The 115343-nt window shown below is 31.5% G+C and carries 83 protein-coding genes (2 of these 83 running past the window's edge); 47 read left to right on the plus strand and 36 right to left on the minus strand.

From position 1 onward, the window contains the following. The 4 genes from D1817_02560 to D1817_02575 form a co-directional block, all read right to left on the minus strand. On the minus strand, positions 1 to 2694 hold the 5' portion of the coding sequence (locus tag D1817_02560; protein AXT18787.1) for a TonB-dependent receptor. The gene continues 57 nt to the left of window position 1, outside the view; 2694 of the gene's 2751 nt are visible here — the first part of the coding sequence; its start codon is at positions 2692 to 2694; its stop codon lies beyond the left edge, outside the window. Between the two features lie 173 nt (positions 2695 to 2867). Beyond that, entirely contained in the window at positions 2868 to 4715 is a 1848-nt protein-coding gene (gene glmS / locus D1817_02565) for a glutamine--fructose-6-phosphate transaminase (isomerizing) (protein AXT18788.1), read from the minus strand. A gap of 9 nt (positions 4716 to 4724) precedes the next feature. Beyond that, the gene (locus tag D1817_02570; protein AXT18789.1) at positions 4725 to 6347 is read right to left on the minus strand and encodes a DUF4270 domain-containing protein; all 1623 of its coding nucleotides are present in this window, start codon (positions 6345 to 6347) and stop codon (positions 4725 to 4727) included. A gap of 21 nt (positions 6348 to 6368) precedes the next feature. After that, positions 6369 to 7172: a glycogen synthase gene (locus D1817_02575; protein AXT18790.1), complete on the minus strand. Its 804-nt coding sequence runs from the start codon at positions 7170 to 7172 to the stop codon at positions 6369 to 6371. A 103-nt stretch (positions 7173 to 7275) separates the two neighbouring features. On the opposite strand from D1817_02575, the gene D1817_02580 reads away from it, so the two are divergent. From D1817_02580 to D1817_02620, 9 genes are all read left to right on the plus strand, one after another. Then, positions 7276 to 8124: a pantoate--beta-alanine ligase gene (locus D1817_02580; GenBank protein ID AXT18791.1), complete on the plus strand. Its 849-nt coding sequence runs from the start codon at positions 7276 to 7278 to the stop codon at positions 8122 to 8124. Between the two features lie 18 nt (positions 8125 to 8142). Next, on the plus strand, positions 8143 to 8493 hold the full coding sequence (locus D1817_02585; GenBank protein AXT18792.1) for an aspartate 1-decarboxylase: 351 nt from the start codon (positions 8143 to 8145) through the stop codon (positions 8491 to 8493). A gap of 4 nt (positions 8494 to 8497) precedes the next feature. Continuing rightward, complete coding sequence (locus D1817_02590) at positions 8498 to 9463, plus strand: UPF0104 family protein (GenBank protein ID AXT18793.1); 966 nt, start codon at positions 8498 to 8500, stop codon at positions 9461 to 9463. Positions 9464 to 9530: 67 nt separating this feature from the next. Continuing rightward, entirely contained in the window at positions 9531 to 10676 is a 1146-nt protein-coding gene (locus tag D1817_02595) for an esterase (GenBank protein AXT18794.1), read from the plus strand. After that, complete coding sequence (gene radA / locus D1817_02600) at positions 10676 to 12037, plus strand: DNA repair protein RadA (protein AXT18795.1); 1362 nt, start codon at positions 10676 to 10678, stop codon at positions 12035 to 12037. Before D1817_02595 ends, radA begins: the two co-directional genes overlap by 1 nt. A gap of 91 nt (positions 12038 to 12128) precedes the next feature. Continuing rightward, positions 12129 to 15533, plus strand: coding sequence for an isoleucine--tRNA ligase (locus D1817_02605; protein ID AXT18796.1), 3405 nt, complete (start codon positions 12129 to 12131; stop codon positions 15531 to 15533). A 4-nt stretch (positions 15534 to 15537) separates the two neighbouring features. Beyond that, a complete protein-coding gene (locus tag D1817_02610) occupies positions 15538 to 15918 on the plus strand; it encodes a TraR/DksA family transcriptional regulator (GenBank protein ID AXT18797.1) in 381 nt (126 codons plus the stop codon). A 144-nt stretch (positions 15919 to 16062) separates the two neighbouring features. Next, entirely contained in the window at positions 16063 to 16623 is a 561-nt protein-coding gene (locus tag D1817_02615; GenBank protein AXT18798.1) for a hypothetical protein, read from the plus strand. Between the two features lie 37 nt (positions 16624 to 16660). Further along, complete coding sequence (locus D1817_02620; GenBank protein ID AXT18799.1) at positions 16661 to 17305, plus strand: lipoprotein signal peptidase; 645 nt, start codon at positions 16661 to 16663, stop codon at positions 17303 to 17305. Here the strand turns inward: D1817_02620 and D1817_02625 are convergent. Genes D1817_02625 through D1817_02635 form a run of 3 tightly spaced genes read right to left on the minus strand, consistent with a single transcriptional unit; the run spans position 17302 to position 19710 of the window. Next, positions 17302 to 17865, minus strand: a complete 564-nt coding sequence (locus D1817_02625; GenBank protein ID AXT18800.1) for a 5-formyltetrahydrofolate cyclo-ligase — start codon at positions 17863 to 17865, stop codon at positions 17302 to 17304. The genes D1817_02620 and D1817_02625 overlap by 4 nt on opposite strands. Further along, complete coding sequence (locus D1817_02630; protein ID AXT18801.1) at positions 17852 to 18835, minus strand: succinylglutamate desuccinylase; 984 nt, start codon at positions 18833 to 18835, stop codon at positions 17852 to 17854. The genes D1817_02625 and D1817_02630 overlap by 14 nt, the downstream gene beginning before the upstream one ends. Next, positions 18835 to 19710: a 30S ribosomal protein S6--L-glutamate ligase gene (locus D1817_02635; GenBank protein AXT18802.1), complete on the minus strand. Its 876-nt coding sequence runs from the start codon at positions 19708 to 19710 to the stop codon at positions 18835 to 18837. The genes D1817_02630 and D1817_02635 overlap by 1 nt, the downstream gene beginning before the upstream one ends. Before the next feature lie 88 nt (positions 19711 to 19798). Here D1817_02635 and uvrC point away from each other — a divergent pair, with 88 nt between their 5' ends. The 9 genes from uvrC (at position 19799) to D1817_02680 (ending at position 31774) form a co-directional block, all read left to right on the plus strand. Then, positions 19799 to 21592: an excinuclease ABC subunit UvrC gene (uvrC, locus tag D1817_02640; protein ID AXT18803.1), complete on the plus strand. Its 1794-nt coding sequence runs from the start codon at positions 19799 to 19801 to the stop codon at positions 21590 to 21592. 23 nt (positions 21593 to 21615) lie between these two features. Next, positions 21616 to 23838 (plus strand): patatin, encoded by a 2223-nt coding sequence (locus tag D1817_02645; GenBank protein ID AXT18804.1) that lies wholly within the window; start codon positions 21616 to 21618, stop codon positions 23836 to 23838. Positions 23839 to 24045: 207 nt separating this feature from the next. Next, the gene (locus D1817_02650) at positions 24046 to 25206 is read left to right on the plus strand and encodes a homogentisate 1,2-dioxygenase (protein ID AXT18805.1); all 1161 of its coding nucleotides are present in this window, start codon (positions 24046 to 24048) and stop codon (positions 25204 to 25206) included. Between the two features lie 114 nt (positions 25207 to 25320). After that, the gene (gene hppD, locus D1817_02655) at positions 25321 to 26481 is read left to right on the plus strand and encodes a 4-hydroxyphenylpyruvate dioxygenase (GenBank protein ID AXT18806.1); all 1161 of its coding nucleotides are present in this window, start codon (positions 25321 to 25323) and stop codon (positions 26479 to 26481) included. 111 nt (positions 26482 to 26592) lie between these two features. Next, positions 26593 to 27378 carry a DUF3108 domain-containing protein gene (locus D1817_02660; protein ID AXT18807.1) on the plus strand — a complete coding sequence of 262 codons (786 nt, stop codon included), beginning with the start codon at positions 26593 to 26595 and terminating at the stop codon, positions 27376 to 27378. A gap of 7 nt (positions 27379 to 27385) precedes the next feature. Beyond that, on the plus strand, positions 27386 to 28318 hold the full coding sequence (locus tag D1817_02665) for a tryptophan 2,3-dioxygenase (GenBank protein AXT18808.1): 933 nt from the start codon (positions 27386 to 27388) through the stop codon (positions 28316 to 28318). After that, entirely contained in the window at positions 28276 to 29610 is a 1335-nt protein-coding gene (locus tag D1817_02670; GenBank protein AXT18809.1) for a M23 family peptidase, read from the plus strand. Before D1817_02665 ends, D1817_02670 begins: the two co-directional genes overlap by 43 nt. Before the next feature lie 3 nt (positions 29611 to 29613). Further along, the gene (locus tag D1817_02675) at positions 29614 to 31260 is read left to right on the plus strand and encodes a glucose-6-phosphate isomerase (protein AXT18810.1); all 1647 of its coding nucleotides are present in this window, start codon (positions 29614 to 29616) and stop codon (positions 31258 to 31260) included. Positions 31261 to 31336: 76 nt separating this feature from the next. Beyond that, positions 31337 to 31774, plus strand: a complete 438-nt coding sequence (locus D1817_02680) for a hypothetical protein (GenBank protein ID AXT18811.1) — start codon at positions 31337 to 31339, stop codon at positions 31772 to 31774. Positions 31775 to 31805: 31 nt separating this feature from the next. On the opposite strand, the gene D1817_02685 is transcribed toward D1817_02680, so the two are convergent. Further along, positions 31806 to 32858 (minus strand): endonuclease/exonuclease/phosphatase family protein, encoded by a 1053-nt coding sequence (locus D1817_02685; GenBank protein ID AXT21210.1) that lies wholly within the window; start codon positions 32856 to 32858, stop codon positions 31806 to 31808. A 182-nt stretch (positions 32859 to 33040) separates the two neighbouring features. On the opposite strand from D1817_02685, the gene D1817_02690 reads away from it, so the two are divergent. The 3 genes from D1817_02690 to D1817_02700 all read left to right on the plus strand — a co-directional run bounded on the left by D1817_02690 (position 33041) and on the right by D1817_02700 (position 39590). Further along, positions 33041 to 35881, plus strand: a complete 2841-nt coding sequence (locus D1817_02690; GenBank protein ID AXT18812.1) for a carboxypeptidase-like regulatory domain-containing protein — start codon at positions 33041 to 33043, stop codon at positions 35879 to 35881. 16 nt (positions 35882 to 35897) lie between these two features. Beyond that, positions 35898 to 37325, plus strand: coding sequence for a DUF5017 domain-containing protein (locus D1817_02695; protein ID AXT18813.1), 1428 nt, complete (start codon positions 35898 to 35900; stop codon positions 37323 to 37325). A 111-nt stretch (positions 37326 to 37436) separates the two neighbouring features. Beyond that, entirely contained in the window at positions 37437 to 39590 is a 2154-nt protein-coding gene (locus tag D1817_02700; protein AXT18814.1) for a hypothetical protein, read from the plus strand. Between the two features lie 90 nt (positions 39591 to 39680). Here D1817_02700 and D1817_02705 read toward each other — a convergent pair whose 3' ends face one another. After that, positions 39681 to 40850: a hypothetical protein gene (locus D1817_02705; GenBank protein ID AXT18815.1), complete on the minus strand. Its 1170-nt coding sequence runs from the start codon at positions 40848 to 40850 to the stop codon at positions 39681 to 39683. 162 nt (positions 40851 to 41012) lie between these two features. On the opposite strand from D1817_02705, the gene D1817_02710 reads away from it, so the two are divergent. Together D1817_02710 and D1817_02715 are read left to right on the plus strand one after the other, a co-directional pair. Continuing rightward, positions 41013 to 41384, plus strand: coding sequence for a cupin domain-containing protein (locus tag D1817_02710; GenBank protein ID AXT18816.1), 372 nt, complete (start codon positions 41013 to 41015; stop codon positions 41382 to 41384). Positions 41385 to 41826: 442 nt separating this feature from the next. After that, the gene (locus D1817_02715; protein ID AXT18817.1) at positions 41827 to 42504 is read left to right on the plus strand and encodes a DNA-binding response regulator; all 678 of its coding nucleotides are present in this window, start codon (positions 41827 to 41829) and stop codon (positions 42502 to 42504) included. Positions 42505 to 42511: 7 nt separating this feature from the next. Here the strand turns inward: D1817_02715 and D1817_02720 are convergent, their stop codons facing one another. Beyond that, the gene (locus D1817_02720) at positions 42512 to 43225 is read right to left on the minus strand and encodes an endonuclease/exonuclease/phosphatase family protein (GenBank protein ID AXT18818.1); all 714 of its coding nucleotides are present in this window, start codon (positions 43223 to 43225) and stop codon (positions 42512 to 42514) included. 130 nt (positions 43226 to 43355) lie between these two features. Between D1817_02720 and D1817_02725 the strand changes: the two genes are divergently transcribed. The 4 genes from D1817_02725 to D1817_02740 all read left to right on the plus strand — a co-directional run bounded on the left by D1817_02725 (position 43356) and on the right by D1817_02740 (position 48696). Next, the gene (locus D1817_02725; GenBank protein ID AXT18819.1) at positions 43356 to 45794 is read left to right on the plus strand and encodes a hypothetical protein; all 2439 of its coding nucleotides are present in this window, start codon (positions 43356 to 43358) and stop codon (positions 45792 to 45794) included. Between the two features lie 96 nt (positions 45795 to 45890). Further along, entirely contained in the window at positions 45891 to 46481 is a 591-nt protein-coding gene (locus D1817_02730) for a HupE/UreJ family protein (GenBank protein AXT18820.1), read from the plus strand. A gap of 191 nt (positions 46482 to 46672) precedes the next feature. Further along, positions 46673 to 47101: a CMP deaminase gene (locus tag D1817_02735; protein ID AXT18821.1), complete on the plus strand. Its 429-nt coding sequence runs from the start codon at positions 46673 to 46675 to the stop codon at positions 47099 to 47101. Beyond that, positions 47101 to 48696: a S41 family peptidase gene (locus tag D1817_02740; protein AXT18822.1), complete on the plus strand. Its 1596-nt coding sequence runs from the start codon at positions 47101 to 47103 to the stop codon at positions 48694 to 48696. The genes D1817_02735 and D1817_02740 overlap by 1 nt, the downstream gene beginning before the upstream one ends. 2 nt (positions 48697 to 48698) lie before the next feature. On the opposite strand, the gene D1817_02745 is transcribed toward D1817_02740, so the two are convergent. Together D1817_02745 and D1817_02750 are read right to left on the minus strand one after the other, a co-directional pair. Continuing rightward, a complete protein-coding gene (locus tag D1817_02745; protein AXT18823.1) occupies positions 48699 to 48896 on the minus strand; it encodes a hypothetical protein in 198 nt (65 codons plus the stop codon). Between the two features lie 13 nt (positions 48897 to 48909). Beyond that, positions 48910 to 49488, minus strand: a complete 579-nt coding sequence (locus D1817_02750) for a MarC family protein (protein AXT18824.1) — start codon at positions 49486 to 49488, stop codon at positions 48910 to 48912. A gap of 112 nt (positions 49489 to 49600) precedes the next feature. Between D1817_02750 and D1817_02755 the strand changes: the two genes are divergently transcribed. The 4 genes from D1817_02755 to D1817_02770 all read left to right on the plus strand — a co-directional run bounded on the left by D1817_02755 (position 49601) and on the right by D1817_02770 (position 54812). Continuing rightward, entirely contained in the window at positions 49601 to 50176 is a 576-nt protein-coding gene (locus D1817_02755; protein ID AXT18825.1) for a DUF3109 family protein, read from the plus strand. An 8-nt stretch (positions 50177 to 50184) separates the two neighbouring features. Continuing rightward, complete coding sequence (locus tag D1817_02760; GenBank protein ID AXT18826.1) at positions 50185 to 50838, plus strand: DUF547 domain-containing protein; 654 nt, start codon at positions 50185 to 50187, stop codon at positions 50836 to 50838. A gap of 306 nt (positions 50839 to 51144) precedes the next feature. Beyond that, positions 51145 to 52125 (plus strand): ribonucleoside-diphosphate reductase, encoded by a 981-nt coding sequence (locus tag D1817_02765; protein AXT21211.1) that lies wholly within the window; start codon positions 51145 to 51147, stop codon positions 52123 to 52125. 215 nt (positions 52126 to 52340) lie between these two features. Further along, complete coding sequence (locus D1817_02770; protein AXT18827.1) at positions 52341 to 54812, plus strand: ribonucleoside-diphosphate reductase subunit alpha; 2472 nt, start codon at positions 52341 to 52343, stop codon at positions 54810 to 54812. Positions 54813 to 54880: 68 nt separating this feature from the next. On the opposite strand, the gene D1817_02775 is transcribed toward D1817_02770, so the two are convergent. From D1817_02775 to D1817_02800, 6 genes are all read right to left on the minus strand, one after another. Next, complete coding sequence (locus D1817_02775; GenBank protein AXT18828.1) at positions 54881 to 55600, minus strand: hypothetical protein; 720 nt, start codon at positions 55598 to 55600, stop codon at positions 54881 to 54883. A gap of 43 nt (positions 55601 to 55643) precedes the next feature. Further along, the gene (locus D1817_02780; protein AXT18829.1) at positions 55644 to 56453 is read right to left on the minus strand and encodes a phosphate ABC transporter ATP-binding protein; all 810 of its coding nucleotides are present in this window, start codon (positions 56451 to 56453) and stop codon (positions 55644 to 55646) included. Next, complete coding sequence (pstA, locus tag D1817_02785; protein AXT18830.1) at positions 56453 to 57295, minus strand: phosphate ABC transporter permease PstA; 843 nt, start codon at positions 57293 to 57295, stop codon at positions 56453 to 56455. Before pstA (D1817_02785) ends, D1817_02780 begins: the two co-directional genes overlap by 1 nt. Further along, positions 57288 to 58160, minus strand: coding sequence for a phosphate ABC transporter permease subunit PstC (gene pstC, locus D1817_02790; protein ID AXT18831.1), 873 nt, complete (start codon positions 58158 to 58160; stop codon positions 57288 to 57290). Before pstC (D1817_02790) ends, pstA (D1817_02785) begins: the two co-directional genes overlap by 8 nt. After that, positions 58141 to 58974: a phosphate ABC transporter substrate-binding protein gene (locus tag D1817_02795; protein AXT18832.1), complete on the minus strand. Its 834-nt coding sequence runs from the start codon at positions 58972 to 58974 to the stop codon at positions 58141 to 58143. Before D1817_02795 ends, pstC (D1817_02790) begins: the two co-directional genes overlap by 20 nt. Before the next feature lie 170 nt (positions 58975 to 59144). Further along, on the minus strand, positions 59145 to 59996 hold the full coding sequence (locus D1817_02800; protein AXT18833.1) for a cell envelope biogenesis protein OmpA: 852 nt from the start codon (positions 59994 to 59996) through the stop codon (positions 59145 to 59147). A gap of 162 nt (positions 59997 to 60158) precedes the next feature. On the opposite strand from D1817_02800, the gene chrA reads away from it, so the two are divergent. Then, entirely contained in the window at positions 60159 to 61295 is a 1137-nt protein-coding gene (gene chrA, locus D1817_02805) for a chromate efflux transporter (protein AXT18834.1), read from the plus strand. Between the two features lie 68 nt (positions 61296 to 61363). On the opposite strand, the gene D1817_02810 is transcribed toward chrA, so the two are convergent. The 7 genes from D1817_02810 to D1817_02840 form a co-directional block, all read right to left on the minus strand. Beyond that, a complete protein-coding gene (locus D1817_02810; GenBank protein AXT18835.1) occupies positions 61364 to 63640 on the minus strand; it encodes an inorganic phosphate transporter in 2277 nt (758 codons plus the stop codon). 126 nt (positions 63641 to 63766) lie between these two features. Continuing rightward, on the minus strand, positions 63767 to 64429 hold the full coding sequence (gene phoU / locus D1817_02815) for a phosphate transport system regulatory protein PhoU (protein AXT18836.1): 663 nt from the start codon (positions 64427 to 64429) through the stop codon (positions 63767 to 63769). A gap of 11 nt (positions 64430 to 64440) precedes the next feature. After that, entirely contained in the window at positions 64441 to 65232 is a 792-nt protein-coding gene (gene pstB, locus D1817_02820; GenBank protein ID AXT21212.1) for a phosphate ABC transporter ATP-binding protein, read from the minus strand. A gap of 20 nt (positions 65233 to 65252) precedes the next feature. Then, positions 65253 to 66107, minus strand: coding sequence for a phosphate ABC transporter permease PstA (gene pstA, locus D1817_02825; protein AXT18837.1), 855 nt, complete (start codon positions 66105 to 66107; stop codon positions 65253 to 65255). Further along, a complete protein-coding gene (gene pstC, locus D1817_02830; protein ID AXT18838.1) occupies positions 66100 to 66978 on the minus strand; it encodes a phosphate ABC transporter permease subunit PstC in 879 nt (292 codons plus the stop codon). Before pstC (D1817_02830) ends, pstA (D1817_02825) begins: the two co-directional genes overlap by 8 nt. A 70-nt stretch (positions 66979 to 67048) precedes the next feature. Further along, positions 67049 to 68005, minus strand: a complete 957-nt coding sequence (locus D1817_02835) for a PstS family phosphate ABC transporter substrate-binding protein (protein ID AXT18839.1) — start codon at positions 68003 to 68005, stop codon at positions 67049 to 67051. A gap of 136 nt (positions 68006 to 68141) precedes the next feature. Then, entirely contained in the window at positions 68142 to 69365 is a 1224-nt protein-coding gene (locus D1817_02840) for a porin (protein ID AXT18840.1), read from the minus strand. A 379-nt stretch (positions 69366 to 69744) separates the two neighbouring features. Here D1817_02840 and D1817_02845 point away from each other — a divergent pair, with 379 nt between their 5' ends. After that, entirely contained in the window at positions 69745 to 70104 is a 360-nt protein-coding gene (locus tag D1817_02845; protein ID AXT18841.1) for a nicotinic acid mononucleotide adenyltransferase, read from the plus strand. 71 nt (positions 70105 to 70175) lie between these two features. On the opposite strand, the gene D1817_02850 is transcribed toward D1817_02845, so the two are convergent. Together D1817_02850 and D1817_02855 are read right to left on the minus strand one after the other, a co-directional pair. Next, positions 70176 to 71369, minus strand: coding sequence for a multidrug transporter (locus D1817_02850; protein ID AXT18842.1), 1194 nt, complete (start codon positions 71367 to 71369; stop codon positions 70176 to 70178). A 45-nt stretch (positions 71370 to 71414) separates the two neighbouring features. After that, positions 71415 to 74228: a TonB-dependent receptor gene (locus D1817_02855; protein AXT18843.1), complete on the minus strand. Its 2814-nt coding sequence runs from the start codon at positions 74226 to 74228 to the stop codon at positions 71415 to 71417. 282 nt (positions 74229 to 74510) lie between these two features. On the opposite strand from D1817_02855, the gene D1817_02860 reads away from it, so the two are divergent. The 7 genes from D1817_02860 (at position 74511) to D1817_02890 (ending at position 92210) form a co-directional block, all read left to right on the plus strand. Next, complete coding sequence (locus D1817_02860) at positions 74511 to 76517, plus strand: S9 family peptidase (GenBank protein ID AXT18844.1); 2007 nt, start codon at positions 74511 to 74513, stop codon at positions 76515 to 76517. Between the two features lie 13 nt (positions 76518 to 76530). Then, positions 76531 to 79338 carry a S9 family peptidase gene (locus D1817_02865; protein AXT18845.1) on the plus strand — a complete coding sequence of 936 codons (2808 nt, stop codon included), beginning with the start codon at positions 76531 to 76533 and terminating at the stop codon, positions 79336 to 79338. Positions 79339 to 79433: 95 nt separating this feature from the next. After that, entirely contained in the window at positions 79434 to 80780 is a 1347-nt protein-coding gene (locus D1817_02870) for a deoxyguanosinetriphosphate triphosphohydrolase (GenBank protein ID AXT18846.1), read from the plus strand. A gap of 112 nt (positions 80781 to 80892) precedes the next feature. Next, positions 80893 to 83760 carry a T9SS C-terminal target domain-containing protein gene (locus tag D1817_02875; protein ID AXT18847.1) on the plus strand — a complete coding sequence of 956 codons (2868 nt, stop codon included), beginning with the start codon at positions 80893 to 80895 and terminating at the stop codon, positions 83758 to 83760. Positions 83761 to 84109: 349 nt separating this feature from the next. Further along, a complete protein-coding gene (locus D1817_02880; GenBank protein AXT18848.1) occupies positions 84110 to 87691 on the plus strand; it encodes a T9SS C-terminal target domain-containing protein in 3582 nt (1193 codons plus the stop codon). Between the two features lie 9 nt (positions 87692 to 87700). Continuing rightward, the gene (locus tag D1817_02885) at positions 87701 to 88417 is read left to right on the plus strand and encodes a hypothetical protein (GenBank protein ID AXT18849.1); all 717 of its coding nucleotides are present in this window, start codon (positions 87701 to 87703) and stop codon (positions 88415 to 88417) included. A 226-nt stretch (positions 88418 to 88643) separates the two neighbouring features. Then, complete coding sequence (locus tag D1817_02890; protein AXT18850.1) at positions 88644 to 92210, plus strand: T9SS C-terminal target domain-containing protein; 3567 nt, start codon at positions 88644 to 88646, stop codon at positions 92208 to 92210. 26 nt (positions 92211 to 92236) lie between these two features. On the opposite strand, the gene D1817_02895 is transcribed toward D1817_02890, so the two are convergent. Then, positions 92237 to 93997, minus strand: coding sequence for a 1-deoxy-D-xylulose-5-phosphate synthase (locus D1817_02895; GenBank protein ID AXT18851.1), 1761 nt, complete (start codon positions 93995 to 93997; stop codon positions 92237 to 92239). 41 nt (positions 93998 to 94038) lie between these two features. On the opposite strand from D1817_02895, the gene D1817_02900 reads away from it, so the two are divergent. Beyond that, complete coding sequence (locus tag D1817_02900; GenBank protein ID AXT18852.1) at positions 94039 to 94488, plus strand: nucleoside deaminase; 450 nt, start codon at positions 94039 to 94041, stop codon at positions 94486 to 94488. Between the two features lie 48 nt (positions 94489 to 94536). On the opposite strand, the gene D1817_02905 is transcribed toward D1817_02900, so the two are convergent. The 3 genes from D1817_02905 to D1817_02915 are packed head-to-tail and all read right to left on the minus strand — an operon-like array spanning position 94537 to position 98338. Next, positions 94537 to 94761, minus strand: coding sequence for a hypothetical protein (locus D1817_02905; GenBank protein ID AXT18853.1), 225 nt, complete (start codon positions 94759 to 94761; stop codon positions 94537 to 94539). A 10-nt stretch (positions 94762 to 94771) separates the two neighbouring features. Then, positions 94772 to 96550 (minus strand): chloride channel protein, encoded by a 1779-nt coding sequence (locus D1817_02910; GenBank protein ID AXT18854.1) that lies wholly within the window; start codon positions 96548 to 96550, stop codon positions 94772 to 94774. Positions 96551 to 96580: 30 nt separating this feature from the next. Continuing rightward, positions 96581 to 98338, minus strand: coding sequence for an aspartate--tRNA ligase (locus D1817_02915; protein ID AXT18855.1), 1758 nt, complete (start codon positions 98336 to 98338; stop codon positions 96581 to 96583). A 215-nt stretch (positions 98339 to 98553) separates the two neighbouring features. On the opposite strand from D1817_02915, the gene D1817_02920 reads away from it, so the two are divergent. Together D1817_02920 and D1817_02925 are read left to right on the plus strand one after the other, a co-directional pair. After that, a complete protein-coding gene (locus D1817_02920) occupies positions 98554 to 101490 on the plus strand; it encodes a SusC/RagA family TonB-linked outer membrane protein (GenBank protein AXT18856.1) in 2937 nt (978 codons plus the stop codon). An 11-nt stretch (positions 101491 to 101501) separates the two neighbouring features. After that, positions 101502 to 102809: a RagB/SusD family nutrient uptake outer membrane protein gene (locus tag D1817_02925; GenBank protein ID AXT18857.1), complete on the plus strand. Its 1308-nt coding sequence runs from the start codon at positions 101502 to 101504 to the stop codon at positions 102807 to 102809. A gap of 62 nt (positions 102810 to 102871) precedes the next feature. On the opposite strand, the gene D1817_02930 is transcribed toward D1817_02925, so the two are convergent. From D1817_02930 to D1817_02945, 4 genes are read right to left on the minus strand one after another with little or no spacing between them, the layout of a single operon-like run. After that, a complete protein-coding gene (locus tag D1817_02930) occupies positions 102872 to 106387 on the minus strand; it encodes an efflux RND transporter permease subunit (protein AXT18858.1) in 3516 nt (1171 codons plus the stop codon). A gap of 2 nt (positions 106388 to 106389) precedes the next feature. Next, positions 106390 to 107538 carry an efflux RND transporter periplasmic adaptor subunit gene (locus tag D1817_02935; protein AXT18859.1) on the minus strand — a complete coding sequence of 383 codons (1149 nt, stop codon included), beginning with the start codon at positions 107536 to 107538 and terminating at the stop codon, positions 106390 to 106392. 21 nt (positions 107539 to 107559) lie between these two features. Further along, positions 107560 to 108930: a TolC family protein gene (locus D1817_02940; protein ID AXT18860.1), complete on the minus strand. Its 1371-nt coding sequence runs from the start codon at positions 108928 to 108930 to the stop codon at positions 107560 to 107562. Further along, positions 108931 to 109536 (minus strand): TetR/AcrR family transcriptional regulator, encoded by a 606-nt coding sequence (locus D1817_02945; protein ID AXT18861.1) that lies wholly within the window; start codon positions 109534 to 109536, stop codon positions 108931 to 108933. A gap of 124 nt (positions 109537 to 109660) precedes the next feature. Between D1817_02945 and D1817_02950 the strand changes: the two genes are divergently transcribed. Both D1817_02950 and D1817_02955 read left to right on the plus strand, forming a co-directional pair. Next, the gene (locus tag D1817_02950) at positions 109661 to 110635 is read left to right on the plus strand and encodes a polyprenyl synthetase family protein (GenBank protein ID AXT18862.1); all 975 of its coding nucleotides are present in this window, start codon (positions 109661 to 109663) and stop codon (positions 110633 to 110635) included. Then, entirely contained in the window at positions 110635 to 110982 is a 348-nt protein-coding gene (locus D1817_02955) for a hypothetical protein (protein AXT18863.1), read from the plus strand. The genes D1817_02950 and D1817_02955 overlap by 1 nt, the downstream gene beginning before the upstream one ends. Here D1817_02955 and D1817_02960 read toward each other — a convergent pair. Beyond that, on the minus strand, positions 110979 to 111476 hold the full coding sequence (locus D1817_02960) for an alpha-ketoglutarate decarboxylase (GenBank protein ID AXT21213.1): 498 nt from the start codon (positions 111474 to 111476) through the stop codon (positions 110979 to 110981). The genes D1817_02955 and D1817_02960 overlap by 4 nt on opposite strands. 153 nt (positions 111477 to 111629) lie before the next feature. On the opposite strand from D1817_02960, the gene D1817_02965 reads away from it, so the two are divergent. Further along, on the plus strand, positions 111630 to 114386 hold the full coding sequence (locus D1817_02965) for a 2-oxoglutarate dehydrogenase E1 component (GenBank protein AXT18864.1): 2757 nt from the start codon (positions 111630 to 111632) through the stop codon (positions 114384 to 114386). Positions 114387 to 114412: 26 nt separating this feature from the next. After that, positions 114413 to 115343, plus strand: partial view of a 2-oxoglutarate dehydrogenase complex dihydrolipoyllysine-residue succinyltransferase gene (locus D1817_02970; GenBank protein ID AXT18865.1) — the 5' portion only. The gene runs 284 nt beyond the window's last position; the window shows 931 of its 1215 coding nt (coding positions 1-931); its start codon is at positions 114413 to 114415; the stop codon falls past the right edge of the window.

The raw sequence follows: 115343 nt of genomic DNA on the forward strand, positions 1-115343 counted from the left end.
AAAAGCAGTAAAGTATTCATCTCCTAATAAATTAGTCGCTCCTACTTTAAATGTAGATTTTAAACTGGGTAATCTATAATTTACTTGTAAATCTATTGTTTGGTACGCAGGTACATCACCATCAGCAAAAGGAGCTTGCCAGAAATAAGTATCACTCCATCTCCAAGCTACGTTGAAACCAAAATCTTTAAATAAATCGGTATGCCCAAGAGAAGCTTTTACTTTATGTTTGGCTGTATTAAAACCAGGCCTAAAATCAGGATCTGAAGCTTGATCAAATTCAAAATCAGCAAATGTGTAGTTTATACCAAAATCAAAACCACCAAATAATCTAGCATTAACTCCAGCTGTAGCTCCAAAAGATTCAATATCAGCATCAGAATTTGTTGTAGTTTGAAATACTCTTGAGTTTCCGTTTGCTAAAGCTTGTATACCAGTACCATCAAAAACGGAAGCTCCTGGAGTTATTGGAGCTACCACATTTTCTCTTGCAATAAAATCTCTGTAATTACTATAATAACCACTAACGTCTACTGTAACACGTTTGTCTAATAACTGACTTCTGTATCCTACTTCAAAAGATGTTACTTGTTCTGGTTCAACTAAATCAGGATTGGCAATTTCTAATAAAGCTGGATTACCAGTAGCAGCAAAAGCAGCAGCAGAACTAGCAGTATAAGAATTTTCATAGGCTAAGTTACCATTAATTGTTACGTCAGTACCATCACTTAAGGCTGTAATTCTTTCAAAACGTTCAGGGTTTCCAGGAGCAGAACCAACTAATATTGCAGCACCTAAATCTAAGCCTAAAAAGAGATCTTGATTTGTTGGATTTCTAAACCCAGTTTGTACAGCGGCTCTTAAGTTGTGATTACGTTCTTCTCCTAACGTTAAACCAACAGATAAGCGTGGAGAAAAGAATCCATCAAAAAACTCATTTTTATCATAACGACCAGACCCTGTTAATTTCACCCTATTATCTGCTAACTCTTTTTGTATCTGTATATAAGCACCTACTTCATTAAAGTTGATGGGTCCATTAATATCGGTAAAAATAGTCCCGTTAGAGTTTAAACTATATTCTCTAAAAGAGCCACCAACTTGAATATCAAGAATATCACTTAATAAATGACTAAAATTATAATTGGCATCAGCATGATAAAATTTTGATTCATCTTGGAATCTAGATCCAGTTTGTAAATCAGGATCAGCAATAACACGGTCAAATACTTGTTGAAACTCATTGGTACCTGGAATTAAACGCCCAGTATCAGCTGCTGCTCTAGCTGCATCATGAATTTGATCTTGAGTTAGATTATTAGGATTTCCAGCTAAAGTGATTCCTGCGAAGGTATTAATATAATCTCCAAACCATTGTGTGTCAGATTTCCAGGCCCTGTTAATATTAATGCCTGTAAAAACTAGATCATAGGAATCTCTGGCATCGTCATCATTTACATAACCACGTAAAAAGAAATTATCATTTTTCACTTCTATTTTGTGCTGTTGAAAGAAAAAATCATTTAATACATTTCTATTTGTTGCTTGAAATATCGTAGAACCAACACCAACTCGACCAGTATAAGAAATTTCAAAATCATCTGCAAAAGGACGATATGCTAAAGTCCAATCTGCTTTTATGCTCTCAGCATCATACTCTGTTAAATCTTGTTCTGCATAACCAGTTCTACTAACCTCTACATCTGGAATTATTCCTAATCCTCCAGAAGCAGTTCTTATATTTGTTGATACCTCATCTCCATAAACATTTAAGCCGTTAAAATTAAGATTAGATGATCTTGTTCCTCCAGGAGTATCCAAATCTTGTTGACTATCTGCAAACCAATCTGTTCCGTCTAAATAAGAGAAATTAACTTTTGCAGCAAGTTTTTCACTAAACTTATAAGCTGCTTTAAACCCAAAATCATAATATACGTTATCTCCAGCTGCATCTTGAGAAGTTAATCCTGATCTAGCATAAGCTTTAACTCCTTGTTCGTCAAAAGGACTTTTACTTTGTAAGAACAAAATACCATTAAACGCATTAGCTCCATATAGAGCAGAAGAAGCTCCAGGAAGAATTTCTACACTTTGGACATCTAATTCTGATACTCCAACTAAGTTTCCTAAAACTATATTTAGCGCTGGTACTGAATTATCAGCTCCATCAACGAGTTGTACAAATCTTGGATTATTAAAATCTGCAAATCCTCTGGTATTGATTTGCTTAAAAGTTAAACTACCAGTATTAAGATCTACACCTTTTAAATTCTCTAAGCCATTATAAAAATCTGCTGAAGGGGTGTTTTTTATCGCTTTTATTCCATAGCGTTCTATAGATACAGGAGATTCAAAAACACGCTCAGGTGTTCTAGAAGCAGAAATAACAATTTCATCTAGCTCACTGCCTTCTTTTAAAGAAACATCAAAAACTTGAGAATTATTAGTTATTTCCTTTCTTACAGTTTCGAACCCAATGCTACTTATTTGTATAATAAAAGGAGGGTTTAAATCTGTTTTTAGAGTATAATTTCCATCAAAATCTGTACTTACTCCAGTTGAAGTTCCTACAATTAAAACATTTGCACCAAGAAGGGGCTGCCCACTATTATCTGTAATTTTACCGGTTACTGTTGTTTGTGAGTATGAAAACACACAAAATAACAATAAAAAAATCTTAAATATTGTTTTCATTTATGGATATTAGTTTAAAATGAAAAGCAAGATATATAATTATATTGTAGAACAATCAAAAATCCATAAAAAATTATGCATGCATAGTACTTTTTAACATAAATGAATACTGAAAACCCATAAAATCAACTAATTTTATGGGTTTTATAAGTTTTAATATTATAAATAGAGAATTATTCTACAGTGACAGATTTTGCTAAATTCCTTGGTTGATCTACATTTTTATCTAACATTACTGCTATATGATAAGATAATAATTGTAAAGGGATAGTTGTTAATAATGGATAAAGGGATTCGATAGTTTCTGGAACTTCAATTGTATAATCTGCTAATTTAGTGACATTAACATCTCCTTCAGAGACAATAGCAATTATTTGTCCCTTACGAGATTTAATTTCCTGAATGTTACTTGTAACTTTATCGTAATGACCTTTTTTTGTTGCAATAACAAAAATAGGCATATTTTCATCTATAAGAGCAATAGGGCCATGCTTCATTTCTGCTGCGGGATAACCTTCAGCGTGAATATAAGAGATTTCTTTTAGTTTTAATGCGCCTTCTAATGCTACAGGGAAATTATAACCTCTACCTAAATATAAACAGTTTTTAGATTCTTTATATGCTTCAGCTATTGTTTTTATATGGTTGTCTAAAAGAAGTGTTTTTTCTACTTTTTCAGGAATTAACTCTAATTCATTTAAATTTAAATAGTAATCAGAATTTGATATCGTTCCTTTGGCTTTAGCTAATTTAATAGCGATTAATGTTAAAAGAGTTATTTGAGTTGTAAAAGCTTTTGTAGAAGCAACTCCTATTTCTGGCCCAGCATGGGTATATGCTCCTGCATGAGTTTCTCTAGCTATAGATGACCCAACAACATTACAAACACCAAAAACAAAAGCTCCTCTAGATTTTGCTAATTTAATTGCGGCTAAAGTATCCGCAGTTTCTCCAGATTGAGAAATTGCAATTACAACATCATTTTCATTAATCACAGGGTTTCTATACCTAAATTCTGAAGCATATTCAACTTCAACAGGTATTCTGGCTAGATCTTCAAAAATGTATTCTGAAACTAATCCGGCATGCCAAGAAGTTCCACAAGCAACAATAATGATTCTGTTGGCGTTCAGGAATTTTTGAAGATTATCATCAATACCTGCCATTCTAATAATTCCTTCTTTTGCTAAAAGACGCCCTCTATAAGTATCTTTTATAGCGTGAGGTTGCTCAAAGATTTCTTTAATCATAAAATGATTATAACCTCCTTTTTCAATTTGTTCAAGATTCATTTGCAGTTCTTGTACATAAGGATTAACTAGAGAATCATCTTTAATTTTTCTTATTTTTATATCTTTTCCTCTCCTAATAATAGCTATTTCTTCATCTTCAAGATAAATAGCATTATTAGTATATTCGATAAAAGGGGATGCATCACTAGCTATAAAAAATTCATCATCTCCGATTCCTATCGCAAGAGGACTTCCAAGTTTAGCAGCAACTATTTCGTTGGGTTTATTTTTATCAAAAACAGCAATGGCATAAGCTCCTACAACTTGAGTTAATGCTATACGAACAGCTTTTCCTAGTTTGACACCTTCATTTTTCTTAATGTCCTCTATAAGATTTATTAAAACTTCGGTATCTGTATCTGAATGAAATATATAGCCCCTTTTGGTAAGCTCTTTTTTTAGAGATTCATAATTCTCTATAATGCCGTTATGAATTATTACAAGATTTCCTGAGTTTGAAAAATGTGGATGAGAATTAATGTCATTTGGAATACCATGTGTTGCCCAACGTGTATGGCCTAAACCAACATAACCATCAGTAGAGATTTCTTTTTTAGCTTTAAGTTCTAAAGCATCTACTTTCCCTTTAGTTTTTGATAAGTTGATTTGCTTACCATCATATAAAGCTATACCAGCACTATCGTACCCTCTATATTCTAATCGTTTTAAGCCTTTTAATATAATTGGATAAGCTTCTCTATAACCAATGTAGCCAACAATTCCGCACATAAATATAATTTAATTATTAGGTTCTGTAAAGAAAACTCTTAATACTGGTCTTCTTGATACATCATTTGTGTTGTTGCCGATAAGTACAGTTCCTCTAGGAGATAAAAATGTTCCAATAGGAACTCTTTCTGCTATTTGATTTTCGTCTAATAAAGGAAGGTCTAAAACAGATCCACTATCAACATTACCAGCTACCACTAAACCTAATTTTACATTTGTCGAATCTCTAAGAATAAGATTGTTAATATGATCGGTAATCCTTATTCTGTATGTTAAACCTTCACCATTTGGATCATTATCAACCCTAGTTAATGGACGAAGATGAATATTTCTAGCTTCAGGAGAATCCACAGTTACAGATTGATCTAAAAAATAGTCAATAAGGGGAATATTGTTATTTAAGTCATATATATATACTCGATCAGGTTCTTCACCCTGAACAATACTTTGATCTACATGAAAATCTAAGAAAGCCTCATTTACCAAACGTTTAATATTTGTACCATCTATAAAACTATTCTTGAAATTTTCGAATTCTGAAGAATCTCCATTTTCGTCTCCATTAAAAAGATTTATAATAGCCATAGAACCTTCTCCTCCTTTTAAGAAAAGCCTGTCATCTCCATTTTGAGGGTCTCCATCAGCAAGAGGAATGAAATCGTTGTTAAAAATATTTACAGTATTTCCTGTAAAACTTAAGATTAAAGACTCTGGGCTTCCCTGAGTAGTGTTATTAGAATTGTCTTGAACCGTATAAAAAATGGTTATATTGCCATTCGAAAGGTCAAATAAAGTCATTGATCCATTATCGTTTACAGGTTCAGCTTTTATATAAATCCCTCTAAAATGATCATTGAAATTATTTCTATTACTTAATTCAGGTTGACCTTCCCTATTAAATATTAAATCTTCCCAAAAACTATTTGGATTATCTAATCGTACTCTTATCGCAGGAGTTAATCTTTGAGTTACAAAAATTTCACCTGTATCTTGATCTACTTCAGTTAAAGTAATCTGACGTAAATTAGGAAAAAAGTTATTATTTTGAAATAATAACTCACCTTCCAATAGTGATTGTGGAATTATATCGGTTTCAGATGTTGATCCGTTAGAAAAGTATATTTGATCATTTCCTTGGTCTGAATTTGGATCAAAATCCCTTAAAAAAAAATTGTTCTCATGAATAGAGAGCCTAATAGGGTTATTAGGATCGCCAAATATTGAATCTATACTAAATTCAGGAATATTATTGCCAATGTTAGTGCCAGGGATAGCATCACTAAAATAAGGTAAAGTAAATATGATAGAATCTACTACAACACTCTGATTCTCTCCAGTAAAAACAGGATCAAATAAAGGGAGAGACATTTGAGAAACAATATTCGCAGTTGATCCACCATAAACAGGATCATTAAAATAGCCTAATAAATAATTAGGTAAATTACTAGATTGTAAAGGCGTTATTCTTTTATTATGTGTAATAATTGGAAATGTTTCGTTCGCAGTATTAAAATTATCTCCTCCAATAATATCAGATCCTACAGAAGCGAAATCATTTTCGCAAGCTATAATAGCCGTTGTTAAAACTGCTAAAAACGCAATATTTTTAATTATGTTTTTAATGTTTTTCATATAAATAATACTCCTAAAAAGTTAAATCTCAGTATTGTAAAACCCAGTATATGCTTCGGCAAAAGTATCTGGACCTTGAAAATCTAATACAGGTTTATTACAAGCATCTAAATGCTTTTGTAATTCTTCTGGAATTTCTTCTGATGCAATAATCAGGCCATCCGAATAATCTATAGCAACTTTCATAATATTATTATATGAAGGCTCTTGAAGTGTTTGTATAGATGCCTCATCAATATTATCGAATTTTACTTTATTAATCATTTCATTATTTAACGTTCCATCAAAGCTTTGATTGTATACAGAGGTTACAATTTTACTGTCAGTAAATAAAGGTTCATCTTTATAATATTCTTTTAAATATAAAGGAAGAAGAGAAGCTAACCACCCATGAACATGAATAATATCTGGAGACCAATTTAATTTTTTTACAGTTTCAATAACTCCTTTTGCAAAAAATATTGAACGCTCATCATTGTCTGGAAATAAATTTCCATCTTCATCAGTTAAAGTAGCTTTCCTTTTGAAATACTCTTCATTATCAATAAAATAAACTTGAATTCTTTCTTTAGGAATAGAAGCTACTTTTATAATAAGCGGCATATCAAGGTCATTAATCACAAGATTTATACCCGATAAGCGTATTACTTCATGAAGCTGATGACGCCTTTCGTTTATATTTCCATACCTAGGCATGAATATTCTTATTTGCCCACCTTGCTTATTTACCATTCTTGGTGCTTCAAAAGACATTGAAGAAATTTCAGTTTCTGGTAAATAAGGAACTACTTCTGATGAGACATACAATATTTTTTTCTCTTTCATAAACCTTATAATGCTATATTAAAATAAAAACACGCAAAATTACAAAAATTATGCAGATTACAAGTAATATATTAATTTTGCTCGCTGTTAATTTTTTAATAACGTGAAGATATTTAATTCTAAGACTGAAATAAGCCAAACAATTGTTAATTTAAAAACAAAGGGTTTTAAAATTGGATTTGTTCCGACAATGGGAGCTTTACATCAGGGACATCTATCTTTAGTATCTCAAGGATTAAAAGAAAACAATATTGTTATTGTAAGTATTTTTGTGAATCCAACACAGTTTGACAAAGAAGAAGATTTAGTTAAATATCCACGAACTTTAGATAGAGATGTAGATTTACTTAAAGCAGTTTCAGAAGATAAGATTTTAGTATATACTCCATCCGTTAAAGATATCTATGGTGATAAAGTTGTATCTATTTCATTTTCTTTTGATGGATTAGAATATGAAATGGAAGGTAAATTTAGAGACGGACATTTTGACGGAGTTGGTACTATTATTAAGCGTTTTTTCGAAATCCTTCAACCTGATAATGCTTATTTTGGAAAGAAAGATTTTCAACAACTTCAAATCGTAAAAAAACTAACCGAAAAAGAGAAATTACCAGTGACTATAAGAGGTTGCGAAATTTATAGAGAACCTAATGGTTTAGCAATGAGTTCTCGAAATGAGCGACTAACTTCAGAATATAAAGAAGCGGCGCCATTTATATATAAAACCTTAAAAGCTGCCAAAAAAATGTTTGGCACAAAAAGTGCTAATCAAGTAACGGAATGGGTTAATAATGTATTTAAAGAACATAAATTATTAGAATTAGAATATTTTATAATTGCAGATATTAAAACCTTAAAACCAATACAAAGAAAATCTAATAAAAAAACGTATCGTGCATTTATTGCAGTGTATGCAAAAAGCATTCGACTAATAGATAATATCGCACTTTAATTTAATTACCTTTGCCCAATGCAAATTCAAGTAGTAAAATCTAAAATTCATCGTGTAAAAGTTACAGGAGCTGATCTTAACTATATAGGGAGTATTACCATAGATGAGGATTTAATGGACGCTGCAAATATTATACAAGGAGAAAAAGTTCAGATTGTTAATAATGACAATGGCGAGCGATTAGAAACTTATGTTATTCCTGGTCCTCGAAATTCTGGCGAAATTACTCTTAATGGTGCAGCTGCAAGAAAAGTTGCTGTTGGTGATACACTAATATTAATAACTTATGCGTTTATGGAACTTGAAGAAGCTAAAACATTTAAACCGTCTTTAGTGTTCCCTGATGAGAGCACTAATTTATTAAAATAAACCTTTGAATAAAACCACCAAAAAACTCCTTAAAATTAGCATTCCACTATTGCTAGCAGTTTTTTTTGGATGGTATACTTTTTCAAGAACCCCAATATCAGAAATCACTCCATATTTTAAAAATGCTAACTATGGTTGGATTGCTCTTGGGCTTTTATTTGGGTTTTTAAGTCATTTGTCAAGAGCTTATCGATGGAAATATTTGATAGAACCTATGGGATATACATTGAGATTTCCTAATAGTTTAATGGCAGTTTTAATCACATACTTATCAAACTATGGAGTCCCACGCTCTGGTGAAGTACTTCGTGCTGCGGTAATAACAAATTATGAAAATGTACCTTTTGAAAAAGGTTTTGGAACTATAGTTGCCGAACGCGTTGCAGATTTATTAATCCTTTTTATAATAATAGGGATAACTCTTATTATAGAATTTGATTTCATCTTACAACTTTTAAAAGATAATTTCCCGGTACAAAAACTTATAACTATAGGGATTTTAGGTTTAATAATATTAACTGTTGGATATTTTTATATCAAAAAAAGCACTTCAAAAATTGCTTTAAAAATTAAATCTCTTTTCTCAGGTTTAATGGAAGGGGTATTTAGTATTTTTAAGATGAAACATAAATGGGCATTTATATTTCACACCTTATTTATATGGGGAATGTATTTGGCTATGTTTTATGTTACTACTTTTGCAGTGCCAGAGTTAGATAATGTTTCTATAGGCGCTATATTAATTGCATTTATCGCTGCAAGTTTTACGATAGCTGTTACTAATGGAGGTATTGCTGTATATCCATTAGCAGTTCAGAAAGCATTTTCAATTTTTGCTATTTCTGCAACTCCTAGTCTTGCTTTTGGTTGGATTATGTGGACATCGCAGACCGCTATGGTTATTATTTTAGGGAGTCTTTCCTTTATATTTTTACCTATTTATAATAAATCCCGAAAAAAGGAGAGTTAGTAAGATTTAAATATCATTTTACGATTTATTGCTAATTGATTAACTTGCGTACCAAACCTAAGTCAAAATGAAAACCAAGCTAACAACCTTATTATTGTTTTTGTGTATAGTGTCAAATGCACAAACAATTTACGAAGAATTTAAATCTAATAAACTAGGAGTTTCAAGACAAATTAAAATTCAACTTCCTAGAAATTATGAAACTAATACCGATAAAAGTTACCCATTATTTATAGTACTAGATGGCGATTATTTATTTGAAGTCGTAGCAGGTAATGTAGATTACTATTCGTATTGGGAAGACATGCCAGAATCTATTGTTGTAGGGATTAATCAAATTGATAGTAGAGATACGGATCTTTATTACTCTGATCAAAACTATTTTCCAGCAGAAACAGGAATAGATTTTTTTGAATTTATAGGAATGGAACTCATTCCACATATAAATAAAACCTATAGAACTGAGAATTTTAAAATTGCAGTAGGTCATGGAGAAACTGCCAATTTTATTAATTATTATTTATTTAAGGACAACCCTTTGTTTCAAGCATATATTGCGTTAAGCCCATATTTTGCTGAAGGAATGATTGAGAATATTCCTGAACAATTAAAACAATTGGAAGCAAAGAAATTTTACTATTTGGCAACAGCTTCAAATGATAGAAAATCAATTAAAGAAGATTCAGAAAATTTGAATGCTAGTTTATCGTCAATTGATGAAACAAAACTATCCTATAGTTTTGATAATTTTGAAGGGACAACACATTATTCTATGCCAGCTCATGGGATACCAAAAGCGTTAGAAAATATGTTTTATGTATATCAACCAATAAGCAAGGATGAATATAAAGAAACAATGCTGACATACGAAGGCTCTCCAGTTGAATATTTAAACGAAAAATATAAAACAATTTTTGATTTATTTGGAATTGAAAAACAAGTTTTAATAAACGATTTTCAAGCAGTAGCATCTGCAATTGAGAAAAAAGAAATTTATGATGCATACGAAGAATTGTCTAAAATAGCTCGTAAGCATTACCCAGGAACACTTTTAGGCACCTATTATTTAGCGCGTTATCAAGAAGAAACCGGATCTCCTAAAAAAGCAATGCGAACTTATAAATCTGCTTACATAATGGATGAAATAGCTGGTATTACTAAAGATTTTATGCTTGAAAAAGCAGAAGAAATTAAAGCAGACTTTGGATATTAATGGCAAAAGTTAAGACTACTTTTTTTTGCCAGAATTGTGGCAATCAATTTGCGAAATGGCAAGGACAATGTTCCACTTGTAAAGAATGGAATACCATAGTGGAAGAAGTTATTCAAAAACCTGAAAAGAGTGATTGGAAATCACCATCCACTCAAACCTCTAAACGAATTTCAAAGCCCTTAAAGATTAAAGAAATTGATTCTGCTCAAGAAGCACGAATGAGTACATTTGATGGAGAGTTTAATCGTGTTTTAGGAGGTGGAATTGTGCCAGGATCGCTCACACTTTTAGGAGGTGAACCAGGGATAGGAAAAAGTACATTACTGCTTCAAATTTCATTAAGGCTGCCCTATAAGACATTATACGTTTCAGGCGAAGAAAGTCAGAAACAAATCAAGATGCGTGCTGAACGTATTCATCCAGAAAATGACAATTGTTATATTCTTACTGAGACAAAGACTCAAAATATATTTAAACAAATAACTTCGCTTCAACCAGACATTGTTATAATTGACTCCATACAGACATTACATAGCGATTATATCGAGTCCTCTTCCGGAAGTATTTCTCAAATAAAAGAATGTACAACAGAACTCATAAAATTTGCAAAAGAAACAGCAACTCCAGTAGTATTAATTGGACACATTACTAAAGATGGAAATATTGCAGGACCTAAAATTTTAGAGCATATGGTAGATACGGTATTGCAATTTGAAGGAGATCGTAATCATATATTTAGAATTTTACGTGCCAATAAAAATCGATTTGGATCTACTAACGAATTGGGAATTTATGAAATGCAAGGTTCAGGCTTACGAGAAGTAAGTAATCCATCAGAAATATTAATTTCTAAAAAAGATGAAGATTTAAGTGGTAATGCAATAGCAGTAACTGTAGAAGGAATGCGACCACTAATGATAGAAATACAAGCATTGGTTAGCACAGCTGTTTACGGAACGCCACAACGCAGTGCAACTGGCTTTAATGCTAAACGTTTAAATATGTTGCTAGCTGTATTAGAAAAGCGAGCCGGATTTCGTTTAGGTGCAAAAGACGTATTTTTAAATATTACTGGTGGTATTACTGTAGATGATCCAGCAATAGATTTAGCAGTGATTGCAGCAATTTTATCATCTAATGAAGATGTAGCACTTCAAAAAGATTTTTGCTTCGCAGCTGAAGTCGGACTCTCTGGAGAAATACGCCCTGTACAACGTATAGAACAGCGCATTTTAGAAGCCGAGAAATTAGGATTTTCAACGATTTTTGTATCTAAATACAATAAAATTTCATTAAAAAATACTACAATAAAAGTGCAACTTATTTCTAAAATTGAAGATTTGGTTGGAATTTTAGTTTAAATCGAGTTTTCAAAATTGAAAATAGTCACTTTTCAACCCCTATTTTCCTAAAAATCATTAATTTCGCAACCTTACTAGAATTAATGATATTATGAGTATGAGCTTTCCTGAATATAAAGGACTTAACTTATCTAAAATAGCTACAGAAGTTAGCAAAGATTGGGAAGATAAAGACATTTTTGAAAAGAGTATGTCTACTCGAGAAGGAAAACCACCTTATGTGTTTTTTGAAGGACCTCCTTCTGCAAATGGACTCCCAGGAGTTCATCATGTTTTGGCACGTTCTATTAAAGATATTTTTCCACGTTATAAAACAATGAAAGGGTTTCAAGTAAAACGTAAAGCGGGCTGGGATACTCATGGTTTACCTATAGAACTTGGTGTTGAAAAAGAGCTAGGGATCACTAAGGAAGATATCGGAAAAACTATTTCTGTAGAAGAGTATAATGAAGCTTGTAAAACAGCTGTAATGCGTTATACCGATGTTTGGAATGACTTAACTCAAAAAATGGGTTATTGGGTAGATATGGATGACCCATATGTAACCTATAAATCCAAATATATGGAGACTGTTTGGTGGTTGCTTAAACAGATTTATGATAAGGAGTTATTGTATAAAGGTTATACCATTCAACCGTATTCACCAAAAGCTGGAACAGGGTTGAGTTCTCACGAACTTAATCAGCCAGGTACTTATCAAGATGTTACAGATACTACTGTAGTTGCACAATTTAAAGCAATACCAGATTCGCTTCCTGAATTTTTACAAAATGAAGGAGATATTTATTTTTTAGCATGGACGACTACACCTTGGACATTGCCTAGTAATACAGCATTAACAGTTGGTCCAAAAATTGAATATGTATTGGTAGAAACTTATAATCAATATACGTTCAAACCGATGAATGTAATCCTAGCAAAATCTTTAGTAGGAAAACAATTTGCTGGAAAATTTAATCAAGTTGAAGAAAAATCAGAATTACTAAATTATACATCAGGGGATAAAACTATTCCATTTTTTATAGTTAAAGAGTTTAAAGGAAAAGATTTAATAGAGATTAAATACGAACAATTATTAGATTATGCTCTGCCTAATGATAATCCAGAAAATGCTTTTAGAGTAATTGCTGGAGATTTTGTAACGACTGAGGATGGTACAGGAATTGTTCATACATCACCTACTTTTGGAGCAGATGATGCTTTGGTTGCGAAACAAGCAATACCAGAAGTACCACCACTATTAGTAAAAGATGAGAATGATAATTTAGTACCACTTGTAGATTTACAAGGACGTTTTCGTTCTGAGATGAAAGAGTTTGGTGGAAAATATGTAAAGAATGAATATTATGCTGATGGGGAAGTACCTGAACGTTCGGTAGATGTTGAGTTAGCTATTAAGTTAAAAGAAGAAAACAAAGCTTTTAAGGTTGAAAAATATAAACATAGCTACCCTAATTGCTGGCGTACAGATAAACCAATCTTGTACTATCCACTGGACTCTTGGTTTATTAAAATAACGGATGTAAAAGATAGAATGCATGGGTTGAACCAAACCATTAATTGGAAACCTAAGTCAACTGGAGAAGGACGTTTTGGTAACTGGCTAGCTAATGCAAACGATTGGAATTTATCACGCTCACGCTACTGGGGAATTCCATTACCTATCTGGAGAGCAGAAGATGGAAAAGAAGAAATATGTATTGGATCTGTTAAAGAGCTAAAAACTGAAATGGAAAAAGCAGTTTCAGCAGGTATTTTAAAAGCAGATATTTTTTCTGATTTTGAAGTTGGCAATATGTCTGAAGAAAATTATGATAAGATTGATCTTCATAAAAATATTGTAGATCAAATTACATTAGTATCACCTTCAGGTCAACCAATGAAACGTGAAAGCGACCTAATCGATGTTTGGTTTGATTCTGGTTCAATGCCTTATGCACAGTGGCATTACCCATTTGAGAATAAAGAGTTAATTGACGATAAAAAATCGTTTCCAGCAGATTTTATTGCTGAAGGAGTAGACCAAACAAGAGGGTGGTTTTATACACTTCATGCTATTGCAACAATGGTATTTGATTCTGTAGCTTATAAAAATGTTGTGTCTAATGGATTAGTATTAGATAAAAACGGACAGAAAATGTCTAAACGCTTAGGGAATGCTACAGATCCATTTGAAACTCTAGAGAAATACGGAGCAGATGCTACACGTTGGTATATGATTGCTAATGCTAATCCGTGGGATAATTTAAAGTTTGATGTAGATGGAATTGAAGAAGTGAAACGTAAATTTTTTGGAACACTTTACAATACATATTCATTTTTTACACTATACGCTAACATTGATAAATTTAGTTATAATGAGGCTGATATTCCGTTAAACGAAAGACCAGAAATTGATCGCTGGATTCTTTCAGAATTAAATACATTAATTCAAAAGGTAGATGTATTTTATGCTGAATACGAACCTACAAAAGCAGCGCGTGTAATTTCAGAATTTACCCAAGAATATTTAAGTAACTGGTATGTACGTTTAAGTAGAAGGCGTTTTTGGAAAGGTGATTATCAAAAAGATAAAATTTCTGCTTACCAAACCCTATACACTTGTATGTTAACGATTGCAAAATTGGGAGCACCAATTGCGCCATTTTTTATGGATAGGTTGTATCAGGATTTGACTAAAACCACACAAAGTGAAAATTTTGAAAGTGTACATTTAGCAGAGTTTCCAATTGCTGATAAATCCTATATAGATAAAAGCTTAGAACGAAAAATGAAGAGTGCGCAAACAATTTCTTCATTAGTATTGTCGTTAAGAGCTAAGGAAAAGATTAAAGTAAGACAACCACTTCAAAAAATCATGATTCCTGTAGATAATGCTTCTCAAAAAGAAGAAATATTAGCGGTTTCAGATTTAATTAAAAGTGAAGTTAATGTAAAAGAAGTAGAATTATTAGAAGATGCTTCAGATATTTTAATAAAACAAATTAAACCTAATTTTAAAACACTAGGACCTCGTTTTGGCAAGGATATGAAAGTGATTGCTAATAATATTAATGCATTCACTTCAGCTGATATTAAAAAAATTGAGCAGACAGGTAGTTTGGATGTTGATATTAATGGAAAAAATATTACTTTAGAGCTTTCGGATGTAGAAATTACATCTCAAGATATAGAAGGTTGGCTTGTTGCAAATGAAGGTGCTTTAACTGTAGCTTTAGATGTAACTTTAACAGACGACTTACGAAAAGAAGGTATAGCAAGAGAACTTGTTAATCGTATTCAAAATTTACGTAAGGACTCAGGGTTTGAAGTGACTGATAGAATAGATGTTACATTACAGAATGATAATCACATTATGACTGCTGTTGAAGCTAATATCGATTATATTAAAACAGAAACGCTAACCGAAGAACTAGAAATTATTGATAATGTAAGCAATGGTATTGAGGTCGCTTTTGATGATATAAATACTAAATTGTTTATTCAAAAACATTAAAACTATGGCAATGGAATCTAAAAACAGATATTCTGATGCGAATTTAGCAGAGTTTAAAGAGTTAATATTAGAAAAGATAGAGAAAGCACAACATGATTTAGATCTTATTAAGAGTGCTTATATGAACGATCATAATAATGGTACTGAAGATACGTCTCCTACATTTAAAGCATTTGACGAAGGTAGTGCAGTTATGAGTAAAGAGTCTAATTCGCAGTTAGCAATTCGTCAAGAAAAATTTATTCGTGATTTAAAAAACGCACTAATTCGTATCGAGAATAAAACTTATGGTGTTTGTCGTGTAACAGGGAAATTAATAAATAAAGAGCGTTTAAAATTAGTGCCTCATGCAACTTTAAGTATCGAAGCAAAAAATATGCAATAAATATTAATTACAATTATTTGTCACAATATAAAAAGCGTCTCAATTTTGTTATTGGGACGTTTTTATTTTAAAATATAAAACAAACTGAAACAACTTGTTTACATACTAGTTTTAATTTACACAATTCAATTACAAGCTCAAAAAATGATTGAAAAATCAATTTCAGGACAAGGAATTGAAACTATACAAATTGATGGTAACTCTGTTTTTAAAATAAATATTGTCACAGATAAAACAGATGCTATTTCTATAAAAATGAAATCTGAAGGAGAGTTAAGTAGTGATATTATTTTAAGTACACGTAGTGAAAATAAAACATTATTTATATCAAGTAAATTGCAACCTTTATTTGTGAGTGCTAATGATAAATTAAGCGCTCATAAAATAATAGCAACCACACTAGATATTATTATTCCTAGGAATTTAATGCTTTATGTAAAAAGCGATATCGCTACGGTAAAAGCTTTAGGACAATTTACTATTATTGAAGTAGAACTAATTAATGGTAATTGTATACTTGATGAATTTAAAGGAGATGCAATTATTAATACTATTAGTGGTTATATAAAAGTAAACACTAATAATGCTAAAATTAGTGCATATACTAAAAACGGGATTATAACTACAAGTGTGTTAGATAATGGAGATTATTTGTTAAAACTGAATTCTATCAACGGAGACATAGCTGTAGTAAAAACAGAATAATATGATTATTTTCGCTCACTTATTATTAAGATAATATATGTCATTAAAAAAAGCATCTATCATTATTATTTTGGTTTTATTAGTAGACCAAGCTTCTAAAATTTATATTAAAACACATTTTCAATTAGGAGAAGATGTACGTGTTTTTAGTTGGTTTCAGATATTATTTGTCGAAAATGATGGTATGGCTTGGGGGGCAAAACTAAGTGATTTTACATCTTTTATTTCTGATAGAACTGCAAAAGTAATTTTAACTGTATTTAGATTGATTGCTATTATAGGGATAGGATATTGGTTACTTAAATCTGTTAAAAATAATGCTCCAAAAATTCTTGTTGTTGCGATCGCTTTAATTTTTTCTGGAGCTCTAGGGAATATAATAGATTCTGTATTTTATGGTGTTTTGTTTGACGACAGTTTTGGGCAAATAGCATCATTTTTACCAGAAGAGGGGGGTTATGACGGATTGTTATTTGGCAATGTTGTAGATATGTTGCATTTTCCGATGTGGAGTGGTGTATTTCCTGAATGGATGCCATTTTGGGGAGGAAAAGCATTTACTTTTTTTGAACCTGTATTTAATATAGCAGATATGGCTATTAGTACTGGTGTTGGAATGTTACTAGTATTTAATAGGAAAGCGTTTCCAAAAGAAAAGAAAATTGATGTTGAAACAATTTAAAATCTATATACCTTTTTTGGAGTTACACAATAATCCAAAGCCACATCATTAACTTGAATACCATCAATTTTAGATTCTGCTTCAAAAAAAGATAGCCCTATTTTAAGAGTTTTTGATTTACAGGAATTTAAAAAATTGTCATAAAATCCTTTCCCATAGCCAACACGATTTCCACTAATGTCAAAAGCGAGTAAAGGTATAAAAACAACTTCTATTTTATCATCATTAATTTCTATCCCATCCTTTGGTTCTGGAATACCCCAGCTATTTATTTTAATTATAGTGTTATCTGTTAAAAGATAGTTAGTAAGTGTATTGGTTTTAAAATTGCTTTTAGAAATCACTATGTTTTTATCTTTTCCAGAAAGAATGTTTAGAATATAATCGGTATTAATTTCTTTATGAGCTTCAATACTTAAGAAGATATGGTAAAACGAGAATTCCCAAATAGGAAGCTGCAATAATTGATTTGCAATTGATAAGCTTAAATCTTCAATGTTATCGTTATTGAAATCCTTTCGTAGGGCTTTATATTTATCTCGAAGTTTAGTTTTTATCATTAGCAATTTGGGTTGATATATGAAAAAGAGCATCTCCTTGATGTACTATTGGAGCTTCGTTTATATTAAAAATATACCCTGAATTTCCAGCTTTTACATAATAGTGAAATTTTCCGAAAGGATCTGTAATATGCCCAATCACTTCATTTTTTTCAACTAAAGTATTTAATTTTGCTGTAGCACGAAACATACCTGAATGTCTTGCACGAATCCAACGGCTTTCAGAAATAAACGTACACTCTTTTTTGGGCTTTGATATTTTAAATTTTGTGCTGAGCATTTCTAAATGATGTAATACACGTTTTGCCCCATTAACTCCTGTATTTGTAACGGTATCATCAAAATTAAAAGATTTACCACCTTCGAATAAAAGCATAGGAATCCCCAGTTTATAACACGTACTTCTAAATGATTTATTTAAGTTTTTAGAATATAATACAAATGGCGCTCCAAAAGTAGTGGCTAACTCCTTAAGTACAGGTTCTTCTTTTATAATTCTAATATGAGCTGCATTAAATCTATCGGCACTACCTGTATGATAATCTATAATTAAATCTACTTGAGGTATGATTTCGTTAATTAATTTATAAGCTACTTGACTAGCCAAAGAACCTTTTTTACTTCCAGGGAAGACACGATTTAAATCACGTCCATCAGGAAACTCTCGAGACATATTTAAAAACCCCAGCATATTAATTACTGGTATACAAATAATAGTTCCTTTTTTGGGTTTGTTAATTCCTTTAGCTATAATTTGTCTTACAATTTCGACACCATTTACTTCATCACCATGAATTCCTGCAGTAAATAGAACAATTGGCCCTGATTTTTTAGAACGCTCTATAATTACCGGAACGTCAACCATTGTTTGAGTGTGTAATTTGGCAACATTAAAGTTGATTTCACGACGTTCGCCAAGAGCAATCGTTTCTCCAAGTATATGAAGTATATCTGTTTTTGGGCTTGTCATTAATTTCTGTTTCTTTCTATAAATGTGATAATACTACGTGCTATATTTTTATCAGTAGCAGTTTCAATACCCTCTAATCCTGGTGTAGAATTTACTTCTAAAATTAATGGACCTCTTTCAGATTGCAGCATGTCTACACCACAAACAGGTAATTTTAGTGCTCTAGCTGCTTTTATGGCAAGTTTTAATTCAGACTCGCTTAATCGTACATAATCTGCTGTACCACCACGATGTAAGTTAGAACGAAACTCTCCTTCTCTAGCTTGCCGTTTCATTGCACCTACAACTTGTCCGTCAACAATTAAAGCTCTCAAATCAGAACCTTTAGCTTCATCAATATATTCTTGTACAACTACTCGAGCTTGTAATCCATTAAATGCTTCCAGAACAGATTCTGCAGCATTTTTAGTTTCTGCTAATACTACACCTAAACCTTGTGTGCCTTCTAATAACTTTATAATTACTGGAGTTCCACCTACTTGGGCAATAGCTTGCTCTACATCTCGAGAGTAATTTGTAAATACTGTTTTTGGCATACCAACCCCAGCTTTAGTTAATCGCTGTAAACTCCTTAGTTTATCACGCGACCTTATAATAGCTTCAGATGTAGCAATGGTAAATACATTCATCATTTCAAATTGTCTTACTACAGCACAGCCATAAAAGGTAACGGAAGCACCTATTCTTGGTATAATAGCATCAATATCGTTTAAGTAACGCCCTTTATAAAAAATGGTAGGCTTTTCTTTCTCAATAATTAAATCACATTTAAGCGGATCAATGACCTCAATATTATGGCCGCGATTTTCTCCTTCTTCGATGAGTCGTCTTGTAGAATATAAGTTCTCGTTACGAGAGAGAATAACAATGTTCATATCACTTAATAGAGAAAATTACTCTTGCAAGATACTAAAAAAGGGATACGATTTTTACAATACTAAGATTTAATCTACCTTTGGTTTAATGAACGAAACACCTTTAGATATTCAACTAAAAACCTTGCCAAATTCGCCAGGGGTATATCAGTATTTTGATGCAAATAATACTATTATTTATGTTGGAAAAGCAAAGAATTTAAAGAAACGTGTAAGCTCATATTTTACAAAAACACATGAAAATGGTAAAACTAGGGTTCTTGTAAAAAAAATAGCACTTATAAAGCACATTGTTGTTGACACTGAAACAGATGCATTGTTATTAGAGAATAACCTTATTAAAAAGTATCAACCACGATATAATGTATTACTTAAAGACGATAAGTCATACCCATGGATTTGTATTAAAAAAGAACGCTTTCCAAGAGTGTTTCAAACACGTCGATTTATTAAAGATGGTTCAGAGTATTTTGGCCCTTATACTAGTGTAAAAACTGTACATACGTTACTTGATTTAATTAGAGGGCTGTATGCATTACGGACATGTAATTATGATTTGTCTAATGAAAAAGTAACTTCTAAAAAATATAAGGTGTGTTTAGAATATCATTTGGGGAATTGTAAAGGAGCATGTGAGAATCTAGAAACAGAACAATCTTATGACGAAAATATAAAAGCTATAAAGGCTATTTTAAAAGGAAATTTTAAAGATTCTTTACTTCAGTTTAAAAATCAAATGAAATGGTTAGCCGAAGAAATGCGATTTGAAGAAGCTCAAAAAGTAAAAGAAAAAATAGAAATTTTAGAAAATTATCAAGCAAAATCTACCATTGTAAATCCTAAGATTAGTAATGTAGATGTATTTTCTATTGTTAGTGATGAAAGCTATGCTTACATAAATTTTTTACAATTATCGTATGGATCTATTATTCGTTCTCATACATTAGAGATTAGAAAAAAATTAGAAGAAACGGATAAGGAATTGCTTGAACTTGCAATAACTGAAATACGACAACGTTTCAATTCTAGATCCAAAGAAATTTATGTGCCATTTATAGTTAATTTAGGAGATAATTTAAAAATAACGATTCCTAAGCTAGGAGATAAAAAGCATATTTTAGGTTTATCTATTAGAAATGCAAAATACTATCGATTAGAGCGTTTAAAACAAGTAAAAATAACAGATCCAGATAGACATGTAAAACGTATTATGACTCAGATGAAATCTGATTTACGATTAAATGAAGAACCTAGACATATTGAGTGTTTTGATAACTCAAATATACAAGGAACTAATCCGGTAGCGGCATGTGTAGTTTTTAAGAATGGAAAACCCAGTAAAAAGGATTATCGCCATTTTAATATTAAAACTGTAGAAGGCCCCGATGATTTTGCGTCGATGGAAGAAGTTGTTTTTAGGCGTTATAAACGCTTGCTAGATGAAGAGAAATCATTACCACAATTAATTGTTATAGATGGAGGAAAAGGGCAACTATCATCAGCTTTAAAAAGCCTAGATGCTCTTAATTTAAGAGGGAAAATTGCAATTGTTGGAATTGCAAAACGTTTAGAAGAATTATTTTACCCAGAAGACCCAATTCCGTTATATTTGGATAAAAAAAGTGAAACTTTAAAAATTGTACAGCAGCTTCGTAACGAAGCACATCGTTTTGGGATAGAGCATCATCGTAATAGACGAAGTAAAAGTGCATTGAATACAGAGTTAGAAACGATTCCAGGAATTGGAGAAAAAACAATAGTAGATTTGTTGAAACATTTTAAATCTGTTAAACGCGTATCTTATGCAAAACTAGATGAGTTAGAAGATGTAGTAGGTTTTTCTAGAGCACAAAAAATATATAACTATTATAATAAAACTTAAATAGAATTCGGCTAACATATCAAATGAAAAAACTATTAATACTATTATCATTATGCTATACTTGCGTGTTATTTGCGCAAAAGCAAAGTAATGATGATATTAAGATAGGCTTAGTGTTAAGCGGAGGTGGAGCAAAAGGATTTGCACATATAGGAGTTTTAAAAGTAATTGATAGCTTAGGAATTAAAATTGATTATATCTCTGGGACAAGCATGGGAGCTGTTGTTGGGGCATTATATGCCTCTGGATATTCAGGAAAACAGTTAGACTCTATTTTTTCAAGACTTACATTTAATGAGGTTGTAAATGATGAAGTACCTAGAGCTTCAAAAACATTTTATGAGCGAGATAATTCTGAGAGGCATGCAATTACACTTCCATTTGATAAGTTTAAAATACAACTACCTAGTGGTATTTCTAAAGGACAAAATATATTTGATTTATTTACCAAATTAACTTTTCACGTTAACGAAATTAATGATTATGAGAAATTGCCAATTCCATTTTTTTGTATTGCAACTAATGTAGAGACAGGAGTACAAGTAATTTTGGATAAAGGTATTTTGGCAGAATCAATTTCTGCGAGTAGTGCATTTCCATCCCTCTATCAGCCAATTATTATTGATGATATGGTGCTTATTGATGGAGGTGTTGCAAATAATTACCCTATAGAAGAGCTTAAAGCTAAAGGAATGGATGTAATTATTGGTATAGATGTGCAAGATGACTTAGCGAATAGAAATGATTTAAAAACTGGCCCAGATATTTTATTACAAATTAATAATTATAGAACGACCAGTGCTATGAAAAAAAAATCTAAACTCACAGATATTTATATCAGACCTGATATTACAGATTTTACAGTTGTATCTTTTGGAGATGGAAAAGAAATTATTGAGAAAGGAAGGTTAGCTGCAAACAAATCAATCGAACAATTAAAAAACTTACAGAAAACAAATCATAATTATATACCACCAACTTACATTAAACACCCAGATAGTATTAAAATAAATAACATTACTATAGCTGGTAATAAAAACTATACGCGTTCTTATATTTTAGGAAAACTCAAAATTAAATCAGGAGAAAAAATAAGTTACAATGATTTTGAAAAAGGAGTAAGTAATATTGTTGCTACAGATAATTTTGAAAGTTTTTTATACGATTTTAAACCTGATGGAAATGGCTTTAAGCTTAATATAAAATTAAGGGAAAGTAAGTTTACCACGTTTTTAAAATTAGGGGCCCATTTTGATGATTTATATAAAAGCGGAGCTCTGGTAAATGTTACTAAAAATAGATTGTTATTTAATAATGATGTAGCTACCTTAGATCTTGTTTTTGGAGATAATTTAAGGTATGATTTTGAATATTATATTGATAAAGGGTTTTATTGGAGCATTGGTTTAAAATCTAGGTATAATGAGTTTGATAAGGGCGTAAATATCGATTTGTTTTCTGATAACATTCTTGCTCCAGGAATAAATCAATTAAATATAGATTTAAGTGATCAAACCAATCAAATATACTTGCAAACATTATTTAGAAAAGATTTTTCCTTAAAATTAGGAGCTGAGCATAAACGATTAAAAATCACATCTGAAACTTTTTTAAATAATCCAGATCCAAATATTACTGAAACGACTTTTGAAAATAGCGATTTTGTGAGTGTTTTTGGGAATTTAAAATTTGATACTTTAGATGATAAATTCTTTCCTAAAGAAGGTTTTTTATTTGATGGCGATTTTCATTTGTATTTGGCATCTTCAGATTTCAATAACAATTTTTCACAATTTTCTATTGCAAAAGCTAATATTGCTTATGTAAAGAGTTTTGGCAGTAAATTAGCAGTAACAGTAGGTTCTGAAGGTGGTTTTAGAGTTGGAGAAGACTCTAACAGATCGTTAAGTTTTATATTAGGAGGCTATGGTAATAACTTCATTAATAATTTCACATCATTTTATGGTTATGATTTTCTGTCTTTAAATGGTAATAGCTTTGTAAAGGGACTTATTAATATCGACTATGAAATCTTTAATAAACATCATGTAAATGTTGCTGCTAATTATGCTAATGTAGAAGATGATCTTTTTAGTACTGGAGAGTGGTTTTCTGTGCCGGATTTTAGTGGTTATGCCTTAGGCTATGGTATTGAAACTCTTATTGGTCCAGTAGAATTTAAATTTACATGGTCTCCAGAGACTAAGCGAAGCGAATTGTTTTTTGCTGTAGGGTATTGGTTTTAAAAAACATCAATTTAAATAAATCGAAATTTTTCACGATATTTGTATTAAATGAATCTTATGAAACCATTTTGGTCAGATTTATTAATATACCTTCATTATCTTATCAAGAGAAATCCTGAATAAGCAGGCATTTTTATGTTTTTTTAAAACAGTTAAACAATAATCGATTTAATTAATCAACGTTTAAACAGTAAAAACTAAAACACAATGCCATTTTATCATAAATTAGGAGAAATTCCACATAAACGACATACTCAGTTTAAAAAACCAGACGGTAGCTTGTATTCAGAACAAGTATTTGGTACTATAGGTTTTGATGGGATGTCAACCATAAGCTACCATGAGCAACGCCCAACGCAAGTAAAATCTATAAATAAACAATATACTGTTGCTCCAAAAATTGCAAACGAAAATAATATACAATCGTATCGTTTTCATGGATTTCAGGTGTCACCAAAAAATGATTATTTAGAAAGTAGAACCATAGTACTCACTAACAGTGATTGCCATATTATTTTGGCAGCGCCAAAAGCATCCACTAAAGATTATTTTTATAAGAATACAGATGCAGACGAGTTAATTTTTGTTCATCGCGGTACAGGTAAGTTGAGAACACATTTAGGGAATCTTGATTTTAAATATGGAGATTATCTATTGATACCAAGAGGTGTTATTTATAAAATTGATTTCGATACAGAAGATAATCGACTTTTTATTGTAGAGTCTCAACGCCCTATATATACACCTAAACGTTATCGCAATTGGTTTGGACAGCTTATGGAAAATTCTCCATTTTGCGAGCGAGATATTCGCCGTCCTTATGAATTAGAAACTCATAATAAAACAGGAGATTTTTTAATAAAAGTTAAAAAGAAAGATGAGATCATTGATATGGTTTATGCGACGCATCCGTTTGATGTAATAGGATATGATGGATATAATTATCCATATGCATTCTCTATTCATGATTTTGAGCCTATTACTGGTCGCATACATCAACCACCACCAGTGCATCAAACTTTTGAAACAGATGCTTTTGTAGTATGTAGTTTTGTGCCTCGTTTGTATGATTATCACCCACTAAGTATTCCAGCACCTTATAATCACAGTAATATTGATAGTGATGAGGTAATTTACTATGTGGATGGAGACTTTATGAGTCGCAACGATATTGATGCTGGACATATATCTTTACATCCAGCTGGCATACCACATGGTCCACACCCTGGAACAACAGAAAAAAGTATAGGACAAACTAAAACTGAAGAATTAGCAGTTATGGTTGATACATTTAAACCACTTATGGTAACAGAAGCCGCTATGCAAATAGCAGATGATGATTACTATAAATCTTGGGTAGAACACTAAAAAATAATTAAAAGTTATTTTCCGCTTTCATCCCCTCTCTTTTATTATAATTCAGAGAAAGTAGAAATATAAAACTTTAACAAATGCCTTAATCAAGGCTAAAAACAAAATACAATGAGCAAAAATATAGAATCAGTAAACTACGGTTTAGAAAAAATATTTGAAGGAGCAGAAGATTTCCTTCCACTTTTAGGAACAGATTATGTCGAGTTTTATGTCGGTAATGCCAAACAAGCAGCGCATTTTTACAAAACAGCATTCGGTTTTCAATCTTTGGCCTATTCAGGTTTAGAGACAGGAATAAAAGACAGAGCGAGCTATGTCTTAAAACAAGATAAGATTAGATTAGTACTAACTACACCATTAACAAGTAAATCACCTATAAACGATCATATTGTAAAACATGGAGATGGAGTAAAAGTTGTTGCACTTTGGGTAGAAGATGCCAGAAAAGCATATGAAGAAACTACTAAGCGAGGTGCCAAATCATATCTAGAACCAGTTGTAGAAAAGGATGAACAAGGAGAGGTCGTAAAAGCAGGTATTTATACTTACGGAGAAACGGTACATATGTTCATTGAACGTAAAAACTATAATGGAATCTTTTTACCAGGATATCAAAAATGGGAATCTGATTATAATCCAGAACCTGTAGGACTAAAGTATATAGATCATATGGTAGGTAATGTAGGTTGGGGAGAGATGAATCAATGGGTAAATTGGTACGAAAAAGTAATGGGCTTTGTTAATTTTCTATCTTTTGATGACAAGCAAATCCATACAGAATACTCTGCATTGATGAGTAAAGTAATGAGTAATGGTAATGGGCGAATTAAATTTCCTATAAATGAGCCTGCAGAAGCAGCTAAACGTTCTCAAATAGAAGAATATTTAGATTTTTATGAAGGCCCAGGTGTTCAGCATTTAGCAGTTGCTACAGATGATATTATAAAAACAGTAGCTCAACTTAAAGCAAGAGGGGTTGAATTTTTGCCACCGCCACCACAAGATTATTATGATAGTATTCCCGGACGTTTAGGAGCACACAAAGATATGATGAAAGAAGATATTAAAGAGCTTCAAAAGCTATCCATTTTAGTTGACGCAGATGAAGAAGGTTATTTGTTGCAAATTTTCACAAAACCTGTAGAAGATCGACCAACTTTATTTTTTGAAATCATCCAACGTATGGGAGCAAAAGGATTTGGAGCAGGTAATTTTAAAGCACTGTTTGAATCTATAGAGAGAGAACAGGCCAAAAGAGGAACTCTTTAATAAAGTTTAATAGGTTAACATAAAAACAACAGTTTTTACCTTCGATAAGTTTATGGTATTTAATACTTTTGGAATAGTAATTGCGTTTTATAAAATTATATTACTAATACAATGAGAAAAATACTATTTATAATAACATTGCTTTTTGCATCTCAATTTCTGGTAGCCCAAAAACAAGAGCAGAGTGCGTTTAAAACTGGCGAATGGTTTAAGTTTAAAATGAGTTATAGCGGGTTCTTAAAAGCAGGAAATGCTACTTTAGAAGTCAAGGATTATGTATTGGATGGAAAACCAGTATATCATATAGTTGGTAACGGGTGGACAACAGGAGCAGTAAGCTGGTTTTTTAAAGTAGAAGATTTATACGAAAGCTATTTTGATAAAGATTCAGGTTTGCCATATAAATTTATTCGAAAAATAAATGAAGGAGGGCATACAAAAGATATTGTAATAGACTTTGATCAAGAAAAACAGAAAGCTTATGTAAACAATCTTAAGTATCAAAAAAAGACTGTTGAAGATACGAAACCTAATGTACAAGATATGGTTTCTGCATTTTATTATTTAAGAAATAATTATAATACCGAAAATATTAGAATAGGAGATGAAGTATCTCTTAATATGTTTTTTGATTCTGAAAATTATAATTTTAAGCTTCGGTTTTTAGGAAGAGAAACCTTGAGAACAAAGTTTGGGAAAGTAAAATGCTTAATGTTTAGACCTTTAGTATTGGCAGGGCGTGTATTTAAAGAAGAAGAAAGCTTAACTCTTTGGGTGAGTGCAGATAATAATAAGATACCTTTACGATTAAAAGCAGATTTAGCAGTAGGCTCTCTAAGAGCAGATTTAGCAGAATTCAAAGGACTTAAACATCCGTTTGAAATACAATTTGATTAAATACAATATGTCGAACCAACAAAACTTTGATTCTATTCTTAACGCACTTGATGATAAGTATGATAAGATTAATCAAGATACCGAAACACACTTAGAAGGACTATTACATAGTAATCCTATTAATTACTGGGATTATATACATACCGATGCTTTGTTAAGCCTTCAAATACAACGTACAACATTGCCTGACGAAATGGTGTTTATTATGTACCATCAAGTCAATGAGCTATTGTTTAAAATGATTCTTTGGGAAATTGATCAGATAGCTACAAAAGAATTAGTTGATGCAGCGTTCTTTTCAACAAAACTAATGCGAATTAGCCGTTATTTTGATATGCTAACGTCATCTTTCAACATTATGAAAGATGGGATGGATGTAGAGCAGTATAATAAATTTAGAAAAACATTAACGCCAGCTAGTGGTTTTCAAAGCGCACAATATCGAAAGATTGAATTCGCATCAACAGAACTCATTAATTTAATTGACAATCGCTTTAGAGAAACCATAGACAGAAATACACCTTACGAACACGCTTTTGACCATTTATATTGGCAAGCAGCAGGTAAAGATTATAAAACTGGAGAAAAAAGTTATTTATTAATGGCTTTTGAAGAGAAATACAAAGAGGAATTTATTAGATTTACGAAATTTTATAATACTCATAACCTTTGGACAAAGTTTAAAACCTTACCAAAAGAAGTTAGAGAAGATAAAACTTTAGTAACGGCGATGCGTCATTACGACCATACAGTTAACATAAAATGGGTAATGGCACATTATAATACTGCTAATCATTATTTAAATATTGGCGGTAAAACAGCTGAAGCTACAGGGGGTAGTGAATGGGTGAAGTATATGCATCCAAAATATCAAAAAAGAATATTTTTTCCAGACTTATGGACAGAACAAGAATTACAACATTGGGGAGAAAATTTATAATAACTTTATTAGTTATAATAACTTTTGCTAGTTGCGGAAAAGAATCACAAGTTGAAGAAGTGATTGATGAAGTAGCAATTGTTGAACCCCCAAAAGATATTTATGAATTTGGCTTTAATTTAAATGACTATACAGTAGTTAGAGATACTGTAAAAAGAGGAGATACCTTTGGAGTTATAATGGAACGTAACAGAATTGGTTATCCAAAAATCTACAACATAGTTGAAAAAGCAAAAGACAGTTTCGATATTCGTAAACTTCAAGTAGGAAAGCCCTATACCTTGTTATGTTCAAAAGATTCATTGCAAGAACCGCAGAGCTTTATTTATCAAAAAAATAAGGAAGAATATGTAGTAATAAACTTTAAAGATTCTATCCATGCGTATAACGAGCGAAAACCAATTAAGTATGTCGAAAAAACAGCGTCAGGTATTATTGCAAAAGGCGATGGGATTTCAATAACATTAGGTAAATTAGGATTAAGCCAAGTGTTAACCAATAAAATGGCGGATAATATTTATGCTTGGACCATAGATTTTAATCGTTTACAACCAGGTGACCGTTTTAAAGTGATTTATATAGATAAATATATAAACGATAGTGTTTACGCAGGTGTTCATGATGTTAAAGCTGCGTATTTTGAACATAATAAAGAGTCATTTTACGCTTTTGGTTTTGAAGCTGATACTATTACAGGAATTGTTGATTATTTTGACGAAGATGCAAAAAACTTAAGACGTGCATTTTTAAAAGCACCTCTTAAATTTAGTCGTATCTCTTCTCGATATAACTTAAGAAGGCGTATAGCACATTACGGATATCGTGTTAAAGCACATAGAGGCACTGACTTTGCTGCACCAAATGGCACACCAATTCTAGCAACAGCTAACGGAAGAGTTACTAAATCTAGTTATACAAGAGGAAATGGTAAATATGTTAAAATTAGGCATAATGCCACTTATGAAACACAGTACCTTCATATGTCTAGAAGAGCTGCTAAAGTTGGACAATTTGTAAAGCAAGGTGATGTAATTGGTTATGTAGGAAATACAGGGAGTTCAGCAGGAAATCATGTGTGTTACCGTTTTTGGAAAAATGGCAGGCAAGTCGATCCATTTAAAGAAGAATTACCAGAAGCAGAACCTATTGCAGAAGATTTAAAACTCAAATACCTAGAATTCATTAAGCCTATAAAAGAGCAATTAGATAATGTTAAATTTAAAGACGTTACTGAAAACGATATATTAGAGCAACAACTAAATGAGAACTTAATTACGAAAATAGACAATTAAGTTATGAGCCTTCCCAAAATAAATCCAACCCAAACCAAGGCTTGGAAAAAACTTCAAGAACACTACTCTTCTGTAAAAGATGTTCATATGAAAGATTTATTTGCTCAGGATACTGAAAGAGCAAATAAATTCACAATACAGTGGGAAGATTTTTATGTAGATGTTTCAAAAAACAGAATTACCGATGAGACACTTCAATATTTATTAGGATTAATTGAAGAAGTCAAACTCAAAGATGCAATTGAGAGTTACTTTTCTGGTGCAAAAATTAATGAAACTGAAGATAGAGCAGTTTTACATACCGCACTTAGAGCCCCTAAAATTTCTAAAGTATATGTAGATGGTGCAAATATAATTCCTGAAATATCTGCTGTAAAAGAGAAAGTAAAAACTTTTTCTGAAGAGATTATAAATGGAGAGAGAAAAGGATATACAGGGAAACCATTTAAAACCATAGTTAATATTGGTGTTGGAGGCTCAGATCTAGGACCGGCAATGGTAGTTGATGCACTTCAGTATTATAAAAATCATCTAACAACATATTTTGTAAGTAATGTAGATGGAGATCACGTTAGTGAAATAATTCAGAAACTGGACCCGGAAACCACGCTTTTTATAGTTGTTTCTAAATCGTTTACAACTCAAGAAACTCTATCTAATGCTAATACCCTGCGAAGTTGGTTTTTAAAATTAACAAATGCTGATGCTATTGCAAAACACTTTGTAGCAGTCTCAACTAATATTGAAAAAGTAAAGGCGTTTGGAATAAACGAAAATGCCATTTTCCCAATGTGGGACTGGGTGGGAGGGCGTTTTTCGCTCTGGAGTGCAGTAGGATTATCTATTAGTTTATCGGTTGGATATGATCATTTCGAGAGTTTATTAGAAGGAGCTCATAAAATGGATATACATTTTAAAGAAACCCCTTTTAGTAATAATATACCAGTTATATTAGGGCTTTTAGGAGTTTGGTATAACAATTTTTTTAATGCAGAAAGTGAAGTTGTAATACCCTATTCTCAATACTTAAATCAGTTTGTAACCTATTTGCAACAAACTTCGATGGAGAGTAATGGTAAGCGTATGGATAGAAATGGAAATCTAATAGATTATCAAACAGGAGCTTTAATGTGGGGAGAAACAGGAACAAATTCTCAACATGCATTTTTTCAATTAATACATCAAGGGACAAAATTAGTGCCAGCAGATTTTATTGGATTTGCTAAATCACTTCATAATAATCAAGAACATCAAAATAAATTAATTTCAAATTTTTTAGCTCAGACAGAAGCTTTATTAAATGGAAAAACAGAAGCTGAGGTTTTAACAGAGTTGGAATTAAGAGATGTCTCAAAACTAGATATTAAGAAACTACTTCCTTTTAAAGTTTTTGAAGGAAACAAACCAACAAATACTATATTTATTAAAAAACTAACCCCAGAAAGTTTAGGAAAATTAATCGCTTTATATGAGCACAAAATTTTTGTGCAAGGAGTTATTTGGAATATCTTTAGTTTTGATCAGTTTGGTGTTGAACTTGGAAAGCAACTAGCTTGTAATATTCTTCAAGAATTTGAAGATGTACCTTCAGCAAAACCTCATAATACTTCTACTTTAAACAGTATTAAACACTTTAAAGATTTCTCTTAAGCATAGAGAATGATCTTACTATTAATATTGAATTAATTAGTACATTTGTTTTACTAAAACTAAACACTATAAGCTTATGGAAATTGTAAAAAACCTACATTCATACTGGGCGTACCTTGTTCTTTTAATATTAGTTATTACTGCTGTAAATAGCTTAATAAAAGTATCTGGCGGAAAAGAATACGGGGCTAAAGATTTTCGATTAGCATTGTTTACACTAATAGTTACACACATACAACTCTTAATTGCACTTATACTATATGTTACATCACCATTGTTAAGTGCTTTTGGAGAACTTGGAATGGGTGGAGTAATGAAAAACTCTGCAATACGCCTTTTATTAATAGAACACCCGCTAATTAATATAATAGCGATCGCATTAATTACGATAGGTTACTCTAAACATAAAAAGAAATTAACTTCGGCAAGTAAGTTTAAAATGATAGCTATATTTTATACAATAGCATTACTCTTGTTTTTATCAAGAATACCTTGGACCAACTGGTTTAATTAATATAAAAAAGCAACTCAATTGAGTTGCTTTTTTAGTTTTTAACTTCTTTTATTAAATAAATATAAACAGGAAAGTGATCACTATATCCATTAGTAAAACTACCATCTGCAAAGCTTCGAAAAGGATAACCTTTAAAACGTCCTTTTGAGTTAATTAAATAATTTGCATTAAAAATTCCAGCTCTATAATACCTGAATGATGAATAATCTTTTTCGAGTAAAGGTTTTGTGATCATTATCTGATCAAATAAACTCCAACTGTCTCGAAATGCATTAGATCCAATTCCTTTTTTTGAAAACCTCTCCATTGGATTATAGATGCCTTTAAAAGGAACATTCTTTTTGTCAGATTTAGTTTTTAAAATGTCTTTGACGCTTGTATTAGTTGGATTGTCATTTAAATCACCCATGATAAAAATTTTAGCATAAGGATTTATAGATTGAAGAGAGTCAATAATTCTTTTATTGAGTTTTGCTGCAGCTATTCGTTTCGGTTTGCTTCTTTCCTCTCCCCCTCGTCGAGATGGCCAATGATTAATAAGTATATGTATTAACTCGTTTTCTAGCTTACCAGAAACAAGTAATTGATCTCTCGTATAGATTCGGTTTTTAGTATTTTCTTCATAGATTTTTAATTCGTATTTACTTATATGTGTTGGAGTGAATAATAGCTTTTGGTAAAGTAAAGCAACGTCTATGCCTCTTATATCTGGTGAATCAAAATGAACAATTCCATAATTTTTTTTAATCAAATAAAAATTATTCGCTAAATCTTCTAAAACAATTCGGTTTTCAATTTCTGCTAAACCAATAATTACAGGGCTATTTTTAGAAATATTGCTTCCAATTTCAGAGATAACACGAGATATATTATTAATTTTTTTTGAATATACATTAGCTCGATTGTTTTTTAATTCCATTATAGGGCTAGATTCATCAAACTTAAGTGGATCGTTTATGGTGTCAAATAAATTTTCAACATTATAAAAAGCAATAGTATGTACTCTAAACTTTTTATTGTTTTGAGTGTTTGCAATAGAAATATTTAAAAATAAAAGAATGAATATTAAGGTTAAATATCTCATATAGTGTGTAATAAAATTCATTAAATTTTACATAAAAGTAGGAATTATTCTATAAATAATATAACTTGCATTACTTAATAGCTAATAATTAGTGCTTTACGAATTAATTTTTAAAAATAAATTAAAAGATGAAGTACTAGGATAATAGTTGTTTTTAAGCACTAACCAACATCAATTAGAAAATGAAAAGACATATAGTTGTTTTTTTACTTGGATTAGTTTCTACATTTTCAATTTCTGCACAAAGACCCCTTATAAAAGGGAGTATTAAAGATGCTTCATCCCATAAACCAATTTCAGAAGCAACAGTTATTATTGAGAACACATATTTTTCAATTCAAACAAATGTTTTTGGAGAGTTTGTTTTTTTATATGGCATTCCATTAGGAGAGCAAATTTTAAAAATATCTAAAGAAGGATATGTAACAAAACGATACCCTATTGTTGTTAATAAAGGTAGAACAATAAATCTTACAGATATAACTTTAGAATATGATTTAAGTGATCAATCAAATTCATTTATTCTAACACTTTCTGATGATGAACTCAACTCAGAAGATGGATTTATAGACAACATTTCTGGTCTTTTGCAATCGTCAAGAGATGTATTTTTAAATGCAGCAGCTTTCGATTTCAGTACGACATTTTTTAGACCTAGAGGATTAGATAATGCTAATGGAAAAATACTTATTAATGGTGTCGAAATGAATAAACAGTTTAATGGAAGGCCTCAATGGAGCAATTGGGGAGGGTTAAATGATGTGTTGCGTAATCAAGAGTTTACAATGGGTTTTTCTGCAAATGAGTATAATTTTGGTGATATAGCTGGAACTACAAATATTATAATGCGAGCTACTAAATATCGTAAAGGCGGACGTTTTTCTTCTGCTGGTGCAAACAGATCATACCAAGGAAGATTAATGGCGAGTTATAATTCAGGGATATTAAAAAAAGGCTGGGCGTATTCAGTTTTAATATCACGACGTTTTGGAGAACAAGGTTTTATTGAAGGAACATTGTATGATGCTAACTCATTTTTTGCTAGTGTAGAAAAACAAATTAATAATAAACATAGTCTAAATTTTCTAGGAATTTATGCTAAAAATAGAAGAGGACGTTCGACAGCATTAACTGATGAATTATTTGAATTAAAAGGGAGAGATTATAATCCTTTTTGGGGAATACAAGACGGTGAAGTTAGAAATACTCGTGTTAGAGAAATTGAAGAGCCTATTTTTATGCTGAGCCATTTTTGGGAAACATCTTCAAAAACAACATTAAATACAAATATAAGTTATCAATTTGGGAAAATAGGAAACACTAGAGTAGATAGTGGAGGAGCCCAGTTATTTACAGATCAAAACGGGGATGAAGCGTTTTTTGGAGGAGCAAGAAACCCAAATCCATCTTATTATCAAAACCTACCGAGTTTTTTCTTGCAAGATTCAAATCCATCTCCTCTAGATTTTCAAAATGCATTTTTAGCCGAACAACAATTAATTAATGATGGGCAGTTTGATTTTGAAACGTTATATAGATCAAACACAATACAATCTAAAGCAGGTAATAATGCTACATTCATAATTCAGGAAGATAGAAATGATGATATACAATTATCTGTTAATTCTATTTTGAACTCTAAATTAACAGATCAAGTCATATTAAATGCATCAGTAAATTACAGAAAATTAAAAAGTGAAAATTTTGCGAATGTAAAAGATCTTTTGGGAAGCACAGGGTATTTAGATGTTGATAATTTTGTTGAGGATGATATCAATATAACGCTAGGAGATATAGCACAAAGTGATTTGCGAAATCGAAATAGAATTGTCACAAAAGGTGATCGCTATAAATATAATTATAAAATTGATGCTAATGTTTTAAATGTGTTCATACAAGCACAGTTTAAATATAATAAAATAGATTTTTATTTAGGAATGAGTATGTCTCAAACTGATTACCAAAGAAATGGATTATTTGAAAATGGGAATTTCCCAGGCAATACATCTTTTGGTAAAAGTGAGAAACTTAACTTTTTTGATTTTGGTGTTAAAACGGGAGTTACATATAAGCTATCTGGACAACATGTACTTAACTTCAATGGTGGATATGTTACTAAAGCACCTATTATTCGGAATTCATTTAGTAATGCGAGGCAGAATAATAATATTGTTACTGGGCTGGTAAGTGAAAAAATACAATCATTTGATACAAGTTATCTTTTCAGGTCACCAACCATTAAAGCTCGATTAACAGGATATTATGTGGAATTTAAAGATGGTACAGATGTTTCATTCTTTTTTACTGAAGATTTAGCAGGATTAGGAATTCAAGGTGATGCTTTTGTTCAAGAAGTTTTGACTAATATTGAACGGCAAAATGTTGGTTTAGAACTAGGTGTTGAATCGCAAATAACACCAACAATTAAACTAAAAGCAGTTGCAGCCTTTGGGCAAAATATATATAACAATAATCCTAATCTATATTTGACAAGTGATGATTTCAAAGGAGAATTGCGTTTTGGAGATGGTAAAACTAATTTAAAGAACTTGCATGTAGCTGGTGGCCCCGAGCGTGCATATCAATTAGGATTTGAATATCGTGATCCAGATTTTTGGAATATAGGTGTTACTACCAATTATTTTTCAAATGCTTATATAGACCCTAGTGCTTTAGCTAGATCTCAAAACTTTATTTTAGATTTTGACGGATTACCGATTAATAATTTTGATGAAGATATAGCTAAGAACCTTTTAAAACAGGAAGAGCTTAACGAATACATGTTAGTAAATATAACGGGAGGGAAATCGTGGCGATTAGGAAATTATTTTATTGGATTCTTCGCAACGATTAATAATGTTTTAAATGAAGAATATAGAACAGGTGGCTTTGAACAATCTAGGTTAGCAAATTACACTCGATTACAAGAAGATCAATCGCGTATTAATGGTCCAATTTTTGGCAACCGCTACTTTTTTGGAAATGGAACGACCTATTATATCAATGTATATCTAAGATTTTAATAATGCAATTAATATTATGAAAACAAATAGATTAAAAAATGTAATATTGATAAAAGTAATAGTATTAATTACTATTTCTTGTATACAAGATGATAATTTTAATATTCCAGATTTAATTTTTGAAGAACCAATAATTAACGGAAATGTAATAACAATTGACGCAATTGCAGGGATGTTAGCTCAAGCACAAAATAATGGAGATGACACATTTACATTTGAAGACACTAATACATATATTTCAGGATATGTGATTTCTAGTGATGAAGCTGGAAACTTTTTTGAAGAATTAATAATCCAAGATGTACTAGAAAATCCAACAAGAGGGATTAAATTACTTATAGATATTAATCCGTTGTTTGCGAGATATGAAATAGGTAGAAAATTATTTGTCAAACTAGATGGATTAACAATAGGAACTACAAATGGAGTCTTCACTATTGGTGTTAGAGATGGAAATACTATAGGGCAGATAGCAGCTTCACTCGAAAATGAAGTTATTCAACGCTCAACTGAAAGGGGAGAATTAGTACCTTTAACAATAGAATTAGATAGATTGAACAATAATCTCACAAATTTATATGTCACTTTGCAAAATGCACAATTTAATCGCTCAGAAGTGCTAGACTTAAACCCATTGACTTATGCTTCAGAACCTACAGATCAGTTCGATGGAGAACGGGTTTTAGAAAGTTGTAATAGTAATCTCCCTATTGTGTTTAGCACGAGTACTTTTGCGGATTTTAGAGGTTTAGAATTACCAGCACAAAGTGGAACAATTAATGGGGTTTTAACTAAAAACTTTTTTGGAGACACATTTAATTTTGTTGTAAACACACCTTCAGATGTGAATTTTGAAAACCCAGAGCGTTGTGACTCTATAGAAATAGATTGCGGTTTAACAGATACTCAAGGCACAGTTAATCTTTTTGAAGATAATTTTGAAAATCAGCGTACACGACAACGAATCTCGGGTAATGGCTGGACCAATTTTATACAGGAAGGAACTGAAGCTTTTGAAGCGTTTAGGTCTAGTGGAGCAAGCCCATCATTAGGGATTTCTGCAAGAATAGGATCTCGTAACTCAGGTGATGTAAGTTCTATTGCTTGGTTAATTACACCAAGAATAGATTTAGATGCTCAAGATGGGGAGACATTACGTTTTATGACTTCTAATAGCTTTGCTAATGAAAGCAATTTAGAGTTATTATTCTCTACAGACTGGGATGGTATAGAAGCTAGTATTACAAATGCAACTTGGATTAACTTACCATCTGCATTCATTGTAGGAGATAATGATTTTTTTGGAGATTGGTTTGATTCTGGTGTTGTAAATTTATCTTGTATTGAAGGAATGGCTTATATTGCATTTAGATATACAGGGAATGGAGACTCTGCTTTTAATGGAATTTATGAGTTGGATGAAATTATTATTAATAGTTTATAGCTTTAAACACTTACTTGAGTAAGAATTATGTTAAAACTTTATCAGAATTATGAGGTGACTAATAAATGTTATTAGTTTACAATAAATATTAATCTTTTATTTACAAAACTGATGAACAAAATTTTACTTTTATTTTTACTTATTTTAGTGTATTCCTGTAGCAGCGATGATCCAGATCCAGATATAATTGCACCTACCAATGTCGTTTTTACATTAAATAGCTTATCGACAGATACTACTCAGCCACTTATGATTAGTACCACTCTAGAAATTAATGTAAGTGCAGATGATGAAATTGGCGTTGCTAAAGTAGAAATTTTTATAGATGGTGTAGAAGTAGCTGAAGATGTTTCAGCTCCTTTTAATCTTACTGTAGATGTTTCCTCGTTAGAAACAGGAAATCACACCTTAAGAGTTAGTGTTTCGGACGCAGCTGGTAATACAACATCTGTTGAAGAAATTATTTTTGTAGATAATACAATGCCATCTATAACAAACGTTTCTATAGAGAATGATCAAATTATAGGAGGAAATGATAATCTACTTACCTTTGATGTTTCGGATGATAATGGAATTGAAAATGTAGTAGTATCAATAAATGGAGATAACATATCTGAGATCACTGATGAGGTTTATGAAGTTAATATTGAAACATTAGATCTACAAGACGGGACAAATGAGATTCAGATTACTGCAACCGATTTAACGGGAAATGTATCTAACCTAACTTTAAATTTTATAGCAGATAATTCTGGACCAGAAATTACGATAAATAGTATTTCAGAAAATCAAATAATTGATGATATTATTAATTTTAATCCAAGTGTTGATGATGCTTTTTCTGAAGTAGCTTCGTTGGAAGTATTATTAAATGATGAAAGAATTCAATTTTTTGAAGATATAAATGATTTTTCATTTGAATTTGATCCAGAACTTGTTGCAACTGGAAATAATGTATTCACTTTTATAGCCATTGATGCTTTAGGAAATTTAAATGAAATAGTGATTAGTACAGAAATATTAAGAATATTAATTAGAGTTAATTTACCTCAAGATTTTGTTCCTAGTGCGGTAATAGAATCTTGGATATTTGCATCTAATCCAGATGGAACTCCAATAGTTGCTGAACAAATTTCTGATGCTACAACAGATGTAGTTTTACATGCTCCTGCAGAGTTTAATATGACTGATGAATTTATGGTAACTTTTTACGAAGTTGATAATGGAAATTTTAATCGCATTTCGACTTTACAAAACTTCACACGTGTTCTTCCTGGAACTATAAATATTAGAGAGCGTAATCAATTCCCTTCTTTTACAGGTACAGATTATAATGTGTCAGGATTTGAAAGTGTCGGTAGTGATGTCATTAATGCTGAAGGAGTAGATTATTCAGGAAGCCGGCAAACTGATGAAATATTTCATTTAGAGTTAAAACAACCTCAACTAACAAATAATATTTATTTTTACTCTTTTAGTAATCCATTTAATGTTAATAGTTATAGTTATCAATTAGTAAATAGACCCATTGCTACTGATTTTTCTATAGAAGATGCTAATTTTAGTACGGTAGATGTAACAGTAGAGAATTTTATAATTAATGATGATGGAAATTTTAATTTCCCTATAAATACTTTTATAGATCCAGCGTTAACAATTTTAGGGTTTGAAAATCAAGCGGATTTAGAAAATAATGTATTTCATGAACTATTTAGGTTTAATATAGGAGCTAACCAAATAGGGACTCCAATTTTATATCCATTAAATAATTCTTTTGCCTTTTATAGACATCAAGTTAGTTTTGATAATTTTCTAACAGAAAGACTAGGATCTCCATTAAGTGATTATACAAGACCAGATTGGAGTATTGACCCAACCCTTACCAACAATAATAGTATAATTCTAACTACATCGGGTAGCTCTCATACAGTTGGTAGAGCGTTTTTAAGAAATAATGCTTCTATTCCAGGAAATAACTATACTTGGACATTAGTTTATGACAGTCAGAGTAATAATACAGAAGTGATAATCCCGCAACTTCCAGATGAACTTAGTAGTTTAGCATTCTTTAATTTTTTAGAAAGTGAATCGCTAGAAATAGAACAAATAGACTTAAGTGGATACGAATCAATACAATCTTATGATGATTATATAGATAGGGTACTTAGAGATAATTTAGACTATTTTGAAGTTTCAGATTTTGTAGAAACTATATCTTATAGAAGTTTAGGACGTCAATTTTTATTGTCAGATTTAATTTTTTAAAAGAAGTTTAAATATTTAAAAAAGGAAGAATGAAGTTATATATAATTTTTTTCTTCCTTTTTTAATAAATGTAATGTTCTCCAAATAATATTACTTTAACAACCGCTCTAATTTAAGCTTATAATCTTTAATGGTACCATCCTCTTTTTTAACCTTAAGTGCTAATGTTTCTCCTTTAAGTTGAAACATATCTTTTACAATCCGCATATCTTTTCCGTTATAGTTATTAATGCTTAAAAGCTCATCACCTTTATCAATGCCTAATTTAGCTACAGGCGAATTTTCTATAATATCTTCAACAATAAAACGATTATTTTTTTTAATATATGTAAACCCACTATAATTATATTTAAAAGGTCTGTTAATAGATTTATTAGGCTTTAAATACATAGTATTATTATCGTAATCTAATACGATCTGAAAGCGATTAATAATTTCAGCGCCTAGTATTCCTGCAATATTTTTTCGAGACAAAACACCATTTTTTGAGCTAGATAAAGTTATAGGTACATCAATAAACATAGAATTATTAAAAACTACATTTTTTAAATTTCCAATTAAATCTTCAGACACAGTGGATGTTAAGCCTGAACTCTTTTTATAATAAGTATCACCAACTTCTTGTTTTAAATTATGTTTATTAACAAAAGGACTTGTTAAAATTAAAGTAGAATTAGCACCACTATCAAACAAAAAATCACCTTTTAATGTAGTTCCGTTTTTTAAAGTAAAACCAAGAGATACTTTAGGTATTGGTCTTATAGATCTAATCTTTAACTTCGAGTATGTTTCTAATTGAGGAACGGCTTTAATATTTGAATATAACTTTAAATGTTGCGAATTAAAATCTAACTGCGTGATAAACTTAGAGATCATATCATAACCTACAATACCATCAATAGGCCTGCCAGAACGTTCTTTTAGGTGGTTTAAATCAACAATGACAAGAGGTAAATTTTTTAAACTAAATTCACCAAAATTTAGTTTTTGTTTTAGAGCAATATTATAAGTTTCATTCCCACTAGCTCCAGTAACTGTCTGTTGATGATTAGATTTTATACCTAATTTTAGAGCAGTACTTTTATCGATAACAGATGAAGAAGCTCCAGTGTCAAAAACAAAACTTAGTTTTTCTTCACTATCATTTACCGAAACCTGAATATATACCCAACCATCTTCTTCAAATGGGATTTCAAAATCTTGAGAAAAACAAGATAAGTTATATAAAACTATAACTATTAAAAAAAGTAATCGTTTCATTATGTGATTTTTTGATTGAATGGTAATAATAAGAAATTTATAGAATAATTAGAGTTAACGAATGTTAATAGACTAACAGTAAATAATTTAAATGACTAATAAATTTGTGTTTTGTAACAGTTCTTGATCTTGTAAGACCAATAAATGTATTACTCTTGAATATTGAAAATAAATAAATTTAAACAAATGAAACAATTCATTTACATCGGTATTTATATTTTATTCTTTATAAACGTTGGCTTTGCTCAAGAAAAAATAGAAGTAACAGTATTTCAATTAGATTCTTTAATGACCGAATTAAATGAAAATGGTCGCTCTTGGAAAACAGTTTTAAAAAACAAAGATATACTAACAGGATTGTATATACTTAAAGCGGGGACAAAAGATGAGCAATCACCTCATAAAACAAATGAAGTATATTATGTTGTAAAGGGGAAGGGTAAATTTACAGCAGCAAATAAAATACAAGATGTAGCAGAAGGTAGTATTCTGTTTATAAAAGCTAATGTCGATCATCATTTTTTTGATATTTAGGAAGATTTAATAATGATTGTCTTTTTTGATCAATAATTATTAGAGAAATCATTGTTTTTAAAATAGATTTATTAAAAAAATCAAAACCTTTATTTACTTTTAAAATTAGCAGTCATTTAATTTTTTAGAACGCTTCATACCATAATATTAAATAAAAATCACCTCCTGTTAATTATAAAATACTTCTAGTATTAATAAAATTGTATTACCTACTTAACTAAAGCAAGTCAATACTTTACTCGATGATACAATCATTTTACTCAATGTTGCGTGTGGCATTGTATTTGAATCTATAATTTAAGCTTAATTTCTTTATCTAAAGTTGAAAATAGAAGTTTAAGGGTAAATGCAATTTTTAATGTCATTAATAAGTAAAAACAAAAATCATCATCATCTAAAAATTAAAATAATCATATTTTTTTAACCCTCACACAGATTAACTATGCATAAACCAATTAATGTTCTAATAGTTGAAAATCAATCATTAATTATAGATGCATTTAAAAGAGCTTTAGAGCATATTGATAATACATTTAAAAATTTAAATTTTAATATAAACATCGTTAAAAATTGTAAAGTTGCTTTTGCAGAAATAAAAAAAACAGCCCCAAATAATTTAATAGATCTCATATTATTAAATATTGATATTCCACCATGTCGTACAAAAAAAGTGATTTTTATAGATGATTTAGCTTTAGAATTAAAAAAACAATTTCCTAAAACTAAAATTATTGTATTTGCATTAAAGTGTGATAATCACAGAATTAATGCTATTATAAAAGAGCTAAATCCAGACAGTATATTAATTAATACTGATGTTGATTTTAATGAGCTTACGCATGCCATCAAGACTGTTTTAGTTGAGCCTCCATATTATAGTAAAAAAGTGATGCGTTTTATTAGAAAATATATGACAAATGATCTTAGATTAGATAAAGTAGATAGATTAATTTTGTACTATTTGTCTCAAGGCATTAAAACTAGTGACTTGCCTGAATTAGTTTATCTTTCTATTAGTGCTATAGAAAGGCGTAAAAGACTTTTAAAAGAGACATTTAATCTAGAAAAAGGAAATGACAAGGCACTAATTAAAATAGCTCAAGAAAGAGGTATTATTTAGTGGATGATTAACTAATATCAAACTCTACAATTAAAGGGCAATGGTCACTATAGTGAGACCAGTCTTTATGACCACCAACAGTAACATTTTTTAATTTTTTTATAAAAAAAGTTGAAGCAAAACAATAATCTAAATGATAAGGTTTGGTGATGTCTTTATAGAGATAAAATGTAGCATCTTTTTCTTTGCCTTGCTCTTGATTATAAAAATAATGATAGGTACTTTGTATTTCTAACATTATAAGCTTGCTTACAATATTACTATGATTGGCTATTCGATTTGGCTTATCCCAAAATGTATTACTATTTAAATCTCCAGCAATAATTACATTTTTGTGTTTTAATAAATCTGAATAATAATTGATTGCGTTCCAAGTCTGTGCGCCGTAATTATCTCCATTATTTGGTTTTTGACCCCAAATAGCAAGTAAAATAAACTCGATATATTTATTTTTAATTGATAGAGGAACAACATATCTAAAATCAGGATTATGTCTGTCTATTAGTGAAATTTTATAATCAGAATATGAATATACACCTAAACCTTTATGTGGATTGTCCCCATACCAAAATGCATCGTTAGGTGAACAAACATTTTTTTTAAATTTTAATTTTTCAAGATTTTCACTTTCGGGTATAATTAATATATCCGGATGTTTTTTAAGAATAAATTTAGCTTTCTTTCGAAATGCCATTTGGCAATTCCATGTAATTAGTTTCAATATATAAGTATATTATTTTTTAAATATAAAAATATATAATGATACTATCAATATTGATTAATATTAACGAAGCCTTATTACGATGATGTACTTTTTTTTATGTTATTTGTATTATTAATAATTAAGGATAATGAAGAAACTCATTTTTTTAATCACATTCTTGTTCAGTCTTATGGGGACTGCTCAAATTTTAGAGCCAGTAAAATGGGAGTTTGAATCTAAAAAACTAAGTGAAGATACTTACGAATTAACGTTTATAGCAAATATAGAAGAGCATTGGGCTCTATATTCTCAATTTATAGAAGAAGGAGGGCCAATACCTACAGCATTTACATTTGAAGATAGTGATACATATACTTTAATTGACAATGTTGTAGAGTCAGACGAAAATAAAGTGACCAAGCATGACTCTGTATTTGAAATGGAAGTATCTAAATTTTATGATAAAGCAGTATTTACGCAAATTATAAAAGTTACAAACCCAGAAGCAGTAGTTAGTGGATCTTTAGTTTTTATGACTTGTGATGACGAACGTTGTCTTCCTCCTACTGATGTTCCATTTGAGTTTAGTTTTACTGAAAAAACAACTAATAATAATTTCTTTAATCAAGCAGGGAAAAATCTTTTAGAACCAGTAAAATGGGCATATCAACCTGTAAAAATAGATGATACGACTTATGATCTGGTATTTACAGCTACAATTAATGAGCATTGGGCATTATATTCACAGTTTATTGAAGAAAAAGACATTAGACCAATTCCTACTCAATTTACCTTTAAAACAAATGAAGCATATACTTTAATTGAAAGTGTCGTAGAATCAGACGAAAATAAAGTGACTAAGCATGATGTTGTGTTTGATATGCAGGTTTCAAAATTTTATAACGAAGCAACATTTATACAACGCATTAAACTAAATAAATCTGAAGCGATTATAAAAGGAGAATTGTTATTTACAACTTGTGATGATGAGAAATGCATTTTTCCACCAGAAATAGAATTTCAATTTAACATTAATGCTAAAGGACAAAGTGCTGGTTTTGATTTATCTGAAGTTAATGCTGAAACTTCAAATATTAATAATACAAATGTAAATAATCTGCTTTATGGAATGTCTCCTGAAGATGTTAAATCCTCGGCAGTAAAAGTAGAACAAGGGAAATCACTTTGGAATATTTTTGCTTTAGGATTTATAGGTGGACTATTAGCATTATTAACACCCTGTGTGTTTCCAATGATTCCTTTAACTGTTAGCTTTTTTACAAAAGGCAGTGATAAAAAAGGAGGCTTATCTAAAGCTATTTTATATGGTTTTTTTATTCTTGCAGTGTATTTAATATTAAGTGTCCCTTTTCATTTATTAGACTCTGTAAACCCTGATATACTTAATGAGATATCTACAAATGTTACTTTAAATGTAATTTTCTTTGTTGTATTTGTCTTTTTTGCCTTTTCCTTTTTTGGATATTACGAATTGACTTTACCATCGAGTTGGATGGAAAAAACTACTAAAGGTGAAAATGTAGGAGGTATTTTAGGAGTCTTTTTTATGGCATTAACTTTAGCTTTGGTCTCTTTTTCATGTACAGGGCCTATATTGGGATCACTACTAGCAGGCTCTTTAAGTACAGATGGAGGTGCTTGGCAATTAACTGCTGGTATGGGTGGTTTTGGAGTAGCTTTAGGGCTACCTTTTGCATTGTTTGCGATGTTCCCTAATATGCTTAATGCTTTGCCTAAATCAGGAGGCTGGCTTAATACAACTAAAGTTGTTCTAGGGTTTCTAGAATTAGCATTAGCATTTAAGTTTTTATCTAACGCAGACCTAGTTAAACATTGGGGGATCCTTAAAATAGAAGCATTCTTAGGTTTATGGATTATTATTTTTATTGGATTAACACTGTATATTTTTGCTAAAATTAAATTCCCTCACGATTCGCCTATCAAAAAGTTGTCCTTTTTTAGGATTTCTTCCGGGATTTTAGTAGCAGCATTTACCGTTTATTTAATATCTGGCTTTAGAATTAATAAAGAAACAAAAACATTTACTCCACTAACATTGTTGAGTGGATTAGCACCACCAGTTGGATATAGTTTTTTATACCCTAAAGATGCTCCAGGAAATTTAACTTCGTTTAAAGATTTAAAAGAAGGTATTGCCTATGCTAAAAGTGTAAATAAACCTATTATGATTGATTTTACGGGCTATGCCTGTGTTAATTGCAGGAAAATGGAAGAAAATGTATGGCCTGATGAAACAATAAATGGCTATATAAAGAATGATTTTGTATTAATTTCTTTATATGCAGATGATAAAACAGAGCTTTCAGAAAGTGAAAAAGTAGAAGTGAATCGTGCAAATGGAAGTGTGAGAAAACTTAAAACTATAGGGCATAAATGGTCACATTTTCAGACACAATTTTTTCAATCTAATACCTTGCCGTATTATGTATTATTAACTCCAGATGGTAAACAAGTTTTAAATCAACCTGTAGGCTATACACCAGATAAAAAAGAATATGCAGCCTTTTTAAAAGAAGGTTTAGATGCTAATAACAAGATTAAATAGTTTTATGAGCTGTGTATTTGGTCGTAAAACCACAAAAAATATAAGATTATTATATTAATTTATATAGATTTGAAACATCCCTAATGTTTTAAAATTATGTTTGATGACTTTTGGTTTAATATAAAATATGGTGTTAACCACGTACTAGATGTTAATGGTTATGACCATGTCTTGTTTTTAATTGTACTAGCTGTTCCTTATTTGTTTAAAGACTGGAAACGTGTATTAGTGTTAGTATCAATGTTTACTCTCGGACATACATTATCTTTAGTATTAGCAGCTTATGATATTGTAACAGTTAACGGAAAATTAGTAGAATTTTTAATTCCAGTAACAATTTTAATCACTGCATTATATAATGTGTTTACTTCTGGTAAGCGTGCTAAAGATCAAAAAATAGGACTTTTATTTTTTACAACTTTATTTTTTGGATTAGTACACGGATTAGGCTTTGCACGAGAGTTTAGTATATTGGTTGACGATACAGATAATAAGCTAATGACCCTTATAGAATTTGCTTTAGGGATAGAAATTGCGCAAATCATTATTGTATTTGTAGCATTGTTCTTAGGCTTTTTAGGGCAAACTATTTTTAGGTTTTCTAAGCGTGATTGGGTAATGGTTATTTCTGCAATAGTAATAGGATTAGTCATTCCAATGTTAATAGAGAGTGATTTACTTTCTTAATTTAGTTAAAGTTTTACCAAACTTTAATAGCCTTAGGTTGTAATTAAAATACGAACCTGTTATCTTCGTTATTATATCTGCGAATAAAAAATTATAGTGGTATTATTGTGGTTTGTTAAGTAGAATCTAAGGTTATAATAAAGAACCTGACTTTTTAAAATAATAAAAACAGATTAAAGAAAAGTATTTTAATGTCTGAAGAGAAACAACTAAAGTATGATACTGCATATTTAAAAATAGCAAAAGAGTGGGGACAATTATCATATTGTGAACGTAAACAAGTTGGAGCGATAATTGTAAGAGATAGAATGATTATTTCTGATGGATATAATGGAACACCTACTGGTTTTGAAAATGTATGTGAAGATAGTCAAGGCAATACAAAATGGTATGTGTTACATGCAGAAGCTAATGCCATTTCTAAAGTGGCAGGCTCTACACAGTCCTGTAAAGGCGCTACACTTTATATTACATTATCACCATGTAAAGAATGTAGTAAGCTTATATATCAAGCAGGAATTGTACGTGTAGTATATAGTAAAGAATATAAAGACGATTCGGGATTAGAGTTTTTAAGAAAAGCAGGAGTAATTGTAGATTATTTACCAATTTTAAAATAGTGCAGATAAAAAAAGTATACATACCATTATTATTAGGTTTAGCAGTAGCTATAGGAATCTTTATTGGAGGAAAATTAAGTTTTTCGGATGAATCAGGACGTTTGTTTTCTGAGAATTCTAAAAAAGATAAACTTAATAGACTTATAGATTATATTGACTATGAGTATGTAGACGATATTAATACTGATAGTATTGTAGATGTCACGGTAAATAAGATACTAGACAATTTAGACCCGCATTCTACTTATATCCCTAAAAGAGATTTACAGCGCGTTACAGAAAGCATGAAAGGCGACTTTGTAGGCATTGGAGTGAGTTTTTATACACTTCGCGATACAGTTACAGTTATTAGAACATTAGAAGGAGGGCCAGCTGGTAAAGTAGGTATTAAAGCAGGAGACCGTATTGTTATAGCAGATGGAGACTCTATTTATGGAAGAGAATGGACCAATGATAGAGTAGTGCAAAAACTAAGAGGTGTTAAAAACTCTAAAGTAACTCTTAAAGTTTTTAGAAAGGGAGAACCTGAGCTTTTAAAATTTAATGTGAAACGAAGTGATGTCCCTATAAAAAGTGTAGACGCATCGTATATGCTTACAAATGATTTAGGTTATATAAAAGTAAATCGTTTTGCAGAAACAACCTATAAAGAATTCAAAACAGGATTAGATAAACTTCAAGATAAAGGAGCGACAAAGCTCATACTAGATTTACGAGATAATCCAGGAGGGTTTTTAAATGTAACAGAACGAATTGTTGATGAGTTTTTAGGAAAAAATAAACTCATATTATATACAAAAAATAAGAGCGGAAAAATTGAAAAAACTTTTGCAACCAAGCGAGGTGATTTTGAAGAAGGTGAAATATATGTACTAATTAATGAGAACTCAGCATCTGCAAGTGAAATTGTTGCAGGCGCATTACAAGATAACGACAAAGGGACTATTATAGGACGTCGTTCTTATGGAAAAGGATTAGTGCAACGTGAAATGGCTTTAGGAGATGGTAGCGCAATTAGATTAACTGTATCGAGATATTATACACCTACAGGACGCTCTATACAGCGTTCGTATAAAAACGGAAATCAAAATTATTACAATGATTATTATAAACGAAAAGATAATGGAGAATTATCTAATGAAGATAAAATTGAAATAGCAGATTCTTTAAAGTTTACGACACCTAAAGGAAAAATAGTTTATGGCGGTGGAGGCATTATTCCAGATGTGTTTGTACCAATCAATAAAAAGAAAAATAGTGATACTGTAGAAGGTATTGTTGCAAGTGAAGCAATGGCTAATTTTATTTTTCGTGAATTAGATAAAGACAGAGGAAAATTTGAAGGTATAAGTGAGCAAGATTTTATTAATGATTTTGAATTTGATGATATTGTTTTAGAGCGTTTTAGCGAATATCTCAATAGTATCACACGTCGTAATATAACATTTTACGCTTATAACGATGAAATAAAGTTATATCTTAAAGCTACATTAGGAGAACAATTATATGGTACAGAAGCCTATACTAAAATTGTTAATAGTGATGACTTAATGATTAGTAAAGTTAAGTCAGTCATTAATAATGCTAAAGACTAATATTATTTCTTTTTAAGAGCCTCGATTTTCTTAGAGACCCTTAAAATAGTAAGCAATAAAATAGCACATAATCCAGCTATTATAGTAATTACAGCTACAATACTTTCGCCTTCAAAAGGAGCATTAAAATCAACTTGAGTAATATTGTAAATAATAAATGCTAAAGCAATTAAACTCAATATGTAAGTAAATAATTTCATCAGTTTAAGTTTTTTATAAAAGCTCTTTAATATTAGTTGTAAATAGTTTTACGGCTATAGCAAGCAAAATAACTCCAAATACTTTTCGTATAATACTTATTCCATTTTTGCCGATAAAACGTTCTATTCTCGCAGATGTTTTTAATACTATATAAATAAATAAAACATTTACAATTACTGCAATAATAATATTCTGAATTTCGTATTCTGCACGAATAGATAACAGAGTCGTTAAACTTCCAGGACCTGCAATTAATGGAAAAGCTAAGGGAAATACAGAAGCTGTTAAAGCAGTACTCTCATCTTGTTTGTACAGTGTGATCCCTAATATCATTTCTAATGCGATAAAGAAGAGTATAAATGCACCTGCGACTGCAAAAGAGTTTACATCAATTCCAATAAGTGTTAAGATATTATTTCCTACAAATAAGAAAACAATCATGATAATACCTGCAATTACAGAAGCTTTTTCGCTCTGTATGTGACCTGCTTTTTTTCTTAAATCTATAATTATTGGAATGTTCCCAATAATATCTATTACAGCAAATAAAATCATAAATGCTGTAAAAATTTCTTTAAAATTTAATTGCATAACAATTAGGTTATTTTAAAATCTGAGGCAAAGGTCGGTATTAAAAATAAATAAGCAATAATTATTACAACCTTTATAGAGTATCATATAATCATACTATTATATTTGCAGTATGTTTCAACTAGGAAAAACAATAGTCTCTGAAGACATTATAAAAAAAGACTTTGTGTGTAATTTAAGTACCTGTAAAGGAGCTTGTTGTATAGATGGAGATGCTGGAGCTCCGTTAGAAGAAGATGAGGTAGCTATTTTAAAAGAAATTTACCCTAAAGTAAAGCCTTTTTTGAGACAAGAAGGGATAAACGCAATCGAAACTCAAGGTACCTCTATTATATCTGATTTTGATGAATTTGAAACCCCTTTAATTAATGGCGCCGATTGTGCATATGTTATTTTTGATGAAAATAAAACTGCGCTTTGTGCTATTGAAGAAGCATATAATCAAGGAGAGGTGAGTTGGAAAAAACCTGTTTCTTGTCACCTATACCCAATACGTACGAGAGATTACACAGAATTCTCTGCTGTTAATTACGATAAATGGGAAATTTGTGATGATGCTTGTACGCTAGGTAAAGAGCTGCAAATACCTATTTATAAATTTGTAAAAGAAGCTTTGATTCGAAAATTTGGAGAAGATTGGTATACAGAATTGGAAACAATTGCTGAACAAATGAATACTAGTAAATAAAAGTAGTTATGGATCTGTTTGAGTGGTCGCAAAAATTCTCTAGAATACTTAAAACAGCCAAGCTGGATTATCTCTCTGGTGAGCAAATTCAAATTGAAGTATTTAGCGATATTATACAGACTTTGTCTCAATTAAACCTTTCTTTATTAGATAATGATCAAAAGAAAAAAGCGTTTTGGGTTAATATCTATAATGGCTTTACTAATTACCTAATCATTAAGTTAAGATTAAAAACAAATATGAAGGAGTATCCTGATTTTTTTAAATCTAATACTCTTACGATCCATAACTATAAATTTTCGTTAGATGATATAGAGCATGGCTTACTCCGAAAAAATGTCAGAATGCATATATTACCTAATGATAAACGCTTGCAATTTCAGGTTAAAGAATTAGATTATAGAATTCATTTTGCGTTAAATTGTGGTGCAAAATCATGTCCAGCAATAGCATATTATACATTTAATAATATTGAAGAAGAACTTGATTTAGCAGAATCTGTTTTTATAGAGAATGAATTTCTTGTAAATCATAAAGAGAAAACTATTAAGTGTTCTGAAATTTTTATTTGGTATAAAGATGATTTTAAAAAAAAATATTTGAATAATCCAAAACATCTAGACTATACAATTATAAAAAAGCCTTATAATTGGCAGTTGTAGATTCTATTTTTCACCTACTTAATCAAAGTTTTTTATTTAATAGAAAACGTTGATTTTTACACTAGCTAGAGCCATATTTAATAAGCAAAAACTTACAAAATAATAATATTTATTGTTATTTTAAATACCTAATAATCAGTATAATAAAAATTATTTTAACAAATCTTTAATTTTTTAAACAAACACAATATTGTTAAAAACTTGTTGAAAAGGTTTTTGAAAAAAAGGTAAAATATCTCATACATTTTTGAATCTTTGTTAGTCCCAAATCAAAGCAAAAAAGCTAATTTTTATAAAAGTATACTCATGTCAGAACAAGTAGAGCCAATTTTACAAGAAAATAAAGATCGATTTGTAATATTTCCAATTCAACATCATGATTTGTGGGAATGGTATAAAAAATCTGAAGCTAGTATGTGGACTGCTGAAGAAATTGACTTACACCAGGATATTACAGATTGGACATCAAAATTAACTGATGACGAACGATACTTTATAAAACATGTATTAGCATTTTTTGCTGCTAGTGATGGTATTGTAAATGAAAACTTAGCTGAAAACTTTGTAAATGAAGTGCAGTATAGTGAAGCTAAATTTTTCTATGGTTTCCAAATTATGATGGAGAATATTCATAGCGAAACTTATTCATTATTAATTGATACTTATGTGAAAGACGAAAAAGAGAAAGCAAACCTTTTTAATGCTATAGAAACATTTCCTGCAATTAAGAAAAAAGCAGATTGGGCATTAAAATGGATTGAATCTCCAAGTTTTGCTGAACGATTAATTGCTTTTGCAGCCGTAGAAGGAATCTTCTTTTCAGGCTCTTTTTGTTCTATATTTTGGCTTAAAAAACGTGGATTAATGCCAGGTTTAACCTTCTCTAACGAGCTGATCTCTAGAGATGAAGGAATGCACTGTGATTTTGCAGTTCATTTACACGAAAATCACTTAGTAAATAAAGTGTCAAAAGAGCGTATTAAAGAAATTCTTGTTGACGCTTTAAATATTGAAAGAGAGTTTATTACAGAATCACTGCCTGTAAGTTTAATTGGTATGAATGCTACTTTAATGTCTCAATACTTAGAGTTTGTAACTGATGGGCTTCTGGTAGATTTAGGATGTGAAAAAGTGTATAATACAGCGAATCCTTTTGATTTTATGGATATGATATCACTTCAAGGGAAAACCAACTTCTTTGAAAAAAGAGTTGGCGATTATCAAAAAGCAGGTGTTCTAAACAAAGAAGTTGACGAGGATAAATACAATATGGATCTCGATTTTTAGTGTCGAATCAACTCATAAATAAAATATTTTACTTAAATTAAATAAAATTCAATAGTTAATAAGCTATTGTTGAGGTTTTAATAACCAATTTTTAAAATTAATCATTGAACTAATGTAATAATCTGTTTTAAATCAGACTATTATAAAAATAGACTAACTAACTAACCCTCCTTCTGAAGTGGCGATTTCAGAAAGACAATTAAAAGTGTAAAAGTATGTATGTAATAAAAAGAGACGGGAGAAAAGAACAAATAATGTTCGACAAAATTACTGCGAGAGTGCGTAAACTATGCTATGGTTTAAATGAATTAGTAGACCCTTTAAAAGTAGCAATGCGTGTTATTGAAGGATTATACGATGGTGTAACAACAAGTGAGTTAGATAATTTAGCAGCAGAAATTGCAGCGACAATGACGACTGCTCATCCAGATTATGCACGTTTAGCAGCTAGAATTTCTGTTTCTAATTTACATAAAAACACAAAGAAAACTTTTAGTGAGGTGATGCACGATTTATATACATATGTAAATCCTAGAACTGGTAAAGATGCACCACTTTTATCAGATGAAGTTTATAAAGTAATAAAAGAAAACAAAGATGTATTAGATTCTACGATTATTTATAATCGTGATTTTGGTTATGATTATTTCGGATTTAAGACTCTAGAACGTTCTTATCTTTTAAAATTAAATGGGAAAATCGCTGAACGCCCACAGCATATGCTTATGCGTGTTTCTATAGGAATACACCTAAATGATTTAGATGCAGCTATTGAGACATATGAGTTAATGTCTAAAAAATATTTTACACACGCTACACCAACACTTTTTAACTCAGGAACACCAAAACCTCAAATGTCATCATGTTTTTTACTAACAATGAAAGATGATAGTATTGATGGGATTTACGATACATTAAAACAAACTGCAAAAATCTCACAATCTGCAGGAGGAATAGGTTTGGCAATACATAATATTAGAGCAACGGGAAGCTATATCGCTGGAACAAATGGAACAAGTAATGGTATTGTTCCAATGCTTAAAGTATTTAACGATACGGCACGTTATGTAGATCAAGGAGGAGGAAAGCGTAAAGGGAGTTTTGCAATGTATATTGAGCCTTGGCATGCAGACATTATGAGTTTCTTAGATCTTAAGAAAAACCATGGTGCAGAAGAGTTACGTGCACGTGATTTATTCTATGCGATGTGGATGCCAGATTTATTTATGAAACGTGTGCAAGACAATGCAGAATGGACCTTAATGTGCCCTAATGAATGCCCTGGATTACCAGATGTGCATAGTGAAGAATTTGAAGCATTGTATACAAAATATGAAGCAGAAGGGAAAGGAAGGAAAACAATTAAAGCACGTGAACTTTGGGAGAAAATTTTAGAATCTCAAATTGAAACGGGGACACCATATATGTTGTATAAGGATGCGGCTAACCGTAAATCTAATCAACAAAATTTAGGAACAATTAAATCGTCTAACTTATGTACCGAAATTATGGAGTATACATCTCCAGATGAAGTTGCAGTATGTAATTTAGCATCTATTGCTTTACCTATGTTCGTAAAGAATGGAGAGTTTGACCATAAAGAATTATTCAGAATTACAAAACGTGTCACTAAAAATTTAAATAGAGTTATAGATCGTAACTACTATCCTGTAAAAGAAGCAGAAAACTCTAACTTTCGTCACCGCCCAATAGGTTTAGGAGTACAAGGTTTAGCAGATACGTTTATTAAATTAAGATTACCTTTTACAAGCGATGAGGCTAAAAAACTAAATCATGATATTTTTGAAACACTTTATTTTGCTGCAGTTACTGCCTCTATGGAAGAAGCTAAAGCAGATGGACCTTACGAAACTTACAAAGGTTCACCAATAAGTAAAGGAGATTTTCAACACAATCTCTGGAATATAAAAGACGAAGAATTAAGCGGTCTTTGGGATTGGGGTAAATTAAGAAAACAAGTGTTAAAGCACGGTGTGCGCAATTCTTTATTAGTAGCACCAATGCCAACAGCAAGTACGTCACAAATATTAGGAAACAATGAGTGCTTCGAGCCTTATACGTCTAATATTTATACACGTCGTGTACTATCTGGAGAATTTATCGTGGTTAACAAACATCTACTGGAAGATCTAGTAGAATTAGGACTTTGGAATGAAGGACTTAAGAATGAAATAATGAGAGCTAATGGTTCTATACAAAATGTAGATAATATCCCTGCAGATATTAAAGAATTGTATAAAACAGTTTGGGAAATGAGTATGAAAGATATTATAGATATGTCTCGCCAGCGAGGATACTTTATAGATCAATCACAATCTCTTAATCTATTCTTAGAAGGAGCAACTATGGCTAAGTTAACGTCCATGCATTTTTATGCTTGGAAAAGTGGTTTAAAAACAGGAATGTATTATTTACGTACCAAAGCAGCTGTAGATGCTAAGAAATTTACAGTAACTAAAGAAACAAAAAAGGAACCAGTTGTAGAAACGACCAAAGCTCAAGAAACAGTAGTCATTGCGCAACAACAAGCAAAAGCTGTAAAAACAGCAGCTAAATTTGCTCAAGAAACAGCAGAAGTAGAGCCAATGACACCAGAAGAAATGAAAGCATTAATTAATCAAGCCAAAGAAGGACAAGGTGATGATTGCTTAATGTGTGGATCATAAATAATAAGGTTTTTAAAAAATAGAAACTTAAAAATAAAAAAGAGGAATACAACTGTATTCCTCTTTTTTTATTGCTTTAAAATATCGGTACCTAAATAGCCATCATCCTTATTGTAATACCAGGTTCTAATTTTGGGCATTTTTATCTCGTTAATGATTGCAATTTCCGATAATAAAATATATTCCCCAGAATCTTTAATGATGTTGTTATTTTTATCCGTTTTAAAAAATTGATATACTTCCATAGCGTAGGTTTCTGGATTAAAATAAAAACTCCAGACATCACTTTGTGCTGTATTATAAGTAACATTTAAAACTAAATATTCTTTTCCTTTAAAAGTTTTACGTTCAATCGATTCTAAAATATGAGTTCCAGGATCTTTAAGTTTCATAGGTAAACCATATAAATACGTGTAATAATTTTTATAAAGCGTTGCTCTATCACAATTTAAATTGTATTGCTTAAGTACTGTTTCAGAAAGATCAGTTTTTCCATTTAATGCCAAGCTACATATTCCTTTATTGATAGTATATTCAGTAGTATTTGAATCTCGCGTTGCTTTTACCTTAAAATATTCAGAAGGCAAATTAATTTTAATTTCACTATCTCTATTAGAGTTATTTGGGCTTTCCATTGTAACAAATAAAGTGTTACTGAATGTATTCCAATTATTATTCGGATCGTGATACTGAATTGCCTTTTCCAAAAGTTGAGATCCGGTTAAGGTTTGACCAAAAGTAAAAAAACTAGTAAATAGAATGATAAAAGATAGAATGGTAGTTCTCATTTTGTATAAATTTATTTAAAGATACAAAATGAAAAAACTTTAATTAACAATCACAATATTCATCATTAAGATAAGCCTTTGTTTTAGGATCTGAAGGACTGTTAAATAATTTTGAAGCAGATCCACTTTCTATAACTTTACCTTCACATATAAAAACTAAATGATCTGCTATACGCTGTGCTTGCTGGATATTGTGAGTTACGAAAACTAATGTATACTGTGATTTTAAACCTAACATCATATCTTCAATTGCGCGTGATGAAACAGGGTCTAAAGAAGCAGTAGGTTCATCTAATAAAATCACTTCTGGAGTAAGAGCTAATGTACGAGCAATGCATAAACGTTGTTGTTGTCCAATAGATAAAGACATTGCTTTATCGTCTAATCGATGAGATACTTCTCTCCATAAAGACACCGCTTTTAAATTATCTTCTACAATTTGTGATTTTTCTGATTTACTTAATTTTTTTGCATGTTGTATTCCGAAAACTACATTTTCACTTATAGATTTTGGAAACACACAGGGGCGCTGAAAAACCATTCCTACTTGACTGCGAAGCATAGCAGTATCAACAGAATGTGTATTTATAGAACTGTCATTTATTTTAATATTTCCTTGAGTGTGAAGACCAGAAACATCATCATTTATTCTATTTAAACTACGAATTAAAGTAGATTTCCCACTACCAGAAGGTCCAATAATACAAGTAATTTTATTTTTAGGAATCTCTAAATTAATATTTTTTAAAATATGAGTATCCTTTATCCATACGTGAAAACCATCTATGGAAATAGAAATTTCTTCTTTAGCAGCATTTTTATGACGTATAATTTTTAATGCTTGATCACTCATTAGGTAATGGATTTATGTCTTAGTCGTAAAACTAACGCAGATGTGCTTAATATAACAACTAAAATAATTAAAACTAAACTTGTACCCCAAGCATTTTGTAATGCAGTTGGATTGGTAGCTTGTTGTGCTAAAGCTAAAATATGAGTTGGTAATGTAGAAACAGGTTCGTATATAGAGCTAGGAAATGATACTCCAGAAAAAGCCGTTGCAATAAACATTATAGGAGCTGTTTCTCCAATAGCTCTAGCTAAGCCTATAAAAAGTCCAGTAATAGCACCATTAATACCTTGAGGTAATAGCACTTTTGTAATAACTTGCCATTTGGTAAGGCCTAGAGCAGAAGCACTCTCTCTGTATATAGTAGGGATGCTGTTAATAGAATTATAAGCCGAAAGAATTATAGTTGGTAATATCATCATACCAAGAATAATAGCTCCTACAAACCAAGAGACACCAGTACCAATAATATTCACAAAAAATATGAGTCCAAATATTCCAAAAATTACAGAAGGAATACCATTAAGACCATAAATAAAAATATTAGTGATTTTTTGCCAACGTTTACTTTTTAAATACTCACTTTTAAAAATTGCGGTTCCTAAAGCAACTGGAAATACTAAAATTGCTGCTGTTGTTACAATTAACAAACTCCCAACGATTTGATAAAAAATACCACCTGAAGCTCCAAAATTAGTAGATGGAGTAAATAAAAAATCGAAACTTAATGCAGAAATACCATTAAATACAATTACTCCAAATAAGAACAATAGTATAACCCCACATAAGAGAATAGCACCTCTAGTGCCAAAACTAAATAAACGATTATACAAATATCTATTCATATAAACGTTCTTTAGATTTATATTTTTGTTGTGCTATAATGGTTAATACAATAACGATACTTAAAAGAAACACCCCCATAAAAATAAGTGCACTAAAATGAGTTGATCCAAAAGAGGATTCGCCAATTTCTCTTCCTAATTTTGAAGTGATAGTTTGCCCTGGTGATAACACATTATAGATTGGATTAGGTATTCTATCTATACTGCCAATAACAAGCATTACAGCCATTGTTTCTCCCATAGCACGACCTAGTGATAAAAGAATAGCTCCAATTAAATTAGGTTTAGCAATAGGTAATAACACATTTTTTATGACTTCATATTTATAAAGCCCTAATCCATAAGCAGCTTCTTTATAATTAGATGGTACGTTTTGAATAGCATCATCAGATAATGTAATAATGGTTGGTAATATCATAATACCTAATAATATTCCTCCAGCTAAAATGGTACGTCCAGACTGTAAATCAAAAGCGTTTTGTAACCAAACACTAAAAAACGCAATTCCTATTAATCCGTATATTATGGAAGGGATTCCAGCTAATAATTCTAATAAAGACTTAACTGCAAAACGGTATTTACTAGATAAAAACTCACTTGTAAAAATGGCAGTTAAAATGCCTAAAGGGATTGAGATACATAAAGCAATACAAGTCACTGCAAGTGTACCGTACAGCATTGATAAAATACCGAACTGATTTGCAGGCGGATTCCAAGTGACGGTAAAAAGATGAATATTAATATTACTTATCGCATCCCAGCTGCTACTTAATAAAACTACAAGAGTCACTATTATTACTGCTGCACTTATTGTAGTACTAGTAAGTATATAACCTTTTCCTATTTTACTGGTTGATGCTAACATAACCCTCGTCTATGACGATTTTTTGTCCTTCAGGACTTAATATAAAATCTATAAAATCTTTGGTAGCTCCCTGAGCTTCACCATTAACAATTAAATATAGATCTCTTGTAATTGGAAAATTTCCGTTTATAATATTTTTTAAAGAAGGTTCAACAATACTTCCATCCGGAAAGATAATACTTAAACCAACAACATCCTCGTTAATCCATGCATTAGATAACATACCAATAGCAGCATCACTTTGTACCAGAGCAGTTTGCTCTTCGTTATTAGACCCTAAAACTAGATCTGCTCCGGGAGCATCCGCTTCTTTATTACCCATTACTGTTTTCATAAAAACATGGCGAGTCCCTCTTGATTTTTCTTTATCGATACATAAAATCTCACTATCTGGACCACCAACTTCATTCCAGTTTTTTATATCACCTTTATATATTTTAGCAATTTGCTCAAGAGTAAGAGCAGTAACTCCTGAGTTGTAAATTTCTGAAGAGACTACAGGAACCACAGCATCTTTGCCAATAGTAATCGTATTAAACTTTACATTGGGATATTTTTCAATTTCTGTTTCAGTAATATCTCTCGAAGACATACCAATATGAATTTTTTCTTCGCCTATCTGATTCACTCCTACTCCTGAACCACCAGCATTTACAATAATAGTTAAATCGGGGTGATCTATTTTATAAGCTTCAGATGCTTGAGCTACAACTGGTAATACGGTCGTGCTACCATCTATTTTTATAGCTTCTTTTCTAGCACAAGAAGATAATAGTATAATAAAGAGTAGAATAAATGAGGAAGTAAATTTCATTCTTGAAATAAATTTTTGACTAATATTAGTCGTATTTTTTTAATAGGATTACATTAAAAACATTCTGAAAAATAATAATACAATCTTTTTTGAAGGTAGGGATTATATATAAAAGAAGCATCCATTTTTAATGGATGCTTCTTTAGATTAATTTATTAATATTTGAGGGATTAATTACTCGCCATTAAAGCGAAAAATTTATTAATATTTGGTAAGATTACGATTCGTGTTCTTCTATTTCTGCTTCTATTTTCATTAGTATCATTTTCAACAATAGGAAGATAACTACTTCTCCCAGATGCAATTAATTTCTCAGGAGAAACACTATAATCGTTTTGTAGCTTTCTAACAACAGAAGTTGCTCGCAAAACACTTAAATCCCAATTGTCTGCTATTTTTGCAGTACTAATGCTTCTCGAATCGGTATGACCTTCAACCATTACCTCAATACTAGGCTCAGAATTAATAACATCTGCTAATTTTTGTAAAATAGTATTAGCTTTAGAGCTTACTCTATAGCTTCCAGTATTAAATAACATTTTATCTGAAATTGATATCATTACTACAGTTTCATCAATGTCTATAGCAATATCTTCATCCTCATTTAAAGAGCTGTTATCTATAGATTTTTGAAGATTATAAGATACCGCTAAATTCATAGAATCTTTAAGAGTTTTGGCTTCACTTAGTTTAGAAGCATCAACTTGTTGAAGTGTTTCACGCATTTTTTGTTTAGTGTCGTTAGATATTACAGCGACATCACCAACAGCAGTAAATTTGGCATTGTTTTCTTCGGTTAAAGTACCAACTTCATTTGTAAGAGAGTTTATTTTAGAGTTGTATTGATCTACTCTTGCTTGAATTTTATCAAATTTCGCTTCTAAATCTTCTTTTGCAACTCTAGTTTTAGTAAGTTCACTTTTAATTTCTCCATTTTCTTGCTCTAATGCAATGTATTTCTTTTTAGAAACACAAGCTGTCATTAATAGTAATGTAGAACAGACAATTAGACTTTTTCTCATTGTTATGTTTTTATTGTTTTATATAGTTACGTTCTTAAGGTAAATTTGGATTACGAGATTGTCTTTAAAATAGAAAATCGCAAAAAGTTTATTTTAAAAGAGAAATGACCTTTCAATTTATATTTATTTTAGCCATCACAATAGTCATTAAGAAATGATATTATGAACTCTAAAAACAATAAACTTAGAGAAGTTGCTAAAGTGTTTTTTAAGCTAGGCTGTTTTGCTTTTGGTGGTCCAGCTGCTCATATTGCAATGATGGAAGATGAAATTGTAGAAAATCGAAAATGGTTGACAAGAGATCATTTTTTAGATGTTTTAGGCGCAACAAATTTAATTCCTGGTCCTAATTCTACAGAAATGACAATGCATTGTGGATACGAATATGCAGGTAAAAAAGGACTCTTTGTAGCTGGAATAAGCTTTATTTTTCCTGCAATAGTAATCACTGGATTACTGGCTTATTTGTATGTCAAATATGCACAGCTTCCTCAAATAGAACCTTTTGTTTTTGGTATTAAGCCCGCTGTACTCTCAATTATAGCTTCAGCAATTTTAAAGTTAGGTAAAAAAGCACTAAAAGGATGGGAATTAGGTGTTTTGGGAGGATTTGTTTTTATATCAAGCTTTCTGGGAATTAATGAGATTATAGCGTTGTTAAGTGCAGGAGTAATTGGGATGTGCTATTTTTATTTTAAAAACAAACCACCCACAAACACTGTATCTGTAACTCCTGCTTTTGCAGTATTGAGCACCACTTTTTCAACATTTATAAAGATTTCTTCAGTTAATGTATTTTGGATTTTTTTAAAAGTAGGAGCTATTTTATACGGAAGTGGCTATGTGCTTTTTGCCTATTTAGATGCCGAATTAATACCTAGAGGATGGCTTACAAGACCTGAGCTTATAGATGCGATTGCGGTTGGTCAATTTACACCAGGCCCGGTATTATCTACAGCAACATTTGTTGGGTATCAACTTACTGGTTTTTGGGGCGCTATAGCGGCAAGTATAGGTATTTTTTTACCCTCCTTTTTATTTGTACTTATTTTGAATCCTTTTATTACAAAAATGCGAAAATCTATAACTTTAAGATATTTTCTGGATTCTGTAAATATTGCTGCCGTAGCAATTATGCTTGCAATGCTTTATGTAATGACCAAAGAAACACTTTTAGATTGGAAAGCAATGGCAATAGCTTTATGCTCAGTTTACTTTACTTTTTTTACGAAAATTAGTGTCATCTGGATTATTAGTATAGGTGCTATTTTAGGTTATGCTTTAATTACCTTTATATAATAAAAAGTAAAAGCCCATCTTAATATCAGATGAGCTTTTTGTTGAGAACAATTATACTGAATAATTTATTATGCTTCAGGTTCTGAAGGTGTTGCAGGCTCAACAGAACTGTCATGAGCACTATAATACTCTTCGAGTAAGTTCATTGTTGCTTTTAATAAATCTTTAGTCTCTAAAAGTAAACTAAAATAAAGCGTTGTGTTTTTAGGACTCGATTCTTCAGTACGAGTACGCTCTACTTGTTTTTGAATTTTATCTTTTACTAAACCATAAACTTTATTTTTTTCATTTAAAATAGCACCTATTTGTTCAAAAGATCCAGAATTAAATGCTTCTTTGGTATCATTAAATAAAACTTCTATAGCATCATCAACCTGTTTAAGCTCTTTAATTTGATTGAATTTTAATTTTTTATGATTGTTGTTTATATGCTTATGAGTTGTTTTAGAAATGTATTCTAAAGACTGTGTCATATCTTGTAAATACCCTAAGATATTGATATAGAAGCTGCTGGCGTGTACACTAGATTCATCTAAATTTTTAATAAAATAGAAGATGTTATCACGTAATTCATCAACTTCATCAGAAAGCTTAATTACTTGCTTTTTATTTGTTTTAAGTAGAATTAAATCTTGTTTTGCTAAACCTGCAATTGCGTTAGTGTAAATTTTATTACCACGTTTTACAACACTTGCAATATTTTTAGCACTTTCATGGATAACACCTTGTACAGAACTACTCTCTGCATTAGTTAAACTATCTTCATCAATTACTTTGCTAGCATTCTTTTTATGAGATAAGTAATTTCTAATTAATAATACCACAGTTAGTAATAACAATATAGGAATCATTGTTTTTGGTTCCCAATTAATCAAAAACACTACTACTCCAGCAGCGGTAAATGCAGCTATAGCAGTGAAAAACCATCCTCCAATTACTTTTAAAACCCCAGCAACACGATATACGGCACTTTCTCTACCCCATGCGCGATCTGCAAAGGATGTTCCCATGGCAACCATAAAAGTCACATAAGTTGTAGATAATGGAAGACCTTGAGAAGTTGCAATAGAAATTAAAATTCCTGCTACCATTAAGTTTACTGAAGCTCTAATCAAATCAAATGCTGGAGCATTTATACTTTGATCTTTTGTAATAATAGCTCCTGATTTTTGAAAACTTGCGTCAATTTTTCTTTGTACAGATGAAGGAAGAATACTTGTTATTGTATTAGACACCCAAGAAGATCCTTTTACAATACTTCTTGAAAGTACATTAGGCTTAAATTTCTCATGAGTTTCACTTTGACGTGATAAGCTAATTTCGGTTTCAGCTACTGTTTTTGCTTTTTTAGAAAACCATAAGGTAACTACCATGATACCACCAGCAATAAAAAGTAAAAACGGCTCTGCTGGTACTTTTTTACCTAAGACTTCCATCGAAAAACTTGAGGCTTCTACACCAGAAGCTAACCAAGCTTCAAATGAGTGATAAGCGGCCATAGGAACTCCAATAAAATTCACCAAATCATTCCCTGAAAAAGCTAATGCTAATCCAAAAGTCCCTACTAATATTACAATAAGAAGGATGCTTTTCTTAGTTATTTTTTGAAACGCATATGAAAATAAAACCCAAACAACAAAACTGCCTGCAGTGAGTAAAATTTCATTGCCTTCTAATAGTTCTTTCATATCCTTGTAATAAGGAGTTCCCTTTAATCCTTTTAAGAAAATAAAATAAGTAATTGCAGTTAAAGCTACGCCACCAAATATAGCACCATATTTTTTTATTTTTTCTTCATAATCAAAAGTGAAGATAAGTCTCGAAATATACTGTACAATTGCTCCAACAGTAAAGGCGACTACAACAGATAATAAAATACCTCTAATAATCTCTAAAGCTTTTTTAGTATTGATATAACTACCCAGATCTGCAAAGGATTGAGTGTCTGAAGTGCTAATTTTTATTAACGACATTACAACAGCTGCCCCTAATAAATTAAATACAATTGAAACCGTTGTAGATGTTGGTAAGCCTAAAGTATTAAAGAAATCTAATAAAAGTATATCGGTAACCATTACCGCCATAAAAATGATCATGATCTCATTAAAATAGAACTCTCCAGGGACAAAAATTCCTTTCCGAGCCACTTCCATTAAACCACTGGAATATACAGCTCCTATAAAAATCCCTAAACTTGCAACTATCATAATAGTTCTTATAGGGATAGCTTTGGAACCAATAGCAGAATTTAAAAAATTAATTGCATCATTACTTACACCTACTACAATATCAGCGACTGCTAAAATTGTTATGGCTACAAGCATATAAATATAAATATTATCCATAGTTAAAAGTTGAATAGTAGTTATTGCAAATGTAACTTAATTATTGAATTTTAAAATTATAAAATTCTTGTAACCTATATAATTAAATTACTATCAACTTACTTGAATAAATAAGAAAAGAGAAATTTATTTTTTCTTGCGATGTTTTAATACCTCAGCATCAATATAAAAAATAATTTCCTCAGCAATGTTTTCTATTAAATCACCAACACGTTCTAGCTTTTTTATAATAGAAAATATAATAAGTGATTCTCTTGTATTAGCAGTATTCTTTTTTATTTCTGTTTCAATTATAGCTAAAGAATTGGCATTTATTTTGTCTAAGATTTTATCTTTTTTAAATACTTTGCGAGCAGCTTTCACACTTTTCTCCTCATAAGCAGTTGTGATATTATCAAACATAGAAATAATAGTGCTAAACATTTTTTCAAATTCTAAGATCTCAAATAAATGAGCAGGAATTTGTTTGTTCTCACCTTCAATATATTTAGCAATCCCATAAGCATGATCAGCAATTCGTTCTAAGTCAAAGTTTATTTTTCGAATAGCCATAATAAACCTTAAATCGATAGCAACAGGATTATATAATGCTAAGAATTTTTCGCAATCTTTTTCTATTTTTAAATCTAAAGCATTGACACGATTTTCTGTATGTATAATTTCTTCAGCTAGGTCACTATCATTGTTAATTATTGCTTCTTTCGCTTTTTCTAATTGAGATTGACAAAGAGAAAGCATTTCTAATCCTGCTTGATTTAAAATATCTCTTTGGTATTTAGCATTTGCCATATTAAAATAATTTATCCGAAACGACCTGTAATATAATTCTCGGTTTGTTTCTTTTCTGGATTAGTAAAGATAGTTTTTGTTTTATTAAACTCTATAAGTTCTCCAAGATAGAAAAAAGCAGTTTGATCACTAATTCTACTTGCTTGTTGCATATTATGTGTAACAATAACTATGGTGTATTTTTCTTTAAGTTTAAATATAAGTTCTTCAACTTTTGCTGTAGATATTGGATCTAGAGCAGAAGTTGGTTCGTCCATTAAAATAATAGAAGGCTCAACTGCTAGAGTTCTAGCAATACATAAACGTTGTTGTTGCCCTCCCGATAATGCTAAACCAGATTTTTTTAAATCATCTTTTACTTCATCCCATAAAGCGACTTGTTTTAAAGAAGATTCTACACGTTCTTTAATGAACGCTTTATCTTTAATACCTTGTATTTTTAAACCGTATGCAACATTGTCGAAAATAGATTTTGGAAACGGATTAGGTTTTTGAAATACCATTCCAATTTCTTTACGAAGCTCTTCAATATTAACTTTTTTCTTATAAATATTAGAGCCATTAATTTTTATTTTTCCTTCCATTCTGAATGACTCAACATAATCATTCATCCTGTTAAACAAACGAAGAAACGTAGACTTTCCACAACCTGAAGGGCCAATAAAAGCAGTGACAGAGTTTGGTTTTATGCTCATGTCAATACCTTTAATTGCCTCAAAATCGTCATACCATACCTTAACGTTTTTCACCTCAATAGTAGGTGTTTTTTTTAATGATGGATCAATTACTTTATCTAGTGTCATTTTTTTTGAAGGTATTTTTGTTATTTCCATTTCTTCTGCCATTTATTTCTGAAATATACAGCAATGCCATTCATTACAAAAGTGATTAATAATAATATAATAATTGCAGCAGCGGCATTTTCTATAAAACCGTGTTGCGGTCTTGAAATCCAATTAAAAATTTGAATTGGTAATACTGAAAACTCATCCATTGGACTTTCAGGAGCAAAAGGAACATAAGCTAATGCACCTACAACAATTAAAGGAGCTGTTTCACCAACGGCTCTAGATAATGCTAAAATAACACCAGTTAAGATACCTCCACCAGATGCAGGTAGTACTTGATTCCAAATAGTCTGCCATTTTGAAGCACCTAAAGCATAAGAAGCATCTCGTATAGATTTTGGAACTGCTTTTATAGCTTCTCGTGTTGCTACAATTATAATAGGTAATATTAATAATGATAATGTTAACGATCCAGCTAACACGCTGGCACCTAAATTCATTATTCTAACAAATACTTCGAGTCCTAATAACCCATAAATAATTGAAGGTACACCTGCAAGGTTAGAAATGTTAATTTCTAGAAGCCCAGAAAGTTTATTTTTTTTCGAATATTCCTCCAAATAAATACCAGCAGCTACTCCCATTGGGAAAGCAATTAATGTAGTAAATAATAAAATCCAGATGCTTCCCATTAATGCAGTATAGATTCCTGATTTTTCGGCTTTTCTTGAAGGTAAATCGGTAATAAATGCCCAATCGATTCTACGAATACCATCAATAAGAATATCTCCAATAAATACAGCTAATAATACCAATCCGATGAGAGTACAAATAATCCCCCAGATTTTAAAAGCTTGATCTTTCCATCTATTTTTTTGAATACTATTCATATTTCTCTTGGTATTTTTTTCTGATTCTATAACTCAGCGTATTCAATAAAAAAGTAAATGCAAATAGAGTAATCCCTGCTGCAAATATAGTTCTGTATTCCAACGACCCATGTTGTACATCTCCTAAGCTTACTTGCACAATAAAAGCAGTAATGGTTTCTACAGGTACAGTTGGATCTAGAGTTAATCGAGGTTGTTGACCAGCAGCAACGGCAACAATCATCGTTTCTCCAATAGCTCTTGAAATAGCTAGTATAATAGATACAATAATACCTGAAGAGGCAGCAGGTACAATTACTTTAAAAGCGGTTTGTAGTTTTGTAGCACCCATACCAAAAGATGCTTCTCGCAACGAATCTGGAACAGCGTGTAAAGCATCTTCACTTATAGATGAAATATAAGGAATAATCATAATCCCCATTACAATTCCAGCTGAGAGTGAATTAAATCCAGATAAGCTTGGGATAATACTTTGTAAAAAAGGAGTCACAACGACTAATGCAAAAAAACCATAAACAACTGTTGGTACAGCTGCTAAAAGTTCTAATAATGGCTTTATTGTTTTTCGAAAGCTTTTAGGAGCATATTCACTTAAATAAATACTAATAGACAGCCCAATAGGTAAAGCTACAGCAATTGCGATAAAAGAGGTGAGCAATGTTCCAGAAAGTAATGGAAGAATTCCAAAATGCTTCTCTGTAAATAAAGGCGTCCATTGTGTGTCTGTAAAAAACTCTATAATAGAAACTTCACTAAAAAAGCGAACAGCTTCAACAGATAAAACGGCTATAATACCTACAGTTACCAAGATGGTAATTAAGGAGCTTGATAAAAGTAATCTTTCAATTACTAATTCTTTTATCTTTCGCATTAGGCTATTGTATTAAATACAGAAATCAGGCACTAAAAAGCACCTGATTATTTGTTATAAAATATATTTTCTATTTATTGTTCTCAACAAAGGTTTTAAAATTTGCTCTTTGTGTTGCATAGTTTTCTTCTGGTAATGGAATGTATCCAACGTCCTGAGATAATTCAGCAGCATTATCAATATAAAAATCAACAAATTCTACAACTTCAGGAGATGCAACAGATGTGCTATTTACATAAATAAATAGTGGTCTTGATAATGGTCTGTATGACCCATTACTTACGGTTTCTAGAGTAGGTTTTACAACTTCCTCGCCGTTATGCACCCCAATAAGTGTTAATTTGTCTTTATTTTCTGCGTAATAAGCTAATCCAAAGAACCCTAAAGAATATTTATCTCCAGCAATACCTTGTACTAATACATGATCGTCTTCGCTAGCTGTAAAGTCACCTCTACTAGAACCACTTTTTCCAACGATAGCCTCAGTAAAATAATCATAAGTTCCAGAAGCAACACCAGGTCCAAATAAATGAATCTCTTCATCTGGCCATTCTGGGCGAATCTGATTCCATTTCATAATTACACCTTGAGCAGCTGGTTCCCATATTTTCTTTAATTCTTCAACAGTAAAATTGTCTACCCAATCATTTGCTGGATTTACTAAAACTGCTAAACCATCGTAAGCAACTTCTAATTCTAAAAAATTAATGTTATTTTCTGCACAAAGAGCTTTCTCTTTATCTTTAATAGGACGAGAAGCATTAGATAAATTTGTTTCTCCTCTGGCAAATTTTTTAAATCCACCACCAGTTCCAGAAACACCAATGGTTACTTTTACTTTAGGTTGAGCAGATCTAAACTCTTCTGCTACTGCTTCAGTAATGGGAAATACAGTACTGGATCCATCTACTTTAATTGTACCAGATAAAGCAGCAGTATCATTTGTTGATGCAGAGCCTTGTTCTTTTTTGTTACCACAAGCTCCAAACGTAAGGGCTAAGGCAAGAATAATTAGTAATTTTTTCATGTGTTATAAATATTAGTTTTTGCTAATGCAAAGGAATATCTCTAGTGTTATTTTAGTGTTAACTGAAAATAAAGAAAATGCTATTTTATAGAAATACAAACTCTTTATAATCAAAGAGTTTGTATTAATTTATTTTTTAAAATTGTAATTCAAAACCCATTCTGAATCCAAGCCTGTTTTCAATACCATTTACAGTTCTATAACTAAAATCAGATTGTACTTTTAAATTATGACCAACAATATATTTGGAAACTCCCAAAGTATATTCGTTAGTATCTGCACCTACAATAGCTCCCCCACTTACATTGTCTTCATCCAATGTAGTAAAACGGCCAGCTATTTCAAAGTTGCTTTTAAATAGATAACTTGCTTGTAAATTTAAGGCATTACCAGTGCTGAATCCATTTCCTGCAGATGTCCCATCAGTATTAATAGCGAGAACATTGTCAACATCACGATGTGCATATTCTCCTTGAAAAGCAAATCCTCTATATTTAAACACTGCATCTGCAAAAATAGTTGTGGCATCACTCTCAAATAGATTATTGCCATTATCTATAAAAAGGAAACTCCCTAAACCACTTCTAGATCTTACAGCATTATCATTAAAATTATAAGTGAAGGCCAAAAACAATTTTGGTTTTTGCTCGCGTTTTAAATCAGATTGAAAATACTCTCCTTTGGATTGAAACTCCCCAAAAGGTAAGAATTCAACACGCCCGGTATATTGCAAACCACCAATATTACCTTCTGTAATATTTCTTCCTTCTCCTTGAGATAATGAGAATTTCTCTCTGATTACAAAATTTTTCCCTAACTTATCTTTATGGCGTAATTGGATCCCTAAATCACGATCTATATTAAAACGACTGTTCAATAACGAACGATCTATAAATTGAAGATTAGCAGAAGATACTACACGTTCTACATTTCCGGGTAGTTTTGTTTGTCCAGCCCAAAGTTCCCAATTACCTGCAAAATTCCATTTAATGACAGCATCAAGGATGGTACGTGGTGTATTTCTATTAAATTGATTAGCACCAGAAACATCTCTATTTGATAACCCTAATTCAATTTTATATTTAAGCTTTGGAGAAAAAGCAAAACCATCAAATTTTAAACGTGCTCTACGTAGGTCAAAATTATGGTCAGGGCTTCCAAATTGATCTCTTGAGGAATCAAAATTCCAAGTTGATGTTGAATTTATTTGAAAACGAGCACCAAATTTCACACTAAAAGAACTGTCTTTAGCTACAAAGTTGAATATTCCTTTTCCGAATTTAGCATCGCTAATTTCTTGAGCATTTAAAGAATAGGTAAATGCTAATAATAATGCGATAAGCGTAATTTTAAGTTTCATATAGTTGTTTATTAATTTTTGCCGGTGCAAATAACTAATACAAATGTTAACTTAATGTTATGGGAGTATTATTAAAATATAATAAAAAAACTGCCTTGGCCAAAGGCAGTCCTTAGAAATCATAATAATGTAGTCGACAAAAACTAATAGATTATATGAATACTAAATTTTTGCCTTAAGACATCACAAAGATGTACTCTTAAAGTAAACTAAGTGTAATGCTAATATTAAGTAATTATTAATAATAATTTTTTAACATAGTATGCTTATTAATAGATACTTGTGTGTTTAATGTTAATTTAACGTTATGTGAATATTGATTTAATGTAAATTAATCTTTATATTTGTATTACAAGTAATTTAAAAACCATAAATAATTATGAAAAACACAATTTTATTATTTGCCTTTTTAATTACTGCAGTTTCTTTTGGACAAGAAAAAAGAGATTTAAAACTTAATAAAGAAACCAATTTAATTGATGTGACGTACTATCATGACAATGGAGTTGTAAGCCAAACAGGAGCTTACACTTTAGATGGAAAATTGCAAGGAGAGTGGTTAAGTTTTGATGCAGAAGGCAAAAAGTTAGTTTTGGCTAATTATGATAATGGTAAAAAAGTCGGCAAGTGGTTTTATTGGAATGATAAAACCTTAAAAGAAATAGATTATACAAGCAATGTTATTGCAAGTATTACAGAATGGACTAATGATAAAACAAGAGTCGCAGTTCGTAATTAATTAGAATTAAAGCCAAAAAAAAGAGCCTTGCAAAATTACAAGGCTCTTTTTTTATATAAATGATATGTCTTTTATTGTACAGCCCAACCTGCTCCCCAAGTTGCAAAATCTGTTCCTGTACCATTACCAATACCAGAAATAAGATCAGCTTCAGTAAATACAGTAGTAGTGTTTACTCTTACAGTATTTAATACATCTGTAAGCGTAACATCTGTTACAGATAAATTACCATCTAAAACTGCTTGACCTGTAGGACTATTTGCATTATCTCCATCAACTCTAAACCCTCCAGGAAACCCTTCTAAAACAATATTAGTAAGTGTACCTTGAGTACCAGCTCTTAACCTGATGGCTTCATTCCCGCTACCAGATCCTTGACCTTCAACAGTTAAGTTAGTTATTGTAGGGTTTGAAAAGAATAGTGGATTTGAGTTATTACCTATATCTGTATTAAACCCATCAGCTTCAATAGCTCTATCGTGTTCCGCCCCATGTCTTATATGTGCATCTACTATAGTTCCAGAATACCCTTCAGTCCAATCTATAGAATCATCTTGAGCGTTGATAACCGAAACATTATTTACGTTTACAGTTCCGCCAAAAAATTCAACACCATCATCTAAACCTTCAAATACTTGAATAAATTCTACCGTAGTTCCGTTTCCAACACCATAAAAAGAAAATCCATTGTTTTCAGACTGGCCATCTGCAGATCCACCAGAATATTGTACGCGTACATAACGTAAACTTCCTGAAGTATCATCAACGATATTACCTCCATAAGGTAAGTTAGCAATTTCTGAAGTTGAAGTTGCTGATCCACCGGTAACAGAGTTTATGGGAGCATTACCTAATAATATTAAACCACCCCAATCCCCAGCTTGTGGCGCAGAAGAGTTAGAAGTAAGAATGATTGGACGTGAAGCAGTTCCGTTTGCGATTATTTGAGCTCCTTGAGAGATTGCAATATACACATCTGCACCAGTAGCTAAAGCTTCAATGGTTAAACCAGCAGGAATAGTAAGTGTAGTACCAGAAGCCATAATTAATGGACCATCAACTACATAATTATTATCCTCTTCTAAAGTTAAATCTTCTGTAAAAGTTCCTGATAAAAAGATAGTTTCAGATCCGTTACCATTACCGCCACCAGTATTGTTGTTTGTAACACTATTATCATTTATTATGATTTCTGGAGTGTCGTCTGTTGTGCAAGAAAATAGCATTGTTATTATTGCTAATCCTAATAATAAATTATTTTTCATTTTGTTTAATTTAATTTTTATAATAATTATCTTTATTCGTGATTTTTAAAATTTGTATTTTAATTGAAACCCTATGTCAACCCCTCTTTTATAATTAGTAATACCTTTACCATTTGCTGAGGTTACAGAAATATCTCCAAAAGGGGTGTCTTCCCTTACATATTGGATTGTAGAATCAAAAATATTTTTAGCACTAAAATTGAGTTCGAGTTTTTCTGTAATATCATTTTTAAGAATGAAATCTAGCGTAGGAACAGATTTTTCAACAATATTGCCTAATTGCCCAGAACCTAAGGCATCAATTCTGTCAGAAAAATAGTTGAAAACCAAATTCGCTTTAGGTTTATATTTACCAAATGTTGGAGTGTAATTTAAATCTGCATTTATAATTAGAGGAGAAGCTCCTTGTAATTGATCGGTTCTGTCTAAGGTTGATGAAAATAACCCATTAGAACTTCTTAAATCTTGTTCGGTATAAGTGTAAGTTGCATTAAAACCAAACGATAGTTTTGTATTCTCATCACCATCTTGAATAATGTTTTTTCTCAATTCTAATTCAACTCCAAATACATCAGCTCTATCTCCAGTTCTAAAATAACGTTGTGTTCCTGTTGCATCATTAGCAACTACTAGATTTACAGGGTCATTAATTTGTTTTCCAAAAACGGCTACAGATAGTAATTCGTTTTTACTTAAAAACCATTCGTATTTTAAATCAACATTATATATTTTTGAAAACGATGTCCCATCTAATAAATCTGGATTACCTCCAATTCTAGTAGTTACACCTTCGTAAACAAATGGAGCTACTTCTTTAAATTCGGGAACAGATACCGTTTTACTAGCAGAAAAACGTAAGTTTTGATTTTCGTTTAAAGCATAACGTACATTTAAACTTGGTAAAAAGAAAGTGTTATCAACCTCTCTAAAACCAGGATCGTTAGGAGGTAAATTAATAACATCAAAATCAATACTCTGATCAAAAAACTCCACTCTTACTCCAGGAACAATTAATAGCTTCTCATTAATGTTTATTTCTGCGTTAGCATAACCTGCATTTAATTCTAAACGACCTGTATATGTATTTTCTGGTAATCCAGGTCTGTTAAAAGGGCCAACTTGAGGAGGGTTGATAGCGTTAAAAACGAAGGTTCTAAAAATACCACCCCCATCTGATAGAGATAAATTTTCAACATTAAAAATGGCATCAAAATTATTAACGTCAGTTATTTGAAAATTTCGATCTACAATATCATATCCATATCTTATATTATCGAAAGCACGTTCTTTAATTCTTGAATTATGACCAATGTTTAGTTTTATTTTTTCGTTTAATGTATATTCTAAATTTAAACGAGATGTGAATTCATCATCTTCAATATCTTGAAAATAACGCTGATTGTCAAAAGGAATATTATTAAAAAAAGTTGGATTCGTACTAGGATCATTATCTAGTGATAGCTGAAAATTTTCTAAACTTAAACGTTTTCTGTCGGGTTGATTAGCAAACACTTTATTATAACCAATTCCCCAATCTAATTTTAATTTTTCATTAATATTGTGAGTGCCAATTAACTGATTCACAATAATAATATCTTGATCAAACTGAATGTTTTTTTGATAAAAACCTTCATCAGCATTGGCAATTGCGTTTCTGTTTTGACCTCCCCCATTAATCCCAAAATTTCCAACTTGATCTGATGAGCTATTTACAAATAAAGAATTGTATTTAATTTTATGCTTGTCATTAATTTTATAATTAATGTTAGCTAAAGCTGTGGTAGTTGTAGAATATTCAAATTCTTCAGCATCAGGAAATGCAGTTGTAATTACTGTAGTGAAATTTGCAGCTTCACCTCTTCTATATTCAAATCCGTTTTCGAAAGATGCAGTAGCAAATAAACTTAAACGAGAAGCTTTACCAATATCAAAAGAAATACCTGCTGAACCTCCAAAGTTTATATTTACAGGTTCTCCTGCGTTAACTGGATCAATAGGTTGAGATATTACTACTGCAAAAGGGTTATTATCATTTCTGCCATAATAACCAAAAAAGCCTGTTCCCTCACTTCGTACAAAGTTTTGATTAACTGCTCTCGAATTGATTGATGATCCAGAAGTAAAATTAATAAACCCTTTTCCTTTATAATCTTTAGAGCTAATATCCACATTACCTGCAGCAAAATCTCCAAAAGAACGAGTAGAATAAGTTTTGCTTACTGATACATTTTCAATTACGTCTGAAGAAAATAAAGATAGATCAATGTTCTTTTTGTCAATATCATTAGAAGGAAGAGATAAGCCATTTAAAGTCGTGTTTTGATAGCGGTCTCCTAATCCTCTTACATAAACATTACTAGAACCTTCTTGTTTAGAAATTCCTGAAATTAAAGAAATAGCCCCAGCTGCATCACTAACCCCTTTTCGAGCTAATTCTTGAGATCCAATACTTTGTTTGATCTCTACTGCTTTTTTCTGATCTAATAATAAAGCAACTTCACTTTCTCTTCGTGTTGTGGTAGTAATTATAACTTCATCTAAAGAAGCAGCGCTTGCTCCCATAGGAACATTTATAGTAGTTACTTTTCCAGCTACAACTGTTGCATTTATTTCTTGTGTTTCATAACCTACAAAACTATATTGAATGATATAATCTCCAGGCTCTAAATTTTCGAGTTTGTATAAGCCATCAATATCAGAAGTTGTTCCCTTAATAGTACCTTTAATAATAATATTAGCAAAAGCTAAAGGCTCGTTATTGTATTCTTTATCTATTAACTTCCCTACTATTGAACCCGTATTTTGGGCATAAGAGATAGTGGCTGTTAATAATATAAATAATAGTGTGATTTTTTTCATTAGTTATAGTAAAATTTCTTGGCACAAAGAAACCGAGCAACTGTAAAAATGAAGTTATACTGAAGTTAAAGATGTATGATGAAACTATTACCAGAATGTTAATGAGTTTAAGATTTGTTTATCATTAAGAAATAATTAATTAACATTAAAAAAACATATTGTTAAACTTGAAAACTATAGATGTTTATAAGATCAAAACGCTTTTTCCTTTAAATCAACACATTTCGAAAAAACTATACTATATTTAATGCCCGTTACGTAATTTTTAAAACTGTATAAGTAATGAAAACGTCAACTAAAATAATTACACTGTTATTTTTAAGCTTTAATTTTTTTATAAAAGCGCAGACAAAAATATTTACACTAGACGATATGAATGCTTTAACTAGTATTTCATCATTACAAATATCACCAAACGGTAAATCAGCATTGTTTATGACTTCAAAACGTAATTTGGAGGTTAACAGTTTTGATAGAAAGCTTATTATATTAGACATAGCTTCTAAATCACAAAAAGTAATAGGAGAGAATTTAGTAGGAATAGGGTCTCCATCTTGGATTAATGATGAAAATATTTCACTGATAACGAGAAGCAAAAATGGGCGTCAGGTACATATTTTAAATGTTGCATCGAAATCGTTAAAGCAAATTACAAATAGTAATAATAGAATTGTAAGATATAGCTGGAGCCCTGATAGAAAAATATTAGCATATTTTGTTAGAGATAAGAGAGAAGAAAAAAAAGGAGCGGATCGATTTAATGATTCGTTTGAAGCAGGAAACAATGATTATTTAATAGACGAAACTCCTATAAACACTTCTGTTTGGATTGCAAATGCAGATGGTAATGTACGTAAAATAACACCAGATGGATTTACAGTAGCAACAGGGTTGTCTACATCGTCTTTAGCATGGTCACCAGATGGAAAAACACTGGCATTTACAAAATATCCATCAGCTTATTCAGGAGATTCTGATTTAGGAGTAAATTATAGTTATAATACTGCTACTAAAGAATTAAAACCAATTACTAAAAATAAACAAAGAGAATCACAACCATTTTTCACTCCAGATAATCAATCTGTAGTCTATCGTTATCCAAGAGATGGATTCCCATCAAATATGAGTGATTTGCATCAAGTAAATATTAAAACAGGAGCTATACAAAATATTACCAAAGTATTAGATAAATCGGTTTCAAATATAGAATGGCTTTCTGATGGAGCTATATTAGTTCGTGCCATTGATCGTAAAGGAAATATGCTTTTTAAAATGGAAAATGGTAAAACTTCAAAGCTTAATATTGGAGAACTTGTAAGTATATCTAGTCTCAGTATGGCTAAAAATGAGAGCATGGTTTTAACAGGGCTTAAAAAAGATTATCCAGTTGAAGTTTATTATAAGCCAAATTTAGATGCAAATCCAGTTCAGCTCACAAATTTTAATGCATTTATAAATGATATTAATCTTGGTCATCAAGAAAGTTTTCAATGGGAGAGTAATGATGGTTTAAACCCTAATGGGGTAATTACTTATCCTCCAAATTTTGATTCAAATAAAAAATATCCTTTAGTGCTTCAAATTCACGGAGGACCAAGTGCTTCATCTGTATTAGGATTTAGCCCAACCACTCAAGCTATGGCTGCTAAAGGGTGGATAGTATTTCAACCTAACTATAGGGGTAGTACTAATCTAGGAAATGCTTTTCAATCAGCAATTTCTATGAATCCTAGTGAAGGCCCTGGACATGATATTATTACTGGGGTTAATGAATTAAAAAAAATGAAGTATATAAATGAAGATAAAATAGGAGTTTCAGGTTGGTCTTATGGTGGTTGGATGACGTCTTGGTTAATAGGAAGATATCCTGATGTGTGGACAGCTGCTGTTGCTGGAGCTGCACCGGTAGATCTTACAGATATGTATAGTCTTAACGATTTAAATAGAATGCGAAGACACTCAATGGTAGAGTCGCCTTATGTAGGTGATAATTTGGATTGGGCTTATAAAAATTCACCAATCACTAATTTTTCAAAATTAAAAACACCAACACTAATTATGTCTAAAACAGGAGATTCTAGAGTTACTATTACGGGGTCGTATAAATTATACGGAGCTTTGCGAGACAATAATGTACCTGTTCAATTTATTGCTTACCCCGGACCAGGCCATTTTCCTTCAGATCCAGTTAGGGCAACAGATGTCTATAAGAGATGGATAGACTGGTTAACTCAATATCTAAAAACAGATAAAAAAAGTATAAATAGAATTAAAGCCTTAAAAAACTAACAAAATCAATATTATGAAAACGACTCTTTCATCACTTTTAATCCTTTTCTCAATTGTTGTCATTGCTCAAAAAAAAGTATTAGATCACCCCGATTTTGAAATTTGGAATACCATTCAGAATAGAACAATATCTAATGATGGTGATTATATTATGTATGCTTTAGAAAAAGGAGAAACAGACAATCATTTAAAAATTAAAACACCAAAAGCAAATCTCATATTCGATTATCAACGAGGCGAAAATGGGGCATTTACTTATAATTCAGAATTTGCAATTTTTACAATTAAAGCTTGGCAAAATGAAGTTAAAGAATTAAAACGTAAGAAAGTAAAGAAAGATAAGTTGCCAAAAGACACCTTAGGAATTTATAATCTTAAAAAGAAATCGCTTACTAAGATCGCAAATGTAAAATCATATAAAATTCCAGAAAAAGGATCAAGTCATATTGCATATTTGTTAGAAGAGATTAAAGCTGTAAAAAAAGAAAAAGATACTTCAAAACAAGATGTAAAGAAAGACAATAAAAAAACGAAGGCTAAAAAAGTAGGAAAAGATAATGGCTATCATTTAGTGCTTAGAAACTTGAACAATAGTAAACAAGACACACTTAAATTTGTGACAAATTATAATTTCTCTGAAGATTCTAAAAAACTAGCGTTTACAACTACCGGAAAAGATAATGAAACAGATGGTGGTGTATATGTAATAGATTTAGAAACGAATGTATTAACACCTATATACACTATTAAAAAAGCGAAATATTACCAACTTAATTTTAGTGAAACAGGTAAAAATTTAGGGTTTATTGTAGATGCAGATACAACTAAAACACAAATTAGACCCAATGAATTATATGTTTGGAAAGCAGGAACTGCTAAAGCTGAGAAATTGGTAGATGCAAACTCTGCCCCAGACGGCTATAGAGTGTCATCAGATGGAAGACTTAGTTTTTCTAAAGATGATTCTAAATTATATTTTGGATTAGCGACACCTCCAATTGTAAAAGATACAACTTTGTTAGAAGAAGAAATTGTAAATGTTGAGGTATGGACCTATGATGAACCTACACTTTACACGGTACAAGAACTTCAAGTAGAAAACGAAAAAAAGAGATCATATTTAACAGCAATCCATTTAAATAATAACAATAAATTAGTTCAAATAGGGACTAAAAAATATCCTAATGCATCACTGGCAAACGAAGGGAATGCTATTAATGCTCTAGTAAACTCATCATTACCCTATGAAAAAGAAAGGCAATGGAAAGGTGCTTTACGTCGTGATTATGCTATTATAAATACTAATACTGGAGCAGTGACTGAAGCGTTAAAAGGAGTTAGAGGCCAAATAGGAATAAGTCCTATGGGTAAATATGCATTTGGCTATAATGCTATTGATAGTACTTGGGTGACATATAATGTTGCTACTGCTAAAACCTCAAAATTAACTAAAGGAAAAGTATTCTATAACGAAACTAACGATTTGCCAAATTATCCTGGAGCTTATGGTTTAGCTGGATGGACAGATAATGACGAAGCATTAATTATTTATGATCGTTACGATATTTGGAGTTTTAATCCAGAAACAGGAGCGAGTAGTCGTTTAACTAAAGGGCGTGAAACAAAGACTCAATATAGATATGTAGAACTTGATAATGAAGCACGTTTTTTAGATTCTAAAGGAGAATGGTTATTAATGTCATTTAACGAAAAAACAAAACATTCTGGATATGCGAAATTAAATCGTAAAAATGAAAGATTTAATGAGGTATTATCTGGACCTTATCGATATGGGCGCCCTCAAAAAGCAAAAAATGGAAAAGGTGTTTTATTTACTAGAGAGACCTTTGTAGAGTTTCCAAATATTCACTATACAACAGATTTGAGCTTTAAAAATGAAACTATTATTTCTGATGCAAACCCTCAACAGAAAGATTATAATTGGGGGACATCAGAATTAGTAAATTGGACATCTTTAGATGGTCTTGAATTAACAGGAATGCTTATTAAACCTGAAAATTTTGATCCTAATAAAAAATATCCAATGATTGTAAATTTTTATGACCGTAGTTCTGATAGGGTCTACAGTCATAGAGCTCCATCTCCTGGGCGTTCTACCATTAATTATAGTTTTTATACAAGTAGAGGTTATCTTATTTTTAATCCAGATGTATATTACCGTACTGGATATCCAGGTGAAAGTGCTTATAACTGTGTGATCTCTGGAACAACTGCACTCATTGAAAAAGGGTTTGTAGATAAAGATAATATAGGAGTACAAGGTCATAGTTGGGGAGGATATCAAATTGCGTATTTAGTGACCAAAACAGACATTTTTAAAGCAGCAGAAGCAGGTGCGCCTGTGCCAAATATGATTAGTGCTTATGGAGGTATTAGATGGTGGACAGGGTTGAGTAGGCAGTTTCAATATGAACACACTCAAAGTCGTATTGGAGGAACGCCTTGGGAATATCCAACACGTTATATTGAAAATTCACCAATATTTAGTATTGATAAAATAAATACGCCATTATTAATAATGCATAATGATGCTGATGGACATGTGCCATGGTATCAAGGAATTGAATTTTTTATGTCTTTGCGTAGATTACAAAAACCAGCGTGGTTTTTAAATTATAATGGCGAACCGCATTGGCCGCTAAAATATCAGAATCGTAAAGATTTTAATATAAGAATGGCGCAATTTTTTGATTATCATTTAAAAGGAGCAGGAATGCCAGCTTGGATGAAACGAGGTGTTCCAGCAATCGAAAAGGGAGTTAATCAAGGCTACGAATTGCAATTGAGTGATAAAAATTAAATAAACTAAATTAACTGAAAAAGCACCTTTTTTCATTTCGAAATAAGGTGCTTTTTTTATGCAGATTAGCTATCTTGCCATCATATCTTTTTACTATGAATTGGGAACAATTACTTTCTTTAAAACGCTTTGGTGATACAAATAAACGTTTACGAAAAGAACAAGATGAAACACGTTTAGGGTTTGAAGTAGACTACGACCGAATTATATTTTCATCAGAATTTAGGAGTCTTCAAGATAAAACACAAGTAATCCCTCTATCGCAAACAGATTTTGTACATACACGTTTGACGCATAGTTTGGAAGTAAGTGTTGTTGCACGTTCTTTAGGTCGTCGTGTCGGACAAAAGCTTTTAGAAAAATATCCACATTTATATAGTATACATGGTTATCTGTCAAACGATTTTGGAACTATAGTAGCTTCAGCCGCTTTGGCACACGATATCGGAAATCCACCGTTTGGACATTCCGGAGAAAAAGCAATCGGTCAATTTTTTAGCCAGGGAAAAGGAAAACAGTTCGCCTCCTATTTAACTGCAAAACAATATCAAGATTTATGTGATTTTGAAGGCAATGCAAATGGGTTTAAAATATTAACTCAAAATAGAAAAGGTAGAGAGGGTGGATTACGATTAAGTTATGCAACCTTAGGTGCTTTTATAAAATACCCTAAAGAATCATTGCCAAAAAAACCAACAAAACATGTAGCAGATAAAAAATATGGTTTTTTTCAAAGTGAAAAAAAAGCATTTTTAGATGTTGCAGAAGAGTTGGGTTTGACTCAAATGACAAAAGGAGAGAGTGTAAGTTATTCAAGACATCCATTAGCATTTTTGGTAGAAGCGGCAGATGATATTTGCTATACGATTATTGATTTTGAAGATGGAATTAATTTAGGTTTGATTCCAGAAGAATTTGCTTTAGAGTATTTAATTAATTTAGTTAGAGATTCTATAAATTCAGATAAATATTATGCTTTGTCAAACACTCAAGACAGGGTAAGTTACTTGCGTGCTTTAGCTATTAATACATTAATTAATGAAGCTGTAAGTGTATTTATGAAGAATGAAGAAGAAATTTTGAAAGGAGAATTTTCTACAGGCCTTTTAGATAAAAGTAAATACGAGGCACAGATTAACGATATTATTAAACTTAGTATTGAGAATGTGTATCAATCCAAAGAAGTCGTTGAAAAAGAATTGGCAGGATATGAAGTTATTTCACACCTTTTAGAAACTTATATTACTGCTGTAAATAATACATTTGAAGGAAACGAATCTAACTACGATCAGCTTATTGTAAAAACACTTCCTAAAACGATATTAGTAGATGATTCAGAGTTGTATAATCGGCTGTTAAGCATTTCACATTATATTTCTCTGCTATCAGATAGTAATGCAGTATTAACGTTTAAAAAGCTAAAAGGGATGGCGTTTAATTAAGCAAATTATTACAAGATTATTTTATTTAAAGTTAACTTATTAACAATTAATATGTTGAGATGGGTTTTTGGTAAAAAAATATTATATTTAATATTCTTAAAAAACCAACAAAATGAAAAAAAAATACCTTCCCACACTATTGTTGTTTTCTTTAATTCTTGTGTTTGTAATTAGAACAACTGAAGAATCATCAGAAACAGAAAAAATCACAAAACTAAGAGAGAAACATAAAGATTTCTTGAAGAATAGTCCTTATAAAAAAACGAGAACTCTTTCTAAAAAAGAACGTAAAAACTTAGGCGTCGCACCTAATGGTTTTTTTGAACAAAATTGGGATCGGACTATAGATCCTAATTTGGGATATCCAAATACTAAAAATGCACTTCGGATTCAGCATGAGTTAATTGAGCAGAGAAAAAATTTCGAAGAATTAATCACTCCAAGAGTGCCTGGGGATGCTTCAGATAATGCATGGGTAGAGAGAGGTCCAAATAATATTGGAGGGAGAACACGAGGTATTCTATTTGATCCTAACGATAGCAATAACGAACGTGTTTTTGCTGGAGGAGTTTCTGGAGGTTTGTGGGTAAATAATGATATAACTAACGCTAACTCATCATGGAGTTTAGTGGCTGGTGTTCCTGAAAATATAGCTGTAAATCAGATTATAGCAGATCCAAATAATTCAAATACATTATATATAGCATCTGGAGAATCTTATGCCAATGGAGATGTGGTTGGTAATGGAGTATATCGCTCAACAGATGGAGGTGTTAATTGGACGATGATTTTTGGAGGTTCAGATAATACTACAATACTAAATGGTGGAGGTGTCGATGGTATATTTTATGTTAATGATATTATAGCTAGAGATATCGGATCTACTACTGAATTATATATAGCAGTAGCTAGTTCCTTTTCTAACCCTCCTGGAAGAAATCCAGCTGCTTTTTTAGGAGAAGATTCACTTGGAGTTTACAGATCTATAAATAATGGATCGACTTGGAGCTTAATTACTATTACCAATGGAGGAAACCCAATTAATCCAAACGATTTAGAATTAGATATTAACAATAATATATGGTTATCTACTACCTCTGATACTTTTGGGAGACCTGGAGGAGGAATTTACAGATCTACAAATGGAACGTCATTTACACTTATTAATACAGTGCCTAGTGCGGCACGTACAGAAATAGTACCATCACAGCAAGACGCAAATGTATTTTATATTGCTGCGGATAGAGGTGAGGCTGACTTATTTGTTACAACAGATGCGTTTACAACTATTACTCAGCTTTCTGAACCAGTTGATGAAGATGGCTTAACTATTACTGCAACAGATTATACAAGAGGTCAAGCATTTTATGATCTACCTATTGAAGTTGACCCAACAGATGATACCGTTTTATATATAGGAGGGATTGATTTATTTAGAGGAGATGTAACAGTAGACCCTATGGATGGATCTCGCTCTGTTAGATTTGTAAGTGCAAATAATAATGATTGGACTCAAATTTCAATATGGAGTGATTTTTTTAGTGATGACATATCATTAGTGCATGCAGATCACCACGCCATCGTATTTAGACCTGGAAACCCAAATCAAGCAGTTTTTGGAACAGATGGAGGAGTTTATTTTGGAAGTAATCTTTCGGCAAGTGGTAACTCTAATAATACGATTACTCCGAGAAATAACGGCTACGCAGTAACTCAATTTTATGCTGGCGATATTAATGATATAGATGGTACCATGGGTGGAGGCACACAAGATAATGGCTCTCCATTTAATTTAAATGGAGATACTAGTACAAATGTAGATCCATTCTTTACAGTAATAGGTGGTGATGGAACTTATGGACAATTTGATACTGATGGAGATTACTTTATTGCTTCTACTCAATTTATCGACTATCGTTTTGTAAATACTCCTATTACTGGAGCTACAAATAACTTTGGAGGCGATGCTATCCCTACAGTTAATGAAAGTAGTTATGTAATTACAGATAGAGCAGGAGGTAATTTTATTAATGAAGCAGAAGTAGATACCGATTTAGATATCCTATATATTAATGCTAGTACTTTTAATGCTTTAGGTCAAGTAGTTACTGCACAAATTGGAAGATATGATAATATTGAAAATGGCTCGGGGACGATTCAAGAAACTTTATTAACCAATGGACTTTTAACAGAAACAATATCAGCATTACGAGCTTCTCCATTCAATCCAGCAACCTCTCGATTATTAGTTGGGACAGAATCTAGTACACTTTTGAATGTAGAAAATGCCCATGCAACACCAACTTGGATGGATATTTCTGGAACAGGGTTTGTAGGAACCATTTCTGATATTGAGTTTGGTGAAGATGCAAGTACAATTATGTTAACGTTTTCGAACTATGGAGTGACTAGTATTTGGTATACAGAAACTAATGGAGGCGCAAGCGGATGGGTTTCTAAAGAAGGAGATTTGCCAGATATTCCTGTATTTGCAATTTTACAAAACCCATTAAATCGTAATGAAGCTATAGTAGGAACCCAATTTGGAGTGTTTAGGACAGAGAATTTTTTAACTGCAAGCCCTAATTGGGTGCAATCGTTTAACGGCATGAGTAATGTAATGGTTAGAGATTTAGATTTACGTCAATCAAATAATACTGTATTAGCCTCAACTTATGGAAGAGGTATGTTTACTGGGCGGTTTACAAGCGAAACACTTAGTATTGCTGATGAAAGCACAGCAAGTGAATTTATAATTTTTCCAACGATATCAGAAGGTCAGTTTTCGTTGAGCTCACAAAAAAGTTTTAATGATTTGACTATGGAGGTCTATAATATTAATGGGCAAAGAATATTTGAGTCCGAAAATTTTCAAATGATAAATAATAAAGAATTTAATTTGGATTTAAATGCAGGACTTTATTTCGTTAGAATTAGTAATCGAGATTTTATAGAAACTAAAAAAATTATTATTAGATAGAAGAATTTAATCATTTTTAGAATAAAAAACTATTCGTTTTTAAAACCAATGAGGTTAAAATACCGTATTTATTAAACAGAAACCTTAAACATTAAGTTCTTAACCATATATAGTATATTATTATTGTGTATTGTAAGAATAGAAGACGATTGTCTTAATGAAATTGAATAGTATTTAAACAAACGTATTGAAAAATATTAAATGTTTGTTAATAGTTAAATTTTGTTGTTTTTTTTGTGAATTTATTAAGAAAAGCTATCTTACAAAAATATTTTATAAAAAATAAGCTAAAGCATCTGTATATCAATGTTTTATGCTTATTTTATTTTTGACCATTAAAAAAAAATTTATGAAAAGAAAATTACTTTTAGTAATACCTTTAGTAATAATTACTTTAGGCGTTATTACTACTAAATTTATTTTAGAAAAGAAATCTATATCTACAGAGACAGAAGTAGATGAGATTACAAAGCTTAGAGAAAAGCATAAATATTTTCTTGAAAACAGTCCATACAAACAGACAAGAGATCTTTCTAAAAAAGAGCGTAAAGCGAGAGCATTACCGCCAAATGGATATTTTGAGCAATTATGGGATCGCACATTAGATCCAAATTTAGGGTATCCAAATTATCGAGGAGCATTAAAGATTCAGCATGAGTTGATTGAGGCAAATAAAAACTTAGGAGAGAGTATTGCTTTTGGAGTACCAGGAGATTCACCGGGTAATGCATGGATAGAAAGAGGTCCTAATAATATAGGAGGAAGAACAAGAGGAATTTTATTTGATCCAAATGATGCAAACAATGAGCGAGTATTTGCAGGAGGAGTTAGTGGGGGTTTATGGGTAAATGATGATATTACGGATGAGAATTCAACTTGGACCTTAGTTCCTGGAGTTCCTGAAAATATAGCTGTATCTGAGATCGTAGCAGACCCTAATGATTCACAAATACTATACATAGCATCAGGAGAATCTTATACAGGAGGAGACGGAGTAGGTAATGGAGTATACCGTTCTACAGATGGAGGTGTGAATTGGGAGATGATTTTTGGGGGGCCAGAAGGAACTTCAGCCACTAATACAGCAGGAACTCAAATATTGATTGACGGTATTTTTTATATTAACGATATTATTACAAGAGATGTTGGCGGCTCAACCGAAGTTTATTTTGCAGCAGTTGTTGCTGGCTTTGGTCCATCTGGAGGAACTCCAATAGAGTTTTTAGGACTTAATGCTAGAGGTCTTTATCGATCTACCGATAATGGAGATAATTTCACATTACTTAATATTAATTCCCCTCAAAATACTAGTGGTTTTCCTGGAATAAATCCTAATGATATAGAGCTAGATGCAAATAATAATATTTGGGTTGCCACTACTAATAATGTAGGTCTTTCTCCTGGTGGAGAAATTTATAGGTCTACAGATGGAGTTAATTTTACATTAGTGAATACTATCCCTAATGCAGCTAGAACAGAAATAGAACCTACACAAGACCCGAATATATTTTATATAGCTATAAATGCTGGTGGAGCGGATTTATTTATTACTACTGATGCATTTGCTACAATACAAGCTTTAAATGAACCTAATGATGTAGATACGGGAATAAATGCAACAGATTATGCAAGAGGTCAAGCATTTTATGATTTGCCTATAGAAGCTGATCCTAATGATGATACAGTTTTATATGTTGGAGGGATTGATTTATTTAGAGGTGTTGTAGATCAAGGAGCTGGTACTGTAACTTGGGAACAAATGTCTAAATGGTCTCAAAATAATAACTTATCTAATTTATTTGTACCATTGGTGCATGCAGATCATCATGCTATTGTATTTAGACCTGGAAATTCTAATCAAGCTGTTTTTGGTACAGATGGTGGTGTTTATTATGGATCTAGTTTAACAGCTGCTGCGACACCATCAGCTTCAGATAATAATAATGCTATTTCTGTACGAAATAATAATTATAATGTGACTCAATTTTATTTTGGAGATATTAATGATGTAGACGGAACTTTAGGAGGAGGAACACAAGACAATGGATCTCCTTTTAATTTAACAGGAGATACTAGCTCAGCTATTGAGCCATTTTTTACAGTTATAGGAGGTGATGGTGCTTATGGACAATTTGATGATGATGGAGATTATTTTATTGCATCAACTCAAAATATCAATTACTTTTTTATTAATACGCCTATTACAGGGGCTACTAATGATTTTGGAAGTGGAGCTGTTCCTACTGTTGCAGCAACAGGATTTAATATAACTAGTAGGCCTCCAAATTCAGGAGAAGGTAATTTTATTAATGAAGCAGATGTAGATACAAATCTTGATATTTTATATATCAATTCCAGTATTCAAGGAGGAGCTTTTAGATTAGCTAGATATAGTAACCTAGAAGCAGGACCTACAAATGTTCAAGAAACTTTTTTAACTGATGCACTTCTAATAAATGAGCCTTCCTCATTGCAAGTATCTCCATTTACTACAAATTCAACTCGTTTACTTGTGGGAACTGATGCTAGCGAATTATTAAATGTTGCTAATGCAGATACCACTCCGGTGTTTACGGATATATCTGGTCCATTTGTAGGTAGTATATCAGATATAGAGTTTGGAGATAACTCACAAACGATTATGATTACCATTTCTAATTATGGGGTTGATAGTGTTTTTTATACAGAAGATGACGGAGTAACTTGGACGTCAAAAGAAGGGAATCTTCCAGATATTCCGGTATTTACAATATTACAAAGTCCATTAAACCCAGATGAAGCTATTGTGGGAACTCAGTTTGGTGTGTTTAGAACAGAAAACTTTTTAGATGCAAGCCCAAACTGGCAACAATCTTTTAATGGGATGAGTAATGTACCTGTAAGAGATTTAGACTTACGTCCATCTACTAATGAGGTTTTGGCTACTACTTTTGGACGAGGAATGTTTACAGGATCATTTGTAGAAGATCCTAATGGAGATAATGATGGTGATGGAGTTTTAAATGATGTAGATAACTGCCCAAATACACCAAATGCAGATCAGGCCGATGCAGATAATAATGGTATAGGGGATGTATGTCAAGATACAGATAATGATGGGATATTAGATATCAATGACAATTGTCCGAACAATGCAAATCCAGATCAGGCCGATGCAGATGGTGATGGTTTAGGGGATGTTTGTGATATTCCAATGATTAATGATCAAGATAATATTACTGTAGAGATTGTTTCAGAAACTTGTCCAGGATTAGATAATGGTGTTATCACAGTAACAGCATTAGCTACAACATTCACCTATAATGCAAACGTAACAGGTCAAGGAGTTAATATTGATCAGACATTTACGAGCACTACAACTTTTGAAGATTTACCAGTAGGTTCATACATAGTAACAGTAACAGTAGCTAGTGAAAACTTTGAACGTAGTTTTGAACTTAATGTAGATCCATCACCACCGTTGAATATTGATTTTGATGGGGTATTGCCAGGAGCTAGACCTAATAGTCAGATATATGTATTTGGAGTAAATGAAGGGACAGGGCCATTTGAGATACGATTTAATAATGAATTGATCCGCACAACAAATGAATCTTCGATAGAAGTAGAGTTGTCAGGCTCAGGGTTATTAGAGATTATTCCATCTAGGCTATGTGAAGGTATCTTTTCATTAGAAGTTGAAGGCTTGTTAAACGTGAATGAAGTACGAGCATTTCCAAACCCAGTGATAAATGATCTTACGGTGAGTATACCAGGAGATATTAGTACTGTGCCAGTGAGTATATATAATATTACAGGACAGTTAGTATATCAAGAGAATTCTAGTGTGATAGGAAATAGTATTACACTTCCATTTAGTGATATGTCAGAAGGAGTATATTTTGTAAGATTAGAAATGGAAACACCAGTAGTTTTAAAAATAATAAAATAATAAAATAGCATGAAAAACTCTTTTAAAAAATATATAGGCATATTAATATTAACAGTTATATTGACTTCTTGTGGAGGAGGTGGAAGTGATGACGGACCACCACCACCACCACCAAATACAGCTCCACCAACTGTAGCTGTTAATCAGGTAAATTTTCCTACGCCTAACTTATTATGTATAGATAATAATATAGCATTTGATTGGGATGATGTTGTAGATCCAGATGGAGATAATGTAAGTTATAGGATAATAATAGCTAGAGATAGAGATTTAACTCAAGTGGAAGAAAATAGAATAGTAACTTCAAGTAATGTAACTATTATGTTAGAAATAGCTACTGCATTTTATTGGACAATAACAACAATAGATAGTCGAGGAGAAGAAAGTGAACCTTCAGATACTTTAGCATTTTTTACTATGGGAGAAGGTACTGTTAATAATGCACCATTTACAGCAGCTATAGTAAGCCCGGAAGATCAAGGAAATGTAGCTTCAGGAACGGTAGCCTTAACATGGGATGGAGCAGATACTGATGTAGGGGATACCTTAACGTATGAATTGTTTTTTGGAACGACTTCAGATCCAGCATCATTTCAGACAGGACTAACAGCTGAAACATTTGATGTTTCTACAGATCCAGCCACGACTTATTATTGGAGAATAGATACAACGGATGACTCAGGTGCAAAAAGTATAGGTCGTGTATGGCAGTTTACAACCAATTAATATAAAAGCCATTTAAAAATTAATATCATATTATAAAAAAGCAGCTATTTTTAATAGCTGTTTTTTTATTTGCCTAAAACTAAACTATATTTACAATTATTTAATTTTTTTATTAAAATCTATTATTTATAATTACTATTGGGACATTTTAAATTAAAAATCAAAAATATTTAACATATTGCTTAATAGTTTTAGCTTTGTTGAAATGAAAAAAAACATATTATTAATGTTGCTTTTAGTAATAATTACTTTAGGCATTGTTACTACTAAATTTATTTTAGAAAAGAAATCTATATCTACAGAGACAGAGGTAGATGAGATTACAAAGCTTAGAGAAAAGCATAAATATTTTCTTGAAAACAGTCCATACAAACAGACAAGAGATCTTTCTAAAAAAGAGCGTAAAGCGAGAGCATTACCGCCAAATGGATATTTTGAGCAATTATGGGATCGCACATTAGATCCAAATTTAGGGTATCCAAATTATCGAGGAGCATTAAAGATTCAGCATGAGTTGATTGAGGCAAATAAAAACTTAGGAGAGAGTATTGCTTTTGGAGTACCAGGAGATTCACCGGGTAATGCATGGATAGAAAGAGGTCCTAATAATATAGGAGGAAGAACAAGAGGAATTTTATTTGATCCAAATGATGCAAACAATGAGCGAGTATTTGCAGGAGGAGTTAGTGGGGGTTTATGGGTAAATGATGATATTACGGATGAGAATTCAACTTGGACCTTAGTTCCTGGAGTTCCTGAAAATATAGCTGTTGTAGAGATAGTTTATGATCCAAATAATACAAATACACTTTATATTGCCTCTGGAGAATCGTATACTTCAGGTAATGCTATTGGTAATGGAGTATATCGTTCTACAGATGGAGGTGTGAATTGGGAGATGATTTTTGGGGGACCAGAAGGGACTAGTGCATTTAATCAATCTGGATCTCGAATTTTTGTTGACGGTATTTTTTATATTAATGATATAATAACAAGAAATAATAGTGGAGTTACAGAATTATATATTGCTGCGGCTAGCGCAAGTGCAGGAAGATTGACAGGAGGTAGTTCTGACCCTTTCGGGTATTTAGGAATTAATGAAAGAGGGGTTTATAGATCTGTAGATAATGGAGACACCTGGATGTTTGTCAGTATAATATCTACAACATTAGCAAATACACTTATCAATCCAAATGATTTAGAACTAGATATAAATAATAATATTTGGTTGTCTACAACTAGAGAAGTTGTTTCTGGTATGGATGGCGGTGAAGTATTTAGATCTACAGATGGGGTCAATTTTAATCATGTAAATACTATTCCTAATGCTCGTAGGACAGAAATAGAACCATCGATGCAAAATGCTAATATTTTTTATGCAGCTGCAGCTGTATCTGCAAATCAAGCTAATATTTATATAACTAGAGATGCTTTTAATACTGTTATTCAATTACCTGAACCTGATGATGTGGATGACTTTATCCCTTCAAATGATTACTCAAGAACTCAAGCATTTTATAATTTACCTATAGAGGCCGATCCGAATAATGAAAACATACTATATATTGGAGGAATTGATTTGTTTAGAGGAATTCTTACCTCAGGATCAAATAGTGTGCAGTGGAGTCAAATTTCTAAGTGGTCTAACAATAATCAATTAGCAAATTTAGATGTTTCTTTAGTTCATGCAGATCAACATGCTATAGTATTTAATCCTACAAATTCAAATGAAGTGGTTTTTGGTAATGATGGAGGAGTTTATTATACAAATAATATTGCTACAAGTGGTGTAGAGCCAAATACAAATATTGAACCTCGAAATAAAGGATATAATGTTACTCAGTTTTATGCAGCAGACATTAATAACTTAACTGGTAATATTGGAGGAGGAACACAAGATAATGGAACACCTTATAATTTTAATCCTACTGGAGCCAATGATCCTTTTTATACTATCATTAGTGGAGATGGTATTTATGGGCAATTTGATTCTGAAGGTGAGTATTTCATAGGATCTTCTCAACGAATTAATTATAAGTTTTTTGAATTGCCAATTCAGGCAAATTTAAGTAACCCATCAGGACCAACTCCTTCGGTAAGAACTCAAATAACATCCAATAATTATACTATTATAGATAGAGATGGAGGTAATTTTGTTAATGAAGCAGATGTAGATACAAATCTAGATATTTTATATATTAACGCAAGTGATGGTGTGTCTGGAGGAGCTATTAGAATTGGTAGATATTCTAATCTCTTACAAGGCTCAAGTGCAAATGTTCGAGAAACTTTAATAACAGACCCACTTTTAACAGAAGTAATATCTGTTTTTAAAGTATCTCCACATACTACAAATTCAACACGATTGTTGGTAGGAACAGAATTCAATACTTTGTTAAATGTTGCAAATGCAGATACCACTCCAGTATTTACAGAAATAACAGGGTCAAATTTTGTAGGTAGTATATCAGACATAGAGTTTGGAGAGAATTCTCAAACGATTATGGTAACGATTTCAAATTACGGCGTAGATAGTATTTTTTATACAGAAGATGACGGAGCGACTTGGACATCAAAAGAAGGTAACCTACCAGATATTCCGGTATTTACGATATTACAAAGCCCATTAAATCCAGATGAAGCTATTGTGGGAACTCAATTTGGAGTGTTTAGAACAAGTAATTTTTTAGATGCTTCTCCAATATGGCAACAATCTTTTAATGGGATGAGTAATGTACCTGTAAGAGATTTAGACTTACGTCCATCTACTAATGAGGTTTTGGCTACTACTTATGGGAGAGGAGTATTTACGGGATCATTTGTAGAAGATCCTAATGGAGATAATGATGGTGATGGAGTTTTAAATGATGTAGATAACTGCCCAAATACACCAAATGCAGATCAGGCCGATGCAGATAATAATGGTATAGGGGATGTATGTCAAGATATAGATAATGACGGGATATTAGATATCAATGACAATTGTCCGAACAATGCAAATCCAGATCAGGCCGATGCAGATGGTGATGGTTTAGGGGATGTTTGTGATATTCCAATGATTAATGATCAAGATAATATTACTGTAGAGATTGTTTCAGAAACTTGTCCAGGATTAGATAATGGTGTTATCACAGTAACAGCATTAGCTACAACATTCACCTATAATGCAAACGTAACAGGTCAAGGAGTTAATATTGATCAGACATTTACGAGCACTACAACTTTTGAAGATTTACCAGTAGGTTCATACATAGTAACAGTAACAGTAGCTAGTGAAAACTTTGAACGTAGTTTTGAACTTAATGTAGATCCATCACCACCGTTGAATATTGATTTTGATGGGGTATTGCCAGGAGCTAGACCTAATAGTCAGATATATGTATTTGGAGTAAATGAAGGGACAGGGCCATTTGAGATACGATTTAATAATGAATTGATCCGCACAACAAATGAATCTTCGATAGAAGTAGAGTTGTCAGGCTCAGGGTTATTAGAGATTATTCCATCTAGGCTATGTGAAGGTATCTTTTCATTAGAAGTTGAAGGCTTGTTAAACGTGAATGAAGTACGAGCATTTCCAAACCCAGTGATAAATGATCTTACGGTGAGTATACCAGGAGATATTAGTACTGTGCCAGTGAGTATATATAATATTACAGGACAGTTAGTATATCAAGAGAATTCTAGTGTGATAGGAAATAGTATTACACTTCCATTTAGTGATATGTCAGAAGGAGTATATTTTGTAAGATTAGAAATGGAAACACCAGTAGTTTTAAAAATAATAAAATAGCTATTAATATTTAGTCAAAGAAATATTTAGTAATTACTAAACTGTTTCCTTATAATATCAAAAATACTTTCAGGCGATAGTCTGACTTTATTTTGTAGCTCGTTCATTTTGCCATGATCTGTAAATGCATCAGGAATACCTAAAAGTATAGTTTTATTTTTATAGTTATTTTTTGAAGCAAATTCTAATATAGCACTTCCAAACCCTCCATTTACAGTGCCATCTTCAACACTAATAATACATTTGTAAGTTTTAAAAATAAGATGCAATGCTTTTTCATCTAAAGGTTTTACAAATTGCATATCATAATGAGATACATTAATATTTTTAATTGCAATAGTTACATTTTCTGCAATGCTACCAATGCTAAGAATGGCTATATCTTGCCCTTTTTTGAGTAACTCACTTTTGCCAATTTCTATTTTTGAGAAAGAATGTTTCCAATTTACAGTAACACCGCGACCTCTTGGGTAACGAATAGCAATTGGTAACTCTAAACTTAATTGAGCAGTATACATTATATTACGCAATTGGATCTCGTTTCTTGGAGCAAATATAATTAGATTTGGGATACACCTTAAATAAGCTAAATCAAAAACACCATGATGTGTTGCGCCATCTTCACCTACTAATCCAGCTCTATCTAAACAAAAAACAACAGGTAGTTTTTGTAAAGCTACATCGTGTATCACTTGATCATAAGCTCGTTGTAAAAATGTAGAATAAATATTACAAAAAGGAATCAAACCTTGAGTGGTCATGCCTGCTGCAAGTGTTACAGCATGTTGCTCAGCTATACCAACATCAAAAGCACGTTCAGGTATTTCGTCCATCATATATTTTAGAGAACTTCCAGTAGGCATAGCAGGGGTAATGCCAACAATATCTTTATTTTGCTTTGCAAGTTCAACAATCGTATATCCAAAAACATCTTGATATTTGGGAGGTTGCTCTAGTTCGGGTTTAGGAATTAAATCCCCTGTTGAAGCGTTAAATTTCCCTGGAGCATGATATTGTACTTGATTTTCCTCTGCTTGTTTTAATCCTTTCCCTTTAGTGGTAATTATATGTAAAAATTTAGGGCCTTTAACAGATTTTAAACGCTCTAACTCTGAAACAATTTTATAAATATCATGGCCATCTATAGGACCTGAATAGTCAAAATTTAAAGCCTCAAAAATATTATCTTGTTTTTGGATCCCCTTTTTTACATTAGTTAAATATTGTTTTAAAGCGCCTACACTTGGATCTATCCCAATAGCATTATCATTTAAAATAACCAATAAATTTGCATTGGTAACTCCAGCGTGATTTAATCCTTCAAAGGCCATTCCACTTGCAATGGAGGCATCGCCTATAACAGCGATATGATGTTTATGTTCTCCTTTTAATTGTGAAGCAATGGCCATTCCTAATGCTGCAGAAATTGAAGTTGAAGAATGACCTACCCCAAAAACATCATATTTACTTTCACTTCGTTTAGGAAACCCACTAATACCTCCTAATTGTCTATTAGTATGAAATATATTTTTTCTACCAGTTAATATCTTATGGCCGTATGCTTGATGACCTACATCCCATATTAATAAATCATTCGGAGTTTGAAACACATAATGTAAAGCAATAGTAAGCTCTATAACACCTAAACTAGCCCCTAGATGTCCTTCTTTAGTGGCAACAATATCAATAATAAATTTGCGCAATTCTTTAGCGAGTTGCGGTAAATCGCCAATATTTAGTTTGCGTAAATCTTTAGGTGAATCAATCTGTTGTAATAAATTATTCATACGGTTACAAATGTACGAGTTGAAATTGTATTTTTGATATTATGGAGAACCCATTTGACGATACTTATTTTATGAAGAAAGCACTTCAGGAAGCTGAAATTGCTTTTGAAAAAGGAGAAATCCCTGTTGGAGCTGTAATTGTAATAGATAACAGAATTATAGCTAGAGCTCATAATCTTACTGAAGTACTCAATGATGTTACTGCCCATGCCGAAATGCAAGCGATTACTGCTGCTGCTAATTTTTTAGGCGGGAAATATTTACAAAATTGTACTTTATATGTTACTTTAGAGCCTTGTCAGATGTGTGCAGGAGCTTTGTATTGGAGTCAGATTTCTAATATTGTATATGGGGCTAAAGATGAAGAACGAGGTTGTACTATTTTAAATACAAAATTGCATCCAAAAACAAATTTAAAAGGCGGTGTTTTAGCAAACGAAGCTTCAAACCTATTAAAGCGATTCTTTATTGAAAAACGAAACTTAAATTGAAATCTAGTTCCTGCTACTACTTTTATTGAAGATTAAATATTAGAGAGATTACTTTTCATGATTGCGCATTTTATCTAGATTTTCCTTAGTAATCATATAATCATTCACATTTTTATTTTTCCATCTGTAATATGAAAATAGAGGAAATACAATTAAAAACAATCCAGCTACACCTCCTCCAATAAGTTTTTGAGAATAAGAAACTTCTATTACGTAACCAACAAAAATACAGCCAATACATATGATGAATAAAAAAGCGATGAGATACTTCATATAACTAAATTTAAGATGTAAAGTTAATTAATTGGCGGCGATATGCAGTTAAAAGCTTTGACTTTGAAACAAAACCATAATAACTGTCATTTTTAATAACAGGCAAATTCCAAGCACTAGAATTTTGAAATTTTGTCATTACACTTTGCATTGTGTCTGTTTCGTAAATAATATATTCAGGAGCGCGATGCATATAATCTCTAACTAACATTGTATCATACAAACTTTGATCAAACATAAAACTACGAATATCATCAATTAAAATAATGCCTTCAAGCTTATTTTTTGAGTCAGTTACAGGGAATAAATTACGTGTAGATTTAGAAACACCCTGATGTACCATCTCTCCTAAGGTCATTTCTGGGTGAAGTATTATAAAATTCTTTTCGATAACTGTATCAAGCTTCATTAAAGTCAATACACTTTTATCTTTATCGTGTGTAAGTAAAGCTCCTTTTTCGGCTAATTCTCGAGTATAAATAGTATGTTCGATAACACTTTTAGTAATGATAAATGAAATAGCCACAGTAATCATTAAAGGAACAAATAATTCATAACCACCTGTAATTTCAGCAATTAAAAAAATGGCAGTTAAAGGTGCATGAATTACACCAGCAATTAATCCAGCCATACCAATTAAAGTAAAATTAGTTTCAGATACTTGAAAGCCAAACCCTAAATTATTAATGATTTTCGCAACTACATTACCAAGAGCACTTCCCATAACCATCGTAGGGATAAATATACCACCACTACCTCCAGCGGCAAAAGTTGCTGTCATTGCAATAGCTTTAAAAATAGTAATCCCAACTAGTAATGCAATAATGACCCAAATGTTATCATTAAATGAATCAAAAGGTGTTGCTCCTAATGCATTTAAATGATTTCCGGATAATAAATCATTAATAAATCCAAAACCTTCTCCATAAAGGGGAGGAATAAAATAGAGCATTGCTCCAATAGTAAACCCACCAATAATTAATCTTTGCAAACGAGTTTTACATTGTGTAAACAATTTAGTGATAGCATAGTACATCTTCGTGAAATAAATAGAAGCAAACCCAGTACCTATACCTAAAGCTATATAAAAAAGAGTGTCTTGAATTTTGAATTTATCTATAATATTGAAATTAAAAAGAACATCATCACCTAGAAAGAAATAAGAAGTTAGAACTGATGATACTGAAGCTAATAATAATGGTAATAAAGATGCAAAAGTTAAGTCTAAACTAAATACTTCAACGGCAAAAATAATGGCTGCAATAGGTGATTTAAAGATTGACGATATGGCTCCAGCTGCAGCACAGCCAATTAATAATGTTCTTGTTTTTCTATCAATATGTAATAGCTTTCCTAAATTAGAACTAATCGCAGATCCAGATGCTACAGCTGGACCTAATAATCCTACAGAACCACCAAATCCGACAGTTAAAGGAGCAGTAATTAATGGAAAATATATTTTAGAACGAAGAATAATGCCTCCTTTTTTTGATAAAGAATATAGTATTGAAGGGATAGCATGTTCAACAGGTTTTTTAGATATATATTTGGTAAATAGATATACTAATAATAGCCCTAAAAAAGGTAGAATAAAATAGAGTTGGTTTTTAGAAGAAATAATACCTTCTTCTAAAAGTACTTGTATTGTAAAAGTGATATTTTTTAAAACTACAGCCGTTAAACCTGCCAATAAACCTATCAAGATACTTAATAAAAAAACAAAATTTTTCTGAGAAATGTGTTTATATCTCCAAATAAGAAATCGTTTTATTAAAGATTGTTTAGACATTATTTAAAACTACTAAAAAAAATCCTGTGGTTAACAGGATTTTATATTTAGTTTTAAATTAAGCTCCTGAAGCTGAGTGTTATCTATTGAAGCTGGAGCATCAATCATCACGTCACGCCCTGAGTTGTTTTTTGGAAATGCTATAAAATCACGAATGGTTTCTTGACCACCAAGAATAGCAACTAACCTGTCTAATCCAAAAGCAATACCACCGTGTGGCGGTGCACCATATTCGAAAGCATCCATTAAAAATCCAAATTGTGCTTTTGCTTCTTCATCTGAGAAACCTAAATGTTTGAGCATAATAGCTTGTGTAGCTTTATCATGAATACGAATAGAACCTCCACCAATTTCATTCCCATTAAGAACGAGATCGTACGCATTAGCTTTTACATCGCCTGGATTAGTATCTAGTAATTTTATTTGACCAGGTTTAGGAGAGGTAAATGGATGATGCATCGCGTGATAGCGTTCGGTATCTTCATCCCATTCTAATAATGGGAAATCCATAACCCAAAGAGGTGCAAATTCATTGGGTTTGCGTAAACCTAAGCGTTCTGCTAACTCCATGCGTAAAGCACTTAATTGCGCTCTTACTTTATTTTTTTCACCTGAAAGTATACAAATTAAATCACCTGCTTTAGCTCCAGTTTTTTCTGCCCATTTGGCTAAATCATTTTGATCATAAAACTTATCTACAGATGATTTATAAGTTCCATCGTCATTACAACGAGAATAAACCATCCCTAAAGCACCAACCTGAGGTCGTTTAACCCATTCAATTAATTTATCTATTTCTTTACGAGTGTATGTATTAGCTCCAGGTACAGCAATACCAACTACTAATTCGGCATTGTTGAAAACTCCAAAATCTTTGTGCTGGCAAACATCATTAAGTTCTCCAAACTCCATTCCAAAACGAATATCTGGCTTGTCATTTCCATATAAACGCATTGCATCATCATACAATATTCTTGGAAATTCATTAATCTCAATACCATTTATTTCTTTAAGTAAATGACGTGTTAAACCTTCAAATGTATTTAAGATATCTTCTTGTTCTACAAATGCCATTTCGCAGTCTATCTGAGTAAACTCAGGTTGTCTATCTGCACGTAAATCTTCATCTCTAAAACATTTTACTATCTGAAAATATTTATCCATGCCACCAACCATAAGTAATTGTTTAAAAGTTTGTGGAGATTGTGGTAAAGCATAAAACTGACCTTCATTCATTCTTGATGGTACTACAAAATCACGAGCACCTTCAGGAGTAGATTTAATTAAATACGGAGTTTCAACTTCAATAAAACCATCGTTAGATAAATAGTTTCTAACTTCTTGAGTAACTTTATGTCTGAAAATTAAATTTTCTTTTACGGGATTACGTCTGATATCTAAATAGCGATATTGCATACGTAACTCTTCACCACCATCAGTATGATCTTCAATAGTAAATGGAGGTGTGTTTGAGTTATTTAAGATATTAAGCTCTGAAACTAAAACTTCAATTTCTCCGGTTGGAATATTTGGATTTTTTGAAGCACGTTCAATAACAGTTCCTCTAACTTGGATTACAAACTCACGACTTAATGCTTTTGCTTGACTCATTAATGCTTTTGAACTACGATCTTCATCTAAATAAAGTTGGGTAATGCCATAACGATCTCGTAAATCTATATAAATCATAAACCCTTTATCCCTTACGATTTGTACCCATCCAGAAAGTGTGACTTCTGTATTTGTGTTTGTAGTTCTTAACTCACCACAATTGTGACTTCTATACATATTGATAAATTGAGCTGCAAATTTAAGGAAGATATCTTTTTAAAATAGGGTTGTTTTTAAGATAATTTGAAACTAAAATGATATTCGTCATATTAAATAAATAAAAGTTAATAAAATATCATATTCACTATAAATTAATAAATAATTAACAAATTTCTTTAAATTTTAATAAATAATTAAGATATTTATGAGATTAATTCAAAAAACAAAATATTATGAACAAAACATTATTTTTTAAAATGTTTGTCTGTTTGTTAGTTTTCCTACCTTTAAGCACATTTGCTCAGCAAATTAAAGGTACAATAACTGATGGATCTACAAACACCCCTTTAGGAGGAGCGAGCATTTTAATTAAAGGAACTACAACGGGAACGACATCGGACTTTGATGGTAATTACAGTTTAAATGTAAATAGTTTCCCGGTAACATTAGTATTCTCTTCTTTAGGATTTGAAACTATAGAAAGGGTTGTAGAGCAATCGGGTACGGTTAATATAACAATGCAAGAATCTGCTACATCACTAGATGAAGTTGTCATTACGGGCCTTGCTTCTAGCATTAAGCGATCTAATTTGGCAAATAGTATCTCAACAGTAAATAGCGAAACACTTACAGGAACTACTACTGGATCGACTTTAGATGGAGCTTTATATGGTAAATTAACAGGAGTTAATATTAACTCATCAGGAGGGGCGCCTGGTGGACAAACTGCAGTTAGATTAAGGGGAATATCTTCTTTGTCAGGTAACAATCAACCTTTATTTATTGTAGATGGAGTTTACATTAGTAATGTACAGCTTACAAATGGATCATCTGTAGCATCTGGAGCGAATGCAGGTAGAGAAGAAGGAGGGTCAAATAGAGTTTCTGATATTAATCCTGACGATATAGAAAAAATAGAGATTCTTAAAGGAGCTTCTGCTGCAGCTATTTATGGAACTAGAGCGAATGCTGGAGTAGTTATTATTACAACTAAAAGAGGTAAATCAGGACAAACTACTGTTAAGTTTAATCAGGATGTTGGGTTTAATACGATTCAAAATTTTGCAGGAAGAAGGCAATTTACTTCAGCTACAGTAGCTTCTACTTTTGGAGCTGCAGAGGTGCCTATTTTTGAAGCAGCTCTTGCGGCAGGTCAAATATTTAATTATGAAGAGGAATTATATGGAGAAGAAGGGTTAATAATTGATAACAGGATATCTGTGTCAGGAGGAGGTGATAAAACGAAATTCTATTTTAATGCAAGCAGGAGAAATGAAGACGGAATTATGCTGCGAACCGGATATGAGCGAAATTCAATACGATTAAATTTAGATCACAAATTTAATGATAAATTAAAAATAGGAATGTCTTCTAATTATATAAATAGCCGTGCAGATCGTGGAGCTGTTGGTAATGAAAATAATGGAGGATTTAGTGTGGGTTACAATTTAGCATTGGTAACTGCAGATTGGGAAAACTTGTTCCCTGATGAAAATGGAGTGTATCCTGACGGAAGATTTGCAGCAACCAATATTATTTTAAATCGAGATTTAATAGATAATTATGAAGAAGTGAATCGATATATTCAAGGTGGTAATATTGAGTATAAAGCTATTACTAAAGATAATTTTAGATTAAAACTTATAGCAAATGGTGGGTTGGATTATTTTCAAGGCAATACATTTGTTTTTATTCCAGAATTTCAGCAGACACAAAGAGCAACTACTCAGGGATTTGTGAGTGCTGGAAGTGGTAATTCTTTACAATTAAATTATAGTGCTTTTGCAGTACTTGATTATTTTACGGATAATGATATTAGTATTAATGGTCAATTTGGAGTTTCCTATCTTAATTTTGAAAGTAATTCAGTAATAAACCAAACGACACAACTTTTTCCTCAACAAAGAAACTTAGCTCAAGGAAATTCATTTGCTGTTTTTCAAAGACTTACCGAAGAAGAAGAATTTGGAATTATAGGACAAAGTACTTTTAATTGGAAAGACAGAGTTATCGCTACAGCTGGTATCCGATTTGATAAATCAAACCTTAATGGAGATGCTAATGAGTTTTTTGCATTTCCTAGAGCTTCAGTAGCAGTAAATATTGCAAATTTTGATTTTTGGAATTTGGATGCAGTGAATCTATTTAAAGTACGATTTGCATATGGTGAAACTGGCAGTAGCGCTCAATTTGGTTCTTTATTTACCCCACTTGGGCCTACTTCTATTGGAGGAGTTCCGGGCTTAGGATTACCTACAGTAGGGCAAAATAACATAGCAGCACAATTAGGAGACCCTGGACTTGAGCCAGAAACTTCTCAAGAAGTAGAATTTGGAGTTGACTTTTCTTTTTTAGAAGGAAAAATAGGACTTGAACTCACTGGGTATATTAGAGATGTTGAAAACCTTATTTATCCTTTTTCTTCTATTCCTTTATCATCAGGATTTGCTAATACAATACGAAATGATTTTGATTTGAGAAATGAAGGTTTTGAAATTGCACTTAATGCAAACCCAATAAATAAAGATAATATTAATTGGAACACCAGACTTAACCTTTGGAAAAATACAGCTGATGTAGAACGTTTAGGTGTTGGAGAGTTTCAACCTGCTGGAGAGGGGTTTAGTTTAACTTTTGGTAGTTCATTTATACGAGAAGGAGAAACTGCAACGTCGTTGGCTGCAAATATAGGAGGGGTTACAACTATCATTGGAGATGCAGCTCCTGATTTTGAAATGAGTTGGTTTAATCAAATTAACTTTTTAAAGAATTTCGACTTAACGTTTCTCTGGCATTTGAAACAAGGAGGTGATGTATTGAATTTAACTAAATTACTTTCTGATTTTGGTGGTGTAACACCAGATTTAGATGATCCTAATGTTATCGCTAATCCAAGATTTGGAACTTTTGGAGCCGCTGGTTATATTGAAGATGGAACGTATTTACGTTTAAGAGAAATAGGATTATATTATACTTTACCTGTTTTTAAAGAGTTTTTTAGAGAAGCACGTATAGGTATTTCGGGAAAAAATATAATTACTATTACTGATTACTCTAGTTATGATCCTGAAACTTCAGCATTCGGTCCGTCAGGACTTTCTCAAGGAATTGAAGTTGCTCCTTTTCCTAGCGCAAGGCAGTTTTATTTTCATTTAGGATTAACGTTTTAAAAAAAATAATTATGAAAACTTTAAATAAAATTAAACTATTAGGAACCATTTTATTATTGGTTTCTTGTTCTTTGGATGAGATAACTGATCCAAATCAACCTGGGGTCGAAAATATACTATCCAACCCTACAGAAGAGACATTGAATTTTTTAATTCAAGGATTAGAATCTAAAGCTCGTAGTGGTGTAGGAGGATTTATAACAGCAACAGGATCTATAGCCAGAGAGTTATATGATTTTAATGCTTCTGACCCAACAACAACAGCTACGTTGATAGGCAAAGATGGAGTTATGTTAACAGGTTCAGAACCTCAACTAACAGGAACTTTATTTGCTAGATATCAAGCAGTAAAGAATGCTGATTTTGTATTGGATGCAGTAGATAATGCAGGGGTGACCGATGCACAACGCAGAGGATACAGAGGAGCTGCTCTTACTTATAGAGGGTACATGCTTTTAGATGTGCTTAGTTTATTAGGAACAAATGGTGTAAGAATTGATATTTCGGACCCTAATAATTTAGGCCCTTTTGTTAGTGAAAGTGATGGTTTTCAGGCTATTAGAAATATGTTGGATGAAGGTTTTTCAGAATTGCAAAATGCTGCAGAATTTTCATTTATTTTTTCTTCAGGCTTTGAAGGCTTTAATACACCAGAAACATTTGCTCAATTCAACAGAGCGATTGCTGCTCGTGTAGCTATTTATCAAGAAGATTATGCAGGAGCATTAGCTATGTTGCAAGATTCTTTCTTTGATATGAGTGGAGATGTTACCGTTGGGCCAAAAAGAGTGTATGCACAAGGAGGAACAGAGTTATTAAATCCAATTTTTAAAGCACCTCAACAAAGTGGAGATCAGTTTGTTGTTCATAATCGTTTCATCGATGATATCCAAACAGGAGATACAAGAATTAATAAGTTCCGCCTGAGAGATGATCCAGTGGCAAGAGATGGCTTGAATGGAACTCATGAAATAGCTTTGTATGCAAGTGCAACTTCACCTATAGATCATATTCGTAATGAAGAGTTAATTTTAATTTATGCTGAAGCCAATATTCAGTTGGGAAATTTTCCTGAAGCAGTAATGGCATTAGATGTAATACGTAATACGCATGGTTTGCCAAATTATTCAGGACCTGTAATGGAAGCAGAACTTATTGATGAAATGTTGTATAACAGATCATATTCTTTCTGGGCAGAAGGTCAAACAATGTTTGATTTGAGAAGATATAATCGATTAAATGATAATTTTCTGCCAATTGATAGAGCTGGTGATATTATACATACACAATTCCCTATTCCACCTTTTGAGGTTCAGTAGTATAATTGAGAATAACCATTTAATAAAAAAAGCCGAAACTTTAAGTTTCGGCTTTTTTTATTCTATTTATCTAAAACTAAATCTCCAGTAACTAACTCTGTTTCTTTTGGAACAGATCTATTTCGCAGCCACATTTTAAATCGTGTCACTAAATAAAATAATATAGGAACGACAACTAAAGTTAAGAATGTAGCGATGAACAGACCATAGATTACAGTCCAAGCCAATGGTCCCCAGAAAATCACATTATCTCCACCTACATATATATTAGCATCAAATTCGCTAAACAATGTGTAGAAATTAATATTTAAACCAGTAGCTAGTGGTATTAATCCTAGGATGGTTGTAATAGCAGTTAGTAATACAGGGCGTAAACGTGCTTTTCCAGCTTTTATAACACACTCTAATAGAGTAAGATTATCTACATAATCCTTCTCGTCAAGATTTTGTTCTTCTTTTTTACGGTCTATTAAGAGTTGTGTATAATCTAAAAGAACTACTCCATTATTTACTACAATTCCTGCTAGAGATATGATCCCCATCATAGTCATCATGATTACGAAAGAACTACCTGTAGCAACAATTCCTCCAAACACACCAATTAAACTTAAAAAGATAGCTAACATAATAATGCCAGGTTTTGATACAGAATTAAATTGAAATATCAATATGAAAAAGATTAATCCTAATCCTGTAAAAAATGCACCCATTAAAAAAGACATTTGTTTAGCTTGCTCTTCAATCTGTCCGGTATAATCTATTTTAACGCTATTAGGAACACCATTAAAATTAAGCATCTCGCTTTGAATCTTTGCTACAATAGCTCCTGCATCTGTAAAACCTGGTGCTAATGCTGAATATACAGTTACTACACGCTTTACATCTTTATGTTTAATAGCACTAAAACCTGAACTATTTACTTGTTTAGCTACTGTAGAAATTGGAATTTCTTTAATTTTTCCAGAGTTATCTCTAAAGGTTATATTTTGATTGAAGATAGCACTAGTGTTGTATTTATTATCTTTGTTAAAACGAACGTAAATATCATAATCATCACCACCTTCTTTATAGATTCCAGCTTTTGCTCCAAAAATAGAATTACGTAATTGCTGCCCAACCTGACCTGTGCTAACTCCTAATTCACCAGATTTTTTACGATCTACTTTTACTTGCATAGCAGGTTTAGCTCTATTTACATCTATTTTAAGCTCATCGATGCCAGGAATATTTTTAGTATTTAAGTAGCTTTTCATGGCTTCAGCGGTCGTAATTAATTCGACATAATTATCGCCTTCTAGTTCAATATTAATAGGATAACCAGCAGGAGGGCCAACAGCATCCTTTTCAACAGAAATTGCAACACCTGGATAAATACCTTTTAAAGCTTCTTGGATTTTCTTTTGAAGTACTTTACTGTCAGCTCCTTTTCTAAATTTATATTCTCGCATAGAAGCTGTAATTTTGCCTCGATGTGGCATTTCTGCAGCAGAACCTCCGTCAGTTTGTGGATTTCCGGCACCTTCACCTACTTGAGAAACTGAACTCTCTACTAAAAAGTTTTCTCCATTTGTATCTAAATATTCTCCAGAATTAATAATGGTATAAACACGTTTTTCTATATCACTTGTAATGGTATTTGTTTTTTCAATATCTGTGCCTTCAGGGTATTCGATATAAACAATAATTTGATTAGGAGAATTATCTGGGAAGAATTCCACTTTTGTTCTTTGACTTTGTACTGAAGCTCCAAAACCACCAAAAGCAATGAATAGTAATATAAATGTCCCTACACTAATTCCTATAGGTCTCCATCCTTTTAACGCACCGCGTAAAGCTTTTTCATAAAAACGCTCCCAACGTGGTAAAATTTTATTTTGAAAGTAATTGGCAGCTTTTCTCAATACCAAACGATATACCCAAAGCATGATTGCAGTAAATATCATAATACTCCCGATAGCTTTATATGTACCTCCAAAAAGAAGAATTAATATCCCTGTTATAGCAACGATTGAAGATATAGTGACTATACGTTTTAAGGGCATGTCTCTATCTTCAGTACTCATAAATTGAGAAACCATTACAGAATTAAAAAAGATAGCAACAAATAAAGACGATCCTAATACTACCGATAATGTCACTGGAAAATAGATCATAAATTGCCCCATAACTCCTGGCCATAAGCCTAATGGAATAAAAGCTGCAACTGTAGTTAATGTAGAAATAATAATAGGGAACGCGATCTCGCCTATTCCTTTTTTGGCTGCTTCAACCCTACTTAAGCCTTCTTCATCCATTAGACGATATACGTTTTCTACCACTACAATTCCGTTATCTACTAACATTCCTAATCCCATAATTAGACCAAAAAGAATCATGGTATTCATCGTATAGCCTAAAGCATTAAGAATCATCAATGACATAAACATTGACATTGGTATAGCAAACCCGACAAACAAAGCATTTTTAAATCCTAAAAAGAACATTAATACAGTAACTACCAGAATAATTCCAAAAATGATATTGTTTACCAAATCATCTACCTGACCAATAGTTTTAGAAGACTGATCGTTGGTAACAGTTATCTTTAAATCACTCGGAAGGATATTATTTTCTTTGGTTTCTTTTAAAATAGTTTGTATTTGTTCAGCAGCGGCAACCATGTTTTTCCCCGAGCGTTTTTTTACATCGAGCATAACAACACGATCTTCAAACTCTCTTGCATAAGTGGTGCGCTCTTTTTCTTTAAAAGAAACAGTTGCTATATCCTTTAAATAAATGGGGCTATTATCTTCAGATTTTACAACAAAATTTTCTAACTGATTAGGAGTGTCAATTTCACCTAAAATTCTGATGGTGCGTCGTTGTCCACTAGCAATTAAATTTCCAGCAGACATAGTCACATTTTCATTATTTATTGCGTTAATAACATCATTAAAGCTTACCTGAGCAGCCATCATTTTATAGATATCTACAGCAACTTCAACTTCTTTATCTTGAGCCCCTCTAATAGCTACTTCTTTTATTTCTTGAAGATCTTCAATTTCATCTTGAAGATATTCGCCAAATTCTTTTAATTTTTGAACAGGATAATCTCCTGAAATATTGATGTTAAGAATTGGAAGTTCTTCAGAAAGACTTAATTCAAAAACATTAGGTTCGACTTTGGCACCATTAAATGTTGGCCAATCTTCACTAGAAGTTTCCGAATCGACTTCATCTTTTACTTTTTGTTTAGCAGCATCTACAGTGAGGTTTTCATCAAACTCAACTATAATAATGGAATAGTCTTCTTGAGAAGTGGAAGTTATCTCTACTACATTACTAACTGTTTTAAGCTTATCTTCTAAAGGATCTGTAATAAGTTTTTCTATATCTTCAGCAGTATTCCCTGGAAATACAGAGCTAATATAAATTTTGGTTTCTCTAATTTCCGGGAAATTCTCTCTTGGCATTGCAAAATATGCTGAGATACCAAGGATGAGAATTAAAACCATGACTACATAAATGGTAGTTTTATTGTTAATAGCCCAAGAAGATAAACCAAACTCTTTATCGACTTTCTTTTTTTTCTTAGCCATAATTATTGATTTTTAACTGTTACCGATTGACCATTTCTTACATTACGAGCACCTTCATTAACGATCTCTACACCGTTTTCGATACCACTTAGTATTTCAATATTATCGCCTTGTGTTTTGCCAGTCTCAATATCTCGCCTTTCGGTAATACCATCATTATTAGATGTTTTGTCTTTAATAATATAAATGTATTGTTGACCATTAGCGTCTTCAGAAATAATGCTTTGCGGAATTAATACTGCTTTCTCATTCGTGTAATCATTAATCTTAAGTTTAGCAGTAAGGTTTGGTTTTATCGTTTTATCTTTATTTGGAATAGCAACTTCTACTTTAAAAGTTCGATTAGAAGGATTTATGAAATTACCTGCTTGGCGGATTTTAGCTTCCATTGTTGTTCCTAACACAGGAAACTCAACTTGTACATCTTTATTTTTAGTAATATTTGAAATATAACTTTCAGGTACATCAGTTTCAATATACATATTGCTGAGATTTACAATGCGAACTAATTGTGATTGTCCTGGAACTACAACTGCTCCTTGTTCAGTAATAACATCATCAATAACACCAGAAAAAGGCGCCCTTACATTAGTTTTGTTTAATTGAGCGTTAAGCTGATCTACTGCTTTTTGTTGTGCTTCGTATGATGATTTTGCTTGAAGGTATTGTATTTCACTCCCTATTTTTTGATTCCAAAGACGTTCCTGTCGCTCAAAAGTAGTTTTAGCTAAATCTGCTTGAATTTGTAATTGTGAAACTTGTTGGCCAAGACCACCATCATCAATTGAAGCAATAATTTGCCCTTTATTTACAGTTTGTCCTTCTTTTACGAAAACACGTTTTAATATGCCTGCCGTTTCTGGATAAACAACAAGGTTTTGTTTAGTTTGTACACTACCTTGAAGCTCTAAATAGTGATTAAATACAGTGTCTTTAGCTATAAATGTTGTTATTAATAAATTATTTTTAACAGTATCTAAAGTTTTGATTTTGTTATCCAATTCTTGTAATTGAGAAACAACTTCATCTCTCTTTTCTTTAATTTTTGAAAGGTCATCTGAAGCTAAAATAGCTTCTATAGTATTCTCATTTTTGTTTCCGCAGGATACAAAAAGAAAGCTGGTCAATAATATAATTAATGTATGTTTCATTGTATATGTTTTTCTTGAGACTTAGTTTTTAGGAATTTCGTTAAGTACAGTTTCTAATTCTGTTTTTTTAGTAATTACATTAAGCATTGCTTGTAAAAACTCTTGTTGAGATGTATATAATTGGACTTGTGCTTGTCTTAATTCGAAACTGGAAGCTATTCCTTCAAAATATTTTGTTTGATTTTTCTTTTCGATACGTTCGGCTAAATTTAGATTCTGTTTTTTGTTTTCATAATCTTCAATCGAAAATTGATAATCACCTTTAGCTGCTGCAACTTGTAATTTTAATTGTTGTTCAGTATCGTTAAGATCTGCTTCAGATTTTTCAAGATTAATTCTAGCACGTTTAGTAGCAGCACTCCGTTTTCCTGAACTAAAAATAGGAACGTTTAAGCTCACACCAAAAAGAGAAGAACCAAACCATTGTTGTGAACGATCTAAAAAAGTGAAGCTTTCGCTATTTCCTGTATATCCTCCATTTATAAAAGCGCTTAAAGTTGGTAATGCTTTACTTTTTTCTAACTTTAATAATAACTCTTTGGACTCTTTATCGTTTGCTGCAATTTTATAATCTATTGTATTTGTGACATCTTCATCAGCAGATAATAAACTTAAAACAATATTTCTAGAAGTTAAACTTTCTAAATTATCAGTAATTGTAGTGTTAGAGTTTACATCTAACCCTAAAGTAATATTTAGCATTTGATATGCTAAATTCTTTAATCGCAAGGTGTTTTTTAAATTACTTTGCACACCAGCTAACGTAATTTGCAATTGCTCTACACTTTCTTCTTCTTCTAAACCATTTTCATAAATTTTAGTAGTTTCGTCAAGGTTTTTTTGAAGTACAGAAATATTGCGTTCTAAAATAGTTACACTTTCTTCAGCTAGCAATACATTTCCATAAGCATCAATAACTGCTTTTCTGATTTCTAACTCTGTTTTTTCTTTTGCATTTTTAGAAATTTCTAAAAATACTTTTGCCGATTGTAATCCTACTATATAGGAGCCATCAAAAATTAATTGATTTAGAGTTACAGTCGCATTTATATTTTGACTTGTTCCAAAAACTGCTGGAAACTGATCTTCGATACCTAAACCTAAATCATTACGTAATTGATCTGATAATAAAATTGCAGGTAAAAAAGCAGAACCTTGTTCTATAAAATTCTGATATTCAATATTAGCACTCACTTGAGGCAATCCAATAGTAGTGGTTTCCCATTTTTGTTGCTTAGCTGCTTCTATATCGAGCTTAGCTGCTTTAACATTTTTGTTGTGCTCTAAAGCATAATCTATAGCTTCTTGTAAACTAAAACTCTGTGAGGTTTCTTGAGAAAACCCAAAAAATATAGTCAGTAAGCTTAATGTTAGTATTAATCTAAACTTCATTTAAATTTGTTTTTTGTTGATTACTTTATTTAATTTTTTAATACCTTCTGGTGTGCAAATTCCTCTTAAGTGATATTCTAAAAAATTCCCCATTAACATTTTTATTGAAAACTTATCATTAGAGAATAAATCTTTATCCTTAATTGCAGTCATACCACTAAAATATATTCTAGCAATAAATTCTGGATTTATATTATCTCTATATAAATTAAGATGAATACCTCGTTCTAAATTTTTTATAACACAACTGTGCATTACATTAAACTGCTTATCTTTTAAGGTAGCGCAAATTTGAGGATAGTATTTTTGAAGTTGATATTGAGGTGATGATTTTTCATCTTTTAAATGTTTCATCACAAATTGCTTGATATCATAAATTTCTTCAATTGGGCAATTTTCTAAAGCACAAATTTGATCAATTCCGTGCGAAATGAGCTCAAATAAACTCAACGTAGTGGCTTCAACTAAATCAGTTTTATTATTAAAGTGTTGGTAGATGGTTTTTTTTGAAATCCCCATAGCATTAGAAATATCATCCATTGTAACACTTTTAAACCCATAGGTTAAAAATAAATCAGAAGCATTTAATATTATTTTTTCTCTCATATCGGATGCAAATATATAAAGGAAACTTTAAAAACAAAAATAGTTTCCAAAGTTTTAATGTAAATAAAACTTAATATTTACGTTAGGCTATTTTTAATGTGGTGAATTCCGCTATTTTTGTAGAATGCAATCAATAGAAACATATCAAAATAAATTTCTAAATTATTTAGAAAAAAACTCTGAATTTGGAGAGCCAAATAATCTTTACGCACCTATTAAATATATTTTAGAATTAGGAGGGAAACGTCTAAGACCAGTATTAACCTTGATGACTTCTGAGATTTTTGGTGTTACATATAAAAAAGCACTTGATGCTGCTTTGGCGGTTGAAGTGTTTCATAATTTTTCTCTAGTCCATGACGATATTATGGATAATGCTCCGTTACGAAGAGGTAAAGACACTGTTCACGAGAAATGGGATGTGAATACTGGGATTTTATCTGGTGATGCAATGCTAATTTTAGCATATCAGCTTTTCGAAAATTATGATAGTGATGTATTTAGAGATTTAGCAAAATTATTTAGTAAAACAGCAATACAAGTTTGTGAAGGGCAACAGTACGATGTAGATTTTGAAATTATAGACAATGTTTCTGTTGAGGAGTATTTAAAAATGATAGAGTATAAGACTGCTGTTTTAGTAGGAGCAGCAATGCAGATGGGAGCCATTGTAGCTGGTGCTTCTCTTGAGTGTCAAAGTGCAATTTATGAATTTGGAAGAAATTTAGGACTAGCATTTCAATTGCAAGATGACTATTTAGATGCTTTTGGTAATGCAGAAACTTTTGGCAAGCAAGTTGGAGGTGATATTATAGAGAATAAAAAAACATATTTATATATAAAAGCATTAGAATTCTCTTCAGAAGAAGATAAAATGCAATTACAACACTTATTTAGTTTTTCGTCTCATAACAATAATGAAAAAATAGAGGTCGTAAAGCATATTTTTAAGGAAAGTGGCGCAGCAGAAATGACTCAGAAAGAAATTGAAAATTATACAAATAAAGCTTTTTCTATTTTAGAAGCGATTAATATAACAGAAGATAAAAAAGCAATTTTAAGAACATTTGGAGAAGCCTTAATGATTAGAAATGTATAATGAAATTACCAATTACATTTAATGAATTAATTGAAGAAGCCAATGCATTAAGCTTATATGAAAAACTAGTTCATCAAATTAATAAAGATTTTTTATTGGCAAATATAGATTTACAATTTAGTGCTGATATTTTACCTAAGGTTTTAAAACAAGAACTTCACGAAAAAATATATCGCTTAATTCAGGGAAAATTCGCAGAATATTTAAACTTACTCTATATTATAGATGTCCCAGAATATAAAGTAAAAGAATTAAATGGAGATGATGTTGTTGAGCTATCAAATCAAGTATCATTTTTAATTTTGCAACGTGAATGGCAAAAAGTTTGGCTTAGGAACAAATATTAAAAGTAAACACGCACAAATGGCGCCCAAGGATCTGCAAAAATACTATCGTCGTCATCATACAATACATCATATCGAACACCAAAAGTTACATTGCCAGAATTATAACCAATACCTAGGTATAGTGCTGGAAACCAAAAATTATCATCTATAAAAATTGGATCATCAAAATTTTGAGTCACATTTAATTGCTCGAACTCAGCAGATAATTGTATTTCATAAATGGGATTAAATAAACTTATAATGCTAGCTCCAAGAATTGTAGAGTTAAAATCATTTCGACTATTTGAATACGAGCCATTAAGTCCAATGCCCAATGAAAATTGATTATTAAATTGATATATAGCACTAGGCGCTAAAGTCCCACTAAAAAAGCCATCTCCAAAACTTAGTCCTATGCCCCCTCCAAAGCGAACATGATTCCAAAAATGATCAGAATTTCTATTTTGTGTAAAAACAGATGATGTAAAAAGAAAACACCCAAAGGTAAAGAGAATTATAGATTTTAATTTAAATGAATTTATAAAGCACATAATACATTATTTTGATAGAATAGGATTCATATAAATATAACAAAATCACATCTAATTTTGCTAAAAATTGTACTTTTGACGAAATTATATTGAAGCAAGAACGTCTTATACATAATAATGGACAAATATTCTTTTTTAAACGCAGCTCATACTTCATTTTTTTCAGAATTATATGAGCAATATTTAAGAAGTCCTGACTCAGTAGAACCGAGTTGGAGGGCTTTTTTTCAAGGCTATGATTTTGGTAGTGATAGTTACCAAATAGATGATGAAACTATAGAAGGCGTAAATACACAAATTCCAGAACAAGTTCAGAAGGAATTTCAAGTTGTTAAATTAATAGATAATTATAGAAGTCGTGGACATCTATTTACTAAAACAAATCCAGTTCGCGAACGTAGGAAATATGAACCATCGTTAGCTATTGAAGAATTTGGATTGTCTGTAGCCGATCTAGATACAGTATTTTCTGCTGGAGACATCTTAGGTATTGGCTCGCAAACACTTCGTGAAATTATTAGTCATTTAGAGAAAATTTATTGTAGCTCTATCGGGGTTGAATATATGTATATAAGAGAGCCAAAAGAAATTCTCTGGATTCAAAATAAACTTAATATTAACGATAATCAGCCTAGTTTTTCAATAGAACAAAAAAAACATATTCTTAAAAAACTTAATGAAGCTGTTTCTTTTGAATCGTTCTTACACACAAAATATGTAGGTCAAAAACGATTTTCATTAGAAGGAGGAGAATCTTTAATTCCAGCACTAGATGCTGTTATAGAAAAAGCTGCTGAATATGGAGTTAAGGAATTTGTTATGGGAATGGCTCATCGTGGCCGTTTAAATACATTGATAAATATTTTTGGTAAATCTGCTAAAGATGTATTTAGTGAGTTTGATGGTAAGGATTATGAACAGGAAGTTTTTGATGGTGATGTGAAATATCATTTAGGCTGGACGAGTGATCGTTTAACTGATTCTGGTAAGAAAATAAATTTAAATATAGCTCCTAATCCTTCACATTTAGAAACTGTAGGTGCAGTTGTTGAAGGAATTACAAGAGCAAAACAAGATAAAAACGATTCAAGCCCATCTGAAGTATTACCAATTGTAGTACATGGAGATGCTGCAATTGCTGGTCAAGGTTTAGTATATGAAGTTGTGCAAATGGCACAATTAGATGGTTATAAAACTAGTGGTACAATTCATATAGTAATAAATAACCAAATTGGGTTTACCACTAATTATTTAGATGCGCGTTCAAGTACATACTGTACAGATGTAGGTAAAGTAACCTTATCTCCAGTATTACATGTTAATGCAGATGATGCAGAAGCTGTAGTACATGCGATAACGTTTGCTTTAGATTTTAGAATGGAATTTAAACGAGATGTGTTTATCGATTTATTGGGTTATAGAAAGTATGGTCATAATGAAGGAGATGAACCTCGATTTACACAGCCAAAATTATATAAAGCGATTTCAAAACATAGTAACCCTAGAGATATTTATGCTGAAAAATTATTAGCAGAAAATGTTATTGATAATAATTATGTTTTAGAATTAGAAAAAACTTATAAAGCATCTTTAGAAGAAAAACTAGAAGATTCTCGTAAAGAAGATAAAACTGTAATCACACCATTTATGCAAGATGCATGGCAAGGTTTTAATCTTGCAGATGAAAATGTAATGGTTAATGATGTAGATACTACTTACTCAAAAGAAAAATTATCTAAAATAACGGATGTTATTTCTACTTTACCTAGCGACAAAAAATTTATTCGTAAAATAGAGCGTCTAATTCAGTCAAGAAAGAAAATGTATGATGAAGATAAATTAGATTGGGCAATGGCAGAACATTTAGCCTATGGGTCTTTATTAGAAGAAGGCTTTAATGTTAGAATATCTGGCCAGGATGTTGAACGTGGTACTTTTTCTCATCGACATGCAGTAGTAAAAGTTGAAGATAGCGAAGAAGAGGTGATCTTGTTAGAAAATGTAAGTGATACTCAAGGACAATTCTCTATTTATAACTCACTGCTTTCAGAATATGGGGTTGTAGGTTTTGATTATGGTTATGCTATGGCAAGCCCAAATACATTGACTATTTGGGAAGCACAGTTTGGAGATTTTGGTAACGGAGCACAAATTATGTTAGACCAATATATTTCTTCTGCAGAGGATAAGTGGAAACTTCAAAACGGATTGGTAATGTTATTGCCTCATGGGTATGAAGGACAAGGTGCAGAACATTCATCTGGGCGTATGGAACGCTATTTACAATTATGTGCAAAAGATAATATGTTTGTTGCAGATTGTTCTACACCAGCCAATATGTTTCATTTGCTGCGTAAACAGATGAAAGCAGATTACAGAAAACCATTAATTGTATTTACACCAAAAAGTTTATTACGTCATCCAAAAGTAGTGTCTTCAGTATCAGAATTTGCCAATGGAAGTTTTCAAACTGTCATTGATGATGCTACTGCAAAAATTTCTAATATAAAAACATTAGTTTTTGTAACAGGTAAATTTTATTATGATTTATTAGAAGAACAAGAAAAACTAGAACGTCAGGATGTTGCATTGGTAAGAATAGAGCAACTATTTCCTTTACCTGTTGATGCTATTCAAGATATATTGAAAAAGTATAAGAATGCAAATGATATAGTTTGGGCGCAGGAAGAGCCAAGAAATATGGGAGCATATAGTCATATATTAATGCATTTAGAAGTGGCTAAAAATTTCAGACCAGCAACAAGAAGAGCTTATGGAGCTCCAGCAGCAGGAAGCTCAACTCGATCTAAAATACGTCATCAAGAAGTTATAGATTACGTGTTTGATAGCACAAAAAACAATCAGAGATATTAAAACAAACAATATAAAATTATAGAATAATGATTTTAGAAATGAAAGTTCCTTCACCAGGGGAGTCAATTACAGAAGTTGAAATTGCAGAATGGTTAGTGCAAGATGGGGATTATGTAGAAAAAGATCAAGCTATAGCTGAGGTTGATAGTGATAAAGCGACTCTTGAACTTCCAGCGGAAGCTAGTGGAACAATTACACTCAAAGCTGAAGAAGGAGATGCAGTAGAGGTTGGAGCAATAGTATGCTTAATAGATACAAGTGCTGCCAAACCACAAGCAGGAGAAGCATCAGTTAAAGAAGAACAAAAAGAAACTCCTAAAGCAGAACTTCCAAAAACTACTCCTATTGTAGAAACTAAGACTTATGCGAGCGGTACAGCTAGTCCAGCAGCTAAAAAGATTTTAGATGAAAAAGGAATATCTACAAGTGAAGTTTTAGGAACTGGAGTTGATGGTAGAATTACAAAAGAAGATGCTGTTCAAGCAATACCTTCTATGGGATCACCTACTGGTGGAAGTAGAGGAACTTCAAGAAGTAAAATGTCAATGTTGCGTCGTAAAGTTGCAGAACGTCTAGTTGAAGCTAAAAATACAACAGCAATGTTAACGACCTTTAATGAGGTGGATATGTCTCCAATATTTGAACTTCGTAAAGAATATAAAGAAGTGTTTAAAGCGAAACATGGTGTTGGTTTAGGATTTATGAGTTTCTTTACTTTGGCAGTAGTTAGAGCATTAAAACTATACCCAGCAGTAAATTCTATGATAGATGGTAAAGAAATGCTAACTTATGATTTTGTTGATGTTAGTATTGCTGTATCTGGACCAAAGGGATTAATGGTACCAGTAATTAGAAATGCAGAAAATTTAACATTTAGAGGTGTAGAGGCTGAAGTAAAACGTTTAGCAATTCGTGCACGTGATGGGCAAATTACTGTAGATGAAATGACAGGAGGCA

It is taken from the genome of Flavobacteriaceae bacterium (genome assembly GCA_003443635.1).
Lineage (GTDB): Bacteria > Bacteroidota > Bacteroidia > Flavobacteriales > Flavobacteriaceae > AU392.

Excerpts from the sequence above, each read along its gene's own strand:
- D1817_02725 (AXT18819.1), top strand. The coding sequence starts at position 43,356 with ATGAAGAAACTCATTTTTTTAATCACATTCTTGTTCAGTCTTATGGGG.
- pstC (AXT18831.1), bottom strand. The coding sequence starts at position 58,160 with ATGTTAGCATCAACCAGTAAAATAGGAAAAGGTTATATACTTACTAGT.
- D1817_02620 (AXT18799.1), top strand. The coding sequence starts at position 16,661 with ATGTCATTAAAAAAAGCATCTATCATTATTATTTTGGTTTTATTAGTA.
- pstC (AXT18838.1), bottom strand. The coding sequence starts at position 66,978 with ATGCGAAAGATAAAAGAATTAGTAATTGAAAGATTACTTTTATCAAGC.
- hppD (AXT18806.1), top strand. The coding sequence starts at position 25,321 with ATGAGCAAAAATATAGAATCAGTAAACTACGGTTTAGAAAAAATATTT.
- D1817_02945 (AXT18861.1), bottom strand. The coding sequence starts at position 109,536 with ATGAGAGAAAAAATAATATTAAATGCTTCTGATTTATTTTTAACCTAT.
- D1817_02865 (AXT18845.1), top strand. The coding sequence starts at position 76,531 with ATGAAAACGACTCTTTCATCACTTTTAATCCTTTTCTCAATTGTTGTC.
- D1817_02730 (AXT18820.1), top strand. The coding sequence starts at position 45,891 with ATGTTTGATGACTTTTGGTTTAATATAAAATATGGTGTTAACCACGTA.
- D1817_02890 (AXT18850.1), top strand. The coding sequence starts at position 88,644 with ATGTTGCTTTTAGTAATAATTACTTTAGGCATTGTTACTACTAAATTT.
- D1817_02615 (AXT18798.1), top strand. The coding sequence starts at position 16,063 with ATGATTGAAAAATCAATTTCAGGACAAGGAATTGAAACTATACAAATT.
- phoU (AXT18836.1), bottom strand. The coding sequence starts at position 64,429 with ATGGCAAATGCTAAATACCAAAGAGATATTTTAAATCAAGCAGGATTA.
- D1817_02835 (AXT18839.1), bottom strand. The coding sequence starts at position 68,005 with ATGAAAAAATTACTAATTATTCTTGCCTTAGCCCTTACGTTTGGAGCT.
- D1817_02770 (AXT18827.1), top strand. The coding sequence starts at position 52,341 with ATGTATGTAATAAAAAGAGACGGGAGAAAAGAACAAATAATGTTCGAC.
- glmS (AXT18788.1), bottom strand. The coding sequence starts at position 4,715 with ATGTGCGGAATTGTTGGCTACATTGGTTATAGAGAAGCTTATCCAATT.
- D1817_02800 (AXT18833.1), bottom strand. The coding sequence starts at position 59,996 with ATGAGAAAAAGTCTAATTGTCTGTTCTACATTACTATTAATGACAGCT.
- D1817_02775 (AXT18828.1), bottom strand. The coding sequence starts at position 55,600 with ATGAGAACTACCATTCTATCTTTTATCATTCTATTTACTAGTTTTTTT.
- D1817_02735 (AXT18821.1), top strand. The coding sequence starts at position 46,673 with ATGTCTGAAGAGAAACAACTAAAGTATGATACTGCATATTTAAAAATA.
- D1817_02940 (AXT18860.1), bottom strand. The coding sequence starts at position 108,930 with ATGAAGTTTAGATTAATACTAACATTAAGCTTACTGACTATATTTTTT.
- D1817_02850 (AXT18842.1), bottom strand. The coding sequence starts at position 71,369 with ATGAAAAATAATTTATTATTAGGATTAGCAATAATAACAATGCTATTT.
- D1817_02860 (AXT18844.1), top strand. The coding sequence starts at position 74,511 with ATGAAAACGTCAACTAAAATAATTACACTGTTATTTTTAAGCTTTAAT.
- D1817_02625 (AXT18800.1), bottom strand. The coding sequence starts at position 17,865 with ATGATAAAAACTAAACTTCGAGATAAATATAAAGCCCTACGAAAGGAT.
- D1817_02675 (AXT18810.1), top strand. The coding sequence starts at position 29,614 with ATGAGCCTTCCCAAAATAAATCCAACCCAAACCAAGGCTTGGAAAAAA.
- D1817_02925 (AXT18857.1), top strand. The coding sequence starts at position 101,502 with ATGAAAACTTTAAATAAAATTAAACTATTAGGAACCATTTTATTATTG.
- D1817_02885 (AXT18849.1), top strand. The coding sequence starts at position 87,701 with ATGAAAAACTCTTTTAAAAAATATATAGGCATATTAATATTAACAGTT.
- D1817_02570 (AXT18789.1), bottom strand. The coding sequence starts at position 6,347 with ATGAAAAACATTAAAAACATAATTAAAAATATTGCGTTTTTAGCAGTT.
- D1817_02840 (AXT18840.1), bottom strand. The coding sequence starts at position 69,365 with ATGAAACTTAAAATTACGCTTATCGCATTATTATTAGCATTTACCTAT.
- D1817_02855 (AXT18843.1), bottom strand. The coding sequence starts at position 74,228 with ATGAAAAAAATCACACTATTATTTATATTATTAACAGCCACTATCTCT.
- D1817_02585 (AXT18792.1), top strand. The coding sequence starts at position 8,143 with ATGCAAATTCAAGTAGTAAAATCTAAAATTCATCGTGTAAAAGTTACA.
- D1817_02915 (AXT18855.1), bottom strand. The coding sequence starts at position 98,338 with ATGTATAGAAGTCACAATTGTGGTGAGTTAAGAACTACAAACACAAAT.
- D1817_02845 (AXT18841.1), top strand. The coding sequence starts at position 69,745 with ATGAAAAACACAATTTTATTATTTGCCTTTTTAATTACTGCAGTTTCT.
- D1817_02875 (AXT18847.1), top strand. The coding sequence starts at position 80,893 with ATGAAAAAAAAATACCTTCCCACACTATTGTTGTTTTCTTTAATTCTT.
- D1817_02665 (AXT18808.1), top strand. The coding sequence starts at position 27,386 with ATGTCGAACCAACAAAACTTTGATTCTATTCTTAACGCACTTGATGAT.
- D1817_02880 (AXT18848.1), top strand. The coding sequence starts at position 84,110 with ATGAAAAGAAAATTACTTTTAGTAATACCTTTAGTAATAATTACTTTA.
- D1817_02900 (AXT18852.1), top strand. The coding sequence starts at position 94,039 with ATGGAGAACCCATTTGACGATACTTATTTTATGAAGAAAGCACTTCAG.
- D1817_02660 (AXT18807.1), top strand. The coding sequence starts at position 26,593 with ATGAGAAAAATACTATTTATAATAACATTGCTTTTTGCATCTCAATTT.
- D1817_02715 (AXT18817.1), top strand. The coding sequence starts at position 41,827 with ATGCATAAACCAATTAATGTTCTAATAGTTGAAAATCAATCATTAATT.
- D1817_02765 (AXT21211.1), top strand. The coding sequence starts at position 51,145 with ATGTCAGAACAAGTAGAGCCAATTTTACAAGAAAATAAAGATCGATTT.
- D1817_02760 (AXT18826.1), top strand. The coding sequence starts at position 50,185 with ATGGATCTGTTTGAGTGGTCGCAAAAATTCTCTAGAATACTTAAAACA.
- D1817_02935 (AXT18859.1), bottom strand. The coding sequence starts at position 107,538 with ATGAAACATACATTAATTATATTATTGACCAGCTTTCTTTTTGTATCC.
- D1817_02745 (AXT18823.1), bottom strand. The coding sequence starts at position 48,896 with ATGAAATTATTTACTTACATATTGAGTTTAATTGCTTTAGCATTTATT.
- chrA (AXT18834.1), top strand. The coding sequence starts at position 60,159 with ATGAACTCTAAAAACAATAAACTTAGAGAAGTTGCTAAAGTGTTTTTT.
- uvrC (AXT18803.1), top strand. The coding sequence starts at position 19,799 with ATGAACGAAACACCTTTAGATATTCAACTAAAAACCTTGCCAAATTCG.
- D1817_02965 (AXT18864.1), top strand. The coding sequence starts at position 111,630 with ATGGACAAATATTCTTTTTTAAACGCAGCTCATACTTCATTTTTTTCA.
- D1817_02635 (AXT18802.1), bottom strand. The coding sequence starts at position 19,710 with ATGAACATTGTTATTCTCTCTCGTAACGAGAACTTATATTCTACAAGA.
- radA (AXT18795.1), top strand. The coding sequence starts at position 10,676 with ATGGCAAAAGTTAAGACTACTTTTTTTTGCCAGAATTGTGGCAATCAA.
- D1817_02670 (AXT18809.1), top strand. The coding sequence starts at position 28,276 with ATGGACAGAACAAGAATTACAACATTGGGGAGAAAATTTATAATAACT.
- D1817_02650 (AXT18805.1), top strand. The coding sequence starts at position 24,046 with ATGCCATTTTATCATAAATTAGGAGAAATTCCACATAAACGACATACT.
- D1817_02750 (AXT18824.1), bottom strand. The coding sequence starts at position 49,488 with ATGCAATTAAATTTTAAAGAAATTTTTACAGCATTTATGATTTTATTT.
- D1817_02680 (AXT18811.1), top strand. The coding sequence starts at position 31,337 with ATGGAAATTGTAAAAAACCTACATTCATACTGGGCGTACCTTGTTCTT.
- pstA (AXT18830.1), bottom strand. The coding sequence starts at position 57,295 with ATGAATAGATATTTGTATAATCGTTTATTTAGTTTTGGCACTAGAGGT.
- D1817_02795 (AXT18832.1), bottom strand. The coding sequence starts at position 58,974 with ATGAAATTTACTTCCTCATTTATTCTACTCTTTATTATACTATTATCT.
- D1817_02705 (AXT18815.1), bottom strand. The coding sequence starts at position 40,850 with ATGAAACGATTACTTTTTTTAATAGTTATAGTTTTATATAACTTATCT.
- D1817_02950 (AXT18862.1), top strand. The coding sequence starts at position 109,661 with ATGCAATCAATAGAAACATATCAAAATAAATTTCTAAATTATTTAGAA.
- D1817_02895 (AXT18851.1), bottom strand. The coding sequence starts at position 93,997 with ATGAATAATTTATTACAACAGATTGATTCACCTAAAGATTTACGCAAA.
- D1817_02575 (AXT18790.1), bottom strand. The coding sequence starts at position 7,172 with ATGAAAGAGAAAAAAATATTGTATGTCTCATCAGAAGTAGTTCCTTAT.
- D1817_02755 (AXT18825.1), top strand. The coding sequence starts at position 49,601 with ATGTTTCAACTAGGAAAAACAATAGTCTCTGAAGACATTATAAAAAAA.
- D1817_02595 (AXT18794.1), top strand. The coding sequence starts at position 9,531 with ATGAAAACCAAGCTAACAACCTTATTATTGTTTTTGTGTATAGTGTCA.
- D1817_02910 (AXT18854.1), bottom strand. The coding sequence starts at position 96,550 with ATGTCTAAACAATCTTTAATAAAACGATTTCTTATTTGGAGATATAAA.
- D1817_02920 (AXT18856.1), top strand. The coding sequence starts at position 98,554 with ATGAACAAAACATTATTTTTTAAAATGTTTGTCTGTTTGTTAGTTTTC.
- D1817_02780 (AXT18829.1), bottom strand. The coding sequence starts at position 56,453 with ATGAGTGATCAAGCATTAAAAATTATACGTCATAAAAATGCTGCTAAA.
- pstA (AXT18837.1), bottom strand. The coding sequence starts at position 66,107 with ATGAATAGTATTCAAAAAAATAGATGGAAAGATCAAGCTTTTAAAATC.
- pstB (AXT21212.1), bottom strand. The coding sequence starts at position 65,232 with ATGACACTAGATAAAGTAATTGATCCATCATTAAAAAAAACACCTACT.
- D1817_02700 (AXT18814.1), top strand. The coding sequence starts at position 37,437 with ATGAACAAAATTTTACTTTTATTTTTACTTATTTTAGTGTATTCCTGT.
- D1817_02810 (AXT18835.1), bottom strand. The coding sequence starts at position 63,640 with ATGGATAATATTTATATTTATATGCTTGTAGCCATAACAATTTTAGCA.
- D1817_02690 (AXT18812.1), top strand. The coding sequence starts at position 33,041 with ATGAAAAGACATATAGTTGTTTTTTTACTTGGATTAGTTTCTACATTT.
- D1817_02645 (AXT18804.1), top strand. The coding sequence starts at position 21,616 with ATGAAAAAACTATTAATACTATTATCATTATGCTATACTTGCGTGTTA.
- D1817_02955 (AXT18863.1), top strand. The coding sequence starts at position 110,635 with ATGAAATTACCAATTACATTTAATGAATTAATTGAAGAAGCCAATGCA.
- D1817_02610 (AXT18797.1), top strand. The coding sequence starts at position 15,538 with ATGGCAATGGAATCTAAAAACAGATATTCTGATGCGAATTTAGCAGAG.
- D1817_02630 (AXT18801.1), bottom strand. The coding sequence starts at position 18,835 with ATGACAAGCCCAAAAACAGATATACTTCATATACTTGGAGAAACGATT.
- D1817_02695 (AXT18813.1), top strand. The coding sequence starts at position 35,898 with ATGAAAACAAATAGATTAAAAAATGTAATATTGATAAAAGTAATAGTA.
- D1817_02685 (AXT21210.1), bottom strand. The coding sequence starts at position 32,858 with ATGAGATATTTAACCTTAATATTCATTCTTTTATTTTTAAATATTTCT.
- D1817_02870 (AXT18846.1), top strand. The coding sequence starts at position 79,434 with ATGAATTGGGAACAATTACTTTCTTTAAAACGCTTTGGTGATACAAAT.
- D1817_02605 (AXT18796.1), top strand. The coding sequence starts at position 12,129 with ATGAGTATGAGCTTTCCTGAATATAAAGGACTTAACTTATCTAAAATA.
- D1817_02930 (AXT18858.1), bottom strand. The coding sequence starts at position 106,387 with ATGGCTAAGAAAAAAAAGAAAGTCGATAAAGAGTTTGGTTTATCTTCT.
- D1817_02905 (AXT18853.1), bottom strand. The coding sequence starts at position 94,761 with ATGAAGTATCTCATCGCTTTTTTATTCATCATATGTATTGGCTGTATT.